Source organism: Rhizobiaceae bacterium, assembly GCA_023953835.1.
Lineage (GTDB): Bacteria > Pseudomonadota > Alphaproteobacteria > Rhizobiales > Rhizobiaceae > Mesorhizobium_G.
This window is the reverse complement of the sequence record JAMLJB010000001.1, coordinates 1,781,753-1,897,095: the sequence shown is the minus strand read 5'-3', so window position 1 is coordinate 1,897,095 and position 115,343 is coordinate 1,781,753. Positions and strand designations below refer to the sequence as shown.

Genomic DNA, 115,343 nt, shown 5'->3' with positions numbered 1-115,343 from the left:
CCTCGACGCGCGCAACGAATGTCTCGACCATCGCCCGCATGAGCGCGGCCTTTGTCGGGAAATGGTAGAGCAGCCCGCCCTTGGACACTCCGGCGCGCGCCGCAACCGCGTCGAGCGAAAGGTTCGCGGCACCGTTTTCGTGCGATATTTCGACCGCAGCGGCGAGAATCTTGTCGCGGGCCGGGATTTTCCGCTGGCAGATCATTGGCAACATGATGCCAATTTACATCATGTCAGCAGTACCGTCCAGACGGTACAGTAATGATTGCCTTTTACAGACTATGGGTTTATATCACCGACCTTTCGGTCCTGCCCAACACCTATCCATAGAATACAAACCTCGGTGAGGTCATCGTGAAGCGTTTCCTTATTGCAGCCCTGCTGCTCCTGCTTGTCGCCGTTATCGTTGTCGGCGTGGTGGGTTTCAATTTCATGCGCGACAAAGGCATCGCGGCCTATTTCGCGAATATGCCGCGCCCTGAAATCACCGTTTCCACCGAGGAGGTGAAGGAAACAAGCTGGACGCCCGAGCTGGAGGCACTCGGAACGGTCGCAGCCAACCAGGGCGTGAACCTGTCGGTCGAAACGATGGGCATCGTCAAGGACATCCTGTTCAAGGCCAACGACAAGGTGGAGGCCGGACAGGTTCTCGTCCAGCTCGATGATGCGGTGGAACGCGCCGATCTCGAAGCCGGCAAAGCGACCGCCGCCAACAACAGGCTGGCTCTGGATCGCGCGCTTGAACTGCAACGCCGGGGCGTAGGTTCGCAATCGACGCTGGACGAAGCCCGCGCCGCATCGGTGAGTTCGGAGGCTCAGGTCAACAGGATGCAGGCCGTGCTCGACCAGAAGCAGCTTCGCGCACCGTTTTCGGGCACAGTCGGCATCCCGCGCATCGATGACGGCCAGTATCTCGAGCCGGGAACGACCGTGGTCACGCTCCAGGACCTCGAAACCATGCGCGTCGATTTCACCCTTCCCGAACAGCACCTGTCCGAACTCAAGATTGGCCAGGCGCTCCGGCTCGGGCCACGCGAAGGCGAATTGTCGTTCACCGGAACGATCACCGGCATCGACCCGCGCGTAGACCCGGCCAACCGGCTCGTTTCCGTGCGGGCACAGGTGTCGAACCCGCAGGGCAGGCTCACCCCCGGCCAGTTCGTGCAGGTGCGCGTGCAACTCGACGAGGTTCCAAACGTGATCGCCGTCGGTCAGACGGTCGTCGTGACCAGTCTCTATGGCGACTATGCCTATGTCGTGCGCCCGGCCGACGCGCAGAAGGAAGACGCACCCGCGCCGGCACAGGGCGCGGCGACCGCGGCCGAAGTCGCCAAGCCGGAAACGCCGCAGTCCGGGGACGCCAAGCCGCAGGAGCCGAAGCTCGTCGCGGCACAGGTATTCGTCAGGACGGGCCGCCGTTCAGAAGGGTCTATCGAGGTCGTGTCCGGCCTTAAAGTCGGAGACATGGTCGTCACGGCAGGCCAGAACCGCCTGTCCAACGGCTCGCCCGTTAAGATCGACAACACAATCACCCTCGGCACCAGGGGCCAGCCGCAATGAACTTTTCAGATTTCTTCATTCGCCGCCCGGTGTTCACCACCGTGCTGGCGCTGATGATCATGCTGCTGGGTTTGCAGGCGATCGTCCAGCTTCCGATCCGCCAGTATCCCAAGGTGGACGAAACGGTGGTGACGATCACAACCAGCTATCCGGGCGCAAGCGCGGATTTGGTGCAGGGTTTCATCACCGCGCCCATCGCGCGCGCCGTGTCGTCCACCGAGAATGTGGACTACGTGACCTCTTCCAGCCGATCCTCGGTGAGCGTCGTGACCGTGCAGATGAAGCTCGGCTCCAACCCGGATGTCGCGGTCACTGAAGTGCTCTCGAAGGTGCAGGGCGTTCGCGGCCAGTTGCCCGAGGATGCGCAGGACCCGGTGATCGTGAAGGGCACGGGCGACCAGTTCGCGCTCATGTACATCACGCTCCAGAACCCCAATATGACGCCGGAGCAGGTAACCGAATATATCGAGCGCGTTATCCGGCCCCGCATGTCCACGGTCGAAGGCGTCGCCGACGCCCAGATACTCGGCGCGGCCGACTATTCGATGCGCGTGCGGGTCAATCCGGTCGCGCTCGCGGCGCGCGGCCTGACCGCGACGGAAGTGCTCGCCGCCATCGCCAATGCCAACTTCCTCTCGGCGCCCGGCAGCACCCAGAACGAATATGTGGTGCACACCATTACGGTGAAATCGACGCTGCAGACGCCGGAAGGCTTTGCCGCGCTGCCCCTGCGCACGACAGACGGCAACGTCGTCAGGCTGGGTGACGTCGCGAAGGTGGAACTGGCAGCCGAGAATACGGACGCGCGCGTCAGTTTCAACGGCAAGCCCGGCATCTTCCTCGGCATCTTCCCGACGCCGGCGGCCAATCCGCTGAGCGTCGCGGAAGAAGTCACGAAGGAAGTCGGGGCCATCCAGCGGACATTGCCGCAGGGCATGTCGATGGAAGTCGTCTACGACTCGACCGAGCAGATCAGCGCCTCCATCGAGGAGGTGTTCAAGACCATCGGCGAGGCCGTCGCCATCGTCGTCGTCGTGATCCTGCTGTTCCTGGGTTCCTTCCGTTCGGTCCTGATGCCGATCATCACCATCCCGCTGTCGCTGGTCGGTGTCTGTTTCGTGCTCTACTTCATGGGCTATTCGATCAACCTGCTGTCGCTTCTGGCAATGGTGCTCGCCATCGGCCTTGTCGTGGACGACGCAATCGTCGTGGTCGAAAACATCCATCGCCATATGGAACAGGACCACATGACGCCGCTGCAGGCGGCGTTCAGCGGCATGCGCGAGATCGCAGCGCCCGTCGTTGCCATGACCATCACCCTTGCCGCCGTTTTCGCGCCGCTCGCCTTCATCGGCGGCCTGACCGGCGCACTGTTCCGCGAGTTCGCGTTCACGCTCGCAGGCGCGGTCGTCCTGTCCGGCATCATCGCGCTGACGGTGACGCCGATGATGGCCGCACGCATCCTGAAGGAGGGCCAGCCGGGACGTTTCCAGCGATTCGTGGACAACAGCTTCGAGCGGGTCGAGCGCGTTTATGAACGCATGGTCACAGGCTCGTTGAACATGCGCCCGGTCATGCTGCTGATGGTTCTGGCGCTGATCGGCGTCACCGGCTTCATGTTCATGAAGACCTCGACCGAACTGGCGCCGGAAGAGGATCAGGGGTTCCTGCTGACGCTGGTGACCGCGCCGAACTACGCGACCTCGGACTATACCGAAACCTATGTGAAGCAGATGACCGAGCTGGTGCAGGACATTCCCGAAACCCGCGCGATCTTCTCCGTCGTAGCGTTCGCCAGCGGCGCGACAAACCAGGCCTTTGTCGGCTTCGCCTTCAAGGACTGGGCCGACCGCGAACGCTCATCGAAGGAGTTGCAGGCCGACATACAGGGCCGTATCTCCAAGGTCGCAGGCGTCGAGGCATTCGTCTTTGCGCCGCCCACCCTGCCCGGCTCCGGCGGCGGCCTGCCGATCACCATGGTGGTGCGCACCACAGGCGATGCCTCGCGCGTTTTCGAGGTCGCCGACGAGATCAAGCAGAAGGCGCAGGCGACCGGACGCTTTATCGTGGTCCAGAACTCGATGTCCTACGACACGCCGCAGGTCACGGTAACGATCGACCGCGATCGCGCGGCGGCGCTGAACATTCCCATTGCGGACATTGGCCGGACGATGAGCCTTCTGGTCGGTGATGGGGAAATCTCGAAGTTCGACCGCGATTCCGACAGCTACGACGTCATCATGCAGATGCCGCAGGAATACCGGAACAATCCGAGCAAGCTTGGCGACCTGTTCGTGCGCAGTGAAACCGGCGAGATGGTGCCGCTGTCCGCTGTCGTCCACATAACGACCAACGCTTCACCTGCCGCCATCGAGCAGTTCAACCAGTTGAACTCGGCCACAATCTCGGCTTTGCCGCTGCCGGGCGTGACGACCGGCGACGGCCTTGCGGAACTGGAACGGATCGCGCAGGAGACGATGCCGGAAGGGTTCTTCATAGACTATTCCGGCCAGTCGCGACTGGAGAAAGAGCAGGGCAACACGATCCTGATCGCCTTCATCATGGCCGTGATCGTGATCTACCTGGTGCTTGCGGCGCAGTTCGAGAGCTTCCGCGATCCGCTCATCATCATGATGGCGGTGCCGCTGTCGATCTTCGGTGCGGTGCTGCCGCTCAACATCGGTCTCGGCACCTTGAACATCTACACACAGGTCGGCCTGATCACGCTGATCGGCCTCATAACGAAACACGGCATTCTTCTGGTGGAGTTTGCCAACCAGCAGCAGGAGGAGCACGGCCTGTCGATCCGCGAAGCGATCATCGCTTCGGGCCGCGTCCGCCTCCGCCCGATCCTGATGACCACAGCCGCCATGGCGCTGGGTGTCGTGCCGCTGATAACGGCGGCAGGCGCGGGCGCGGCTTCGCGCTATTCGATGGGTCTGGTGATTTTCACCGGCATCCTGATCGGCACGATGTTCACGCTGTTCGTGGTGCCGATGTTCTACACCTTCCTCGCGCACAAGCATGAGCACAAGCCGGTGGAAGACGGCCACTCGGCAGTGCCCGCCCACGCCTGAAGGGACGCGCCTGTTGTGATTCGGCAACGGCGCGGACCATTCAATTCGACCGGGATAAAACCTTATTGTCGAAGTCCAGTTTAAGGCGCATAGCTTTGATCACGCTTATGTGAGCTTGAGGTGGGACATGAATATTCGGGCCGTGCTTTTGGGATCTGCCGCAGCCTTTGCAGCCATGCCGGCGGCGTTTGCCGCCGACGCGGTTGAAGTCGTGGCCGAACCTGAACCGATGGAATATGTGCGCGTTTGCGACACATACGGCACCGGCTATTTCTACATTCCCGGAACGGAAACCTGCCTGCGCATCGGCGGCTATGTCCGCTACGATATCGGCGTGGGCGACGGCCCCTATGGAGGCCGTCAGACCATCGATCATACCGACGGCGGCACGAACGACACCTACTACAAGGAAGGCCGGTTTTCCTTCCAGACATGGACCGGAACCGAAACGGAACTCGGCACGCTTTCGACCTATACCGAGACCAAGTTCAACTATGTGAACGGTGAAGGAACGAGCGTCGAGGCCTACTTCATGTGGATCCAGCTCGGCGGCTTCCGGGTCGGCAAGGATGAATCCGCTTTCGGAACCTTCTCCGATTATGCCGGCAGCATAATCGCCGACGACATCATCCCCTATGGGCCGTTCGAAACCAACCTCGTCAGCTACACCTACGATGCGGGGAACGGGTTCAGCGCGATCCTTTCGCTCGAAACCGGCGAGGCCGGCTCCGACTATGAAATCGACAGCTACATGCCGCATGTGGTCGCCGCCGCGAAATATACGGGCGACTGGGGCGGAGTGAGCCTGACCGGCGGCTATGACAGCGTCATCGAAGAAGTCGCCATAAAGGGCCGTCTCGATATCACCATAAACGAGCAGTTCTCGGTCTTTGCCATGGCCGCGTGGGGTTCCACGGACGACAGCCTTGGCGACTATGGCAATTTCAACAACTACAAGACCTGGGCGGGCGACTGGGCAGCCTGGGTCGGCGGCACTTACCAGTTCACCGACAAGGCAAGCTTCAACTTCCAGGGCTCCTATACCGACGGCGGCGACTATATCGGCGACGCACAATGGGCGCTCGTCGCGGATGTCGACTATGAGCTGGTCAAGGACCTGCACATCATTCCTGAAGTCACCTATTCCGATCTCGACCTTGCGGACGGCGCTGGCCACAATGAACCGGGCGGCGACGGCCTTGGCGGAATGCTGCGCATCGAGCGCAGCTTCTAGGACGATCCACGAGTCCGGTATGTCGGCGGAGATGGCGTACGTGCCGCCGACAAATGGCGGGGACGGAGCAACCGTGCATCCTGCCCGAGAAGGGATGCAACGATTTCTTGGCTCGCGAATTACACTCCGATGTCAGAGATCGAGGAGGGCACGCCATGTCCACATCGATAGACCGGGATCAGGTAACGGACCTCGCCGAGAGCACCGGGCTCAGCGAGAAGGAAATACGGGAAATAATAGAACTCGTCGGTCCGAACAGGTCCTCAATTATCCGGGAAGCCACAATTCTGAAACGCAGCCTCGCGGCGTTCGGCAACAGCATGGTTTGGAAGGCGCACTGAATGTAAGGTGCGCTTCACCATGCGCATAATACTGCATATGCGTTTACCGAAACGAAACCGGGGTCGATCACTTTGCACGGTCGTGACGCGGAGTGCAGCCCATTCATGCATGGGCCATTTTTGTTGAGACTGGCAAAAAGCAATGACCCTGCAAGCAGTTATTGGAAGGGCTACGTTCACCCCGGGAGTTGAAGAAGGCTTTGAAAAGCCGTGACCGGGCCGGACAACGGTCCAGCACAGGTTCTGGCAAAAAGCCGTCCCATCTCTCTGGAGAACGCCACGCCCCAGTCGGAAATCCTCGAAACGCAGATCGTCGAGGATCAACTGGCCGAAGCCCGATCCGGGCTTTGGATATCCATGCCGATCAGTGCCGCCCTGTCGCTCCTCATTCTGTCCATGGAGCACAGAACGGGCCACGGCTGGAATTCGCTGCTCTGGTTCACCTGCGTCAATCTCGTGAACGGCGCGCGCCTCGCGCTCGCGTCGGGACCTATCGGAACAAGGCCGCATCGCCAGCTTGACCAACTGAAAGTGCTGGCGCTGATTTCCGGTTTCTGCTGGTCCTATCTCGCCGTGCTCACCAATGGTTTCACGCAGCCCGGCTCAACCTTCCACATCATCATTCTCGCCGGCATCTGTGCGGGCGCGGTGACCTATGGGGGGTCATGCGCCTCCCTGTCGGTCAACTTCATCGCCCCGCCCCTTGTCATTTCCGCGAGTGCGCTCGTCTGGCGCGGAACGTTTGAAAGTTGCGCACTCGCTTTCGCGGTCTGTCTCTTCTTCCTTGGGCTCTTTCGCAGCGCGAACACGACGGAGGAGCGCTTTCTGGAACTGAGTCGCCTGAGGCGAAAAGCGGAGCTTTTCGCGCAGGACATGGAACGAAGCTCCCGCGAGGACCCGCTGACCGGCCTCCTGAACCGACGAGGTTTCGAACACGCACTCACGACTATTCGCAACGATGGAGCAACCGTTGCGGTACTGGCGATCGATCTCGATGGTTTCAAAGCGATCAATGACATCTATGGACATTGGATCGGAGACCAGATTCTGGTCGATGTCGCCCGCAGGATATCGCGCTGGGCGCCGTCCAACGCCATCATCGCACGCGTTGGCGGCGACGAATTTGCAGTGGTTCACAAGATCGGTGAAGGCACAGATATCGGCGATAGCGAGCTTCAGAACCTGATCGGGTCGCTGACGAACCCCTTTCCCCAGGCCCCGGCCTCCCGCATCGGGGCCTGCATCGGTGTTTACAAGACAGGGGACCTCGACCTGAGATCGATGCTGCTGCATGCGGATGTCGCGCTTTATGCTGCAAAGGCGCGCGGCACGAATGCCTTTTACATATTCGACGAGAAGCTGCGTGGCGAGCTTGAGCGCCGCCAGGACATCCAGCGGGAAATCCCGAGCGCAATCGCCTCGAAACATCTCACGGCCTGGTTCCAGCCCGTCGTCAACATGGAGAACAGCACCGTAGCCGGCTTCGAAGCCCTGCTGCGTTGGGTTCATCCGACCCACGGACCCATTCCGCCGCCAGAGATCATCGCCGCCGCGCGCGAGACGGGCTCGCTACCCTCGATCACGGAGATGGTCTTCGCCAATTGTTGCGATCTTCTCGAACGCCTGGACAGAACCGGCTATCCAAAGGTCTGGGTCGCGATGAACCTTTCGCCGCTGGAACTGGAGGCGACGGATACGCAGAAGGCGATATTGGAGGAGTTGCAGCGCCGGGGGCTTTCCGCAAAGCAGTTTGAAATCGAGATCACCGAGGAATCCTCGCTTGACTATGCTCGGGTGAACGACAAGCTGAAAAACCTTGCGGATGCAGGGGTCTCAATCGCGCTCGACGATTTCGGAACAGGCTTCTCGACATTCTCCTCGATCAAGAACGGCTGGATAACGAAGATCAAGATCGACAAGGAGTTCGTTATCGGCTCGCCCACATCGCTGGATGACGCCCAGTTGGTCAAATCCATCATCGACCTTGGCAAGGCGCTTGGCATCAAGGTCTCGGCGGAAGGCGTCGAGACACGGGAAAGTGCGGCGCTCCTCTTGAAGCTCGGCTGCAAGCTTGCGCAAGGATTTCTGTATTCGAAGCCGGTTCCGATTTCGGACGTGCCGGAAACGATGAAAGCGATCGAAGCGAATAAATCCGGTTCGGCATCGTAGGAGAACAATGCACCTTCGCGGTGGATGGATGGGGTGTGCGATGCTACCATCCGGCATGCATGCGAGAGGGAGTCGACCATGCTGAGAATTGGCGGAAAGTACCAGCATCTCGTCCATGGGCTTGGCTGTGCATGCCACAGTCCCGAATTGCAGGCAGCTTCAAGACGCCTCGACGCATTCTCGCGAAGAAGCTTTCTGGCCGGGCTCGCCGCGTCGGCGGCTGTCGGGGCAGGCTCGCGGCGCAGCTACGCGCAGGCGGCGGAACCGCCGTCGAAAATCGCGCTCACCAATGCGCGCATATTCGATGGCCTTTCCAACACGCTGCAAACGGGCGCGCAGGTGCTGATCGAAGGAAGCCGAATCGCCGCGATCGACACGACGAATGCGCAACCGCCCGCCGACGCGCGTGTCATCGATTGCGGCGACCGCGTTCTGATGCCCGGCCTTATCGATGCGCATTGGCATACGCTCTATGCCGCCGTACCGCTGAACATTCTGATGACAGGCGATCTTGGCCTGGTTTTCACGACCTCCACCGCCGAGGCCGAGCGCACGCTGATGCGCGGTTTCACGACCGTACGCGACCTCGGCAGCCCGGTATTCTCCTTCAAGCAGGCAATCGATACCGGCATCATCCCGGGGCCGCGCATCTATCCGTCAGGCGCGATGATCACCACATCCGGCGGGCATGGCGATCTGCGGATGCCATATGACATCCCCCGCGACGCCGGACAGTTGAGCCTGAGCGAAAGGATGGGCAGTTCGGCCATCGCCGACAGCGAAGGCGACCTCAAAATGAGGATTCGCGAGCAATTGCTGCAGGGCGCGTCGCAGGTCAAGCTGGTCGGTGGCGGCGGCGTTTCGTCCCCGCGCAGCCCGCTCGACATTTCCACCTTTAGCGAAGACGAGATCCGCGCAGGCGTCGAGGTGGCGCGCGACTGGAATACCTATGTGACGGTTCATGCCTACGCTCCGAACACCGTGCAGCGCGCATTGAAGGCTGGAGCCACCTGCATCGAACACGCCCATCTGATGGACGAGGAAACCGCGCGCATGATCGCGGAAAAAGACGTCTGGCTGAGCATGCAGCCATTTCTCAGCAACGACGATGTTGCCGCGCAAAGCGGCCCCAGCGCCGAGCGCGCCCGGCAGCTTTTCGCAGCCACGCCGCGCGTTTACGGCTTCGTCAAGAAATACGGCATCAAGACCGCATGGGGGTCGGACGTCCTGTTCTCGCCTGCCCTGACCCCGCGCCAGAACTTCATGCTGACGCATCTGTCCAACTGGTACAGCAATGCAGAGGCCCTTCGCATGGCGACATCGGTCAACGGGGAACTGCTTGCGCTCTCGAACCTGCGCAATCCCTACCCCGGCAAGCTGGGCGTCATCGAGAAGGACGCCTTCGCCGACCTTCTGGTCGTTGACGGCAATCCGCTGGACGACATCCGGCTCATCGAAGACCCCGGAAAGAACTTCGCCGTCATCATGAAGGATGGCGTCGTACACAAGAACACGCTCTGAATGCGGGAAAATCCGGGGCAGATTCAGGCAGCGGGAATGAAATCCGCCCAACTGGCGCTGGTGCTGATCGCGACGATCCTGTTTGTCGCGGTTATGCGCATTGCAGGCTCGGTTTTCGCGCCGCTCGCCTTCGCGCTTTTCATCATCGCACTGGCATGGCCCGTGCAACGCCGCATGCAGGAGGCAATGCCAAGGGCGCTCGCTCTGGCGCTTACCTTTCTTGGCGTCGTTCTTGTCGTTCTCGGCTTTGCCTCGCTCGTCGCCTGGGCGTTCGGACGGGTCGGTCGCTGGCTGATCTCCGACGCGGCGCGCTTCCAGCAGATCTACGACCAGATCCGCCTATGGCTGGAGGCGCACGGCATTGCAGTAGCCGTCCTGTGGTCGGACAATTTCAGCGCGACATGGATGCTGCGCACAGTACAGAGCCTCAGCGGACGCTTGAACACGACCATCACGTTCTGGTTCGTGACGCTGGTCTACGTCCTGCTGGGTCTCATGGAGGTCGAGCCTTTCGCGCGGCGCGCCAAGGGCCTGAAAAACCGGACGGTCGCCGGCGTGCTGCTTGCCGGAAGCCGGCTTACCTCCGAAAAGATCCTTCGTTACATGCTGGTGCGCACCGCCATGAGCCTGCTCACAGGATTGCTCGTCTGGTTGTTCGCCCGTGCGATCGGCCTGTCGCTGGCGGAGGAATGGGGCTTCATCGCATTCGTGCTGAACTATATTCCCTTTCTCGGGCCGCTTATCGCGACGCTTTTACCGACGCTCTTCGCCATGACCCAATTCGACAATTGGGAGTCAGTCGCCGGGGTGTTCATCTGCCTCAACCTCATCCAGTCGGTGATCGGCAGCTATGTCGAACCGCGCGTTTCGGGTTCGGCGCTGTCCATGTCTCCGCTGATCGTGCTGTTTTCGGTATTCTTCTGGGCCTATGTGTGGGGCATATTCGGCGCGTTCATCGGCGTGCCGATCAGCATTGCGATCCTCGCCTTCTGCGCACAGCATCCTTCGAGCGCATGGCTTGCCCAATTGTTCGGCAGCGACAAGGCCGAGGCTCAATAAATGACGTTGACGACGACGATGTCGGTATAGGTCCCGAAGTTCGGCGTGGTCTGCGCGGGCACCTGACCGTAGACCGGAAAGCTCTGATTGAAACCCGTGCCGGTCGCGCTCACGTCCTGGCTGTCATTGTTGCCCCATCGCGATGTGCGTTGGACATCACTGTAAAGCTCGTACTGAACATATTGCGAATTGAGGCGCATTCTCCGCTTGCCGCCCGAGTAGTTCTGCCCGTTCAGAAGCCTTATCCTGTATGTCGTGGTCGGCGTGCATTTGATCGACAGAGAGCCCTGCCCGTTGATTGTGCTGCTGAGGCTGCTCACCGACCCGAAATTGACGTCCGTCGAGGAAACTTCGCAGTATCGGTCACGCTGCGCCTTGATGTTGAATGAATCCGAATCCGTCTTCCATCCCGAAACATCGCTGCAATCGAGCTCATTGTTGTAATATTTGTAGTTGATCCGACCATCGGCCCCCGTGAAATTCGAATTGTATGTTGCAGGAACCACCGTCGCCTGGCCGGCAAAATAGCGTGAAAAGATCGTGCGCGAAATCGATGCATATCCGCCGCCGTTCAAGGTCGCCAATATCATCGGAGGCCGTTGCGGGTTGCCCCAGAGCGCCGACCCCCAGATGATCGACCGGCTCGCATCGGAATAAAGCTGGTAGTCTACCGTATCCGACCCCGAGGTCGACTTGAGCAAGCGGGGATTGCCGGTCGTAACACCTCCTGAACCGCTGCCGATACTCGGGCATATCACGATCGTTCGCCCCGACGTTCCCGTGCAATCTCCCGTGAATGAAGAGGTGATGTCGGTCGCCGCATCCGTCACGTCACCGAAATTCACATCCTGAAAGGTGAAGTTGCAGCTTTGCGCTGATGCGCACGCAGTCGACAGACCGATCGCAAACAGCGCAGCGACCAGCCGCGCGACGAGTGGACAGGTGTTGACGCCGGGGAGTTTCATTTCGCACCTACCTGCAAACGACGTTCTCAATCGCGGATTGTTCGTCTTTCGACGGCGTAAACCCGAACGTCGCGGTGCAGCTCTGCTCATAGCCCGTACGCACCGTGACCCTGTTCGTCTCGTGCAGGCCGGACAGATAGGCCTGCCCGTCATAGCCGATGATGAAGTCGTCGCCGCCCTCAAGCTGGCCACCCAGCCCCACTTCCAAAGGACTGCCCTCTTCGTCCACCAGCGTCACGATGGCCGCGCCGACATTCTCGGCCACACCGAAATCGACATGCACGCCGCTCTTCCAGGCAGGCACGACAATGGTCTTTGTGGCGGAGATTTGGGCATCGATCGGCAGCCCGTCGGGATTGATGGCGATGGTGTTCTTTTCATTCGACACCATGTCCGGGACCAGCATTTTGCCGCGATAGTCGGACTTGCCGACAAGGCGATTCTGATGAAACACTTCGACGCCCGGCGCGCCGACATCGATGGCTGCGAACGCATCGTCTATGCGACCGCTCGCAAAGACGTCCGAACCGACCATGGCGACCGCGCCGTCAAACTCGGCGGTGGCGCGCATCTGGCCATCGCCCTGATCGATACCGGCCTCGGCCCGCCCCCAGCGCGTACGATAGCTTCCCGTCGCTTCGCGCACCTCACTCTCGCCCTGAACTGCCCTGATGCGCCAACCATAGCTGCCGATCTCATTCTTTTCGGACTTCGAAACCTCGGCGCCGACGTCGGTGTTGTCCGAACCGCTTTCCATGTAGAACTCCGAATTCATGTCCTGGCCCAAGGGGAAGGACACACCCGCATAGACGCCAAACTGGTCATCCTGGTCGAGATCGACAAAGGCGGATGCATAGAGCGAATATTTGCCCATCAATTGATGGGTCGACGAGAGGCTGACGATGCGGCTGTCCTCTCCATCGTCCGTCTCGATCTGGGTGTATGCGAGGCTCAGGCTGGAAAAATCGATCGGGCTCGGAATGCCGAGCGCGGCCTGAATCACCGTTCGCGGCGTGTCGGGGCTGTCGAACACCTGCTCGGTGCCATAGGTCTCCGACTGCGAGGTTGCCGTAAGGGAGGCGATGTCCTTGTAGGACCCGAAGGTGCGCTGCACCCTGCCCATCACGTTCCAATCCCTGTAGGCCAGTTCGATGCTTGCGCTCGCCAATGTGCCGACCTCTCCGTCGCTGTAGCTGCCTGCGCCCGCAAGCGACATCGAGCCGAACTGGAACAGCGGAAACGTCGCGCCCAGACCGCCGTTGAGCAGGTTCTGGCCGATTTCCGTGTGGCCTTCCAGAGTGAGGCGGTTCGACAGGCCGTATCGGGCGCTGGCCACGCCGTATATGTCGCCGTCATAGTTGAACGATTCGAGGCCCGTATCGCGCTTGGGAAAGCCGACCTCCGCCGAAAAATCCCACAAACCCTTTGCCAGCATCTCGCTCGAAATGAAAAAGGGAAGGCTCGCTTCGGTCTCGCGGCCAAGGCTGTCCGTCAGGATCACACGCGCTTCGCCAGCCCCCGCATAGACCGGCATGTTGTTGATTTCAAAAGGCCCTTCGTCCAGCGAGCCCGAATAGGTCATCGCGTTCTGCGTAAAAACCTGGATGGTGGATGGAACAGCCGCGCTGCCCTTGAAACTCGGCATCGGCAAGGTGACGAGGTCCGGCCTCAGGCCGAAATTCCTCTCGACCTGCACCCCTCCCAGATAGACCGGACGCGTCCATGACAGGCCGCCAGAGACAATGTCGCCCGCACGGTAGGAAACCGCCCGCTTGGTGTCCGCGTAGCTCCATGTCGTCGCGCCTCGCGTGAGGCCGCGCATCGGGCCATCGGTATAGGAGGCGACAAAGCTGTTCTCGAGCACGCCGTAGGGTGAGAAAACACGCGCATCGAAATTCCCCGACACGCCGGAAAGAATCCCTGTCTCATCCGCCTCCTGCAAATTGTTCGTGGCGGCGAAAAGCGAATAGTTCACGACCGAGCCGAAGCTGGACGCAGCGCCGGGCCTTTTATCTGGCTCGTCATCCTTCAGGTCGAGGACATGCGTGGCCCGCCCATCGGCGCCGGTCTCGAAGTCGAGCCTCTGGCTAGTCTCATCCATGCGGTAAGTCAGCGCGGACAGCCGGCTAAGGACCACGAACCCGTCCTCATTGATCGCCGTGTCCATCGGCTTGATCCCGACCTCCGTCAGTTCGTCCGGCTCCACCACCAGCTCACCGTCTGGCAGCTCGACGAAATGGCCGATCAGGTTCGTGGATTTGCCATTGATGAACACCTCCAGATAAAGGTCGCGCACGCCGGTTTCGTTCACTTCGCCGGTCGATGCTGCAGGCGGCGTGGCCTGCTCGCCGGACGGCTCCTGTCCCGCTGCCGCATGAACATCGGCAAGCAATCCCAGCAAAGCCGTCGCAAGCAGCGCCAGTCCGGCAAACAGCGAATGCAGCACCTGCGGCCACCGCCTTCCCGGTGCGGTTGCACCGGCGGCTGCCAAAGGCCGATTTGATCGCTCCGCATGGAGAATGTCCCCGTCTGGAAGCAGGTTTTCAACTCCGGTCACGCGAACGATTGGAACTGGTGTCATGGCAGGGCCGGTCGGCAGGGCGGCGATGCTGCCGTCACTTGCGAATGCCGGTTGTCCGGCTTCCTACTTCCCCCTCAGCGAAGCCGAGGACTTTATTTTCCCCATATTGCTGTCTGCGCTGAGGTCCAGCGTTCCGGTCGGGACTTTCCCCGGCAGCGGAAACGACATCGCCGAACCCCCGAGCACATAGCCAACCAGTCCATTGGTTTTCAGGATCGGCTTGCCTCCGCTGGACAGCACGAGGTCGGTGATCTTCAGGCGCATCGACCCGGAGTTTCGTCCAGTCAGGACCGTCCGCCCCTCTGCTCTTGACAGGCTCCACGCCACCTTTGGCTCGGCGGCATGGTCTTCGGTGAAGAATATCGGAATCGATTGCCGCACGACGAGATTGATCTTGTTCGGCCTCGTTTCCAGCTTCTGGGGCAGCTCATCGACAAACAATCGATAGCTTTCCTCACCTCGAACGGGAGTCTTGGAGAGCCTCACCACCCGCACGACATATTCGTCGTCCGGAGACAGCTTGACCGTCGGAGGACTGGCGACAACCGCCTTGGTCCGTTCGAGTTTCTCCACGCCGTCGACCTGGGACCATTTGAACACGCGAATCTGCACATAGACCGGCTCCTTGGCACCGTTCCTGAGAACGACCTGGGAAGCGGCGGCCGGTGCAATGAGGCTTATCGTCGTCGGTGAAACGCTGATCGATGCGGCGCAGGCGGATATGATGCCTGCGCCGAGTATCGCCAGCGCGCCGAGCGCCGCCACGATCCGCGACATTGCCATGGCCTAGAACGACACCGTAACCGTGACGGTGTCCGTATAGTCCCGCGCGCTCGGCGTGACCTGCGGCGGCACACGGCCATAGATCGAGAGCGACTGGGCGTCGCCGTTGCCGGTGCCGGAATAGAAATTCGTGCCGGCGATATCGCCCCAGACGAGCGTCCGGGCGGCGTCGCGATAGAGCCCGTAGCTGACCGTTTCCGAACCGCCCGTCATCTTGCGCACGCTTTCGGTCGCGCCCGAACCGGTGCCGGCGCTCAGGCCGACCTTGTACGCCGCCTGGTTCGTGCAGGTCACGCTGAGCGTGGTCTGCTCGTCGATATTTGCGTCCAGAAGGTCTTCACTTCCGAAGTCGAGATCGGACGGCGTTTCGACCGAACAGCCGTTGGTGATCGTTATCTTGACATTCAGGTTGGTGGTCACGGTGGCGGCGCTCGCCTGTGAGACGGGTGTTGCAGCCATCAGCACTGATAGTGCCAAATACTTGATTTTACGCACGAAAAATCTCCAAAATTGCCCCACGACGGGACCTTGTGAGTCCCTTCAACTCATATTAGTACACTATGAAATACTTTCAAAGAAACTAATCAATTAGAACAATGGAATTTTACACGCCATCGTTAACGGCATGTCTCGCAAGGGCGTCTGTTCAGCGGCGCAGGAGGATTTCGCCGAGTCCGAGCACGGCGTTGTCGCCGCCGAAGCGGCGCGGCGCGCGCCGCAGCAGCATCACGCCAATCCCCTCGGCGGCGAGGTGGCGGTCGAGCAGCGCGGTGAAGGCGAGTTCGCCGCCGCCCGTTTCGACGAAGCCCGCGGACATGGCGGCGGGCATCCGGCCAAGCACGATGGTGCCGCGCCGCATGAGATAGCCCGGCATCGCGCCCGCCTTGCCGAGCACCACAAGCGTGCCCGCAATCATCCGCGAGGCGGCGTAGTCGCCGCAATCCTTGCCGATGGCAATCAGGCCGCGCCGCATGCGGTCGCCCGCGCGTTCGCCGGCCCTGCCGCGCACGATCACGACGCCGCCCTTCATGCCGGCCATCTCCCCGGCCAGCGGCGCGCCGAGCCTGTCGCCCGCATCGCCCAGAATTTCCACGCGACCCCCAGCCATGCACGAGGCCGCGAACGGCCCCGCATCGCCCTCGACCAGCAGCGTACCACCCTGCATCAGTCGCCCGGCCTGCGAACCCACCCGCCCGACGACACGGATCGCGCCGTCCGACAAGCCCGACGCCACGCCGTCGAATCGTGCGCTGCCGCCCTCGAAGACGATATTGGCGGCATTTCCCTTGCCGACCCGAAATATGTCGCCGACACGGGAGCCGAACCGCGTCGTGCCGATCCCGATCTTTTCGATTTCGGCCTTACCCATGCCCGCAAGCCCGTGCGGCGTCAGCGGGGAAAGTTCGAGCCGCTCGGGCGGCTCCTGTTTGAGCTTGAAGGTCAGCGCGCTCACGGCAGCAGGTCCTTCAGATGATAGTGGAACTTGCCGAGCTTGCCGCCATAGTTCCCGGCGGTGATGCGCTTTGCGCCCCTTGCCGGCCCGAGCCTCGCGACGGCGGCGACGCCCGCCTTCATCGCGGCGGCAACCGCATCGGACGTCTCGCCGTCGATGACGATTTCCAGAACGGCGTTGATGTCGGGACCAAGCTTCGATTGCGGCAGATGCCGCAGCGTCGGCGCATAGGCGTCGTTGGTCGAGGCCATCATGCCCTTGTACTTGCCGCCGACCTTCGAACCCGACCGCACGATGCCGCCGGGAAACGGCATGATCGCGCCCGGGACCGCTTCGATGGCCGCAACGGCCGCCTCAGCGGCGGCGAGTGCTTTTTCGCCCGTTTCCGCCAGCAGGAGCAGGTTACCGCCGCCGACGGCGGCGCGCGTCATGCGGGTCGTCGCCTCGCACAGGAACTCGCCGTCCATCACCGGCACACGCCAGAAATGACGCCCGCCGAGCCGCTTGGAAATCTGGAATCCGTCGCCGAAATAGCGCAGCGCCGAGCCAAGCTTCAGATCCTCAGTGCCTTCCATCGCAGCGAAGCAGGCACTACCCGGCGAGGTCAGCACGCATTGGCCGACCCGCGTCTGCAACTGCTTCTGCAATTCATCCGTGCTCATCGAAAAGAGCATGACCCGTACGCCGGGACGACCGTCCGGCGTCTGCGCGCCAGCCATTTCGACATCGATGGCCGCCTCACAGCCGCAGGCGATGACCGAGGTCGCAAAGCCGGTCATGGAGATGGCCGCCTGCCGCGCCCATTTCATTGTCGGCGCGGTGATGACGATGGCCGTCGCCTTCATGCCGAATGCCTCGGCAAACGTGTCCTCGATCTCGACGCCCCGCAGGTTCAGCTTCGACATGCGACCTCCGCAAAGGGCGCGGCGCGCGAAATGGCATGGTCGGGAAAGGTGAACCAGTCGAGCGACAGGCCGTAGCGCTCCTGATGAAAGGCTTCCATGCGCCGCCGCATCGCGGCATCTACCGGCGTATCGAGGCGCAGCGCCTTGCCCCGGCGATAATGCGTGACCTCGCCGTCGCGCACGACAAGGTCGCCGTCCTTGAATACATAGGCGGCCGCACCAAGCATCTGCTCGATATCCGGCTGCTTGCGGTAAACGGCGATGTCGGCAATTGCGCCCGGCGCAAGCGTGCCGCGATCCTTGAGGCCGAGCAACTTCGCCGGAGCCGCGCGCGTCATCACCGCGATCTCCTCCCAGCTATATTCCCGCCCGATTGAGGGCAGCGTGGTCATTGCAAGCGCCGCCTTCGGAAGCGCCGCAATCGCCTCCGCTCTCGCCTCCCGGTCCATCAGCAGGCGGAAGATGGCCGGATAGGTCGTGAACGGCGCGCCGTTCGGATGGTCCGTCGTGAAGAACACGCGCCACGGGTCGTCGATCAGCAGGAACAGTTCCAGCCCGACCGCCCATTGCAGCGCGCCATAATAGTCGGGCCTGTATCTGTAGGGCACGATCCCGCCGCCATTGGCGTCACCGTCATGGATAACGCTCTTCTTCGGGCTGGCGGTGCCTCTTGCCGAAAACTGCCGCATCACGTCCGACGACACGGTGACGGTCTGGCCGAACATGACCTGCCCCACATCGACCGTGATTTCCGGCGTCGAGTTGACGATTTCAGCGAGGCGCGCCCCGGCGGAGGAGAACTTGCGTTTTCCTTCCGTGCCGTAGCCGTAGAACTGGAGATGCGCCAGATGCAGCGGCAGGCCCTCCGCCGCCGCCATCGTCACCGCCGCCGTGTCGGCGGCGCCTGCTGCGCCCAGATTGTTGCAGTGGACATGCAGCGGATGCGGAATGCCGAGCGCATTCACGGCCCCTTGCAGGGTCTTGACGATCCGCCGCGAACTCACGCCGTAGGACGGCACGACATCGTCGAAGGAAAATGTGCGGACATTCTCCTTGAACGCCGCAGCCGCTCCCGCATTGATGACCTTCACGCCGAGCGCCCGCGAGGACGCCACGGTCCATGCGACATAATCCTCGATCATCGCGGGCGAGGCCTTGTCGCGGATCATCGACAGGAGGAAATCGTCATTGCCGAGAATGGCGAGCGTTGCCTTGTCGATGATCGGAATGTCGGACAGTTCCAGATGCGTGTGCAGCGCCGCGCCCGGCGACATGGCCGGTTCCACGACGGTAGTGAAGCCCATCTGGGCATAGCGGCAGCCTGTCTCGAAGGTCGACCATCCGGCATTGGAAAGCGGCGTCGCCGCCGGTCGCGGCAGGTGCGCGCGGTGGTGTTCGGGCAGCAGCAGCCGCGCCGTGTTCACATTGCCGCCGCCAATATGCGAATGGATGTCGATGGCGCCCGCCATGACGAGGCAGCCCGCCGCGTCGATCACGCGATCCGGCGCGCGACCTTCGCCGCCCGCCAGGATGCGTCCATCCTCGAACCAGACATCGCCGACGCCCGAGCGATCACTCGCCGGGTCCACGACATGGCCGCCTTCGATCCGCGTCAGCATGGCAGCGCCTCGCTGATCGCGCCGATGATCGCGGCGGCGCTCGCACGCTGCGATGGCTTTTCCGCCGCCTGCGCAACAATGGTGCCCGTCCGGTGCGAATAGCGTACTGCATCATGGTCGCGACCCGGCTCGCCGATGGCGATGGTCACGGCAGCGTTCGCGACAGGCGCATCCGTGCGGGACAGCACAATCGCGGTCGGCCTGCGCGGCAAGCGCGCGATGTCGTTTCGCCGCGACGCCATCACCAGATGCAGGTCGGCCTCGCGGTCCGCGATCATCCGCGCGGCGTCGAAGCGCCACGGATCATATTCCGGCATGCCGCGTCCGAACCCGGTGCGCGGCGCAAAGCCGGTCATCCATGTCGAGGCGAGCGCGCCGCCCCATGCGTCTTCATTGTCAGGAAGCAGCAGCATTGCAGCGCGCTGCGTCCTGTTCAGATCGGCGACAATGCCCTGCAGCATCTCGATGGCCAGTTCGTCCAGCCCCGCGCCCGAATAGAGAAAGGCAGCGTAGCGCGCATTCCCAAGCGCTTTGCGAAGCGCATCGAAATTGCTGACAGTCGCGGAGGAGGACCTGCCCGCCAGTTGCGCGCGCAGCGCGGCGAGCGTCTGCGCGATCCCGCCGCCGGAGGAAACCTGCCTGCCCGCTCCACGGCCCGAATCGACGCGGAACAGGCTTCGCCCGGTTCCGCCCGCAAGGTCCGGTTTCGTGCCCGAAACATCCTTCAGCCAGACGCGACAGGACGCGGGGATCTCCCCGACCAAGACGATGCAATCGGCGCGGCGGCGCACCTCGCCGGGCGCGACCGTGATCGCACCCTTGCCGGTGAACAGCGCCAGTTCGCGCGCAAGTGTGGCGCCCTGCAACTGGTCGTAGGACGCGCCGACGCGTTCGGCCAGCGCAATCGCCGCCCGCCACGCATGCACATCGCCATCGAGACTGAAAACCGGGCACCTGCTTTGCGCCAACAATTCCGCGGCCCTGCGGGCCGCTTCAGTGCCAGTCACCTCCCGGCTGCCGATCCATGCAACCGCCATTCCTCACTGCTTCCTGGTGCCGCCCCGATCTTAGGGTCGCAATGGCGGCCAATGCAATCGCCTAATCATATTTGATATAGGCAAAGCGCTGGTCGGTTTGCGGCGTGCCTTCCAGCGCGCCGCCTTCATTGCCGGGCTGCCACTGGACCACATCCTCGATCTTGCGCGCAAGTTCGAAGTCCTTGTCCGTGATTCCCTTGGCCGCGTGGTTCATCAGGCGTACCTCGACCCAGGCATAGGAAGCCGTGATGTCGGGATGATGCCACGCAGCCTCGGCGAGATGCCCGACCGTGTTGATGACCATCAGCGTCGATTTCCAGCTATGGGTCTTGTATTTGCGCCGGATCCAGCCGTTCTCATACCGCCATTTCGGCAGTTCGGCCGCGAGCCGGGCCGCAATTTCCTCTTCCGAATAGGTGCGTTCGTTCGATCTCTCGCTCATCGCAGACCTCCCTTTGCGTTCGGCGCGCTTGCCCCCGCGAGGAAAGGCGCTATCATGACGCCGGGCACCATAACATCGCTGAACCATTCAGTGCACCCGCAGGGGAGCAGATGACGCGTTCCGTTACCATAAGAGTGCCCTCCCGTCTCCACCTGGGCTTCCTCGATCCGAGCGGAGGAACGGGCCGCCGCTTCGGCAGCCTCGGCCTGCCGCTCTCCGAGCCCGAAACCGTCGTGACCCTTTCGCGCAGCAGCGAGACAAGCGTCGAGGGACCGGAAGCGGACCGCGCGGCGCGGCACCTGGCGCTGATGACGCATCATCTGGGCATTCGCGGCCAGCACCGCCTCGTCATCGAGGATGCGATCCCGAGGCATGCCGGGCTCGGCTCCGGCACCCAGATCGCGCTGGCGGTGGCGGCTTCGCTGCGCACGCTGCACGGGCTTGCGCTCGATACGGACAATGACGCGATGTTGCTGTCGCGCGGCGCGCGTTCGGGCGTGGGCATTGCCAGCTTTGCCGATGGCGGCGTGATCGTAGATGCCGGAAACGACGGCAGCGGCAGGCCGCCTCCGGTCGTCGCCCGGCTGCCCTTTCCCGAGGATTGGCGTGTCCTGCTGATCCTCGACCGGACCAGCGACGGCCTGCACGGCGATGCAGAGCTTGCCGCGTTTCGCGCGTTGCCTGTATTTCCGCAGGCGGGCGTGGACGAGATTGCGCGCCTTGTGCTGCTGGGCGTCTTGCCCGCGCTGGTGAACCATGACTTTTCCGCCTTTGGCGAGGCGGTCGGCGCGATCCAGCAACGCGTCGGCACCCATTTCGCGCCCGCGCAGGGCGGCATCTTCACCTCCTCGCGCGTCGAAGCCATCGCCCACCGGCTCGCATCGCTCGGGGCGTCCGGCATCGGCCAGAGTTCATGGGGACCGACCGGCTTCGCTTTCGCCGCGGACGCCGCCTCCGCCCAATCCATGATCCGCGAGCTTGGGTCCTTGCCGGACGGCGTCGCCGTCCATGGGGTGAGCGGACGCAACAGGGGCGCCGAGATCGCCTCGACGGAACTTGGCCTCGTGGGAAGCTGAACTGCCCTCAATTCAAACTGAGAACATTTTCATGGTGCGCAAACACATCCTTCACATGATAACGCCGCTGAAGCACATGAGCCCCTTCGACGTGAACATGGCGCTCGACGCGGGGTTCGACGCGGTGGTGCCCTATACGGGCGTGAGCCTCGGCGAAGTGACCGGGCTGGTGCAGGACGCGATCTTCTCGCGTCCGCCGGATGCCGGTGCGGATTCCGGCGTGTTCATCGCCGGCAAGGACGTTTCGCTTGCGCTCGACATGTTCAACGCGGCGAAAAAGGCGATGGTGCCGCCCTTCCAGCTTTCCGTGTTCGCCGATCCCGCAGGATCGTTCACCACCGCCGCGGCCATGGTCGCCAAGGTGGAGAAGGCGCTGACGAAAAAGTTCGACCGCAGCTTGAAGGACACGCGTGTCGCCATTTTCGGGGCCACGGGCGTGGTCGGCTTCTGCACCGCCGTTATCGCCGCGAGGCAGGGCGCGCGGGTGACGCTGGTCGGACACGATGGCGCGAGCCGCGTCGAGGCGATCGGCGCGGAGATGAAGCAGCGCTTCGACGTTCAGGTCGCGGCGACCGATGGCTCAACCGAGCGGGGCAAGACATCCATCGCCGCCGAATCGGAGGTCGTCCTGTCCGCGGCAAAGGCAGGCGTGCAGGTTCTGTCGAAGGGCCAGCTTGGCAGCGCCACGCATCTGCTGGTGGCCGCCGACGTCAACGCGGTTCCGCCCGCCGGGATCGAGGGACTGTCGGTTCACGCCGACAGCGAAGCGCTTGATGGCACGAAGGCGGTCGGCATCGGCCCGCTCGCCATCGGAAATGTCAAGTACAAGGTCGAATCCGGGCTTTTCAAGAAGATGATCGAGGCCGATAAGGTGGTCGCTTTCGATTTTCAGGACGCGTTTTCGCTTGCTCGTGAAATTGCCAGGTAAGACGGCCCTCATCGCCGCCGTGTCCGGTCGCGCCCTGGCGCAGGCCGCAATGCGCGCGGGCTATCGTCCGCTGGTCGCCGATTTCTTCTGCGACCTCGACACGCTCGCCGTCAGCATCCGCACGGCGCGCCTGCCCGGCGGCCTGCATACAGGCGTGGATGCCGCCAACGTGCCCGCCGCGTTGCGGCAACTGGCGGATGGCGAAGAAGTGGATTGCCTTGTGCTCGGTTCCGGATTCGAGCGCCTGACATCCCTTGTGGACGAACTTGCGCGCGGCTTTCCGCTGACGGGAAACGTCGGAACCACAATCGCCCGCATCAAGGACCCACAGGCGCTGGCCGCCGATTGCGCCACGCTTGGCATCCCGCATCCCGCCATGCGGCAAGACGCCCCGACAGATCCAGAGAACTGGCTGGCCAAGCGCGCGGGCGGGGCGGGCGGCACACATGTTCGCGATGCGGCGGGCAGCGATCCGCACGACAGCTATTACTACCAGCAACGCCTCAGCGGCACGCCCGTCTCCGCGCTGTTCGTTGCCGACGGTCGCCGCGCGCATGTGGTCGGCTACAGCCGCCAGTGGCAGTCGCCCGCGCCGGGCGCGCCCTATCGCTATGGCGGCGCGGTGCGGCTCGCGCGCTTTCCCCGGCGCGACGCCAAAATGATCGGCGCATGGCTCGACGGGCTTGTGGAGCGTTCGGGCTTGCTCGGCCTTTGCAGCGCCGATTTCCTGCGCGCCAACGGCCGGTACACGCTGCTCGAAATCAATCCGCGACCCGGCGCGACGCTCGACCTTTTCGACAGCGGTGAAGCGCCGCTCTTCGAGGCGCATGTGAATGCGTCACGCGGCGAGCCGTTCAGCCTGCCTCGCGCCGAAGGTTCGGTCGCGTCCATGATCGCCTATGCACCAAGGCCGTTGAGCAGTTTGCCCGTATTTCATTGGCCCGCATGGACTGCCGACTGGCAGCACGCCGGCAGCCGGCTGGAAGCGGGCGATCCGGTCTGCACGGTTTTCGGCGAAGGCCGCACCGCGGCCGACGCGCGCCGCAACCTGAGCAGGAACGCGCGGCTGCTCGAATGCAACTGGGCAGATGACCGGCCATGAGGGAGGGTCCGATGTCTCTGAACGCAAACGCAGGCGCGATTGTCGCTGAGATGCTGCATGACGCCGACAATTTGCGAATCGCTGCAACAACCGGACCGCTCGGTGAAACGCTGGTCGACGCGGGAGCCAGATGCACGGGCAGCATCGAGGCGGGTCTCCAGATGGCACGCGCCGCCATGGGCGGCCTCGGCACGATCACCACCGGCATGGATCGCGCCACGCCGAAATGGCCGCTCATCGTGGAGGTTCGCTCCTCGCAGCCGGTGCTCGCCTGCCTAGCCGCGCAATATGCGGGATGGAGCCTGTCCAACGGCGATTATTTCGCAATGGGCTCGGGACCGGGACGCGCGCTGGCCCGCGTCGAGCCCCTGTTCCAGACACTGGGCTATGAGGAGCAGGCCGAGAACTGCGTGCTGATCCTTGAAACGGCCAAACCGCCGGTCGAGGCAATCGTACGCAAGGTCGCGGACGCGACAGGCCTTGCGCCCGAAAAGCTCACATTCGTCTTCGCGCCTACGCAAAGCCTCGCGGGCACCGCGCAGATCGTCGCCCGCGTGCTGGAAGTCGCGCTGCACAAGGCGAACGACCTCAAATTTCCGCTCGACGATATTCTGGAAGGCGCGGCCTGCGTGCCGCTGCCCGCGCCGCACCCCGATTTCCTCACCGCGATGGGGCGAACCAACGACGCCATCATCTATGGCGGGCTGGTGCAGCTTTTCGTCAGGGGGTCGTCGGAGGCGGCGAGGCGTCTGGCGGAACAGCTCCCCAGCATCACGTCGCGGGACTACGGGCGTCCATTCGCCGAAATCTTCAAGGCGTTCAAAGGCGATTTCTACGCCATCGACCCGCTGCTTTTCAGTCCTGCCGAGGCCATCGTGACCAACGTGGAAACCGGCGAGACTTTCCGGACGGGCGGACGGGACCTGTTGTTGCTGGAACGCAGCCTTGGTTAGCATCACCCATGCTTGACATCCTGCTCTGCAACGACTGCACGGGGCCGCAATCGAAGGCGCTTGCGCGGGCCTTGCGGGCGCATGGCGCGAAGGTCACGGTCGCGCCACTCGCAAGCCTGGTTTTCGATTCCGGCGCGGCGCACGGCCTGACGATTCCCGGCCTCGGCGAGAAACTACCGGACGCCGTACTTGTCCGCTCTATCGCAGCGGGCAGTTTCGAGGCCGTCACCCGCAGGCTGGGCATCCTGCACGCGCTGGAACGGCTGGGCGTGCCGGTGTGGAACTCGGCCAAGGCCATTGAGCGCTGCGTGGACAAGTCGATGACGACGTTCCTGCTTGCCGCGCAGGGCATTCCCACGCCACGCAGCTTCGCGGTCGAGGGGTTGCAAGCCGCAGGCGAGATCGTCGCGCGCGAAGGCGTTCCGCTGGTGCTGAAACCCTTGTTCGGCGCGCAGGGCCGGGGCATTTGCCTTGTCAATTCCGCCGCCGATCTTCCGCCGCCCGAGCAGGTTGCGGACACCTATTATCTCCAGCACTACGTGAACCGCGACGGCCCGCCCTTCCATGACTATCGCGTCTTCGTTTGCGCAGGCCGAGCCGTCGCCCGGATGCGCCGACGCAGTTCGGAATGGATCACCAATGTCAATCGCGGCGGCTCGCCGGAGGCGAGCGAAGCCAACTTGTCCGTCGAACTGGACCGGCTCGCGGTCGCCGCCGCTCAAGCGGTCGAGGCGGATTTCGCGGGCGTGGACATCATCAGGGCGCGAAGCGGGGACCTGTACGTGCTGGAGGTCAACAGCATGCCGGCATGGTCGGGGCTTCAATCGGTGGTCGATGTCGATATTTCCGCCGCCGTCGCGGACGCGCTGATCGCATTGGTCGCGACCCGCCAACCACCACGGCTGGTGTCGTCGGCGATCCCCTGATGGAAGCGCGGCGCAAACTCGTCCGCGACGCCTTCGTCTACGCCTGCGAGCAGGAGATCGACGCGCTGAAGCCGGGCAATGTGCACCGCTTCGCCGGGGGGCACGGCATGTCGGCGCAAGACTTCCTGACCAGCGCACGCGTTTCGGCAGCACCCATGTCCGACCCGGCTCTGCCGGTCGGACGGCGCATACTCGACGCGGTGAGGGCGACACAGACAGCGGTGCACGCCAATACCAATCTCGGCATTCTTCTGCTCTGCGCGCCGGTCGCGGACGCCGCGCTGACGGAGGCCGCCGACCTGCGCGCCGGTATCGCCAACGTTCTCGAACGCATGACCATGCAGGACACAGCCGCAATCTTTGAGGCGATAGCGACGGCGAACCCCGGCGGGCTGGGCGACGGCGGCGCGAACGATGTGCGCGAACCGCCCCGCGCGGGCCTGCTCGACGCGATGCGCGAGGCGGCGAACCGCGACCGCATCGCCTACCAATACGCCAATGATTACAAGGACATATTCGAGACCGGCCTGCCCGCGCTGGCATCGGCGTTGAGGGAAGGAAGGCATGGCATGTGGCCGACGGTTGCTGTCTATATGGCGTTCCTGACCGCTTTTCCCGACAGCCATATCCAGCGCAAATCCGGCGCGAATCGCGCCGAATCCGTAAAGGCCGAAGCGGCACAAATCCGCGACCGGCTGGCGCTCATCACCAACGAAGCGGCGAAGCTGAACCTGTTGCTCGGCTTCGATGAAAGCCTGAAGAAACGCGGCATCAATCCGGGAACTTCGGCGGACCTGACCGTGTGTTGCCTTTTCGTCCATAGCTTGATCGAGCGCTTGCATAATCCCGGTGTTAATGCTTGAATTTTGGGAGCAGGGACAAGTTCCCTGCGGCTATCTAGCCAACCGGTCCGGCATTCTCCGGGCGCTGCCAACAAGGATAGTCGTCCATCGAGCGTCCGCTCGGTCGCGGCGTCTTTGGACTCCTGAAAATTCTGGAGGAGAATTGGCAATGGCGAAAATCAACAAGGTAATGGTTGGTGAATCACTGGTCGGGGACGGCAATGAAGTTGCTCACATCGACCTTCTGATCGGGCCGCGAGGAAGCCCGGTCGAAGCGGCATTCTGCAACGCGCTCACCAACAACAAGGACGGTTTCACAAGCCTGCTGGCGGTGATCGCGCCGAACCTTCCCTGCAAGCCGAACACGGTGATGTTCAACAAGGTCACCATCAAGGGCGCGAAGCAGGCGGTGCAGATGTTCGGCCCGGCGCAGTTCGCCGTGGCCAAGGCCGTGCAGGACAGCGTTGCGGACGGCACGATTCCCGCCGCTGAGGCCGATGATTTGTTCATCTGCGTCGGCGTGTTCATTCACTGGGAAGCCGACGACGACGCGAAGATCCAGGACTACAACTATCGCGCAACCAAGGAAGCGCTTGCCCGCGCCATCGCCGGCACGCCAACGGCTGCCGAAGCCACCAAGCAGCGCGATTCGGTCAAACATCCTTTCGGTGCTTCATAGACAGGAGGCAGCCCCGCACAGGCGAAGCCCACGGCTGAGCCGGAGGGCCTGTTGCAGCGGCTGAAACGGCTACTTGGCCTTTGAAGAACAGGAGGGCGAACGCCCTCCTGTTCGATTCTTCATCGCTGAAGACTATCCAGTTGCGACGAGGTGAACCTGCCGCCATGCAGGGCGGTCGCCATCAGAACCGCATCGATGCCGAGCGCATGCAGCTCTTCGACATCCCGCACGCCACTCACCCCGCCCGCGGCAACCACAGTCCGCCCTTGCGCCCTCTCTTTGATTGTCCCGAGCAGCGCGAAATCTGGTCCGCCGCCCGCACCCACCCGCGCCAGCGTCATGACGATAATGGTTTGCGGCCACAAATCGGCGCGGTCGAGCAGTTCGGGCGGCCCGCGATAGCCATCAGGGAAAAAATCGAGCGACAACACCAGTCGCGGCTCGGCGGTGAAGCTTCGCAGCAGTCGGCCATCGCGCTGCGATTCGGTACCCATCACCGGATGCACCTGCGGATTGGCGAGCGCGCGTTGCAGCGTGTCCGCATCGCCGAACCCGGCATCGAGCCAGATGGCGGGCGGATGATCCATCCCCGACAGGCGCTCGACGGCGACAGCGTTCGGCGCACGGCCCTCGATGGCGTCGAGGTCGGCGCAATAAAAGGTCGCGAACGGATACAGGCCGCGCAGACCTTCGGCCACCGCAACCGGATCGGCGCTGGCGCTGAGCGGCGTTTCGATGGGGCGATATTCGTCGCGGCGGCCCTGATGCGCCCGCACGACGAGACCGCCTTTCAAGTCGAGAACCGGAATGATACGCAAGCTCAGACCCACAAAACGGAACGGCAACAGCGACGAAGAAGCATGACCAAAGCATCAAGATCAATCGCCGGTTTCGATGTCGGTGGCGCGCACCTGAAATTCTCGCGGGTCGACAATGGCCGCGTGAGCCATGCGGAGACGTTCGCGACGCCGCTCTGGCAGGGGCTGGACAGGCTGACTCAGGCGCTCGAACTCGTATCCGGCAAATGCGACGGCTGCACGTCCGCCGCCGTCACGATGACCGGCGAACTGACCGATCTGTTCGCCAACCGAACGGAAGGGGTCAACGCGCTGTTGCGTGTGATCGAGGCGCACATTCCGGTTGCCGACAAGCGCATCTATGCGGGCCGCTCCGGTTTCCTCGGCATCGCAGAGGCGGCGGGCCACACCGCCGACATCGCTTCGGCGAACTGGCACGCCACCGCCTCGCTGGTCGGCAGGCTGGTGGGCCAGGGGCTGTTCGTGGACATGGGTTCGACCACCACCGACATCATCGCCACGCGCGACGGCAGGATCGCGAACCGGGCCTATACCGACGCCGAGCGTCTGTTGACCGGGGAACTGGTCTATACCGGCTTCACGCGCACCTTCCTTTTCGGCGTGTCGGCCACGGCAATCGTGAGAGGCGAGGTCACGCCGCTTATGAACGAATATTTCGCGTCCATCGCCGATGTCCACCGCATCATGGGCGTGCTTGACGAGGCCGACGATTTGCACGCCACGGCGGACGGAATGGAGAAGTCTGTAGCCGCATCCACCGCGCGGCTGGCGCGCATGGTGGGACGCGACGCCGACGAACTCGCGACAGGCGACTGGCGCTCCGTGGCGGAATGGTTTTCCGAGCAGCAGCTTCGCATGGTGCACGACGCGGCATTTCGCGTGTCGTCGCGGCTGGACGACGGCAACGCACCAGTCGTCGGCGCGGGCATCGGTCGCTGGCAGGTGAGACGGCTTGCCGACAGGCTGGGCCGCCCCTTCGTCGATCTCGCGGACCTCATTCCGGCAGCCCGATCCGTGCGCAACGCCGCAAGCAACGGAGCCGCCGCCACCGCCGTCGCGCTGCTGCTGACGTAACACCCCTCGTCCCGCTGCCGTTATTCCTTCGGCAGCACCTCGCCGATCGTCTTGGCCAATGCATAAAGCCGCTGCTCGATGATGGTGGGAACCTCGCAGACATAGGTCAGCGACTGGACGCGTTCCTCGAATATGCGGGTCTCCCAGTTCAGGCGGTCGGTCATTGCGGCAATCTGCTTTGCGTCAGCATCGGGCTTGGCGTGCAGCTCGCCAAGTTGCGATGCCTCCTTGCGCAGTTCTGCGGCGAGGTCACGCTGTTTCTGGGCATAGCGCCCGATGCCCGAAATCACCTGCGAACGCTCGCGGTTCATGTGGTCGAACAGGCCCTGCACCAGCATGCGCAGCCGCTCACCGAGCCGGTCCGGCCCGAGCGTCTGCGGCAGGTTGCGGATTTCGGCCTGCGCATCCGCGACAGGCATGCGCCGCGCCGAAAGCTCGGCCACCAGTTCGGCGACGTCCTTGTCCTCCTCCCAGTTCTGCGCCGCCGGCGTCAGGTCGGGTCCGTTCCATATCTGCCCCATCGAAAGCTCTGGCACCTTGCGCTGGATGCAGGGCCAGCTCGGATCGGTTCCCTGCGCAGCCTGCGCCGGGACGGCGGCAGCCAGCAGGACGGCAATTGCCGGGACAAACTTTCTCATCCGTTTCCTCCCATTTCCTGCTTGCGGACCATGAGCCCGCGCGAGGGGTCATAAGCGATGATCGCCCCGGCGAGGAATATCGCCGTAAAGACCAGCACCACCACGAGCGACGTCCATTCGACCCGGCCATAGAAGGCGAAGCGGATCAGTTCGACGGCATAGGTAAAGGGGTTGGCCTGGCAGATCCTGAACAGCAGCGGGCTGGATTCCTGCACGCGCCACAGCGGATAGAGCGCGGGTGACGCGAAATACATCGGGAAGATCACGAAGTTCATGATCCCCGCGAAGTTCTCCAGCTTCTTGATGAGCGAGGAGAGCAGAAGGCCGAGCGAGCAGAGCATCATGCCGGACAGGAACAGCGCGGGCAGCACCATGAGATAGCCGATGGGCGGCGGCTTCACGCCCCAGAAATAGGCGATGAGCAGGAAGGCGTAGACCTGCGCAATGGAAACCGTAACGCCCGCCAGCAGCTTCGACACCAGCAGGAACCAGCGCGGAAACGGGCTGACGAGCAAGGTGCGCATATTGCCCATCTCGCGGTCGTAGACCATGGACAGCGACGACTGCATGCCGCTGAACAGCAGGATCATGCCGCACAGACCGGGCGTGATATACACCTCGTACAGCACATAGGTCTTGTAGGGCGGAATGATCGAGACCCCTAGCACCTGCCGGAAGCCTGCGGCGAAAATGAACAACCACAGCAGCGGGCGGATCAGCGAGGAGATGAACCGCTCGCGCTGGTTCAGGAAGCGCAGGCCCTCGCGCACCAATATGCCCTTGAGGCAAATGAGATATTGCCCCGCCGTGAAACGCGGCGCGTTGACCGGCATGGCGCCCATGTCCATCGCGCTCATTCCGCACGCTCCCGGCCTGCCGCCGCGCCCGTGCGGCTGAGCTTTGCGAAAGCCTGGCCGATGTCGCTCGATCCGGTCTGCTTCACAACGTCCGAGACACGGCCGCCCGCGACCAGCCTACCCTCCGAGAGGACGACCACATCGTCGCCCGGATCGATTTCGTCGATCAGGTGCGTTGCCCAGAAAACGCTGATGCCGCGCGTCGCGACCAGACGCCTTATATTGGCGAGGATGCCGGCGCGCGACTGCACGTCCAACCCCACCGTCGCCTCGTCCAGCAGCAGAAGCGGCGGCTCGTGCAGCAGCGCGCGCGCGATCTCGACACGCCGCATCTGCCCGCCCGACAGGCTGTGCGCCTTGTCATCCAGCCTGCCGCCCATCTCGACTTCACCCAGCACCGCGGTGATGCGCTGCTGTGCCTCCTTCGGCGCGATGCCGTGCAGGGCGGCATGATAGGAAAGGTTCTGCCGCACGGTCAGGTCGAGGTCGAGCGTGCGCGCCTGAAAGACGATGCCCAGGCGGCGCAGCGCCTCTCCGGGCGACCGCACGATGTCGTGGCCGAAGATTCGGATCGATCCCTGCCGCGTGTCATAAAGGTGGCTGATGAGCGAGAACAGCGTGGTCTTGCCCGCGCCGTTCAGGCCGAGCAGGACCGCGAAGCGCCCCGGCGCGATGGAAAAGCTGATGTCGTTCAGCGCGCGCTTGCGACCATAGAAATGGCTGACCGAAGCGACGTCCAGCGCCGCTGCGGCTTCGGCACTATTGGCGGGCATCATGTGCTGCACACCGTTTTCCTCCGCGCCACTGGGTACTGGAGCATTTCTACTTGATCGTGATCGTACCCTTCATACCCTTGTCGGCGAGGTCAGGCACGGACCATGTATACATGCCGGGCCGAACCGTGGTGAACTGCACCTGAATGGTGCCGTCGGCGTCGAATTCAAGCCAGGCGGGCGCGCCGTTCATATGCACTTCGAGGTCGCTGATGACGATCTGGTTGTTCCAGACATTGCGGAACAGGTCGGTCATGAACTTGTATTCCAACCCGCCCTGAGCGGTGATCTTCCAGCGATAGCCTTGCCCGGAAATCAGCGTGAAATCCTTCTGGTTGACCGCGAACTGATCGTCCTTCGTGCCGAGCACCAGTTCGGGCACATCCTTGCTGGCCCGCGTCGGCTTCTCCGCTTCTGCGGGCGCCGCCGCCTCGGTCTTGGTCGCAGCCGCATCATCGTCGTCATCGTCGTCATCGCCATCCTGCGCAAACGCATGCGACATGGACAGTGCCGACCCGAGCAGAACGGCCAGTGCAATCTTGCGATAATTGTGCATTACGTCTCTCTCCCTGGTTCAATGCTTGTTGTCGGGGCTTCTTATTGCGGCGACACCACCACCCCCCACGGCAATGAGCCGACCGTCACCGACTGCGTCGGTTCGTCGGTCGCCACGTCGATGAAGGTGATGTCGTTGGAAATGCCATTGGTGCTGATGACGGTTTTCTGGTCTGGCGTGAAGGCAAGCTGCCAGACGCGCTGGCCGACCAGCACATATTTCTCCACCTCATAGGTCTCCGCATTGACGACCGCCACGCGATTGGCGGGACCCAGCGCAATATAGGCCTTCTTGCCGTCATCGGTGATGCGCACGCCCACCGGCTGGATCGATTCGGCCCTCAGCCCGGGAATCTCGAAGGTGATCTTGTGCTTCACCTCGCGCGTCGCATTGTCGATCACCGACACCGTGCCGCCGATTTCGGCGCTGACCCAGACCTCCGAATCGTCGGGCTTGAACTCCGCGAAGCGCGGGCGGGAATCCACCAGCACATTGTGGGTGATCTCATTCGTCTCAGTATCGATGAAATGCGCCATGTTCGTCGTCTCGGACGTGTTCACCATCGTCTTGCCGTCATGGCTGATGCCCATGCCCTCGGGCTCGACGCCGACCGGCACCTCGGCCAGCACCTTCTTGCTCTCCACATCGATGACGGTGACGAGATTGTCGTCCTCATTGGCGACATAGAGCGTCTTGCCGTCGGGGGAGAGGACGAACAGTTCCGGGTCCGGGCCGGACGGCAGCGAACCGACGATTTCGGCGGTTGCGGTGTCGATGATCTCGATATTGTCGTCGTCGCTCGCGCAAAGATAGACGAACTTGCCGTCATGCGAGATGGTGATGCCGCGCGGGCGCTGCCCCACCTTGATCGTTTTCACGACCTCCATGGTCTCGGTGTCGACCACCGTGACGGTATTGTCCTTTTCATTCGACACATAGGCCACAAAGGCGGCTGCGGGGCTGGCGGCGAACAGTGCCGCAAGGGACGCCCCCAGAACCAATGGTCCGTTTCGCATGCATTCTCCTCCCGGTATTGTCGTTCATTTCAACACGCATTTCGTCTCCGGCTGATCCACGCCCAGCGTATCGAGTTCCGACACCTGATGCAGGAAGCCTTCCTGCGGAGATGTGGTGATCACCCCGCGCCCGTCGCCAAGAAATATCGGCTGGCGCAGTTGCAGGTTCCATTTGCGGAACGTCACCTTCTGCCCCCGAAATGCGGCGACGGAGAAATTATCCGACCGGATGAACGCTTCCATCTTCGCGGGGTCCGCATCGGGCGTGCGCGTTGCCGCTTCGCCGATGACGCGAACCGCTGTCCACGCCGCCATGTCCTTCGAGAGCATCCTCCTCCCGGACGCCTTCTGGAAGCGGTTCTGGATCTGTGCCCCGCCCCATTGCTCGCTGGCCGGGTGCCAGATCGAAGGAATCATGCCTGCCGTCCCCGCAACCGGCCTCGGTATCCAGGTCCGGAACGGCAGGTAGCTGCCGAACACCTCGCTTTCGTCCGCAACCAGCAGCACATCATGCTCCGGCAGGTCCTGCGTGAAAACCGGCATCTGCTTCTGTATCTGCACGACCCCGGAATCGGTCTGCTTTGACGTGCCGGTGTCCTTGAACTCCTTTTCGGCAACGATCTGCCCGCCGAAACGTTCGGCGGCCCGCCGCAGTGCATCCGCGAACAGTTGGTCGCCCGGATGCGAGCCGTAGATCAGCACCCATTTCGGCCATTGCTTCCACACCAGATATTGCGCCAGCCCGTCCGCCAGCATGGAGCGCGTCGCCGCCGTGTGGAACAGGTTGATGCGGCAGTCCTCCTCGCGCAGCCGGTCGTCCGTATTGCCCACATTGAACAGCAGGACGCCCTTCTCGCGCGCCTTGTCGGCAATGGACAGCACCTGATCCGCCGAAAGGTCGGTCAGCACATAGCGGTCGCTCCGTTCGAGCATGGCGTCAAAGGCCGCGATCACATCCTCGTCCGGCTTCACCTCGACGACTTCAAGGTTGAATTTCTGTCCGGTAAAGGCGCCGGTCGTGTTGTTGTCGGTGATCGCGACATTCGCGCCCGCAACGCCCTCGTCGCGCGGCGGCACGTCGAGCACGGAAAGCGCAAGCTGCGGCGCATAGGCGCGCAGGTAGCCGACATTGATTTCCGTGACCTTCTTTTCCGGCTTCGCGGCCTGGTCCTGGGCAAGAGCAAACTCGGCGTTGACGCACGCCGCAAAAAGACCCATGAAAACAGCAAGAGTGACCGGCACCGTGCTCTTGAACGAACGCATAATCCCAACTCCCTTGCCCCGCGCGGGTCGGGGCCGAGAACATAAGGTTTGGTGCCTGCGATGATCTTACCTCTCCAATCGCTTCGGGCAATCCCGTTAAGTCAACTTTTTGTGACGAGTTTTGCGCCTGCCCGTTCGACACTTCGATTGGAGCACGCTGCGCAATGACAAAAATGCTCGCCAGCGTCACAGGACCGGAAGAAGCCGCGATTGCGCTCGCCGCCGGGGCGGACATCATCGACATGAAGGACCCAACGCGCGGCGCGCTGGGCGCGGTTGCACCGGACACGATCCGAGATACCATCAAGGCGGTTGCGGGGCGCAGGCCGGTCAGCGCCGTGTGCGGCGACCTGCCGATGCAGCCCGAAGCGCTGCGCATCGCCGCCGACGACATTGCCGCGACCGGCGTCAGCTATCTGAAGGTGGGCTTTTTTCCGTCGTCAGAGGCCCGGGCCTGCGCGGCCGCGCTTGCGGCGCTCGCGCAATCGACCAAGATCATCGCCGTCCTGTTCGCGGACCTCGCACCGGATTTTTCGCTGCTCGGCCATTTTGCCGACAGCGGCTTTCACGGCGTCATGGTCGACACGGCGGACAAGGCGAAGGGACGGCTTCTTGACCACCTGCCGCCCGAACAGGTGCCGGGCTTCGTGGGCCGCGCGAAATCGCTAGGGCTGATGTGCGGGCTGGCCGGTTCGCTGGAACCGCCGGACGTCCCGCGCCTGCTGCCCTTCGCACCCGATTTCCTCGGCTTTCGCGGCGCGCTGTGCCGAGCCGCCGCGCGCACCGGCCAGATCGACCTCGAAGCGGCGCGACTGATCCGTTCGCTGATCCCGGAAGAGCAACCGTCGCACCGCAACGGGCAGGTGGACTATCGCCTTCTCGCCGCACGCGGCTACTCGCCTGACAGCGCCGACCAGTCGCTCAAGACCAACCGCATATTCGTGCGCGATTTCGTGCTGCCGGTGCAGATCGGGGCCTACAGTTTCGAGCACGGCCACACGCAGAAGGTCCGTTTCGACGTGACCGCCGACGTGCTGCGCACCGTCAGCAATCCGGAGGACATGCGCCATGTGCTGTCCTACGACATCATCATGGACGCCATCCGCACGATCGTCGCGGCGGGACATGTACAACTCGCCGAGGCGCTCGCCGAACAGGTCGCGCAACACGTCCTTTCCGATCCGCGCGTGGTGAAGGTGTGGGTGCGGGTCGAGAAGCTCGAACTTGGCGCGGGCGGCGTCGGCGTCGAGATCGAACGCGTTCGGAGCAAGGAACACGCGGCCGCCGGATGGCCCGCCATCGCCAACGACGGCAAGAAGGAATCCGGCGCGTGAGCCTCGCCGTGGTCAAGCTCGGCGGCAGCGCGGCGACGTCGCCGTCGCTGGCGGGCTGGCTTGCCGCCGTCGAAGCGTCCACGCGGCCGCTGGTGCTGGTGCCAGGCGGCGGGCCGTTCGCCGATTGCGTGCGTGACAGCCAGAAGGCGCTCGGCTTCTCCGACAAGGCCGCGCATGCCATGGCGCTGCTCGCCATGGAGCAGTTCGGCCATGTGCTGGTCGAGCGAACCGCCCGGTTCCACGCCGCCCGCGACATGGAGGAAATCGCCACCGCGCTCGGCGCGGGCAATATCCCGGTCTGGTTTCCCACGCGCATGGTCCTTGGCGAACCCGCCATTCCCGCGTCATGGGACATCACGTCGGACTCGCTTGCCGCATGGCTGGCCGGTCATCTGGACGCCGCCGCGCTCCTGCTCATCAAGCAGACGGATGATTTCACCAGCGCCGATACGCCCGAAACGCTCGCCGCGCGCGGCGTGGTCGACGCGGCTTTTGCGGGATTTTCCAGGTCCCCGGCGCTCTACATCGCAGGGCACCGACATCTGCCCGAAGCCGCAAATCTGTTCGCAAGCGGACGCGTTCCCGGCGAGCGCATCGCCTTGGCCACCTCCATCCGCAGGGCCAGCTAGCGATGGCGAGGCTGCACACCCCGCGCTGGGCCTGGGCGCTGACCGGATCGGGCCATTTCTTCGTGGAAAGCTTCGCGCTCATTCGCGCGCTGCGCCATTGCGACGTGTTCGTCTCGAAGGCCGCGAACGAGGTGCTGCGCATGTACAAGCTCAAGCTGGACTTTCCCGAAACGACGCGCGTGCTGCACGACAAGACGGCGAGTTCCGTGCCGGTGGGTGGCTTCTACCACGGAGTCTATCATACAGCGGTGGTCGCGCCCGCCTCCTCCAACACGGTCGCGAAATGCGTGTGGGGTATCTCCGATTCGCTGCCCACCAATGTCTACGCGCAGGCCGGGAAATGCCGCGTGCCGTCCATCGTGTTTGCCTGCGACACCGCGCCGGAACTCCTGACCATGGCCCCGCATGGCCCCGTAAAGGTCTATCCGCGCCCGATCGACCTCGAAAACACCGAGCGGCTGAAAGGTTTCGAGCGCACGCGCGTGGTGGAGTCGCTGGCTGACCTCGAAACCGCCATTCGCGAGCGGCAGGCGGAACTGGGCGACGATGGCTGAGCGGCTGGTTTTCGTCACGGGCCATCTGGCGATGGCGCGGCTGGAGCGGCAACTCGCCGCGCTCGGCGAAACCGATTTCATGTGGTCGGTCGTAGACATCGGCGTCAAGGTCGCCGCGCTGATGACCGAACAGATCATCATGCGCCGCCTTGCGCCGGAACCCGGCACGGATCGCATCATCCTGCCGGGTCGCTATCGCGGCGACACCGACCGGCTGGCCGCGCATTTCGGCATACCCTTCCAGCGCGGACCGGACGAGATCGCCGACCTCCCCGCCTTTCTCGGGCGCAAGGGCCAGCCGCCCGACCTGTCGCGGCACGATATGCGCATTTTCGCTGAAATCGTCGAAGCATCGATGATGGACGTGCCGGCGCTTGTCGCCCGCGCGCGCAGTCTGGCGGATGCGGGTGCGGACGTGATCGACCTCGGCTGCCTGCCCGAGACACCGTTCCCGCATCTGGCCGATGCCGTGCGGGCGCTCATCGCCGAAGGCCATGCGGTCAGCGTCGATTCCGCCGACATCAAGGAACTGCGAACCGGCGCGGAAGCGGGCGCGACCTATCTGCTGAGCCTGACCGAACACACGCTGCACCTTGCCGTCGAGACCGGCGCGACGCCGATCCTGATTCCGTCCCAGCCGGGCGATCTCGACTCGCTCGGGCGCGCCATCGATGCGGCCCGGCAGGCAGGCATTGGCGTCATCGCGGACCCGGTGCTGGACCCGATCCATTTCGGCTTCGCGCAATCGCTGGGCCGCTTCCTCGAAGCGCGCAGGCGCTGGCCCGACATCGAACTGCTGATGGGAACGGGCAACCTCACTGAACTGACCGACGCCGACACATCCGGCATCACCGCCGTGCTGGGCGGCATCTGTTCCGAGCTTTCCATCCGCAACGTGCTGGTGGTGAACGTCAGCCCGCATACGCACCGCACGGTGCAGGAGCACGACATCGCCCGGCGGGTGCTGTTCGCGGCGCGGCGCGACGCTGCCCTTCCGCGCGGCTACGGCAACGGCCTGCTGCAGGTGCACGACCGCAAGCCGTTCGCTTCAACCGTCGAGGACATCGCGCGGCTGGCGGCGGAGGTGCGCGACCGCAATTTCCGCATCATGACCGCCGAGGACGGAATCCACATTTTCAACGGCAGCGGCCATCATGTCGCAACGGACGCATTCGAACTGTTTCCGAAGCTCGGTGTCGAAAGCGACGGCGGCCACGCCTTCTATCTCGGCGCGGAGCTGGCCAAGGCCGAAACCGCGTGGCGGCTCGGCAAGCGCTACGCGCAGGACGAACCGCTCGACTGGGGCGTTGCCTGCGACCTGCCCGAGCAGGACAGGCTGCGCCTCAATGAAGCGGGGCACACGCTACGCGCAAGAAAGGGGTCGGATTGATGCCCTATATCCGGGAAACGATCCTGACGACCGTGGACAAACAGGGCGACGTGCACATCGCGCCGCTCGGCATCATCGAAGAAGGCGAGCACTGGATCATCGCGCCCTTTCGTCCCTCGAAGACGCTGGACAATCTCGCGGAGGTTCCTTTTGCCGTCGCCAACTACACCGACGATGTGCGCGTGTTCGCGGGTTGCCTGACGGGGCGGAAGGACTGGCCGCTGCGCGCGCTCGAAAATGTCGCGGTGCCGCGCCTCGAAGCAGCGCTTGCCCATTCGGTGCTGGAAGTCGTGCAGGTGGTGGATGATCCGCTGCGGCCGCGCCATGTCTGCCGCATCACCTCGGAACAGAACCATGCGCCCTTCACCGGCCTCAACCGCGCGAGGGCCGCTGTGCTGGAACTGGCGATACTCGTCAGCCGGCTAAACATGCTGCCGCGTGAAAAGATCGAATCCGAAATTGCCTACCTTGCCATCGCCATCGAGAAAACGGCCGGGCCGCACGAAAGGCTGGCATGGCAATGGCTGATGGAGCGCGTTAACGCGCATCTGGGCAGGGCTTGACCATGCCGGCATCTGGCGTCAAACGGTTGTTCGGAAAGCGGGAAACATCATGACCGGCAAGACCATTATCGCACCATCCATCCTCTCGGCGGATTTCTCCCGGCTGGGCGATGAAGTCGAGGCGGTGGCGCGGGCGGGCGCGGACTGGATTCATCTCGATGTGATGGACGGCCATTTCGTGCCTAACATCACCTTCGGCCCGCCGGTCATCAAGGCGCTGCGCAACCGCACCGACAAGGTGTTCGACTGCCATTTGATGATCGCGCCTGCCGATCCGTTTCTGGAAGCATTCGCCGAAGCGGGCTGCGACTACATCACCGTGCATGCGGAGGCCGGGCCGCATCTCGACCGATCGCTCCAGGCCATCCGGCATCTCGGCAAGAAGGCGGGCGTCTCGCTCAATCCTTCGACACCTGAAAGCGTCATCGAATATGTGCTCGACCGGCTCGACCTCATCCTGCTGATGACGGTCAATCCCGGCTTCGGCGGGCAGGCTTTCATTCCTGCGGTGGTTGAGAAGGTGCGGCGCGTCAAGGCCATGATCGGCGACCGCCCCATCCATATCGAGATCGACGGCGGCGTCTCGCCCGAAACCGCGCCGCTCGTTGCGGCGGCGGGTGCGAACGTTCTCGTCGCCGGGTCGGCGATTTTCAAGGGCGGCAACGAAAACGCCTACCGTGCCAATATGTCCGCCATCCGCGCCGCATCCGACGCCGCAATGAGGGAGGCAAGATAAGAGCATGGCCGGGATACCACCTGTCTGCGATTTCGGCTGGGCAGCGGTCGATGGACGCTTGCCGGCAGTCGATGGACAAACGCTGTCCATATTCGAACAGGCGGGACCGAACGGCCTCGTCGTCGCCTTCATCTGCAATCATTGTCCCTATGTGAAAGCGGTCGTCGACCGCATCGTCCGCGATGCACGCGACCTTGCGAAAGTAGGAATCGGCTTTGTCGCCATCAGTTCCAACGACGCCGTCGCCTATCCGGAGGATTCCTTCGACCGCATGAAGCTCTTCGCGAAGCAGCACGGCTTTGCCTTTCCCTATCTGTATGACGAGGATCAAAGCGTGGCGCGCGCCTACGGGGCTGCCTGCACGCCGGACTTCTTCGGTTTCAACAAGGATCTGAAGCTGCAATATCGTGGCCGTCTCAATGCCTCGCGAGCGCAGACCGGCGACCCCGATTTGCGTCGAGACCTTTACCTTGCAATGCTCGAAGTGGCCGAAACGGGCAATGGTCCTAAGGACCAGATCGCCTCCATCGGATGCTCGATCAAGTGGAAAGACGCCGCATGACCTCTTCGCAGATGCCGCAAGCCGTTTTGTTCGACCTTGACGGGACGCTCATCGATTCGGCGCCCGATATCCACGCAGCAGTCGTGGAACTGCTCGGAACGCGCGGCCTGCCGCCGATCACGCTCGAACAGGCGAAATCCATGATTGGCAACGGCGTCGCCAAGCTGGTCGAACGCGCTTTTACCGCATCAGGCATGCCGCTTGAGGGTACGGCGCTCGGGGACGTCCAGCGCGACATGATCCCGATCTATAACCGGCACCTGACAAACCTGACGCGGCTGATGCCGGGCGCGCTGGCAGCAATCCGGCAGCTTCGCGAAGCGGGCGTCAAGCTCGGGCTGGTCACCAACAAGCCGCAGGCGGCGACCCGAGAGGTGCTTCTGCACTTCCGTCTGGCGGAAGCGTTCGGCGCGGTGATCGGCGGCGATACGATGGCTCAGAAAAAGCCGTCGCCGGAGCCGCTCCTGATGGCGCTCAGCCAGCTGGAAGCCGATCGCGCGCATGCGGTGATGGTGGGCGACAGCACGACGGATGTCGAAGCTGCCCGCAACGCCGCACTGCGTGCAATCGTCGTTCGCGGCGGATACAGCAAGGTGCCGCTGGAAGGGCTCGGAGCCGACATGGTGCTCGACAGCCTTGAGGATTTGCCCGCCGCGCTGCGGTCCAGGCAACCGGCGTAGACGACGCCTTATCCACCTACCGGCACCTTCTCCCCGTAAGGACAGGGAGAAGGAAGTAAATCGTCATGCGCTTATTTGAACTGGTCGATATAGGCGATCACATTGGCGATGTCGGCGTCGTTCTTCAGCCCGACGAAGGCCATTTTCGTACCCTTGACCATGGCCTTCGGGTCCTTGAGATACTGCGCCAGCGTAGCGTCGTCCCAGACCACGCCGGACTTGCCCGCCTCGATCATCGCAGGTGAATATTTGAAATCCGGATGGGTGCCGGCGGTCCGGCCGTTCAGCTTGAACAGCGACGGCCCGATCTTGTTGGTGTCCTTGTCGGCCACATGGCACGCCTTGCATTTGGTAAACACTTTTTCCCCGGCGGCCGCATCCTGTCCCCAGCTTTGGCTTGCCGACACGGCGGTGACCGCGACGGCAGCTACAATCGCAAGAATTCGCATCTGGTTTCCTTTTGTTCGCTCGCGGTGCCCATCCGGAGCGGGCCGAACAACAGCCCGACCCAACGGCTGCAAATTATTGCGGGCGCTGCACAAGTCAATGATACCAAGGTGCACGAGTTGACGCAGGAGGGTGGCAAGGCTTAGATTCGCGGCACGAACTGTCCGATCCGCTTGGCACCGGCGGACGCGATCATGCTGCTCCCGCTGGAGCGGGACGGAGGTGCTTGCAATGACACTGGTTGACCTCATCCTGACCGTCTGCCTTACGGCGAACCCGACCAGTTGCCGGGACGAACACCTGCTTTTCGAAAGCCGCGGTTCCCTGATGCGCTGCATGTGGCAGGCGCCGATCCAGATCGCCCAATGGTCGCAGGAGCATCCCACGGTGAAGGTGGTGCGGTGGAAATGCGCCTTTCCCGACGGGGGACGCGATATATGACATCCGAGCATGCGCTTTCGCGGCGCAGCGTCCTTACGCTTCTGGCGACGGCGTCCGCCCTTGCCGTGCCGCGCGTACATGCAGCGGACCTGCCGAAAGTCAGGGTGGGTGTGCTGAAGTTCGGGACCGTCAACTGGGAGCTGGACAGCCTCAGGCACAATGGTTTCGACAAGGCGCACAATGTCGAGGTGGAAGTGGTCTATTTCGCCGGCGAAGATGCCACCAACGTAGCCCTGCTGGCTGGGGAGATCGACCTGATCGTGTCCGACTGGCTGTGGGTGTCGCGGCTTCGATCCGAAGGCGAAGACCTCGCGCTGATTCCCTATTCCACGGCGGTCGGCGCAATCATGGTCAGGCAGGATTCGCCCATCAATTCGATTGCCGACCTCAGGGGTCGGAAGCTCGGCGTAGCCGGCGGACCGATCGACAAGAGCTGGCTGCTGATTCAGGCGCTCGCCAAGCGCGACCACGGCATCGACCTCGCCTCGGAGGCCGAAATCGCTTATGGCGCGCCGCCGCTGATGTCTGAAAAGGCGATGCAGGGCGAACTCGATGCCGTGCTGAATTTCTGGCACTTCTGCGCGCGCCTCGAAGCCAACGGGTTTCGCAGGCTGGTAAGCGCCAATGAGGCAGCGCTCGCGCTCGGCGCGACAGGTCCCGTCGCTTCGCTCGGCTACATCGTCCACGACAAATGGGCGGCCGATAACGAGGCCGCCTTGCGTGGCTTCATCGCTGCCTCTGGAGACACGAAGAAGCTTCTCGCTCGCTCGGACGAGGAATGGCAAAGGCTGGCGCCGGTCATGCGCGCGGAAGGCAAGGAACTGGAAACGCTGCGCGACCGCTACCGGGAGGGCATCCCGACGCGTCCGGTCGCCGACGACGCCGCCGACGCCGCAAGGGTCTATGAGGTGCTGGCCTCAATCGGCGGCGAAAAGCTTGTCGGCAAGGCCACGAAAATGGCGCCCGGCACCTATTGGTCGGGCCTGTTCGAATGACCGCGCCAGGCATCGGGATCGACAACCGTCCGGCCCCCGCCGCAGAAGAAAAGCCTGTGCGGCGCGGAGCAGCGGTGTCGTTTGTGCCTGCGGTAACCGTGGCCGCCTCATTGCTCGGATTGTTGCTGCTCTGGATGGTTGCGGCATCGCTCTGGCCAAGCCGCGCGTTTCCCTCGCCCGCCGCCGTCGCGGGGGTCCTGCAACGGGAAGCCGCCAGCGGCGATCTCTTCTTTCATCTCGGCATGACGCTGTGGCGCGTCGCGGCCTCCTTTGTGCTGGCCATGCTGATCGGCTCGGCAATCGGCGTGGCCCTTGGCCTCAGGCCGCGCGCGGATCGTTTCTTCGGTCCCTGGGTGGTGCTGTTCCTGAACCTGCCCGCGCTGGTCATCATCGTGCTGGCCTATATCTGGTTCGGCCTCAATGAGGTTGCGGCCATCGGCGCGGTTGCGGTCAACAAGATTCCGAATGTGGTCGTCACCATGCGCGAAGGCGCGCGCGCTCTCGAACCACGCTATGGCGAGCTTGCCAAAGTGTATCGCTTCAGCGCATGGGAGCGGTTGCGGCATGTGCTGCTGCCCCAGTTGCAGCCATATCTGGCCGCCGCCTCACGCACGGGCATCGCGCTGATCTGGAAGATCGTGCTGGTGGTCGAATTGCTGGGGCGCTCGAACGGCGTCGGCTTCCAGATCTATCTCTTTTTCCAGACCTTCGATGTCGCGGCGATCCTTGCCTACACGCTGGCCTTCGTCGCAATCATGCTGCTGATCGAACTCCTGCTGGTGCAACCCTTTGAACGACATGCAACCCGTTGGCGCCCTCGCCCCGCTTAGGGCGGAGATCGCCGACAAGACGTTCCGCTCCGCCGACGGAGCATCGCTGACGGCGATCCGCGATCTTGCCTTCGAGGTGCGGCAGGGCGAGTTCGCGTGCCTGCTCGGTCCCTCCGGCTGCGGCAAGACGACGATCCTGCGCATCCTTCTCGGCCTCGACACGGACTATTCCGGCGCGGTCCGGTTTCCGCTCCCGGAAGGCGCGCGCACAGCCGCCGTTTTCCAGGAGCCGACGCTGCTGCCTTGGCGAACGGTCGAGCAGAATGTGCGCCTCGCCATGCCGCGCGACCTGCACGAAAAGAACCTCGATGCGCTGTTCGAGACGCTCGGGCTTGCCGCCATGCGCAATCTCTACCCCTCCGAACTGTCGCTTGGGCTGGCGCGCCGCGCAGCACTTGCGCGCGCCTTCGCGGTCGAGCCGTCGGTGCTCCTGCTGGACGAGCCCTTCGTCTCGCTCGACGAGCAGACCGCGCAACGGCTGCGCCATCTCCTGCTCACCATCTGGGCCGAACGTCCCACCACGGTGCTGATGGTCACGCACAACCTCAACGAAGCGCTGATGCTGTCCGACCGCATCATCCTGCTCTCGCGCCGTCCGGCCCATGTCGAGGGTGTGTTCGACGTGCGGCTGCCGCGCGAATATCGCAACGCACAGGTGATGAGCGACCTGCTGCGCGCCTTCCATGAAAAATTCCCGGGCGTGGCCTGAACCATGAAACCGACCCGCCGCCATCTGCTGCAACTGGCGACATCCGCCGCAGCATCGGTCTTCGTCCCGGCGCCTGTCCGCGCGCAGGACCTCGCGCTGTCACTGAAGCCTGTCGGGGACGGCATTTTCGCGTTTTCCGGCACGGATGAACTGATGACGCCGGCCAATCACGGAGCAATCTGCAATGTCGGGCTCGTGGTCGGCACGGACGCCGCCGCCGTGATCGACAGCGGCGGCAGCTATGTCGAAGGCGCGGCCCTGCTGGACGCCATCCGCGGCCTGACCGACAGGCCGATCCGCTATCTGATCAATACGCATATGCACCCCGACCACATTTTCGGCAACGCCGCCTTCAAGGGCACGGGCGCAACGATCGTCGGGCACAGGAACCTTCCCGCCGCACTGGAAGCGCGTGGCGAATTCTACCTGCACAGCTTTCGCCGCCAGATCGGCGACGAGCTGATGCGCGGCGTCGAGATCATTCCGCCGACTCTGCTCGTCGACGACCGCATGGACCTCGACCTCGGTGGCCGAACGCTGCATCTGCGTGCGTGGCGGCCCGCCCATACCGACAACGACCTGACCGTGCTGGACAGCGCCACGAACATTTTCTTCGCGGGCGATCTGGTGTTCCTCGGCCATCTGCCGACGCTCGACGGTTCGCTGCTCGGCTGGATGCGGCAATTGGACGAGCTTGCCGCCGTCAGCGCGTCGTCGGTGGTTCCAGGTCACGGACCCTCGCCATCGCCATGGCCGCAATCGCTCGATCCCGAGCGGCGATATTTCGAGGTGCTTGCGACAGACCTGCGGAAGTCCATCAAGGACGGCGTGCCTTTGGCAAAAGCAGTAAAAACAGCCGGACAAAGCGAACGCGCCCGCTGGAAACTTTTCGACGACTATAACGAACGCAACGCAACGACTGCCTATGCCGAACTTGAATGGGAATAGGCCGGAATTGCCAAGCGCCCGCAATCGGACTAAAATCGTGCGCAGCCAAGGGCACCACCTTTTTCGGTGGAGGCTTCAATGCAAGCGAATGTGAAGGCCGAACGGCAAACCGCTTCGCCCTTGTCGTATCTCTTGACCCTTTCGATATGTGCGCTCGGCGTCGTGATCGCTTTGGGTGGTGGCGCGGGCGCGCAGCAGACCACGACTTCGTCGGAGCAGATCTGGCAGGCCCTGAGGGGCGACGTGTTCGGCGACCGCGCGATTGTCAGCGATGACGGCGTGGTGCGTATCGAAGCGCCGAAGCGCGCGCAGGATGCGGCCATCGTGCCGGTGGACATCTATCTCGATGCCGCCAAGGCGCCGGATGGCGTAAAGGCCGTCACAATGGTCATCGATGTGAACCCTGCCCCGGTCGCCGCGAAGTTCGACCTCGGCAAGGATGCGGGCGTGACCCACATATCGACGCGCGTCAGGGTCAACGATTATTCCTTCATCCGCGTCATCGCGGAAACCGGCGACGGCAAGCTGCACATGTCGCAGACCTTCGTGAAAGCGTCGGGCGGCTGCTCCGCCCCCGCCGTCAAGAACTCACAGGAGGCGCTTGCGTCGATGGGCCAGATGAAGATGCGCCAGTTCGACGGTGCGGAGAAGATGAGCAAAGCCGAGGAAATCCAGCTCATGATCCGGCATCCGAACAACTCCGGCCTGCAACGCGATCCGCTGACCCAGTATTTCATTCCCGCCCATTTCGTGGACAAGCTCAGCGTCTCGCAGGGCGACAGGCTGATCCTCGCCATGGAAGGCGGAATCTCGATTTCGGAGGACCCCAATTTCCGCTTCGACTTCAATGCGAGCGGAAAGGAACCGCTCAAGGTCGTCGCCAGCGACACCGAAGGCAAGCAGTTCGAAAGCGAATGGCCGCTCGCAGCGCCGGTCTCGAATTGAAGCCCAGAGTCAGAAGCACCTGATCTCGGCTTCAGCCTGCGCGCGCTTCAGTTCCGCGCCGGCCGCTTTTGCGGGCGGGCTTTCCTTGAACAGGCCCGCCGCCTCGCCGCTCATGAAGGCCATGCGCCGGAAGGTCTCCGCCGCCACATAATGATCGTAGGGGACGATGGAGGCGACGACATCGATGGAGCACGAACAGCGCTCCAGCGCCTCACGCGTTTCACCGTTCGACTTCATGCAGGCATAGACGTAATCCGCCACTGCGGTCGTCGGATAATCTGCGGCCGCATAGGCGCTGACCGCTCCCGAAAGGGTCATTGCAAGCGCTGCAATCGATCTCCAAACCATGAGCCTTCTCCCATAAGTTCGAGCTTGACCATTCAGGCCCCAACACCGACGTAAGGGAATAGGACCAAAGAATGAGAAGGTGCAAAATGGCCGATGCGCATGCCGCAGAGCGGCGGAAAACGCGCCGTCAAGAATTGAACCGAACCGAACCGGCACGCGCTGGCAACCGCCTGTATTCCATTTCGCCGGATTCAAGAACGGTCGTAACTCCAGTAAACATATTGTTATCATAAAGATAATTCGGCGTTTTTTATCGGCGCTCCTGAACGAACATATCAACAAAAGGTCAAATCTAAGTAGAAACCAGATTCTCGATTTCACTAGATAGACTATCTATATTCTTTGTATTGCATCGCAAAATTAGATGTGTGCATTGCAATATGTCCAAGACGTTTTTTGCTTGCGCCTCGCATTTTAATAACATAGCCTTCACCTGTTTCCGGCTTCAAGGGCGTCACCGTCATAGGGAGCGGCGACCGCCTTTCGTAGGCCAAGTGAGGTGGGCAGTAATGGTGCCCTCTGCTCACCTGGCTTAGGTCGTGACACGCTGCCGGAAATACTTCCCACCACATGGATCGCTTGGGCGAGCCCGGAGGGGTTCAACGATCGATTCTTCGTTGTGAATCTCGGGAGGATTTCTAATGCGTGTACTGAAAACGACCACCCATCTCTTATCGGCCACTGCCCTGCTCATATGTGCATCGGCCGTTGGAGCATGGGCAAATGAGGAGCTTGAAAAGCTCAGCGCGGACCCCAAGAACTGGGCGATGCCGACAGGTGACTATGCGAATACCCGTTACTCGAAGCTCGACCAGATCAACAAGGACAATGTCAAGAACCTGCAGGTGAAGTGGACCTTCTCGACCGGCGTGTTGCGCGGTCATGAAGGCGGCCCGCTGGTGATCGGCGACGTGATGTATGTGCACACGCCGTTTCCGAACATCGTCTACGCGCTCGACCTGAATAATGACGGTAAGATCCTCTGGAAATACGAACCCAAGCAGGACCCGAACGTCATTCCGATCATGTGCTGCGACACGGTCAACCGTGGCGTCGCTTATGGTGACGGCAAGATCATCCTGAACCAGGCGGACACGATGCTGACGGCGCTTGACGCCAAGACCGGCAAGGTCGTGTGGTCCGTCAAGAACGGTGACCAGACCGACGGCGGCAAGGGCGAATCCTCGACGCATGCCCCGATCATCGTGAAGGACAAGGTGATCGTCGGCATCTCCGGCGGTGAGTTCGGCGTTCGCGGCTGGGTTGCGGCCTACAATCTTGCCGATGGCAAGCAGGTGTGGCGTGCCTATTCCATGGGTCCCGACGCGGATACGCTGCTCGACCCGGAAAAGACCATGACGCTCGGCAAGCCGGTCGGCAAGGATTCCGGCATCTCGACCTGGGAAGGCGAACAGTGGAAGACCGGCGGCGGCGCAACCTGGGGCTGGTATTCATACGACCCCAAGCTGAACCTCGTCTATTACGGCTCCGGCAATCCGTCCACCTGGAACCCGGTGCAGCGGCCCGGCGACAATCGCTGGTCGATGACCATATTCGCGCGTGACGCCGACACCGGCATGGCGAAATGGGTCTACCAGATGACGCCCCACGACGAATGGGACTATGACGGCGTCAACGAGATGATGCTCGTGGACGGCATGGACATCGGCGGCGCGAAGCACAACGTGCTGGTTCACCCGGACCGGAACGGCTTTGCCTATACGCTCGACCGTGAATCGGGCGAGTTGCTGGTTGCCAAGAAATACGATCCCAAGGTCAACTGGGCGACTGAAGTCGTCATGGACAAGAACAGCGATCAGTATGGACGCCCGCAGGTCGTCGACAAATACTCGACGCAGTTCAACGGCGAAGACGTGAACACGACCGGCGTATGCCCTGCGGCGCTCGGAACGAAGGACCAGCAGCCTTCGGCCTATTCGCCGAAAACCGGCCTGTTCTACATCCCCACCAACCATGTCTGCATGGACTATGAGCCCTATCGGGTCAGCTACACCGCCGGACAGCCTTATGTCGGCGCAACCGTGTCGATGTATCCCGCGCCGGACAGCCATGGCGGCATGGGCAACTTCATCGCATGGGACGCATCGAAAGGTGAGATCGTCTGGTCCATCCCCGAGCAGTTCTCGGTATGGTCAGGCGCGCTGGCGACCGCTGGCGACATCGTCTTCTACGGTACGCTGGAAGGCTACCTGAAGGCGGTCGATAATGACGGCAAGGAACTCTACAAGTTCAAGACGCCTTCCGGCATCATCGGCAACGTCAACACCTACGAGCATGGCGGCAAGCAGTATATCGGCGTGCTGTCAGGCGTGGGCGGCTGGGCCGGAATCGGCCTCGCAGGCGGCCTTCTGGCTCCCGAAAACGCCGCTGCATGGCAGAACGCGGTGGCGGGCGACAAGGCTCCTGACGCCGCAGCGGCAGAGTCGGTCTCGACAGCCGGTCTAGGTGCAGTCGGCGGCTATGCCGGCCTTGCCGAATACACGACGCTTGGCGGACAACTCACAGTCTTCGGCCTCCCGGACTAAGTCCGCACTCCAGGGCCGCTTCCATTCGGAGGCGGCCAGGGAACCGAGAGCCCGGAACTTTTCGCCGGGCTCTCGATTTCGCCACGAAACCCACAACGCACCTGTCACCGCCGCATCAAGACAGACGAGCTTTGTCCGTGGCGATATGTATGAGGCACGTAACGTATGACATTCGGTAAAGCATTCCTGCTGCTCACGCTCTCTGCCGCAGTTCTCGCCCCCGCATATGCCCAGGACAGCGCCGAAAAGGCGAAGGCGGTTTCCGAAGACGGCGGCAAATATTTCGACGCGGACGGGACGCCCACATTCAACATCAAGCCCGACGGAACAGTCGACTGGTATACGTTCAGCGGCTATCGCCGCTACCATTCCGATTGCCACGTCTGCCATGGGCCTGACGGCGTCGGCTCCAGCTACGCGCCCGCATTGATCAATTCTCTCAAGACCATGGACTACGGCACGTTCCTCTCCATCGTCGCCGAGGGCCGCAAGAATGTCGGCGGCGGAAAGGAAAACGTGATGCCGTCCTTCGGCGACAACAAGAACGTCTATTGCTACATGGACGATCTGTACGTCTACCTGCGCGCCCGCGCCGTCGGAAACGCCCCGCGCGGACGCCCGCCGAAGAAGGAAGACAAGTCACAGGCGGCAAAAGAGCAGGAAAAAGCCTGCATGGACGGTTGAATTGCGCACCTCACCCCTCCTGAAGCTGCGGCGCGCCGTCATCGGCGCGCTTTCGCTCACACTGCTGCCCGGCGTCGCGGCAGCACAGACGGCGGGTCTCGGAGCCGCCGGGGAACTTGTCGATCCCGACGTGCTGCGTGTGTGCGCCGACCCGGCCAATCTGCCCTTCACCAATGAAAAGGGCGAAGGCTACGAGAACCGGCTTGCCGAGCTTGTCGCCGAAAAGACCGGGCGCAAGTCGGTCTCCTACACATGGTTTCCGATGGTCATGGGCTTCGTTCGCAACACCCTGCGAGCCAATCGCTGCGACATCATCATGGGCTATGCCCAGGGCGACGAACTGGTGCAGAACACCAACGCCTATCTGCGCTCCACCTATGTGCTGGTGTACAAGAAGGACGGGCCGCTTGCCGGCGTGGAAACCATCGAGGACCCGAAGCTCGCGGGCAAGCGCATAGGCGTCGTTCAGAGCACCCCGCCGGCCTCCAACATGGCGAAGGCGAACCTGATGAAAACCGCCAAGGTCTACGACCTGATGCGCGATACCCGTTTCACGCATTCCCCGGCGGAATTGATGATCAAGGACATCGAATCCGGCGAGATCGACGCGGCGGTGGTGTGGGGACCCATGGGCGGCTATTTCGCCAGGCAGATGAATGCGGATGTGGCGCTGGTGCCGCTCACCAAGGAGCAGACCGGGTCGCGCATGATTTATCGCATCACGATGGGCGTGCGTCCTTCGGATCAGGAATGGAAACGCACCCTCAACACTGTGATCCGCGAAAACCAGGCCGAGATAAACCGGATCATGCTCGACTACGGCGTGCCGATCATCGATGAGCAGAATCGTCCCATCACGGAATAGCGGCGCTGCGCTGCTGTGTTGCGCCGTCGCCGCCCTCGCGTGGCTTTGCAGTCCCGTTCGCGCCGATACGGTGGCGGAGCCGTCCGGCTATCGCATGGACGAATATCGCGCGCCCGTGCCCGCGACGCTGAAAGGCGCACGCGTCGTCGACACCGCCGAGGCGGAGAAGCTCTGGCGCGACAAGAGCGCGGTCTTCTTCGACGTGATGCCGCGTGCGCCGAAGCCGGCTAATCTTCCTGCGGGAACAGTCTGGCGCGACAAGCCGCGCTCCGGCATTCCCGGCAGCATCTGGCTGGTCAATGTCGGTTATGGCGACATCAACGCGGAGACCGAAGCCTATTTCCGCAAGGGCATCGAATCGCAGGTGGGCGACGACAAATCGCGGCCAATCCTCTTCTATTGCATGACCGATTGCTGGATGTCGTGGAATGCCGCGCGCCGCGCCGTCTCATGGGGCTACGCATCCGTGCTCTGGTATCCGCTCGGTTCCGACGGATGGGCAAAGGCTGGTTTGCCGCTGGTGGAAGAAGAGCCCTATCACGCCAGTCCCTGAGCGATGCAAAGCACCCTGCTGCGGTTTACCAGGCGCGAAATATCATCCCCCCACTCCGTCGCGCTGCGCGCGCCACCTCTCCCCCACAAGGTGGGGGTGAGGAAGGGAGCCTGTCATCGCCGCCGCACCCTTCCTCTCCCCTACGAAGTTGGGGGAGAGGTGGCGCGCGCAGCGCGACGGAGTGGGGGAATATTCTCCCGCATGGCAAACTGCGGAACGCAAGAATTGCCCGTCTACAAAACCCCGGCCGTTGCGCACAGCGCCCGCATGCGCGACACGGCCTTGTCGGGATCGGCAAGCAGGCCAGCCTCGTCGGCCAACCGGAATATCTCGGCATAGTGGATAATCGAGCGTGCTGACTGCATGCCGCCGACCATCTGGAAATGGTCCTGATGGCCATTGAGCCAGGCGAGGAAAACCACACCCGCCTTGTAGTACTGCGTGGGCGCTTCGAATATCTTCCGCGAGAGCGGAACGGTCGGCCCGAGCAGCGCGTGAAAGCCCGCCTCATCGCCTGCCGCCAGCTTTGCCAGCGCCGCATTGGCAACCGGCGCAATGGCGTCGAAAATGCCGAGCAGCGCATGGGAATGCCGCCTGCCGTCGCCGGCGATCAGCTCGGCATAGTTGAAATCGTCCCCGGTAAACATCAGCACGCCATCGGGCAGGCGGTTGCGCAATTCCACTTCCTTGGCCGTTTCGAGAAGCGAAATCTTGATGCCCTCGACCTTGTCCCGGTGGCGCTCGATGATCGAGACCACAGTATCCAGCGCAGGCTCGAAATCGTCCGTACCCCAGTACCCCTTGAGCGCCGGATCAAACATATCGCCCAGCCAGTGCAGCACAACCTTGTTGGACGCCTGAGACAGCAGCCGGTCATAAACCCTGGCATAATCTTCCGGCCCGCGCGCGACAGCGGCAAGTGCGCGGCTCGCCATCATGATCGTCCTGCCGCCCAGTCCCTCGATGAAGCCGAACTGCTCTTCATAGGCATTGACGACATCGTCCAGCGACCGCGCCGCTTCCGGCGCAAGCTGGTCGGTGCCCGCGCCCGAGGCGAGGTCTGCTCCCGGCACGGCTCGCGCCTCGGCGATGGAGCGGCGGATCAGTTCCTTTGCATTGCCCCAGTCGAAACCCATGCCGCGCTGCGAGGTGTCCATGGCCTCGGCGATGCGAAAGCCGAGCCGCCACAGATGGTGGCGGAACGCCATCGTGCGCTCCCAATCGACGGCGGCCACCGACCATGGGTCGTTGGTGCCGAACGGATCGGCGACGACATGCGCGGCGGCATAGGCCACCCGGTTGAACCGGGCGCCCGGCGTTCCATGGATCGGCGCGCCGGAAAGCCGGTAGGCTTCCACGCGACCATTGTGCAGCGGCAGGTTGATTTGCATGGCCTTCCTCCAGAGCCTCCGCGTCTATAATAGGAACGTTCCAATATTTCAAGCCGCCTTTGCTGAAGAGGAAACTCCGCCAGTTCGCGCATTTTTTGCGCGAAACATCTGACCCTCTTGACTCGGCGATTGGACGAATTTAGAACGTTCCAATAATTCTGGGAGGAATTGAGGGTCGTGACCATCCGCGACAAGACAACGATTTTGGACATCGCCCGCGAGGCCGGTGTGTCGAAATCCACTGTCTCGCTGGTGCTTCAGGGCAGCGGCCTCATCCGCCCCGACACCGCGGCGAAGGTCCGAAAGGCGATTGCCGACACAGGCTATGTCTACAACCGTGGCGCGGCGAATCTGCGCAAGGCGCAGTCGAACGTCATCGGCATGGTGATCCACGACCTGACCAATCCCTTCTACGCCGAACTCGCCGTCGGCATGGAGCGCGCATTTCAGGCGGCGGGCATCGTTCCGTTCATCGCCAACACCGCCGAAAACCCGGTGCGCCAGGACCAGGTGTTGAAGTCGATGCTCGAACAGGGCGCGGCAGGCCTCATCATCGCGCCGACGCGCAATACTTCGGCGGATTCCCTGCGCCGCATCAGGCAGGCCGGCATCCCGGTCGTGACGATCATGCGGCGCCTGCCCGAAAGCCGCATTCCGGCGGTTGCCCCGGACAATATTCGCGGCGGCGCGCTCGCCGCCGAGCACCTGATCGGCAAGGGGCACCGCCGCCTCGCCTTTCTCGGGGGCCGCGCGGACCTGACCGTCTATCAGGAGCGCCTGCAAGGCTTCCGCGACACCTGCCTGCGTCTCGGGATCGCGGAGGACGACATCATCGTCGTGGAAGGCGAAACCAGCCGCGTCGGCGGCATGGCCTGCCTCGACGCCGCGCTCGACCGGCCCGACCGCCCGACCGCCGCACTGTGCTTCAACGACGCAGTCGCCTTCGGCGTGATGATCGCGCTGCGCAAGCGCGGCCTCGAACCGGCGCGCGACTTCGCCGTGGTCGGCTTCGACGATGTGGTGGAGGCGCAGCACTATGTTCCGGCGCTGACCAGCGTTTCGGTCGACACCGCCAGCCTTGGCGAGCGCGCGGCGCACACCGTTCTGAAGATGATGCAGACACGCACCACCCGCGCGGAGGACCAGATCGGCTCCGTGACGCTGATGGTTCGCGAAAGCTGCGGACCGGATCGCACCACGGGAGGGGTTCAATGACAATCCGCTGGGGCCTCGTCGGAGCGAGCACGATCGCAAGGCAATTCATGATCGACGCGATCCGCAACCAGCCGGAGGGCGCGGTGGCGGCCGTCATGAGTTCGAGCGCCGACCGCGCCGCAACCTATGCGAAGGAAAACGGTATCGCGAAGGGCGTGAACACGCTCGACGCGCTGCTCGATGCCGGGGTCGATGCCGTCTACATCTCCACCACCAACGAACTGCATCTGGAGCAGGCGCTCGCGGCGGCGAAGGCCGGCAAGCATGTGCTGTGCGAAAAGCCGCTGGCGCTCAATTCCGCCGATGCGCGCAAGATCGTCGCGGCCTGCAAGGAAGCGGGCGTCGTGCTCGGCACCAATCATCATCTGCGCAATGCGGGCGCACACCGCGCCATGCGCGAGGCCATCGCCTCGGGGCGCATCGGCAGGCCGGTCGCGGCGCGCGTGTTCCACTCCGTCTACCTGCCCGCCCATCTGCAGGGCTGGCGGATCACCAAACCGGAAGCGGGCGGCGGCGTGGTGCTCGACATCACCGTGCATGACGCGGATACGCTGCGCTTCGTGCTCGGCGACGATCCCGCCGAGATCACCGCCATCACGCAATCGTCGGGCATGGCGTCTGCCGGGCTCGAAGACGGCGTGATGTGTCTGTGGCGGTTCAAATCCGGCGTCATCGCGCAGTCGCATGAGGGCTTCACCACCCGGTTCGCGGGCACCGGCTTCGAAGTGCACGGCACCGAAGGCTCGCTCATCGCGCGTGACGTGATGACGCAAAAGCCCATCGGCACGGTCATGCTGCGCACGGAAAGCGGCGAGGAAGAACTCTCCTTCGACCGCGAGGACCTCTACACGCGCTCGCTGCGTGCTTTCCACGCGGCGATCCGTGGCGAGGGCAGGCCCGCCGCCACCGGAGAGGACGGCGTCTGGTCGCTGGCCTCGGCGGAAGCCGCGCTTCAATCCGCGAAGTCCGGCAGGATCGTCGCCATCGAGCCGGGGCTGTGACCGTGACCAAGCTGACCAGTTTCGAAAAGGCCGCGAAGCTCATCATGGACGGGGCCGTCGTCTCCGTCTCGTCCTCCAGCGGCCTCGGCTGCCCCGACGCGATGCTCGCCGCCATTGGCCGCCGCTTCGAGGCCGAAGGCCACCCGCGCGACCTGACCACGCTGCACCCCATCGCGGCGGGCGACATGTCGGGAATCAAAGGCATCGACCATCTGGCAAAGCCCGGCCTGCTGAAAAAGACGCTCTGCGGCTCCTATCCGTCCGGCCCGTCCTCCGCCGAGCCGCCGCTGATCTGGCAGATGATCGGCAGGAACGAGGTCGCCGCCTACAACATCCCCTCCGGCATCCTGTTCGACATGCACCGCGAGGCCGCCGCGAAGCGACCGGGCGTGCTGACCAAGGTCGGCCTCGACACATTCGCCGACCCCCGGCATCAGGGCTGCGCCATGAACGATGCGGCGAGCGACCCGGTCGTACGCATCGAGCGGTTCGACGGCGAGGAGTGGCTGTATTTCCCGGCAATTGCGCCGCATGTGTCGATCATCCGCGCCACCACGGCGGATGAGCGCGGCAACCTCACCTATGAGCACGAGGGGGCCTATCTCGGCGCGCTCGAACAGGCACTCGCCGCGCGCAACAATGGCGGCATCGTCATCGCGCAGGTCAAGCGCGTCGTCGCCAACGGCACGCTCAAGCCGCATGATGTGCGCGTGCCCGGCGTGCTGGTCGATCACATCGTGGTCGATCCCGACCAGTTGCAGACCACGCAGACGCCTTACGACCCCGCCATTTCGGGCGAAATCTTCCGCCCGCTCTCCACCTTTCGCACGCCGGAAATGAGCATCCAGAAAGTCATCGCGCGCCGCGTCGCCATGGAGCTTCGCGACGGCTGGGCCGTGAACATCGGCTTCGGCATTTCCGCGAACGTGCCGCGCATCCTGCTGGAGGAGGGTCAGCACGGCAAGGTCACATGGGTCATCGAACAGGGCGCGGTGGGCGGCGTCCCGCTGCTCGACTTCAAGTTCGGCTGCGCATCGAATGCCGAAGCAATCATGCCCTCGCCGCACCAGTTCATCTATTTTCAGGCAGGCGGCTTCGACGCCTCGCTGCTCTCCTTCCTCCAGATCGACCGCCACGGCAGCGTCAACGTCTCGCGCCTGTCTGCCCGCCCGCATGTCACGGCTGGTGCGGGCGGCTTCGTGGACATCACCTCGCGCGCGAAAAAGATCGTCTTTTCCGGCTTCTTCAATGCGGGCGCAAAGCTTTCGATTTCCGATGGCGGCCTCAGCATCGACCAGGAAGGCAAGGTGAAGAAGGTCGTCGATGAAGTCGAGCACATCTCCTTTTCCGGCAAGCGCGCCGTCACGCAGGGGCAGGACATCACCTATGTCACCGAGCGCTGCGTGATGCAGCTTACGCCTGACGGTTTGCTGGTCACGGAAATCGCGCCCGGCGTCGACCTTGAGCGCGACGTGCTGGCGCAGTCCGAAACCCCGCTCGGCGTGGCGAAGGACCTGCGCGTCACGCCGCTGGCCCTTTTCGCGGATGCGCCCATCGGCCTCGAACTCAAGGGATGCGGCAATGGCTGAACTCGTCAGCTTCGAGCAGGACGGGCCTGTCGGTACGATCACGCTGAGGCGAGCTGAAAAATTCAACGCGCTCGACATTCCGATGCTCGACGCGCTCGGCACGGCGCTCGATGCGGCGGAGGCTGCTCCGGACGTCCGCGCGGTGCTCCTGTGCGGCGAAGGCAAGGGCTTTTGCGCGGGCGGCGATGTCGAGGCGTGGTCTCAACTTTCCGCCGCCGACTTCCAGGTCAAGTGGGTTCGCCATGGCCACCGCGTGTTCGACCGACTCGCCCGGTTGCGCCAGCCGGTGATTGCCGTGCTAACGGGCCATGCGCTGGGCGGCGGACTGGAACTTGCCGCCTGCGCGGATTTCCGTGTTGCCGAAGCACACGTCAAGATCGGCCTGCCGGAAACCTCCATCGGGGTCGTGCCCGGCTGGTCCGGGACGCAGCGCGCGGTGCGCCGCTTCGGCGCGCAGACCGTGCGGCGCATGGCGCTGGGTGGCGAAATCTTCCTTGCCGACGAGGCATTGAAGCTCGGGCTGGTGGACAAGCTTGTCGCCACGGGCGCCGCACGCGAGGAAGCCACGGCTTGGGCGACACGCATTGCCGCGCGCGGCCCGCTTGCCACCGAGGCCGCCAAGCTGATGATCGGCATTGCCGAAGGCGAGGAAACATCCCACGCCGCAGAAGCGCTGGCCAGCGGGTTCATCGCGCTGACCGGCGACCTCAAGGCCGGCGTTGCCGCCTTCAGGGAAAAACGCGCCGCCCTGTTCGAGCGCGGTTAGGACATTGCCATGAATGCTCCCCTCTCCATTCCACAGCCATCCGAAGCGAAATCCGCCCCGCGTGGCTACAAGCTCCTGATCGACGGCGCGTTCGTCGATGCCGCCGATGGCCGGACTGTCGAGCGCGTTTCGCCGGGCCACGGCTTTGTCGTCTCGCGTTATGCGCTGGCGTCCGGCGCGGATGTCGAGCGCGCTGTCCTTGCTGCCCACAAGGCGTTCGAAAACGGTCCATGGCCACGCATGAAGGCAGGCGAGCGCACCGCGATCCTGCTGCGCGCCGCAGACCTGATCGAAACGCGGCTGGAGGAGATCGCACGGCTCGATGCGCTGGAATCCGGCAAGCCGATTGCGCAGGCGCGCGGCGAGATCGCGGGTGCAGCCGACATCTGGCGCTATGCCGCCGCACTTGCCCGCACGCTGCACGGCGAATCCTACGCCAATCTCGGCGACGCCATGCTGGGCGTGGTGCTGCGGGAGCCGGTTGGCGTCGTCTCGATCATCACGCCGTGGAATTTTCCGTTCCTGATCGTCAGCCAGAAACTGCCCTTCGCGCTGGCCGCAGGCTGCACGGCGGTCGTCAAGCCGAGCGAGATGACCTCGGCCTCCACGCTGGTGCTCGGCGAAATCCTGATGGAAGCCGGATTGCCCGCAGGGGTCGTCAACATCGTGGTCGGCTACGGCAACGAAGTCGGCGCGCCGATGGTCAGCCATCCGCTGGTCGAGATGGTGTCCTTCACCGGATCGACGCGCGTCGGCAAGTTGACGATGGCCACCGCATCACAATCGCTGAAAAAAGTCTCGATGGAGCTTGGCGGCAAGAACGGCCAGATCGTGTTTCCCGACGCCGATCTCGAGGCCGCGGCCGACGCCGCCGTGTTCGGCGGCTTCTTCAACGCAGGCGAGTGCTGCAACGCCGGCAGCCGCCTGATCGTCCATGAGGCGATTGCCCGCGATTTCCTCTCCGCCGTGCGGTCGCTTGCCGCCAAAGTGCCGGTCGGCGATCCGCTGGACGAGCGCACCAAGGTCGGCGCGATCATCTCGCGCGACCATCTGGACAAGGTGCTTGCCTATGTCGAAACCGCCGCCCAGACCGGAGCCGCGCTGGCATTGGGCGGCGGCGCCCTGCCCTCCGAAGCGGGCGACTACCTCGCCCCGACCATCGTTTCGGGCGTGACCCCCGACATGGCGATCGCATCGGAGGAAGTGTTCGGGCCGGTGCTGTCCGTGCTCTCCTTTAAAACGATTGAAGAGGCGTTGCACATCGCCAACAATACGCCCTATGGTCTGTCTGCCGGAGTTTGGAGCGCCAGCATCGACACCTGCATGTCGGTGGCACGTGGGGTCAGGACCGGAACCGTCTGGGTGAACACATTCATGGACGGTTATCCTGAACTGCCGTTCGGTGGCTTCAAGCAATCCGGTATCGGACGCGAGCTCGGCACGCGTGCGGTGGAGGATTACACGGAGGAAAAGACAATCCAGTTTCACAAGGGTCCGCGCACCGGCTGGTGGGTGGACAGTGGAGGGAACCGTCCCGGCTGAGCCGGGCGTCAATCGCAACTCAGGGAGGTACTCATGTTGCGCAAACTGCTGATTGGAACGATGCTTTCGGGCGCACTGACGGCGGGCTATGCCGCGCCGTCATTCGCCGATGAAGTGGAAGTGCTGCATTGGTGGACGTCAGGCGGCGAGGCTGCCGCGCTCGACGTGCTCAAGAAGAAGCTGGAAAGCCAGGGCGTTACCTGGAAGGACATGCCGGTTGCGGGCGGCGGCGGTGAAGCCGCGATGACCGCGCTGCGCGCCCGCGTCACGGCAGGCGACCCGCCGACTGCCGTGCAGGCGCTCGGCTTCGACATCACCGACTGGGCCAAGCAGGGTGTCGTGGGCGACCTGTCGGATATCGCTACACAGGAAGGCTGGGACAGCGTGATCCCGGCAGCGCTCCAGCAATTCTCGAAATATGACGGCAAGTGGATCGCCGCGCCGGTCAATGTCCACTCCACCAACTGGATCTGGATCAACAAGAAGGCGCTCGACGCCGCTGGCGGCAAAGCTCCCGAATCCTGGGATGAGTTGATCGCGGTGCTCGACAAGATGAAGGCCAACGGCATTTCGCCCATCGGCCATGGCGGCCAGGCATGGCAGGACGCCACCATCTTCGACGCGGTGGTGCTCGCGCTCGGCACCGACTTCTACAAGCAGTCGATGATCGACCTCGATCCTGCCGCGCTCAACAGCGACAAGATGGTCGAGGCCTTCGACCACATGGCCAAGCTCAGGGAATATGTCGATGCCGATTTCTCCGGTCGCGACTGGAATCTGGCCTCGGCAATGGTCATCGAAGGCAAGGCCGGCATGCAGTTCATGGGCGACTGGGCCAAGGGTGAATTCCTCAAGGCGGGCCAGAAGCCGGGCGTGGATTTCGTCTGCATCCGCTTTCCCGGAACGCAGGGCGCTGTCACCTTCAACTCCGACCAGTTCATGATGTTCAAGGTCGGCGACGCCGAGAAGAAGGCGCAGGACCTGATGGCATCCGACATTGAGAGCCCGGATTTCCAGTCGGCGTTCAATGTCGTCAAGGGTTCGGCTCCGGCCCGCACCGATGTTCCGAACGACGCCTTCGACGATTGCGGCAAGAAGGCCATGGCCGACCTCGCCGAAGCCGACAAGAACGGCAAGCTGTTCGGCTCGATGGCGCACGGCCATGCCAATCCGGCCGCGGTGAAGAACGCCATGTATGACGTCATCACGCGTCACTTCAACGGCGAGCTGAACTCCAAGGACGCGGCGGCGGCACTTGCCGAGGCCGTAGCGGCCGCGAAGGGGTAACTAACCCGAGCAGCCTGAACCTGGCCAGGGTCGGGTTCGGGCTGCAGGACACCCCTCATCCGCCTGCCGGCACCTTCTCCCACAAGGGGAGAAGGCAAACTTCCGCAATGCCTCGCCGACTGCGCAACGTTGGCGATTGATGCCGGAGCATATCACATCCGCCTTCTCCCCTTGTGGGAGAAGGTGCCGGCAGGCGGATGAGGGGCAGCACTTACGCGGCAAACTCACCGCCGCCGAAACGATTGCTCTCGAAGACTGGGAGGGACACGCATGGCAATGACGACTACCGCGCAGGCGGCGGCAAGCAATCCGCGCGCCACATTGCAGGACTGGCTTCCGAAGCTGGTTCTGGCGCCGAGCTTTGCCCTGATTTTGCTGTTCGTCTACGGCTTCATCCTGTTCACGGCGGTGCTCTCCTTCACCGGATCGAAGCTGCTTCCCGATTTTTCGACCTGGGTCGGCTTCGGCAATTATGTGCGGCTGTTCAACCACCCGAACTGGATCACCGCGCTGAAGAACCTCGCCATCTTCTCGATCCTGTACATCGTCATCTGCAGCGTGCTCGGCCTCGGCCTCGCCATCCTGCTGGACCAGAAGATTCGCGGCGAGGGCGTGCTGCGCCCGATCTACCTCTACCCCATGGCGCTATCGTTCATCGTCACCGGCGTCGCCTGGAAATGGTTTCTCGATCCGGGCATCGGGCTTGAGCACGTTATGCACCAATGGGGGTGGGAGAGCTTTTCCTTCCGCTGGATCAAGGACGGCAAGATGGCGATCTACACCATCGTCATCGCCGCCATCTGGCAATCGTCAGGATTTGTCATGGCGATGTTCCTCGCCGGTTTGCGCGGGGTGGACAATGAAGTGATCAAGGCCGCGCAGATCGACGGCGCATCGACCGTCACTATCTATCGCCGCATCATCATCCCGCTGATGCGCCCGGTTTTCCTGTCGGCCTTCGTGGTGCTGGCCCACCTCGCCATCAAGTCCTACGACCTCGTCGTCGCCATGACCGATGGCGGCCCGGGCACGGCCACATGGACGCCCGCCCTGTTCATGCAGAAATTCACCTTCGGACGCAACGAGATGGGCATGGGCGCGTCGTCCGCCATGATCATGATGATGATGATCTTCGCGATCATCGTCCCCTACCTCTATTCCGAACTCGGCGGAGGGAAGAAGCAATGAGCGTTCCCTCGCAGGACAACGCCACGCGCACCGGCATCTTCGCGCGCGCCATCATCTATTCGGTGCTGATCCTCTTCGCAGTCTACTACCTGCTGCCGCTCTACGTGATGCTGACGAATTCGCTGAAGCCGCTGGATGAAATCAGGCAGGGCAACATGCTCGCGCTGCCGCAGCAGTGGACGCTCGACCCGTGGCGCTCCGCATGGTCGACCGCGCAGATCGGCGTGTCGCCCACCGGCCTGAAACCATTCTTCTTGAATTCGATCCTCATGGTGGTTCCTGCGGTCGCTCTCTCCACCATCCTCGGTGCGTTGAATGGCTACGTCCTTACGAAGTGGCGCTTCAAGGGCGACAATCTCGTTTTCGGTCTGATGCTGCTCGCCTGCTTCATTCCATTCCAGATCGTGCTGATCCCGTCCGCGCGCATCCTCGGCCTGCTTGGGCTCGCGGGCACCATTCCCGGCCTCGTCCTCATTCACATGGTATATGGTCTTGGCTTCACGACACTGTTCTTCCGCAATTACTACGAAGCCTTCCCGACCGAACTCATTCGCGCGGCACAGATCGACGGCGCTTCATTCTTCCAGATATTCCGGCGCATCCTTTTGCCGTCCTCGGGACCGATCATCGTCGTCACGGTCATCTGGCAATTCACCAATATCTGGAACGACTTCCTGTTCGGCTCCTCGTTTTCCGGCTTCAACTCCATTCCCATCACGGTCGCGCTGAACAACCTCGTCAACTCCTCGACGGGCGTGAAGGAATACAACGTCCACTTCGCGGGCGCGATCCTCGCCGCGCTGCCCACCCTCATCGTCTACATCGTCTCCGGACGCTATTTCGTTCGCGGCCTGATGGCCGGCGCTGTCAAGGGATAGAGCCATGTCCTTCCTCGAAATCAACGAACTGCACAAATCCTTCGGCGCGACGCACATATTGAAGGGCATAAACCTCGAAATCGAGAAGGGCGGCTTTCTGGTGCTGGTCGGCCCGTCCGGCTGCGGCAAGTCCACGCTGCTCAACACCATTGCCGGGCTGGAACCGATCTCCAGCGGCGAAATCCGCATCAACGGCAACAAGGTCAACGACCTGCACCCGTCGAAGCGCGACATTGCGATGGTTTTCCAGTCCTATGCGCTCTACCCGAACATGACGGTCGGGGAAAACATCGCCTTCGGCATGGAAATCCGCGGCGTGCCGAAGGCCGAGCGCGACAAGGCTATCGCGGAAGTCGCAAACCTGCTCCAGATCGGACATCTGCTCAACCGCAAGCCGAGCCAGCTTTCGGGCGGCCAGCGCCAACGCGTCGCCATGGGCCGCGCTCTGGTGCGCGACCCGCAGGTGTTCCTGTTCGACGAGCCGTTGTCCAACCTCGACGCCAAGCTGCGCATCGACATGCGCACCGAGATCAAACGCCTGCACCAGCGCATGGGCACCACCATCGTCTATGTCACCCACGACCAGATCGAGGCCATGACGCTGGCGACCAAGATCGCGGTCCTGAAGGACGGCTATCTCCAGCAGTTCGGAACGCCCGCCGAAATCTACAACGACCCGGTCAATGTGTTCGTGGCCGACTTCATGGGTTCGCCCGCCATGAACCTGGTGCCCGCGACCATCGTCACCGAGGGCAACAGGCTTGCCGTCAAGCTCGACCGGGGCGAGCGCCAGCCGATCCTGCTGCCGCTGTCCGCCGCGCCCGAGGGCCTGTCCGGCTATGTCGGCAGGCCGGTGATCTTCGGCGTGCGCCCCGAAGCCCTGACCGACCCCGACGGCGCGGACCGCAATGCCAGCCAACTGGCCATGGCCGACTGCCACATCGAGGTCGTGGAGCCTGCCGGTTCGGACACCTTTGCGGTGACGGCGCTCGGCGGCAAGCATGTGGTGGCGCGCCTTCGCGCCGACGCCAATGTCAGGCCAGGCAGCACGACGCCGCTGGCGTTCAACCTCACCAAGGCCGTCTTCTTCGATCCCGAAACAGAGAATCGCATCAACTGATGAAACCCGACATCGTCATCATCGGCTCCGGCATCGGCGGGGCCACGATCGCCAGCGGCCTTGCGGGAAGCGGCGCGAAAGTGCTGATCCTCGAACGCGGCGAGCATCTGCCCGAAACGCCCGAAACGCGCGATGCACGCGCCATTTTCGTGAACGGCTATTATCGCCCGAAGGAGATGTGGCGCGAGCCGGACGGCTCGGAATTCAACCCCGGCAATTATTACTATGTTGGCGGAAATTCGAAGTTCTACGGTGCCGTGCTGCTGCGCTACCGCAAGCAGGATTTCGAGGCGACGGAGCATTTTGGCGGCCTCTCGCCCGCATGGCCCTTCGCCTATGACGAGCTTGAGCCCTGGTACGGCAAGGCCGAGCAACTGTTTCAGGTGCGCGGCGCGCTCGGCGAGGACCCGACCGAGCCATTCCATTCCACGCCCTATCCGCACGGGCCGGTTCCCGACGAGGCGCCGATTGCGCGTGCCCGCGCCGAACTCAAAGCGCTTGGCCTGCACCCGGCCTCCGTGCCGCTCGGCGTTGATATTGACGAATGGCTGAAGCACGGCAAAACGCCATGGGACGCCTTTCCGAACACCGGCGCAGGCAAGATGGACGCCGAATCCGCACCGCTGAAGCAGGCCCTGCTCGATCCCGACATCGAGCTTCTGACCGGCGCCTATGTGGAGACGCTGCAGGCCGCACCCGACGGCAGGTCGATTGCATCCGTCACCTACACCCACAAGGGCGAGCGCAAGACCGTATCGCCGAAGCTGGTGATCCTTTCGGCGGGCGCGATCAATTCGGCGGCGCTCCTGCTGCGCTCCGGCGACGGCAGGGGACTGGCCAATTCGTCCGACCAGGTGGGCCGCCATTTCATGAACCACAATTCGAGCGCGATGCTGGCGGTGCACCCGTTCCGCCGCAACGACAGCGTCTATCAGAAGACGCTGATGCTGAACGACTACTACCTGTCCGATGGAAAAGGCGGAAAGCCGCTCGGCAATGTGCAACTTCTCGGCAAGATCAACGGCGACATTCTCAACGCCAATGTGAAATCGCTGCCGAAATTCGCGCTCGACTTCATGGCGGGCCACGCCGTGGACTGGTACCTGATGTGCGAGGATTTGCCCAATCCGGAAAGCCGTATTCTCGTCGACGGCAAGGGTATCATCCTGCAATGGCGGCGTTCCAACATGGAATCGCTGGCGGGGCTGACCCGCGTGATGCGCGAGCATTTTCGCGCGGCAGGCTATCCCATCGTGCTCGACCGCCAGTTCGACCGCCGCACGCCCTCGCACCAGTGCGGCACCGTGCGCATGGGCAACGATCCCGCGCATGCGCCGCTCGACACCCATTGCCGGGCCTATGACCACCGCAACCTGTTCGTCGTCGACGGTGGCTTCCTGCCCACTTCGGCAGCCGTCAATCCGGCTTTGACGATTGCGGCGCAGGCGCTGAAGGTGGCCGACCACATCCGCAAGACGGAGCTTGCGGGGTGAGCCGTCCGGTTGCATTCGTGACGGGCGCGTCCCGCGGCATCGGGCTTGCCTGCGCCGAGGCGCTTGCGGGCGAAGGGTTCGACCTGTTCGTCGCCGACCTTGCCCCGCAGCCCTCGTTCGAACTCGCCCAGCGAATGGAATCAGCAGGCGCAGGGCTTCTCTACCGACAAGCCGATATATCCAACCTTGAAGGACATGAGGCGCTTGCGACAAGCTGCTTGGAGCGGCTCGGGCCGATTGCCTGCCTCGTCAACAATGCGGGCATAGGCGCTCCGGTGCGCGGCGACCTGCTCGGCCTGCAACCGGAAAACTTCGACAAGGTCATGGACATCAACCTGCGCGGCACCGTGTTCCTGACGCTCGCGGTGGTCCGGCAGATGCTGGCCCAGCCTTCGGACCATGCGCGCAGCGTCGTCACCATCACCTCGGTCAGCGCGGAGATGGCGTCACCCGAACGCAGCGACTACTGCATGTCGAAGGCCGCCCTTTCCATGTGGGTGAAGAATCTCGCGATCCGCCTCGCCCCCGAGCAGATCGGCGTGTTCGAAGTGCGCCCGGGTATCGTGCGCACCGACATGACGGCGGGCGTGGCGTCCAGATATGACAAGCTCATCGTGGATGGCCTGGTGCCCGCCTGCCGGTGGGGCGAAGCCGCTGACATCGGCGCGGCGGTGGCTGCGCTGGCCACCGGGAAACTCGCCTTCGCGACCGGCTCGGTGCTCAACCTCGACGGCGCGCTTTCCGTGCCGCGTCTTTGAACAATGGTGCAACCATGACGGATTTTATCATCGTCGGCGCCGGGCCTGCCGGGTGCGTGCTGGCCAACCGGCTCTCCGAGGATCCCACCAATTCCGTCCTCCTGCTGGAGGCGGGCGGCAGAGACTGGCATCCGCTGATCCACATGCCGGCGGGCTTCGCAAAGATGACGAAAGGCATCGCTTCATGGGGCTGGTCCACCGTGCCGCAGAAGCACATGAAGGACCGCGTTTTCTGGTACACGCAGGCCAAGGTCATCGGCGGCGGCTCATCCATCAACGCCCAGATCTACACGCGCGGCAACGCGAAGGACTATGACCGCTGGGCCGGGGAAGAAGGTTGCGAAGGCTGGTCCTATCGAGAGGTGCTGCCTTATTTCAAGCGTGCCGAAGACAACCAGCGCTACGCCAACGACTACCATTCCTATGGCGGGCCGCTCGGCGTATCGAACCCGATCTCGCCGCTGCCGATCTGCGAGGCCTATTTCCAGGCCGGGCAGGAAATGGGCATCCCGTTCAATCCGGATTTCAACGGAGAGCGCCAGGAAGGCCTCGGTTACTATCAGCTTACGCAGAAGAACGCGCGCCGCTCATCCGCTGCGGTCGCTTATCTCGATCCGGTCCGCAGCCGCTCCAACCTGACCATCCGCGCTGATGTGCTGGTGACGCGGATCGTGGTCGAGAAGGGCAAGGCCGTCGGCGTCGAGATCGTCGACCGCCCCGGCGGCCAGCCGCAAGTGCTGCGCGCCGACCGCGAGGTGATCGTCTCCTGCGGAGCAATCGGCTCGCCCAAGCTGCTGATGCAATCCGGCATCGGACCCGCCGACCATCTGAAGTCCGTGGGTGTCGAGCCCGTGCACGACCTGCCGGGCGTCGGCTCGAACATGCAGGACCACCTCGACCTTTTCGTCATCGCCGAATGCAATGGCGACCACACCTATGACAGCTATGCGAAGCTGCACCGCACCGTCTGGGCGGGCCTGCAATATATGCTGCTGAAAAAGGGGCCAGCCGCCTCAAGCCTCTTCGAGACCGGCGGCTTCTGGTATGCCGACCCCACCGCCGACCAGCCGGACATCCAGTTTCATCTCGGGCTGGGTTCCGGCATCGAGGCGGGCGTGGAAAAGCTGACCAATCCGGGCGTCACGCTCAATTCCGCCTTCCTGCGCCCGCGCTCGCGCGGCACGGTTCGGCTGCAAAGCGCCGACCCCGCCGCCATGCCGCTGATTGATCCGAACTACTGGGCCGATCCCTATGACCGCGACATGTCGATCAAGGGCCTGCGCATCGCGCGCGAGATCATGCGCCAGCAGTCGCTTCGTCGCTATGTCATGCGCGAGGTGCTGCCGGGGGAGAAGCTTGCGAGCGACGAGGATCTGTTCGACTATGCCTGCCGCTCGGCAAAAACGGATCATCACCCGGTCGGCACCTGCAGGATGGGACATGACGCGATGTCGGTCGTCACGCCCGACCTCAAGCTGCGCGGCATCGCCAATCTTCGCATATGCGACGCTTCCGTCATGCCGCGCGTGCCGTCGAGCAATACCAACGCGCCGACCGTTATGGTGGGGGAGAAGGGCGCGGACCTGATCCTCGATCTCCCGGCCCTGCCGCCTGCCGTGTTCCACGGAAACCGCGCTGAAGCGTTCCAGAGTTAGGCCCTTATCCCCGAACCGAGGTGCAACAGGTCGTCGAGCCGCCTCTGCAGTCTATGCGGTGCTGCGCCGCGATCCCGGCAAAGGAAATGAATCGATCGTGGGCACGAGGTCCATTTCCGAAAAACCCAGTTCCTCCGCCTGCATATGTTCCAGCACAATGGCGGCGATTCGACTCTGATCGGTTTCCAGAAGCCCGGGGAATACGGTCTCGACTTCCATCCGCATAAGGCACGCCAGCGTCTCGGGATCGAATGAACGTCCGAGCAGGTTTCTGAATTGCCCCTCCAGCCACAAAAGACTGGGATGAAGTCGATTTGAGGCATGCATGGATGAACGCATGAACGGCCAGTCCCCAAGTTGAACAACTTGCGCTGTCGCCGCCACGACCTTCACATAAGCAACTCCTAACATTCCCTCTTTACGAAAGGGCTTCGCAATCATGTAAAGTTTTAACGGGGCTGATTAAAGACGCCTACATCATGCGAGCTTCTCGGATTCCGATCCGGAAATCAGTGCCTCCATAGGTACGTTGAGCGCCAGCGAAAGTCGGTAAAGCGTTGCGACGGAGCCACTTCGGCCCGTCGTTTCCATCTGTGAAAGCATGCTTGGGGTAAGGCCGACGAGCCGCGCCAGTTCCGCCGCTTTCAGGCCCCTTGCCTTGCGCAGCGCGCGAACAGGTGATTCGCCCCGGCGAATCGCATCTGCCGCCTGCTCCGGTATCTTGCCCGACACGGTGTCCCGCATCGTGCCTGCCTGTTTGTGCCGCAGCACCGACAGCATCAGTTCATATTCCCGCTCGGGGATAACGGCCAGCCGTTCATGGCGGCCTGGAACCCGCACAAACTGGACATTGACGGCAAACGCCAGATCCTCGACGAAACTGCTTGGCCGCGCCTCGCTGCCCATCGAGATGGAAGTGACGTTGTCGAACTGAGAATCTCTGGCGAGCACGAGCGAAAAACCCTCAATAAATAATATTAGATATTAGTGATTTATAAACATTTGAATGTCAAGCCGTGTTTACGGCCGCGCCGGGGAAGGCCCTCATTCTCCACAACGGACCTGCGCCAGCCATTCCGTGATCGATTTCGGCGGTGCAACGAGCGGCGCATATCCCAGCAGCTTCGCCTCGCGCGCTTCCCTCGGTGAATAGCCGAACTGTGTCTTGAACTGGCGGCTGAACAGCGCTGCGTCATGGAAGCCGAATTCCGCCGCGACCGTATGAATCGGCCGATCCTCGGCGGGCTCGGTAATTGCCTCGTGGAATGCGTTCAGCCGGCAGGAACGGACATAGGCGCTGACGCCGCCCAACTGCTCGAACAGATAATAGAGCTGGCGGCGGGACAATTTCATCGCTGCGCAGATTTCGTCCGGTTCGAGATGGCTGGAGCTGAGATTGTCATGAATGTACCGCTTCACCATTTCGAGACGAATGGACATGATTGGACGGCTTCGATTGAGGTCCGGCGTATCGGCCTGCTCTGCAAAACCCTTGAGGATGATGAGTGCGGTTTCCACGAAGATCGGGATTTCGGATACGGTCATCACGGGAAGCATCGTCAACATCGAGTTCAGGAACTCCGCCGCGATGCGCGCGGTTATGCCCTGCAGGACCGTATGGTTGAGAAGGTCCAGCTTCCCGGCACTGGCCAGCAGATGCTCGCGCTCGATCATGAGCATGATCGAACTGCCCGCACTGGCCTGCCCTTCAAGCGGATAGGCGAGGGAGGCCAGCCAGAGAGACCCTGAATCCGCCTGGACCTTGCCGCGCCCGGACTTGCTGACCATGCTGCCGGTCTTCCGGAACGACAGCAGCCAATGGTCGACGCCGCTGAGCCGGATATGTTCCGGCGTGCGCCGCAGCCTGTATGCGTCGATGCCGACGGTGGCGACCAGGATCTTGCCGAGGTCGTAGCCGCGCGCGTTGATCATGAAACCATTTTCAATCTGGTTCTGGTCGATGACAGATATGTCCGCGAGCGGACCGATGAGGTCACGTGCCACAAGGAACTGGTGATTCGCGGGCAAGCCCCCGGTATTGAACCGATCCTCGCGTATGGTGTCTGATGGGCGGGCTCGCTTTGGCTTCGAACAAGCGTCCGGACCGGTCGTCTCGCCCACCCCGACCTGCATTACGCGACACGCGCCTCAGGCTCCAGGATCGGCACATTCCCCGGGCGGGACTGCCGGACGCGCAGGCGCGCATCATTGGGATCGTATCCGAATTCCTCGCGGAACAGCCGAGCAATGCGTGTCGGGTCCAGCCCGTAAAATTCGGCGATGCGCGCAACCGGACGCGTATCCTGCGGGTCCGCGATCGCCGAATGGCATTTCCTCAATCTCTGGCTCTGGATATAGCGAGCAACGCCGCCATATGGCTCGAACAGCGAATAGAGCTGACGCCGCGAGATACCGAGGCAGCTCTGCACATTTTCGACGGTAAGCGACGGCGAACTGATGCGATCGTCGATATAGCGCCTGGCGGCTTCCAGTTTGGTTCTGTTGGCCGGCCTCGGTTCGCTCCCGTCCAGACCCTTTACCCGGGCGATGCAGGATTTGACGAGTTGGCGGGTCACCGCTTCGACCACCTGCTTTTCGCTCTCCTTGATCAGCGGCAAATTGTGCCAAAGCGATTCGCAATATGCCTGCAGCAGTGGACTTGCAGGGAAAGCCGCCCTCCCCGCGCAGATCGCCTCCATGGGATGCTCAAGACCCTTGAACATTGCGCGAGGGAAAATGACGAGCATCGCCTCGCCCTCGAAGTCCCAGTTGCCGGCATTGCAATTTGCCGGAAGCAGCCGCAGCACCGCCGGATCGTGCCATCCGTCCGCCCGGTCGATCTGCGGGCGATAGACCATCGCCCAATCACTCAACGCGAAGGAGACCCGGCCTGCGCGCCCCCATACGGGCGATTGCGTCAGGTTGTTTCCGATCAGGATCGTGAGCGCGCCGACCTGATAGTTGCGGATATCAGATGCCGGAGGCTCCGAGCGGGTCGGCGCTTCTCCGATCCCGCGCAGCAACTTCTGAAGGCACAAAATATGCTGTCCACCTACCCCGCATTCGCATCTGTCTCCCAAGATGGAAGCTCCAGTGCTGCTTCCTTTCATCTTCAAGCTCCAAGCTAGGCTTTCGCACGCAGCCGCTTCGTGGAAACACAAAGCTGCCTGCGTTGATGAATTGCCTTCAAAGCGAACCCGGCTAAGCGAATTCGCTTCCCCACCCCATTGTAGAAATTGTGATCAACCCCAGATTTCCCGTATCCAAGCTGTCTGTTTGCTCCTCACCATCGGTGAGCAAAGACGCCACTTGCCCTCTGAACTTTCGAGGCACTCAAACGCCGTCTCCGAATTCGAAGCTCTCCCCCAAGCTCATCTGCAGGCGGTCGACGACGGTACAACTTCCGACATCATATATATTAGACAATCATAAAGTGTCAATGAATGAATGGTCATCAAATCCGGAAGAGCATCTTCCGGTCGATCGACATATGTCGCTATGATGTCGAGCGCCCGAGCAGCAGCGCCTCGTGCCAATGCGACGACTGCGTCGCACGGATCGGTCAGGCGCGAATTCTCCGCGCTGCGCGCCCAAAAGAGGTGGAGCCTACAGGTGGCGGCCTGTAGGCTCCTAAACAGCTTGCCGAGACGGTTGTGCGGAGTAAGGCGGCAAGCTGTACAATCATTGTTTCGCAGGCCGCGCGTGCGAAATCCATGTCGCAAAAATACAAAGTGCGGGGCAATTCCGGCAAAATCGAAGATATATTCGATCATATCTCAGAAAATGCGCGCCCGAACCCTCGTCAGACCCTTCCCGCATGTGTAGCCGGCTCGAAAAACGCTCCGGCAGCATAACGATCGGTAACGCTGCGGAGAACCACGTGATTTGCGCGTTTGCGCTTCCAAGTATAAACAGCGCGCCAAAACGCCCACATCTGGAGAATGAATACCCATGCAGTTCATCGACCTGGCCGCGCAGCAGGCGCGCCTTCGCCCGCAACTGGATCGCGCCATTTCGCGCGTGCTGGACGAAGGCCAGTATGTGATGGGTCCGGACGTTGCCCGCTTCGAGAAGCAGCTCGCCGAGTTCTGCGGCGCTAAGCACTGTCTTTCCTGCGCCAACGGCACTGATGCCCTCCAGCTCGCATTGATGGCGCTCGGGATCGGCAATGGCGACGCCGTGTTCGTTCCGTCCTTCACCTTCGCGGCCACCGCCGAGGTCGCCCCGCTTGTCGGCGCAACGCCGGTTTTCGTCGACGTACTGCCCGACACTTTCAACATGGACCCAGCGAGCCTCAAGCGCGCCATCGCCCAGGCGAAGGGTGACGGGCTGCGTCCTGCGGTGGTCATCCCGGTCGATCTGTTCGGCCTTGCCGCCGACTACAACGCCATCGAGGCGATCTGCCGCGAGAACGGCCTCAAGCTCATCAGCGACAGCGCCCAGGGGTTCGGCGCGAGCTATCACGGGCGCATCACCGGTTCCATCGGCGACATCGCCACCACCTCGTTCTTCCCGGCAAAGCCGCTCGGCTGCTATGGCGACGGCGGCGCAACCTTCACCAATGACGACGAACTGGCCACGCTGCTCGACTCGTATCGCGTGCACGGCAAGGGGCACCACAAATATTTCAATGACCGCGTCGGCCTCAACAGCCGTCTCGACACGCTTCAGGCCGCGATCCTGATCGAGAAGCTGGCGGTCTATGCCGACGAACTCGAAGCCCGCCAGAAGGTGGCCGAGCGCTACAATGCGGGCCTGTCGAACCGCTATGAAACGCCGTACATACCGGAGGGCCAGACCAGCGTGTGGGCGCAATATACGCTGAAAACAGCTTCGAAGGTCGAGCGTGACGGGCTGATGGAGAAGGCCAAGGCGGCCGGCATCCCGACCGTCATCTACTACCCCATGCCGCTGCACCAGCAGAAGGCCTATAAGGCGTTCCCTCGCGACCCGAAGGGACTTGGCGTCAGCGAGGACCTTTCGCAGCGTGTCGTGAGCCTGCCGATGCATCCCTATCTGGATCGCGAGACGCAGGACCGCATCATCGACATCGTCGCGGGCTGACGCCGGTCGCATGAAGATCCTGACAGTAATCGGCGCGCGTCCGCAATTCATCAAGGCCATTGCCCTGTCGGTCGCGGCGGCTCAGACGGACGGCGTGGAGGAAGTCCTGCTCCACACCGGCCAGCACTATGACGACAACATGTCCGAGGTCTTCTTTCGCGATCTCGGACTCCCGAAGCCGAAATACCGCTTCAACATCGGCGGCGGTTCGCACGGCGAAATGACGGGCCGACAGCTCATCGCCATCGAGGAAGCGCTCGTGACGGAAAAGCCCGACGTGCTGCTCGTCTACGGTGACACCAACTCGACGCTGGCCGGCGCGCTCGCGGCATCGAAGATGCACATTCCCGTGGCGCATGTGGAAGCCGGACTGCGCTCCTTCAACAAGCGCATGCCGGAGGAGCTGAACCGCATCCTGACGGACCACGTGTCGCGCTGGCTGTTCGCACCCACCCAGACGGCGGTCGACAATCTCGAGCGAGAGAATGTCGGCGGCGCGGAAATCCATCTGGTGGGCGACGTCATGTATGACGTGGCGCGGCTGTTCATCGAGAACCCCCGCCATCGCACCGACATCGGCGACCGCCTCGGGCTCGAGCGTGGCAACTATACGGTGGCCACGATACATCGGCAGGAAAACACCGACGTGCCCGCCCGCCTGCTCGCCATTCTTGGCGGGCTTGCCGAACGGGCGAAATCGCAGCCCGTGGTCCTGCCGATCCATCCGCGCACGGCCAAGATGGTGCGGCAGAACGCCGAAGCCGACGCGCTGCTGTCAAAGATTACCACCATCGAGCCCGTCGGCTTCTTCGACATGGCAACGCTTCTGTCGGGGGCGGCGCTCGCTGTAACCGATTCGGGCGGCCTGCAAAAGGAAGCCTATTTCCACCACGTTCCCTGCGTCACCGTGCGCGATGAAACGGAATGGGTGGAGCTTGTCGAGATGGGCTGGAACCGGCTGCCGGAGGCGCTGGAGAAGGACGCCATCCTCGCCGCGATTTCCCTGGCGCAAGCGCCCGAGGGTCCCGATCCGGCCCCCTACGGCAAGGGCGACGCGGCAGGCAAGATCATCGAGGTTTTACAGGGATAGAACGTTTCACGCGGTTCCTGTTTTCAGCAACAGGCGTCCGCCCACTTCCTCATACTGTTCGCCGGTTCGCGGGCAGACCAGTGTTTCATCGAGGATCTCGCCCGCACGCGACACCCAGCCGATCCGCCGCGCGGGCACGCCAACCATCAGCGCAAATTCCGGCACGTCTTTCGTGACGACGGCGCCAGCGCCGATCGTGCAATAGGTGCCAAGTTCATGGCCGCACACAATCGTCGCATTTGCGCCGATCGTCGCGCCACGCCTGACCTTTGTCAGCCGGTATTCGTTCTTCCGTTCCACCTCCGAGCGCGGGTTCAGCACATTGGTGAAAACACAGGACGGCCCGCAGAAAACGCCGTCCTCCAGCTCGACGCCTTTGTAGAGCGCGACATTGTTCTGGATCTTGCAATTGTTGCCGACCGAAACGTCCGGCCCGATCATCACGTTCTGGCCTATCGAGCAGTTCTGCCCGATTCGCGTGCCGGGCAGCAGGTGAGCGAAATGCCAGACCTTGGTGCCCTCGCCGATTTCAACATTGTCATCCACATAAGCGCTCTCGTGAACAAAGACCTTGGCGTTCATGCTGCGTTTTCCCTGGCTGCCGTCTGCAATGTGAGGTTCTCCGCAAGCGCCTTTTCCGCGCGGTCCAGAACGCGCAGCACGCGGGTGCCTTCCGCGCCGTCCGTGCGCGCTTTTGTCTTTCCGTCGATGCAATCCGCGAAGTGCCGGCATTCCGCCTTCAAAGGCTCGGACCTCTCCACGGCGACCGCTATCGCATCCGCCTTGGTCGAGGTCGGCACCGGCCCGCTCACATCGATGCGATGAGAGTAGAGAAGCAGTTTCTGGTCCCAGTCCGCAAGGCTGTCCTCGAACACCGCCGACGCCTTCTCCCCGATGACCACCAGCTTCTGTTCCTTGAACGGATGCATCCAGCAGGTCTGGACGTGACCGGCGACGCCGCCCGGAAAATGCATCTGCATGGTCACCATGTCGGCGACCCCCGACGTATAGGCGACGCAGCCCTGCGCCGAAACGTGATGCGGCTCTTCACCCACCAGCCCGAGGATCATCGAGATGTCGTGCGGCGCAAAAGACCAGAGCACATTTTCTTCCCGCCTGAACTTTCCGAGCGACTGGCGGTTGGAATATACATAGTGCAGCCTGCCCAGTTCCCCGGCGGCCACCATCTCGCGCAGCTTCACATAGATCGGGTGATACTGGAGGAGGTGGCCCACCATCAGCGTCAGCCGCGCGCTGTCAGCCAACGCACAAAGGGCCTGGGCTTCCGAAACATCGATTGTCAGCGGCTTTTCGACAAAGACATGCTTGCCTGCCTTCAGCGCAGCCGACGCAAGCTTGAAATGCAGTTCGGCGGGTGCCGCAATCGAGACCCCGTCGATGCTCTTGTCCGCGAGCACTTCGTCGAACGATGCGGCGCGCACATTGTGCGCCTTCGCACCGGCTTCCGCCGAGGCCGGGTGCGGATCGACAATGGCCGCGAGCAGGCCGAGTTCGGCGAAATTCCGGGCGATGTTCTTGCCCCAATATCCGTATCCGATATGCGCGATGGACGCCATTTCCGCTCCTTTGTCTCGATGCCCTTCAGGACGGCGGGCCGACAAGCTCTTCATAAAGGGCGAGAAGCCTCTTTTCTTCCATGCCCCAATTGTATTTTTCCCTGACGGCCTTGCTCCCGTTTTCTCCCATGCGGCGCGCCATGCCGGAATCCTCGAAAAGCCTGTCGATTGCATTCGCGATCGCCTGCGGATTTTGCGGTTCAACCAGAAGTCCGCAATTATTGCCAGCGATGATCGTGCGCCAGAGCGGAAAATCCGAGGCGATCACCGGCAATCCGGCAGACATATATTCGAACATCTTGTTCGGCTGCGCGTCGATATGGTTCGGCGCGGGCAGGAAGGTCACCAGTCCGGCGACAGACTCAGCCAGAAGATCGCGCACGCCCTCCCGGTCGACAATGCCCAGTTCATCCACATGGTCCCAACCGGAAAGCCGGGTGACTTCGCTTCGCAACGAGGCAGGCGCGAAACCGCCCGCCAGTTTCAGGCGCGCGCCCGTCCTCGACAGCCCAATCGCGTTCACCACCTCGACGATACCCCGTATGCGCGAGATGCCACCGACATAGCAGACGGCGTTGACTTTGCTCTTGCCCGTTGCCGGACTTTCAAGCTCACCAGGCAGGGGAAAATTGTTGATCTCCACCGCGCGCGCGACGCCCATCTGCTCGAACTTCTGCGTGATGTGCGGCGTGGCGCCGACAACTGCGTCGAGTCGCCGGACGGCGATGCGTTCGCCAGTGCTTACCAATTGCGCGATTGTGCGCCGCAAGGCCGGTTGCAGATATGGCTTGGTCAGCACCTGCGCCGGCAAATCCTCATGCGCGTCGAAGATCACGCGCTTTCCTTTTGCCTTCAGCGCCAGAGCGTAAGGAAGAAGTTCCGGATCGTGCAAATGATACACATCAGCGTCCAGCCGCAGCCCGGCTGCAAAAACCTTGTAGGCGGAACCCGCCATTCTCTGCAAACGGCCCGCCGCCTTGCCGACATCCCTGAACGTCACCCCTGCCTCGGCGGAATCGCCCAGGCCGTCAGCGACCACAAGATGTACCTCATAGCCCGCTGCCGCGAGGCTCCTGCACTGCTTGAGGAAAATGCGCGTATCCCGGCGAGCATGAGCAGAGGTGAGGTGCACAACCTTCACCATGTCGCACAATCTCCTGAGGCGAATTTCTTAGCTTTCGCGTTTATGCCCGCCGGAGCGCCGCCGCAATAGACCGGCGCATGCATTATGGCGTTGTCGCTCTTCTTTCGGGCCGCACGGAGGACAGCAGATACAGCACCGAGATGCTCACGACCGCGCCATAGGTGAGGAAAACCGACGTTGTTGCCGAATTGGCCACTATATATCCGACTGGAAAGAGGATCGGCACGGAAACGCGCAATGGCACATTCCTTGTGACCGAATCGATCAGAACGAGAATGAAAAAATACACGGCCAGCACAAGGGCGATCCCGGGCAGGCCACCACGCGCAATGCCGTTTCCAAACAATCCGGTGTTTGCGGATCCGTCGGCTCCGAACACATACCGGGAAATGATGGCCGGTGCGTCGCGCATGTTACTGGCATTGTCCAGTCCGAACTCTTGCAAATAGTACTGCACATTCATGCCGGGAACGAGGAAAGCGCGCCTGAACCAGTGGATCAGCGCCGTTTCGCTGAGGCCCGTTACGCCCAACAACAGGCAGACAAGCGCTGCGGCTGCAAGGAACAATATAACGCCTCGAACCGTATTCACCTCGCGAATGACAAAATAGATTAGCACGACGAATATGGCTATGAATATCACGCTCTTGTAGGCGGCAATTGAATAGACGAAAATCGAAATAATCGTACCGATTATTATGGAAAATGCGGACAGATATTTTTGCTTGCGAAACATGTGCAAGCCGATGATGATTGAAACAGGCGAAATTGCGTATCCTGATATAAGAAACATATATGTATCTATCTTGCTCGTAGACCTGCCGATCGATTCCACGAACAATTTCCGGACTTCGTAGACATCGTAGATCGACACGAGGTTGAACGAGACCGGAAATCGCACGCTGATATAGAGAAAGAACAGGGTGATAGTCCCAATGTAGACTTTGTTGAACGTCTCCCGCGAGATCGGTAGGATCGGCATGGAAATGTTCGCTCTCGATGCGAGCATCGAGAGCCCCGTGAAGGAAACGGCCACTAGTGCGGCAAAGGAAACATAAGGATAGAGATTGCTCGAAAAATATGGCGCCGAGGCAATCGTTCCGAATACGTGCAGATAATATACGATCCAGATTAGCGCGGTCGACACCTGCTCTCTAAGGGGCAGGAAGAAGGAAGGGAGCACCGCCATGACAAGGAAGAACAGCGATTCGGACTGAGGTGGAATGGTGCATCGGTCGTATCCGGGAACGTTTATAAACGCGTCGCAACTTCGTTCCTGGCCGACCGCGAACGCCAGCGCGAGGCAAAGGGTCGCAAGAATTGAAGTCGCTCGCGCCCCGCTCATTTGCTTCATACCGTTTGTGGCTTCAATGCCCGGTCGAGCAGCAGAAGCATTGTCGCAAACAGGGCGAGGAACATTGCGACGAGCGTCATGACAAACTGCACCTTCGAAACCGAAGGTGGACCAAACATCGTATAGAACAGGACGGGGAACGCCCGCCCGATCTTCCACCGGATCGCCAGTCCGTCGAGCGTTCCATCGTTCAACCGCCTGTCCTCGATCAGCGCGGTCTGAATGGCGTGATACTTGATGTTCGCAATCGAGCCCAGGGCATCGTATCGCGACCAGTATCCCATGTCGTATAATCTGAGATTCATGTAGATCGAGGTGCGCAGCGCCGAGGACATCTTTCCGGTGCCCGCAAAGGCTTCATAGCCTCGTATCGCGTGATATGAGTAGATCATGCCGTTCAGCACTTTGGACAATTCTTCCGGCGGCATTCGAGGGTCCACGTACTCATCGATCCAGGGCGCGCCATTGAGCAACGACAGGCTGCCGCCGGTCGAAATGGGCGCAATCGCACTTTCGTAAAGCCGCTTGGCCGTATCCAGATATTTTCGGTCACCAAAACAGTCCCAGGCGCGCAGCAGGAGCGTTGTAGCGTAGGCATCCGTCAGACCTGACCACCACGGCGCTTTCAGCTTGCCATCCGGATAAAATTGATAGGGCCAATCAAAATTGTAGAATAAATGGGCGAGGCCTCTGTCGCCGACCCGCGCGTTCTCGACCAGCCAGTCCGCGGACGCCTTGAATTTTTCGATCGATATATCGTCGGGAGGAAACGGCCAGTAAGCGAGGCTGGCGTCATGTGACCAATGATAGCTCCCGGCAAATGCGCTCTTGCGGCAGGTCTCGGAATACAGAATCCCGTAGTGGACGACGTAGAATGGCGAGATGATCCCCCCTTCAACGTGGGGCGAATAGGAACGTGGCAGTCCATCGGACGAGAACGACCTGACCGACGAGGGTCCGCCCGTGAGGTAGCTGCGCAGGCCCGCATTGAGGTCGGAAATCTCCTGCGCATAGCTGTTCATGATTGCGAGCGTCACAAGCGCCGCAAGCGCGGCGGACAATATCGCTTTGGATGTGCGGTGCATGTATGACCTGAAGCGTCCCATGGGGAGATGGAAACAGGGTGCCGGATAGAGCCCGGAACGCGGTCCGAAAGCCGCATTACGAGGCGCTGATCCGGTTCTGGAACCATCTCACGTAGTTTACCCAACGCCACACCTGCCATGTGAACGCAGCTTTTCCTGATATGACCCTGTCGAAAGCATCGAGCAGGTCATTTCGGCTCAGAAACGGAATGTCTTCGGCGCCTTCAAGCCATACCCTGGCCATCGGCGCGATCCTGTAGAGCCAGGATCTCTCCGGTGTCGCGAAGCCGATCTTGTCGCGCCGGTTCAGGATCGCTTCCGGGACGATTCCCCGCATCGCGGCCCGGAACACATGCTTTGTCTCCCCGCTGTCCGAGACCAGATATTTCTCGGGCATGGAAAGCAGAAGCTCCGCCATTGGAACGGTCGCGAAGGGAACCCGGCTTTCAATCGAGAACGCCATCGAATTGCGGTCGGCATGGCGCAGGAGATGCGGCAGTCCCCGCGCTTGCAGGCTGCGCGCCAGTTGCTCGACAACCCGACGCCCCCGATTTTCCGGCGCGAGCATCGGCCTGTTTTCCCGCAGGACCACGCCCGCCTCGCGCAGCATCTCGTGTTTCAGCCAGGCCGGCTGCGCGTCGCGGCCCATGAGCTTGCGCGCCCGGGTGTAGAGGTCGTCCGGGAAGCTGGCCTGCCCCAGATACATCCATGCCTGGAGGTATGAGCGCCCTGGCCAGCCTGCCCATTCCCGCGCGAAACGGTGCATCGCGCAATATTCGCCGTGCTCGAACAGGCTCAACATCCTTTGGCCGGGATAGCCGAGATAGCCGGCGAGAATCTCGTCTGCGCCCTGGCCGTCGAGCGTCACGGTGATGCCGTTTTCCTTCGCGAGCTGAAAGACGCGATATTGCGCATAGATGCTCGTGCTGCCGAAGGGCTCGCCCTGCGCGGCGATGACGGCGTCTATGTCGCGCGCAAGGTCCGCCGCACCCGCCCGAACTTTGTGCCCGCTCGCGCCGGTCGCCTCGTTGACCATGTCGACCCACCGCTCCTCGGAGAGGTCATCGCGCTCGGCGATGTAGCTGAAAGTGTGGATCGGAACATCGGGTTCCAGATGACGCATGGCGCAGACCACGGCGGAGGAATCGATCCCGCCCGAAAGAGCCGCCCCCAAAGGAACGTCGCTGCGCAGGTGCAGCCGAACACTGTGCAGGAAACGCTCGCGCACCGCCTCGACCGCTGCGTCGAAGGACAAGTCGAATGATTCGGCTGTCGGCGCGCGCCACCACGTTTCCGGTTCGGCGCGCCGGTTAGCGCGCTGATCTATCACCAGAAGCGTGCCGGGCAGCAGGTGCCGCACGCCGTCGATGAAGGTGCGATCCTGGCTGTCGTAGTCGGCGTTGACCAGATAGTCATAGGCACGCTGGAGATCGGGACGCCGCGGCTCGGCGCGCAGCGCCAGCAAGGCCGTCAGCTCCGAGGCGAATACAAATGCATCGTCGTCCTGCGCGTAGAAGAACGGTTTGATCCCGAACGCATCACGAACGCAGGTCAGGGTATCTTCGCGGCGATCGTGGACGACCAAGGCGAACATGCCGTCGAGCCTCGAAAGGCAATCCTTGCCCCATTGCGCCCAGGCGGCCAGCAGCACCTCCGTGTCCGAATCGGACGCGAACATATGACCAAGGCCGCGCAGTTCCTCGCGCAACTCCCGGTAATTGTAGATCTCGCCGTTGAACACGATGGCAAGACCGGAATCCCGATTCAGCATGGGCTGGTGGCCCCGGCTGCTGAGATCGATGATCGAAAGGCGATTCTGGCCAATAGCGATGGTGCCCGCGCCGGACCGGACGGTCTCAATCCCGCTGTCATCGGGTCCGCGATGGCGCATGAGATCGAGCGCCGCCTGCACGCGCACGCCGCTCGACAGGCTCTCCGCCTTCCACGCGCCCCCGGCGATCCCGCACATGTTAGTCCTCGGCACCCAACAGAAGCTGCGCTGAGGTTCCCGCGTCGTGACCACGGGTATGACGGATGATCACCGCACAGGCGAAGAGGTAGCCGACGAGGTTCACCAGCGAGAGCGCGACGATGGCCGTCAGCGCGCTTCCATACACATAGCCGAGCAGCAAGGCCGCGCCTTTCAGCACCAGCATCACCGCATGAATCATGAAATTGATGTTCTGGGCGCTCGTGGCCATCAGCACCAGCGAGATGGAGGAGAACAGCACCTGTCCGAACAGGCCGACCATGAGCCAGCTCGCGAACATCCCCGCCTCGCGCCACGCATCGCCGAACACGAATTCGAAAATCGGCTCCCCGGCAAGGAACATCAGCAGCGTCGGCAGGGCGAGAAGCGCGGCGAGGAACATCAGCACCCGCGTCGCGAGGACGGAAATCTGTCCGCCTTCCACGGCGTTCCGGCTGTGGGAATAGAGCACCTGCCCGATCGACTGGCTGAGCAATGACAGCGGAACGCCCAGCACGCGCTCGCCCACCATGTAGAATCCGGCGATTGCCGGAGTGAACAGGAGGGCCAGCAGCAGGTTCGGCAGTTGGACGCTCACCGCGTCGAGCGTGGCGGCAGCTACATCGAACTTGGGAAAGCGGCTGTAGCGTCGCGCAAGGCTCAGCATGCGCGCCCGCCGCGTGCGTTTCATCGCGTCGAAATGCTCGCGCGTCCCGGCTGCCAGCCTGTATGCGCCGGAGGTCTGCCCGACCGAATGGCCGATGGCGAGGCCAAGCCCGCCGAGCCCTGCAAATCCGCACATGATCTGCGCCGCCACCATGGCGACCGACTGCGTGACCCGCGTGCGGGCGATGGCGCCGAAATCGCGGCGGCGCACCGACCACATCCTGAAGGCGCGATAGCTGCCCGCCCCAACGATGGAGAGCGGCAATATCCACAATATGTGGGCCAGTTCCGGCACGTTGAAGAACTCGGAAGCCCTCTCCCGCCACAGCGCCACCACCGGCACAAGAGCCAGCGCCACGACGGAATTGATCAGCAAGGCGAGCAACATGACACCAAAGGCATTGCCCTCGCTGCGCGGCAACGGGACAGCCAGTTCGTAGCGCAGGCTGGACACGACAAAGGCAACTGAAAACAGGCCTGTGAAAACAGCGAAGGCGCCAAAGTCAGCCGGCGTATAAAGTCGCGTCGTGAGCGGCGTCGCAGCAAGCATCACGAGCTGTGCCACGATATTCGCTGAGATCAGCGCGCCTACGGATTTGGCGAAACCATTCCACCCGGCCGTTCCCTTCTCAAACTTCAGGAGCACATATCGGCCCCTTGTGTTTTAGACCCGCCGAGCCTCACACGGATTACGCCTTCACAAGCGTATCGAAGGCCTCTCGGAACTTGCCGCGCGTATCGACGACGAGCCGAGCGTTCTTGCGTATCATCTCGTAATCGAACTTCGAGTGATCCGTGAGCAACACGACGCAATCGTAGCTTGCGACAACTTCAGGCGTGAGGTCTACCGACTTCAAGTTGAACTTGTGTTCACGCATGCGTGGAAAAACCGGAACGTTGGGATCGCAATATTCGATGTTTACACCTTTGTCGCGCAAGATCTCCATGACTTCAACCGAGGGTGACTCCCGCATGTCGTCCACGTCGCGCTTGTAGGCAATGCCGAGCGCCAGGATGCGGCTGCCCTTGAGCGCCTTCTGCCGCTCGTTGAGCGCGGTCGCGATCTTTTCGACCACCCATTTGGGCATGTCGCGGTTCACCTCGCCCGCAAGCTCGATGAAATGCGTGTTGAGGCCGTATTCGCGCGCCTTCCAGGTCAGGTAGAACGGGTCGATGGGAATGCAATGGCCGCCAATGCCGGGGCCGGGATAATATGCGGTGAAGCCGAACGGCTTGGTCTTTGCCGCATCGATCACCTCGAAGATGTCGATATCCATCTTGTCGGCGATCATCTTCATCTCGTTGACGAGCCCGATATTGACCGAGCGCTGGATGTTTTCCAGAAGCTTGGTGAGTTCCGCCGCGCGGGTGGAACTGACCGGGACGACCTTGTCGATCACCTGCCCGTAGAGCGCCAGTCCGACTTCGAGGCAGGCGGGGGAAAAGCCGCCACACACCTTGGGGATGGTGCGTGTGGTGAAGTGCTCGTTGCCGGGGTCCTCGCGTTCGGGCGAATAGACGAGGAAATAGTTCTCGCCCACCTTGAAGCCGCGCCGCGTGATGCGCGGCAGAAGTTCCTCATCGGTGGTGCCGGGATAGGTCGTGCTTTCGAGCGACATGACCTGCCCCTCGCGCAGGTGCGGCAGGAGCGAGCCCACAGTGTCGAGCACGAAGCTGAGGTCGGGCTCGCGGTGCCTGCTGAGCGGGGTCGGCACGCACAGGATCAGCGCGTCCGCCTCTCCGGCGCGCGAAAAATCGGCAGTCGCCTCGAAGCCCGCCTTCCGCGCCTCCGCGACGCTTGAACTGCTGATATGGTCGATATAGCTCCTGCCCTGCGAGAGAAGCTCGATCTTGCTGTCGTCGATGTCGAACCCGATCACCTTGTAGCCGACTTCGCAAAACCGCAGGACCAGCGGAAGCCCGACATAGCCCAGGCCGACAATACCGATTGTCGCGCTGCGATCCTGGAAACGCTTTACCAAATCCAGTTTGACTTGATTCATGGCTGACAAGATCTGTGTATCCTTGAAATGATCGCCGATGCGCCTGCCGGGCGCATCGGGCAAGAGTCCGCATTCTCCGTGCCGCGCAGATAGCAGCAAGAGCTTTCCGTTCCAAGCCGAATGTAACGGCGGGGCGGTTTTGCCGTCAGGCCGGCCAACTCGTTGTGGCGGCGATTACCCCGGCATTGCTGTCGACGGACGTTATCCCGCCCATCAGGGCCGGACAGGCCATCTGGTAGCGATGTGTGCTCGCCTTGCAATACAGGCTCAGCACCATCGGCATATAGCCATAGCTGGCACGCACAGAAACGCTGTCCTTGACTGTTACGGAGCGCCATCCGTCACCGGGCTGGAGGATCAGATGCTCCTCGCTTGCGGAACCACCTGATATGATGGTCTGACCGGCATTGCAGCGGATCAGCACCGGCTCGTCCATCGCACGAAAATAGGCATGGAACGTCATGTTCGGTGCGCGCAGCGTCTGGCCGGTCATCAGGCTGAGATACCAGTTTTGGGAACCGTACGGGAGGACGTTGGCCGTTCCGGCGCCATGCGTGAATTCCGCCACCCAGAATTCCACGCCATAGCGCCGATAGTCGACGTCGCGGATCATTTCCACCAGTGCCCGCACCGATGCGTTCAGCGTGCCGGCAGTGCCGCCATGGTCTGTATTGTTGTGCAGGAATTTCGCCAGCCCCGCCACGGTGGTGCTGTTTTGCCTGAAGAGATAGGCGGGTAAAGAGAACGATCCCACGGCAATGGCATTCACGCCCGTTCCGGCAAACCTGCCGCTGTCCGCATAAAGATTGACGCAATAATCCGTCAGAATGTTCGTTTTCGGCATGCTGACCGCACCCGTGGCGCAGTCGACCTCCAGCGCTTCCAGCCAGTTCGCACCGTCGGGGCTGACCTTGACCGACAGATTGTCCGAGCCGATGAGGCCGATTTCCGCACGGCCCGAATAGGCCCGCTGCATGAGCAGGGAGAGGACATTCGCCGCGCCTTCCTTGTTCATCTTGTAGCGCAGGTCGCCTGTGCCGCCATCGGCGACCGGCTTGGCCGTCCACAGCGCATCGTTCAGCTTGGCCGCGAATATGTTCGTCGCATCGGCCTCGGTTCCGACGCCCAGCGACGCGATGTTCTGGAAATCGGTCTCTCCGCCCGAGCCGGTCCCGCCACCAAGCGCTCGCCAGCTTTCCCCGTCCCAGAAACATGCGGCGTCCTCGTCGAGGACGGTCGCGATCCAGCCGGGGCGCGGCAGGTAGAATTCCCATGCGCCATCCTGCCAGGCCGCTATTTCGCCTTCGTGGCCCACCCAGTCTCCGCTCGCCGGAGCGCCCACGATGTAGCGGTCGCCCTCGCCCGGCGCACCGGGCGAGGCCGCAAGCTCCCGCGAGAGCACCGCAAGTTGCACGAGTGCGTCGAGGCGGCGCAGCGCCTCATTGTGCGTCACATGCTTTTGCGCCTGCGAAGGCAGGATATAGGGGAGAGAGAGGTTCGACGTTTCTTCCATGATGCAGCTCCGGCCAGACCAGTGTCGCATCAATTTTAAACCGGCGCCCGCACACGTGGACAAAATGCCGGCGCGGCAACTCAATCTTCGCGGAACGCCCTGTCGATCTGGTCGCGCAACGGTTTCACGATGTAGGAAAGCATGGTCCGGTCGCCGGTTTCGAAAAAGACCTCGGCCGGCATGCCCGCTGTCAGCGTCAGGTGATCGAGCTTTGCCAGCTCGTCCCTCGAAATGGCCACCCGCACCTGATAGAACGCGCTGCCGGTCTGCTTGTCGATGGTGAGGTCCGCCGCAAGCTGGTCGAGATTGCCCTTCAACTGGGGCGTGGTCTGCTGGTTGAATGCCGAAAGCCTGATGATCGCTTCCTGACCCTGATGCACCTGATCGATGTCCTGCGGGAGCACGCGGGCTTCCACGGCGAAATCGTCCTCGGTCGGCACAACCTGCATGATCGTTTCGCCGGGCGCGATCACGCCGCCGATCGTGTGCACGGAAAGCTCGTGGACGATACCCGACTGGGGGCTGCGAATTTCTATGCGGCGCAACTGGTCCTCGGCTGCGGTCTTGCGCTCCGAGGCTTCGCTGATCTTCGCTTGCAGTTCACTGATTTCCTTCGCAACCTCGCTGCGAAGGTCCTCGTCGATCTGGATGATCTGGAGTTCGATCTCCGCCACCTTACCCTTTGCCTGCGCGATGGCCGCGGTGCGTTCGCCATATTCGCCGTCGAGCCGAGCGGCCTCGCGCTGGAGCGACGCAACACGCTGGACCGAAACGAGTTTCTGGTCCCACAATTTCTGGACAGCATCCAGCTCCTTGTTGATGAGCTCCATCTCGCGGCGCTTTGCGACCTGCTGTTCTTCCTGCCCGTTCACTTCCTGGCCAAGCTGGGTGATCCGCTCGCGAAGCTGCGATTTCAGGCCGCTGCGTGCATTGGCCCGAAGATCGAAGACCGTCTCTTCTTCCTTCATCAGGCGCTTCACTTCAGGTTCATTCTCGCGGCCACGAAAAGCAATCGGCGTCCTGATGCTCGCGACCCCGTCGCGTTCCGCTTCCAGCCGCGCAAGGCGCGCCCAATATTCATCGAGGCTGTTCGCGACGATAGCGAGGTTCGCCTTCGTCACCGTAGGGTCCAGTTTCACCAGCATGTCGCCCGCCTGAACCCTGGAGCCTTCCTTGACGGCAATCTCGCTGACCACGCCGCCCGTCGGATGCTGGATCTTCTTCACGTTGGAGCTGACCGCAAGCAGGCCGTGGGCAATCACCGCACCTGAAATATTGATGGTGGCGGCAAGCGCGCCAACCACGCCCACAAGGAACGCGCAGGTTGCCAGCCCTGCGAACAGGTAGCGATTGATGCTGGCGCTGAACGGGGATTTCGTGTCGAGCTTCATTTCGATTCCGGTGCAGCCACCACCTTCAGCGAGCGCTGCGGCAAGGCCGGGCGCGTAAGCTTGGCAAGGATTTCATTCTTGCGTCCGAACGCATGCATCCGCCCGCCATTCATTACCAGCACGAGATCGAGATTGGCGAGCGCGCTCGGCCGGTGTGCCACCACGACGACGATGCCGCCGCGCCTGCGAATCCGCTTCAGCGCTTCGTTGAGCGAGGCTTCGCCTTCCGCGTCCAGATTGGAATTGGGCTCGTCGAGCAGCACCAGGAAAGGATCGCGGTAAAGCGCCCGCGCCAGCGCTATCCTCTGCCGCTGGCCGGCGGAAAGATCGACGCCCTGCTCACCCACCCGCGTGTCGTAGCCATCCTTGAAACGCACGATCAGTTCATGGACACCCGCACTCGACGCAGCCGCGATCACCATCTCGGAGGTCGCCTCGGGGTCGAAACGCGCGATGTTTTCCGCGATCGTCCCCTCGAAGAGCTGCACGTCCTGCGGCAGATAGCCGATATACCGCCCGACCTCGTCCGGGTCCCATTGGTCGAGCGTCGCTCCGTCGAGGCGCACCGATCCCCTCACTGGAGCCCAGACTCCGGCAAGACCCCGCAACAGGGAGGATTTGCCGGACGCGCTCGGGCCGATCACGCCAAGGCCGTCGCCCGCGCGCAGCGTGAAATTCACGTCCTGTACAATGAAGAAACTTCCACCCGGGGCCGCAAGGCCAAGGGATTCCACCGTGAACAGGTTTCTGGGCGGCGGCAATTCCGTGCGCGGACCTTCCGGCGGCAGCAGCGCCACGAGTTTTTCCAGCCGCTGCCAGCTTTGGCGCGCGCCGATAAAGCCGCGCCAATGGCCGATCAACTGATCGATGGGCGCAAGCGCGCGGCTCATCAGGATCGAACCGGCGATCATGATGCCGCCCGTCGCCTCGCCGCGAATGACCAGCAGCGCGCCAACCGCGAGAATCATCGATTGCAGCACGGTGCGCATGACGCGCGCCACCGTGGCGAGTGTTCCCGCCGTGTCGCTGGCAGTCGACATCGCTCTCAGGTGTTGGAGATTGACCTCAGACCAGCGCTCGCGGATGCGCGAGCCGAAGCCCATCGCCTGCAAGACTTCCGCATTGCGCCTGGCCGAATCGGCAAGTGCCGCCCGGTTGGACGCAAGCCCGCTGGCAACGCGCATCGGCTCCTTGGTGCGCTTTTCCGCCAGAAGCGTCAGGCCGAACAGCACCGCAGCGCCGACAAGCGCGGTCGTGCCGATCCAGAAATGGAACAGGAAGCAGATGACGACATAGATCGGCATCCACGGCAGATCGAACAGGGCGGCGGGCCCGGTGCTCGACATGAAGGAGCGCACCTGGTCGAGGTCGCGCATCGGCTGGTTGCCGTCGCCGGGCAGCTTGATGCGCAGCGGCAGTTGCACCATCGCCGTGTAGATCGGCCCGCTGCATGCGTAATCCATCGCCGACGCTATGCGCACCAGCAGGCGCGAGCGGATAAGCTCGAGCACGCCCTGAAAGCTGAACAGCACCAGCGCGATGATCGAGAGGCCGATCAGCGTCGGAATGCTGCGGCCCGGGACAACACGGTCATACACCTGCAACAAATAGAATGACCCGGTCAGGGTCAGGACGTTGATGACGCCGCTGATGACGCCGATGCTGATGAAGGCGCGCCTGAACGCGCCAAGCGCCTCGGACAGCCCGCTGCGTTTACCGAGATTGAAATCCGCGAAACGCATGCGACCCACCAGCCCAGCCAGGAAGGCCCGGGGTCCCTCACTCAGCCGCATGCCATCCCCCGCCGCTCGGAAGCGCTGCCAGAAGGTGGGCTTTCCCGCATAAATATTTATATCTGCCGTAGTAATGGCCAATATCCGTTTTGTTGCTGGAAAAGGAGTGCCGGTTTGCCAAACAAATCATGGCGTAAGAATGGCCATATGCTGAAGTCGTTGAAGTTAAGGCGTAATTTACACGCCATCTTTCATTCAAATTGTGGACAATCAGTTTCATTATCGACGCAGTACCAAAAAAAGCGCGACTCAAGCCCGGCAAGACTTATGGTTAACGGATCGCCAGTGAGCGCCCGGATGGCCTTGGCGTCAATTCATCACTTTGGATGCTTGTGGCTCGCGAGGCGCCCGCGCCGGGCCGGTCAGAGCCCGTCCAGCGCCTGCCTTTGTCGGTGCATTTCCAGATAGATACGGTAATCCCGCTCATATCTTTCGGCCCGCCCGGGCGCAGCGCTTCGCCGCCTCGACGGCCTTGCCATGTTGACCGCGGCGTCGGCGAGACCGGCATGGCAACCGCAGGCCGCAGCGGCGACCATCGCCGTGCCCAACAGCACCGATTCATCCGTTTCCGGCTCGACCACGGCGCAGCCGGTCGCGTCCGCATAAAGCTCCATCAAAAGCGGATTGCGCGTATGCCCGCCGGTCACGTGCAGCGTATCGATGCCCTGTCCGTTGGCGTTCAGCGTATCGAGAATGTGCCGGACGCCGAGCGCGATGGCGACCGCCGTGCGCCAGTAGAGCCTGCACAGCCCGTCGAAGGAGGCATCCAGCGCCAGCCCGCTGATGACTCCCAGCGCATGCGGATCGGCATAGGGCGACCGGTTGCCGTGAAAATCCGGCAGCACGTGGAGGCGCGGCGCGGGCTCGTCCTGCAGGGCGCGCAGTTCGCCGATGCGCTGCGCGATCCGCCCATGCATAACCGCGTTCGGCTCCGCGCCCGAGCCGTGCAGGCGGATGATATGGTCCAGCAGCGCCCCGGTTGCCGATTGGCCGCCCTCGGTGAGCCAGAGTTCGGGCAGCACCGTGCCATAATACGGCCCCCAGAAACCGCGCAGCCGTCGCGGCTCCGCGGCCATGGTCATGACGCAGCTCGACGTGCCGGCAATCAGCGCCATCTGCCGCGCCAGTTCGTCGGGCCTGCGCGCAAATTGGCCGAGCACGCCCAGCGCGCCTGCGAACGCATCGATCAGTCCGGCACCCACCCGGCAACCCGTGGTCAGGCCGAGCGCTGCCGCCGCCTCTGCGGTCAGCGGGCCGAGATCGGTTCCCGGCGGCACCGCCCGCGCCGGAAGGTCGCCGCGTACCGGCATGTCGCCTATGCCGAGCATCTCGAAGAAGTCCTGCCGCCAGGGCTGAGGCTCGTGCGCGAGATAGGTCCATTTCGCAGTCAGCGTGCATTGCGAGCGCGCCGTCGACCCGCTTGCGCGCCATGTCAGGAAATCCGCGAGGTCGAAGAAAAGGCCCGCCCGCGCCCAGCTTCGCGACAGATTGCGCTTCAGCCACATCAGCTTCGGCGTCTGCATTTCGGGAGACATGGTGCTGCCGATGAAATCGAGCGCCTCGTGGCCCGTCGCCGAACATTCGTCGGCTTCGGCCAACGCCCTGTGGTCCAGCCACGCGATGGTGTCCCAGCGGTCCTCGCCGCCGGGCGAAACCGACACCTGCGCGCCGGCGGCATCGCGCACCACCAGCGAGCAGGTCGCGTCGAAGCTCAGCCCGGCGATCGCAGCCGGATCGACTCCCGCCGAAGCCACCGCCGCCCGCACGGCCTTGCACACCGCCTGCCAGATATTTTCCGAATCGTGCTCGGCGAAATCCGCGCTCGGCCGATTGATGAGGATCGGCTCCTCGCCGCGCCCCAGCAGCCTGCCGTCCGCCTGGAACACACCCGCGCGTGCGCTGCCCGTCCCCACATCGACCGCACAGACATGTCGCGGCATCACAGCGCCTTCCTGATCGCCGCTGCGGCGAGACGGTCGGGCAATTCGCTCATGTCGCTGAATATCAGGTCCGGTTCGAGCGCCGCAAGCCCCGCCTCCAGCCCCGCCGGAAGCGCGTGGCCGCCGCCCGTGAACGCAAAGACGCGCATCCCCGCCGCCTGCGCCGCCATCACGCCCGCCGGGCTATCCTCCACGACGATGCATCGCGAAGGTGCTGCACCCATTTCGCGCGCCGCGTGCAGGAAAAGATCGGGCGCGGGCTTCCCGTGCTCCACCATGCTCGCGCTGAAAATATGCGGCTCGAAGAAGTCCAGCAGGCCGGTCACCCCGAGACTCAGCCGGATGCGTTCGGGCGAACTCGACGACGCCACGCATATCGGCAGCGACAGGCTCGCAAGCGCCTGCGCGATACCGGGCACCGGCTTCAGTTCGCGCGCGAAGCGCTCTCTCATATTGCGCCTGACGAACTCCAGATGCTCGTCGGTCATCGCGATCCCGTATTCGTCGAACAGCACGGATCGCATGGCCGCCATGCTGCGCCCGAGAAAGCGCTTGTAGATTGTCGGCTGGTCAATCGGAATGTCGTATTGCACGAACAATTCCGACAGCACGAGGGTCGAGATCGGCTCGCTGTCCACCAGCACGCCGTCGCAATCGAAAACGATCAGATCGGTTTGCGCCGGAGGTCTCACGGCAGCCTGCGCCTCAGCGGGAGTTGCCCAGATAGCGGGTCAGCACCTTTGCCGCGCCGTCTTTCCAGAGCGCCGCCAGCGCTTCGGCGAAGGCGCGCGCAAACACGTCCGAACGCCCCACCGCGCCATAAATGTCTTCCATGCCAAGCCACGCCGCCGGATCGTCCTTTGCTTTGCGTGCGGTCGCCATCATCCGGTCCCAGTTCGGGTCGTTCGGTTCGATCGGCGCGCCGCTGTCTGTCGTGCCGTAGCAATAGCGGCACCACAGCGCCGATTCCAGCGCCAATCCGTCGATGCCCTTTCCCGCCTTCAGCCGGTCGGCAATGGTCGGGATGATGAATTTCGGCTGGCGATTGGAGCCGTCGAGGCAAAGCCGGCGCACCGTGTCGCCTATGGTCGGATTGGAGAAGCGCCGCTCGATCAGCGCGAAATAATCGTCAAGGCTGGTGCCGGGAACCGGCGGCACAGTCGGAATGATTTCCTCATTCTCGATCTTCGACAGGAAGCGCCGCACGAGGTCGTTTTCCATCGCCTCATGGACGAAATGAATGTCCATCAGTCCAGCCGGATAGGCGATCACCGCATGGCCGCCATTGAGAATGCGTATCTTCATGAGTTCGAAGGGCGACACATCGTCTACGAACTGAACGCCGACCTTTTCCAGTGCCGGGCGTCCGGCGGGAAACCTGTCCTCCAGTACCCATTGCCGGAACGGCTCGCAGAACACCGGCCAGTTGTCCTCGACTCCGAAATCCTCCTTCAGCGACTTGCGCTCGCGATCGGTGGTGGCCGGCGTGATGCGGTCCACCATCGCATTCGGAAACGCCACATTGCGCTCCACCCAATCCGCGAATTCGTGGTCCGACAGCCGCGCCAGCCCCACCACCGCGTCCGAAGTGACATGGCCGTTGTGGGGGATGTTGTCGCAGCACATCACCGTGAAAGGCTGGACGCCGTTCGCCCTGCGCCGCTTGAGCCCGGCGAGGATCAGACCGAAAACGGTTTTCGGACGATCGGGATTCTTGCCATCGGCCACGATGTCGGGGTGCTCCGGATTGAATTTCTGGGTCGCCGGATCGATGAAATAGCCGCCCTCGGTGATGGTCGTCGAAACGATGCGGATGGCGGGATCGGCGAGCATCGCAATGAGGGCGTCCGTATCACCCGGCTCGATGAAATCGATCATCGAGCCCGTGACGCGCGCCTGCTTGTGGCCTGCATCCTGCTCGACCACCGTGGTCAGCCAGTCCTGCTGCTTCAGCCGTTCGCGCCCCGGCTTCTCGAAGTCGAAGACCCCTGCGCCAACCAGCGCCCAGTCGTGATCCAGGCCCGCATTGAACAGGTCGTCCAGATAGACCGCCTGATGTGCGCGGTGGAAATTGCCGAGGCCGAAATGCACGATGCCTGCCTTGAGCGTCGCCCGATCATAAGCCGGTCGCGCCACCGCTTCAGGAAGCTCGCCAATATTCGCGGCTGATAGCTTGACGGTCATTGCGCAAAACCTTTCATGCAGGCGAGGCCGGGCGGCATTAGGGGCGGTGCGAACGCATCTGATCTACCGCACCGCCAACCCGTCGCCCCCGAACCGATGCAGCTTGGTCGGCATGGGCGTGAGATAGATCGTGTCGCCATGGTTCACTCCGACCTCGCCGTCCGCCCGGACATTGATGGTTCCGTGGTCGTCGGTGTGCACATGCAGGAAGGTGTCCGATCCGAGATGTTCGGCAACGCCGACCTTGCCGCTCCATGCTCCTTCGGTCGTCGAGATTTTCAGATGCTCCGGGCGGATGCCGATGGTCTTGACGCCCTGCGCGGCAGCGGCCTCGCCCTCAAGGAAATTCATCTTCGGCGAGCCGATGAAGCCAGCGACGAACAGGTTGCGCGGATTGCGGTAAAGCTCCATCGGCGAGCCGACCTGCTCGATATTGCCCGCGTTCAGCACGACGATCTTGTCGGCCATGGTCATGGCTTCGACCTGGTCGTGCGTCACGTAGATCATGGTCGTCTTGAGCTGATGATGCAGTTCGGAAATCTCCAGCCGCATGGTGCCGCGCAAGGCGGCGTCGAGGTTCGACAGCGGCTCGTCGAACAGGAAGGCCGAAGGCTGGCGCACGATGGCGCGCCCGATGGCGACACGCTGGCGCTGGCCGCCGGACAACTGGCCGGGGCGGCGTTCGAGGTAGTTCGTCAGGTTCAGCACGCGCGCCGCATCCTGCACCTTCTTCTCGATCACCTCCGGCTTCTCGCCCGCCATCTTCAACGGAAAGGCGATGTTCTTCGCCACCGTCATGTGCGGGTAAAGCGCGTAGGACTGGAACACCATCGCCAGCTTGCGCTTGGCCGGCGCTTCCTGCGTCACTTCGCGCCCGTCGATGGAAATGGTGCCGGCGGTGACATCCTCGAGCCCGGCGATCAGCCGCAGCAGGGTGGATTTGCCGCAACCGGACGGTCCGACGAAAACGACGAATTCGCCATCCTCGATATCGAGGTCGATGTTCGGAATGATCGTGGTGGAGCCGAACGATTTGTTGACGCCACGCAGATTGATCTTGCCCATGCTTTCCTCCCTACTTCACCGCGCCGAAGGTGAGACCCCGGACAAGTTGCTTCTGGCTGAACCAGCCCATGATGAGGATGGGCGCGATCGCCAATGTGGATGCCGCCGAGAGCTTCGCCCAGAACAGGCCCTGCGGACTGGAGAATGAAGCGATGAACGCCGTCAGCGGCGCGGCTTCCGTGGTGGTGAGCCGGATGGTCCAAAATGCCTCGTTCCACGCGAGAATGATGTTGAGCAGCATGGTGGAGGCGATGCCGGGAACCGCCATCGGCAACAGCACGTGCCAGATTTCGCCCCACAGCGACGCTCCGTCCATGCGGGCTGCCTCGAGGATTTCGCCGGGAATTTCGCGGAAATAGGTGTAGAGCATCCACACCACGATCGGCAGGTTGATCATCATCAGCATGAAGGTAAGGCCGAACCGGCTGTCGAGCAGCCCAAAATCGCGGAACAGCAGGTAAATGGGAACCAGCACGGCCGCCGCAGGCATCATCTTCGTGGAGAGCATCCACATAAGAATGTCCTTGGTCTTTCGGGTCGGCGAAAAGGCCATCGACCATGCGGCGGGCACTGAAATGAGGACGCCGATCAGTGTCGAGCCCACGGCGATAATCACCGAATTCATGAAGAATTTGAAATAGTTCTGCTGGCCCTGCACCTCGCGATAGCTTTCCAGCGTGAAGGAGGGGACCAGATTGAAGCCGGAAATTGCTTCCTGTTCCGATTTCAGCGAGGTGATGACCGTGTAGAGGATCGGAAAGACGATGATGAGCGCCACGACCCAGGCGGCGACCGTCCAGATCAGCTTGGTGCGGGTGGGAACTGCGCGTGCCATGGTGCCCTCACTTGTCCAGGTTCTTGCCAACGGCGCGCATCAGGAAGAAGGCGACGATATTGGCGAGGATGATGGCGATGACGCCGCCTGCCGAAGCTCCACCGACATCGTAGCCGAGCAGCGCGGTGCGGTAGATCAGGAAGGGCAGGTTCGTGGATGCGTAGCCTGGCCCGCCATTGGTGGTGACGAGGATTTCCGCATAGACGCCGAGCAGGAAGATCGTCTGGATCAGGATCACGACGGTGATCGCCCGCGACATATGCGGCAGCGTCAGGTACCAAAAGCGCGACAGCGCGCTCGCCCCGTCCATCTCGGCGGCTTCCTTCTGCTCGCCGTCCAGCGATTGCAGCGACGTGAGCAGGATCAGCGTCGCGAATGGCAGCCACTGCCAGGCCACAATGATGATGATCGACAGCAGCGGAAATTGCGCGAACCAGTCCACCGGCTGGAGCCCGAAAAAGCGGGATATATCAGCGAACACGCCATAGCCCGGATGCATGATCATGTTCTTCCACACCAGCGCCGCGACCGGCGGCATGACGAAGAAGGGCGAGATCACGAGGATGCGGACAATGCCCTGCCCGAAGATCGGCTGGTCGATCAGCATGGCGATCAGGATGCCGCCGATCACCGTGATCAACAGCACGCCGACAACCAGAAGCAGTGTGTTGACGATGGAGGTGACGAAGGCCGGATCGGTCAGGAAGTAGCGATAGTTGAACAGCCCGCCGAAACTGACATTCGTGGGATCGAGCAGATTGTAGTTCTGGAACGAGAACCACAGGGTCATCGCCAGAGGCACGATCATCCAGATCAGCAGGAGAATGACCGAGGGCGCCATCATGAAGCGCGCAAGCGTGCGGATGTTCTGGGTGGCCATGTCCGCTCTACCTCTTGGCTATAGGAGCGAGTGCGAGACCTATCATCCGTCTGCCGGCAGGCGGATGGGTGGATAGGCCCGTCATCGGAAAGGGGCCGACCGGCACTGGGAACCGGACGGCCAAGGCACCGGGAGGAGCCTTATTTGATGTAGCCGGCGCGGGTCATCTCGCGCACCGAGATCTGCTGCGCCGCTGCCAGCGCATCGTCGACGGACTGCTGTCCGGCAAGCGCCGCCGAGAAGAGCTGGCCGACCTGCGTGCCGAGGCTCTGGAACTGCGGAATAGCGACGAACTGCACGCCGACATAGGGCACAGGCTTGACGGTCGGCTTCGTGGGGTCAGCCGAGTTGATCGAATCCAGCGTCATTTTCGCGAAGGGCGCGGCCTTCTGGTATTCGGGATTGTTGTAGAGCGAGGTGCGCGTTCCGGGCGGAACATTGGCCCAGCCCTCCTTGGAAGCGACCAGTTCGAGATAGGCCTTGTCCGTCGCCCAGGACACGAACTTCTCCGCGGCCTCAGCCTTCTGCGTGCCTGCCGGGATGGCCAGCGACCATGCCCAGAGCCAGTTGCCACGCTTGCCGAGACCATTGTCGGGCGCCAGCGCATAGCCAACCTTGTCGGCCACCGTCGAGTTCTTCGGATCGGACACGAAGGACGCCGCGACCGTCGCGTCGATCCACATGCCGCACTTGCCCTGCTGGAACAGCGCAAGGTTCTCGTTGAAGCCGTTCGACGACGCACCGGACGGGCCGGCCTCCTTCATGAGGCTGACATAGGTGTCCATCGTCTTTTTCCATTCGGGCTGGTCGAACTGCGGCTGCCAGTTCTCGTCGAACCACCGCGCGCCAAACGAATTGGACATGGCCGTCAGGAATGCCATGTTCTCGCCCCAGCCGGCCTTGCCGCGCAGGCAGATTCCGTTCACATCGTTGGCGCGGTCGGTCATCTTCTTCGCCGCGTCGATGATGAACTCCCAGGTCGGGGCCTCCGGCATGGTCAGCCCGGCCTTTTCCATCAGGTCCTTGCGATACATGACGAAGGACGACTCGCCGTAGAACGGCGCGGCGTAGAGCTTGCCCTCATAGGACAGGCCGCCCGCGATCGCCGGGATGATGTCGGCCACGTCATAATCGGCCCCGAGATTCTCCAGCGGCAGCAGCCAGCCCTGCTTCGCCCAGATCGGCACCTCGTAGGTACCGATGGTCATCACATCATACTGGCCGCCCTTGGTGGCGATGTCGGTCGTGACGCGTTCGCGCAGGACATTCTCCTCCAGCGTCACCCAGTTCAACTGGATGTCCGGGTTCTTCTGCGCGAAGTCGTCAGTCAGCTTCTGCATGCGCACCATGTCGCCATTGTTGACCGTGGCGATGGTGATCGATTCGGCATGCGCGGCGAAGGCAAGCGCACTCGCTGTGCACATGCCGAGTACGAGCGTGGAAAGTTTCATCAATTTCCTCCCTGAAACCAATGCGAGCATTTGCTATGGCTGTGAGCGATTATTCACTACAGCGCGAAGCTGTCAATCGGGATTCGTTGCTGCGCCGCAGCATGAACCCTTCGCGCAAAAAGCTGCGAGCCGCTCGCAAAGCTGGTCGGTTTGCGCGCAAAAGGCAGGGCTATACCTGTCCAAAAATGGGACTGAGGCCATTTTTGCAGAAATTTCCGGGCAAATTTGGGTGAATGCGGCGCTAAGCGAGCAGTGCGGCAGCGGTTCGCTCGTCGGTAATCAAACCGTTCACGAGGCGCCGCGTGACCGCCGCCAGAATGCCGGGAAGCTTGCGCTCACCCATGGCCAGCGCCACCACGAGCGACTTTTCCCGCGAGGGCAGCGGAGCGCTCGCGACCCGTGCATTGGTCAGACCATCGATGAGATGACCCTGCCGGTCGAACACCCAGCCGACGATTTCCGCAACGCCTCCGGCTTTCTGGAGCGCCTTGAGTTCCTGGTCCGAAATGAACCCGTCCACGAAAAGCGGGGCCTGCGGCCCGAGTTCTCCAATGCCGACAAATGTTACGGAAGCACTTGCCGCGAGCTCGAATGTCTGACGAACCATGGGCTGGGCAAGCAGCATCTCCTTCTCGTCTTCCGACGAGGCGATCACCGGCAGCGGCATAGGAAAACTACGGGCTTTGATGCGGTCGGCCATGTTGAAAATGACGTTGTAGAACGCGGCCGAACCATCCGGCGAAATGTTGCCCGTCAGCGAAACGATCTTGTGCTGCGGGCATTCCATGGCCGGCAATTGCTCCGTCGCCGCCTTCAGCGTGCGGCCCGTCCCGATGCCCATGACGATCGGTTCCGGCGAACGCAGGAAGCGTTCGATCTCCGTGGCCGCCGCCTCCGCAATGCCGATTGTCGTCGAGGTGGAATCGGGATCGCTCGGGACTACCTCCGCGAGGTCGAGCGAAAAACGCTTGCGCAACTCTTCGGCGAGTTCGAGACAGCGCGCGATCGGGTGGTCGAGCCTGACTCGGACCAGCCCTTCGGACATGGCAAGCGACACGAGACGCTGCGCCGTCTGCCGCGAAACGCCGAGTTTCGCTGCAATCTGGTCCTGCGTGTTTCCGGCGACATAATAGAGCCAGCCCGCCCGCGCCGCCTCATCAAGGCGGGATGACCCTGTTTCTGGACGCAATGCCATTGCGATACCTCCGCGCCCACTTTCGCAGGGTTTCACGCGGCACGCAATTGCCCGGTTTCAAGTCATTTGCCCGAACGCATCCGGCACAGCCAATGTAGCACGCCGTCGGGTTGCGTGAACCGAATTCGATACGGAAACTTCGCGCCTCGCTGTCGGCGCGGCGAAATGAGCGGAGCGCCTCAGCGTTCGCGCATCGCTTCGCCGGCTTTTTTCAACGGTTTCAGCAGATAGTTGAGAACGGTGTTGTGCCCCGTCCTGATTTCTGTTGTGGCCACCATGCCGGGAAGGATCGGATGCTGCTTTCCGTCCTTGGTCGTGAGGTAGGACTGGTCGGTCAGGACATAGACGCGATAATATTGAATCCGCTTGTCGGTCTGGTCCTCGATCGTATCGGGCGAAACACGGTCCACCTTGCCGGACAAGGACCCATAGATCGCGGAATCATAGGCCGTGATTTTCACATTGGCTTCCTGCCCCGGATGGATGAACGCGATGTCGCGCGGGCTGAGACGTGCTTCGATCAGCAACTGGTCTCCGAGAGGAACAATCTCCATCAGAATGCCGCCGGAGGGCACTACGCCCCCGATCGTCGTGATTCGAATATCCTTGACGATGCCATGCGTCGGCGCGGTTATCATGGTGCGCCGCAACTGGTCCGCGCGCCCCTCGCTGACTTTCAGCAGCGGACCGAGGTCGCCCATCGTTTCGGCGAAGTCGGCTTTCAGGGCGACATAATATTCGCTCTCGGTCGCGGCCAGCTTGGATGAATATTCCGCGACGCGCTGCTTCAATCGCAGCACCTCGACTTCATTCGTCGCGCCGGATTTCAGCAGTGGAACCGTAATTTCGAGTTCCTCATCAGCAAGTCGCAACTGCTCTTTCAGATTGTCCAGATTTTCCTTGAACGCCTTCCGGTTGGCGATGAACAACTGGCGCTCGCGCTCCACCACGTCGGTATTGACTTCAAGCTCCTTCGGGAAAACCACTTCGGTGGCGTCGGCCATTTCCGCCTTGAGGCGCGCTGCCCGCGCCTGCAACGCCACGATCTTGGCCATCGCCTCTTCCATCGAGGTACGTGCCTGTACCGGATCGAGCGTCGCCAGCTTTTCTCCAGCTTCGACAATATCGCCTTCACGGACGAACAGCTCGGCCAGGATGCCGCCTTCAAAGCTCTGGATCACCTGCCCCTTCGAAGCGGGCGTGACCTTGGCTTCGCCGATCGCCACTTCATCAAGCGGCGCATTGGCAGCCCAGACGACGAAGATCAACAGCGACGCGATGATGAGCCACAGGAGCGCGCGCATCTTTCGCGCTTCACCGCCATGATAGGCGGTTATTCCGAGATCGGTCATCGCGGCCTCACCTCATTGCAGTCGCTGTCTTTGGCCGGGCCGGTGGGGTCGCCCCATTCACGCCGAGCGATTCGAGGACCTTCGCCTTCGGCCCATCCTGGACGATCCGGCCTCCATCCATGACGATGATGCGATCGACAAGGTTCAGAACCTGATAGCGATGCGTCGCAACGATGAGCGTCCGATGGCCGAGCCAGCCCTTGAGGTTTTCGATGATCGTGGCCTCGGTTCCGTCGTCGAGCGAAGCGGTCGGCTCGTCCAGCAACAGAATCTGCGGCGAGCGCAGCAACACGCGGGCCAGCAGCAATGACTGCTTCTGCCCGCCGGACAGCCCGACACCCCCTTCGCGCAACTTCAGGTCAAGGCCGTGGGGCTGGTTGAGCAACAGGCGGTCGGCGCAGGAGAGATGCATCGCCTCCAGAATCTGCTCGTCGGTGGCATGCGGATTGGCAAGGCGGAGATTGTCGCGAATGCTTCCGTAGAAGAGGCTGGATTCCTGCAGCACGAAGCCGATATCGCGCCGGACGTCCGATATATCGACAAGATCCATCGACGTGTCGTTGAACAGGATATGGCCCCTCGACGGCGAGGCAAGGCCGCCCGCCAGTCTCAGCAAAGTCGATTTTCCCGCCCCGACACGTCCGAGAATAGCGATGCGCTCCCCCGGCTCGATCGTCAGGCGAGGGATTGCCAGAGCGGGTTTCGACTCGCTGTCATAGGCATAGACGACATCCTCGAAGCGATAGCTGCCCACCAATACCGGCTTGTGATAGGCGTCCTTGTTCGGGTCGTGGTCGATGGGCAGCTTGAGAAGGGCATCCAATGCCTTCTTGCTTGCCCAAACGCCCTGAATGCGTGCGAGGATGGCTGGTATCTGCCCGAGCGGGGCGATCGTTCGGCTGGTCAGGATCGAGCACGCCATCACGGCGCCGAATGACAGGCTGCCGTCCAGAATTCCATACACTCCGACCGTGATGACGCCCACATAGGCGATCTGCTGCACCTTCTGCGAGAAATTCAGGAGGACCGACGAGACACGGCGCTGCTTGAGGCTGATCTGGCCGCTGACCTGGTTGACCCGGTCCCACAATGCCCGGAACCTGGACTCGGCCTGCAACGACTTGATGTCCTCGGCGCGATAGATTGCCTCCATCAGGATCGCGTTGCGCAACGCGCCTTCGGCAAGCCCTTGCTGAGACAGCTTAGAAAGTGGAATTTGCGCGATGAAGCCGGGGATGACGATAAGAGGAATTGCGGCGAGCGGCACATAGACAAGATAGCCGCCGAGAATCCACATGATGAAAAGAAAGATCACCACAAAGGGCAGGTCGATCAGCACGCCGATTGTGGTGGAGGTCAGGAACTCGCGTAGCTGGTCGAGGTCGCGCAACTGCGAAATAAGCGTGCCGGGCGAGCGCGGGCGCGCATCGTTGCGGATGTCCAGCGTCCTTGCGAAGAACATGGCGGACAATTTGTGGTCCGCGTCCTTTCCGAAATGATCGCTGATGCTGATGCGCGCCATGCTGATGAAAAATTCGAGAACCAGCGCGATGGCGACGCCCGACACCAGCACCCACAACGTGTCCGTCGAGCGCGCCGGCACCACACGGTCCCAGACCTGCATGGCAAACAGCGATGTCGCAATACCGATCAGGTTTGCGAAAAGCGACCCAGCGCCGATTTCGAGAAGGACGGTCCAGTTTTTCAAGAGGACATTGCGTAGCCACGATTTGGAGGTCTGGCGCAGATAGCTGTCCAGCCTGCCGTCATGCGCGACTTCGCGCCCCCGAACCATGAGGATGCGGACCCGCCCCTTGCGGACAACCCGTTCGGAGGGGATGGTGCGCTCGACCAGCGAACCTTCCAGCAGGAACTGAAGCGTAAGCTCATTGTCCGATACGCCCGTGATGACGCCGACATAGGCATCCCCCACGGGGACGAGGACCGGCAGCATTTCCGGCGTTATTTTCCGGGCGGGAAGGTCGATGAACTGCGCGGTGAGGCCTGCCGAATAGGCTACGTCGATGACCGCCTGGTCCTTGTCGACCGACTTCGACCAGGCCGCCGCGTTGCGGATGAGTTCCGGCGATGTGCGGACATCCAGATGGCGGGCAGCCAGCAATATGCCGTCGACCCAGGCCTGAATGTTGGAGGCACCCACAACCTTCGCGGCTGGGGTCTTGTTCCTGCCTTCCAAGCTTCCGTGCATTATTCAGCGCTCTTGTTTTCCTTCAGCGCGGCCACGAAACGGCCAACTGCGGAATTGGCTCTGACGCGCGCCCGGTCTCCGTCGGCAATGGCGGTGATGCGCGCCGCCTCAGACTGATAGATGTCGCGTTCTGCATTGATGACGTCGGTCAGCGGGCGCTTGTTGAGCGTGTATTGCTGCCAGTAGAGGTCGATCAGGTTGCGCGAAAGGCCAATCACCGTGTCATAGCTTTGCAGGCGCGATTCGGCTCCCGCCGCTTCCGTTTCGGCCGAGCCGAGGGCGGTGCGCGTCACAAGTCGCTGGTTTTCCAACGCCTGGCTTTGCGCGCGTTGCTCCGCCTCGGCAGCGCGAATCTTGTTCTTGTTCAACCCGCCCGTCGATATGTCGCCGATGAGTTTCAGGCCGACCCACGAATTCTTGCTGTAGTCGCCATAGATGTCCTTTTCGGTGGACAGGCTCTGCCCCGCATTCACGCCAATGGATGGAAAGCGCTCGGCCTTTGCCAGCTTGACACGGGCCGTCGCGGCGTCGACCGCCGCCTGCGCCGCAAGGACGGAGGGCGTGTTCTCGATCGAATCCTGCATGTCTCCGCCGAGCTTCCGGATATAGGTGCTCGTTTCACCAAGGCCGCGCACCCTTGTCGGACGGACCCCGGCAACCTGCGCGAGCTTGCCCGCAGCGATATCGAACTCCATTCGCGCCGAAAGCACCTCCGCCGCCGCGCGCTGGATCGCGACTTCCGCCTGATTGAGATCGGACGCGTCCGAAAGCCCCGCCTTGACGCGCGTTTCGATCTTCTTGTTGATGTCGCGCAGCGAATCGACCTGCCGCTCGGCGGCGGTGATCATGTCCTGGCTCGCCGCAAGGTCGATGAATGTCGACGCCGTGCTGAATGCGACCGACTCTATCGTGTCAGCAAGCAGATGCCGCTGTTGGCCGAGCGTCGCGTTGGCGGCTGCAATGTTGCTTCTGGAGCGCCCGAAATCGTAGACGAGCTGCGTGACGCCGATCCCTACCGACGCCTGATCGCTTGACGATCCGGTGTATCCCGGGCTCACCTCGTAGTCGAGTGTCGGAAACCAGGCCGACTTGGCGATGGCGACCTCCGATTCGCTCTGAGCCACGATTGCCTCGGACCGGGTGATGTCGGGATGCCGCGCAATCGCCAGACCCACCGCTTCCTGCAGATTGAGTCCATTGAGCGATACCTGCACGGTCTCGACCGGGCTGGCAGTCTCCGGCGCCTTGTTCGTTGCAGGGGCTTCGATCGTCGCGGCGTCCGCCAGAACGGGCTGCGCCTGTCCAGGGGCAACAGGAGGCGGGAGAGGGCCGGAAACGATTGCCTCGTTCGGCTTCGCCTGCTGTCCCTGCAAGGAGCAGGCCGAAAGAGCGCCCGCCACCATGGCCAGCGAGATGGCGTTGCAGACGCCCTTCGTAAGGCCCCGGCGACGAATGGCGGCGGCGGTCGTTATCTTCGCGGTTCGCCTTCCCGCAGAATGGTCAGAAGTTTCCGCGGTTCCCGAAATGCAATTTGACCGCGCGAGTTTCGTCGACAACATTCTGTTCCCACTTCAAAGCCGCTCGGCGGCCAGTAAAATTTCTGCCTTCGCACCGAAGCACGAACATTGAAGAGACTGGGCAGCATCAGAGACAGCCGCCTCAATCATTCAATAAGCATGTCCTTTATTTAATATACCTAATTTAGTAAAGGACATATAAATGGATTTGGACAGCATTCTGGAACCGCGCGGATTCACGCGCGGCATTGTGGTGCGTTTGCACCACGCCCGTTGCGAAAGGATCGCGGAGATTCAGCCGGATTCTATGCGAGCAGAGCTTTCGCCTCTTTCACGCCAAGCGCCGCCGGACGTTCGCAGGTCGTGGCCATTTCGATGAACCTGCCTGCCTCGCCGGAGCGGAGGATGCCCGTCATGACGTCCACCGCGTGAAGCGCAAGCTCCTCGGAGCAGCGATGCGGCCTGCCCTGCATGATGGCGAGCGCCATGTCGGCCAGTCCGACGGTGCGGTAGTTCGCCATCGCGCCGCTGCCGTGCTGCTCATTGGGGACGCCGAACGGATGGCTCCATGCTGGCGCTTTCTTCACCGGCTTGCCGCGACTGGTGTATCGCACCTCCCCGCCGAAGAAATTCGGGTCCGGGACGAAAAGCGATCCCTCCTCCCCGTAGAGTTCGATGGGCGCATGGCCGTGCGCCCACACATCCCAGCTCGCGTTCAGCGTAATCGCCGCGCCATTGGCGAACTCAAGCAGGGCATGAATCGTGGTCGGAGTCTTGACGGCGATCTTCTCGCCCGCGCGTGGCTTCGAGGAAATCGTGCGCTCCGCCGCAGGGATGGTCGTCAGCGCCGCGACCCGGCGCACCGGGCCGATAAGGTTGATCAGATCGGCGATATAGTACGGCCCGAGATCAAGCACCGGGCCGCCGCCAGGCAGGAAGAAGAAATCCGGATTGGGATGCCAGTGCTCCATGCCGTGATTCATCACATGCAATGTGCCGGAGGTAATCGCGCCCAGCTTGCCGGAGTCAATCAGGTGGCGGGCGAGCTGGTGCGATCCACCGAGGAACGTGTCGGGCGCCGAGCCGATGCGCAGCCCCTTGGCGGCGGCGCGCTTTCGCAGGTCCAGCCCCTCCTTCACGGAAAGCACGAAGGGCTTTTCGGAATAGACGTGCTTGCCGGCATCCAGCGCCTTTTTGGATACGCCGTAATGCGCCGCCGGCACGGTCAGGTTGACGACGATGTCGATGTCGTCCGCCTTCAGCAGACCATCCACCGTCTCGGCCCGCACGCCATATTGCCTGGCGCGCGCCCTCGCTGCGTCCATGTCGATGTCCGAGGCTGCGCGTACCTCGATGCCCCTGAACATCGGCGACAGGCCGAAATAGGTTTTCGATATGTTGCCGCAGCCGACAATGCCGACCCCCATGATTTTCTTCATCTCACGGACCCTCAAAACTTCCTGACAGTGGCTATCGACCGCTTTGCGAACCGCGCGGCATCCGGGGGGTTGTCGTGCTCCATGATGTAGTGGCGCGCCTTGGTTTTCGACCTGAGCAATTTGTAGAGCCCTTTCCAGTCGACCTCGCCATGGCCGACATCCGACCAGCCGTCCTGCTCGATATTGGTCCCCGCCGTCGCGATGTCCTTGACATGCACGGCCGCGATGCGCGGGCCGTAGGCGGCGATCCAGGGAGCCGGGTCGATGCCTCCCCGGATGATCCAGGCGACGTCGATTTCCCATCCGATGGTCGGCGATCCGTCCAGAATATGCCGCATGGGCGAGGAGCCGTCCGGCAGCAGGCGGAACTCGAAATCATGGTTGTGCCAAGCGAAGTCGAAACCCGCATTCGCCGACTGCTTGGCGATCTTGCCGAGGCGCGCGACGAACTGCTCCCATCCCTTGCGGGATTTCGGCCTGGCTTCCGGCACGAGATAGGGACAGACGATCAACTTCACGCCCAGAGCCTTCGCGACGGATTCGACCTTTGCGAAATCCTTCTCCAGCAACTCGATGGAGAAATGCGCCGTCGGCATTGTGAGCCCGTTCTTCTTGAGTTCGGCGCGGAACCCCTTGGGATCGTCATAGACCGCGCCAAACCCCTCGACGCGCTTGTAGCCGGCCTTGGCAAGCCCTTTCAGCACATCCGGCCAGGGCGTGTGGTTGCGGGAAGAATAGAGTTGATAGGACCAGTCCATGTGTCGTTTCCCATAGTTGGAAATTCATAGGCGATTGTCGTCGGCGCCGAACATCGAGGCCCGCGCGGGATCGAACGCGATGCGCGTCAGATCGCCCGGCCTGACCTGCTTTTCGGCCTCGACGCGAAAGGCGAAATTGCTGCCTCCGAGCTTGGTCCAGACCAGCGTGTCGGCGCCCATCGGCTCGACGATCTCGACCCTCACTTCCTTGCTAAACGGCTGGCCGACAGCCGCGCCGCTCACCAGAACATGCTCGGGACGGATCCCCAGCACAGCGTCAGAACGCGGCGAGGGCTGCCGTTCGAAGGCATAGCGGCCCAGGGGGATCGAGACATCGCCGACGTGGAAGGCGGCTGCGTCCTCGCCGATCGATCCCGACAGGAAGTTCATTCCGGGTGAGCCGAGGAATCCCGCCACGAAGCGGTTGACCGGTCGGTTGTAGATGCGCTGCGGCTCGTCGAGCTGCTGGATGACGCCGCCGCGCATGACGGCGATCCGGTCGGCAAGAGTCATCGCCTCGACCTGGTCATGCGTGACATAGATCATCGTGTTTTCCAGCCGCTGGTGCAGCCGCTTGATTTCGACGCGCAGTTCCGAACGCAGCTTGGCATCCAGATTGCTCAACGGCTCGTCGAACAGAAAAACCTCGACATCGCGCACCAGCGCCCGGCCGATGGCCACGCGCTGGCGCTGTCCGCCGGAAAGGGCCGCGGGCTTGCGTTGAAGAAGCGGCTCGATCTGCAGCATCTGCGACGCGCGCCTGATGCGCTCCGCGATCTGGTCCTTCGGCATTCCGGCCACGCGCAGGCCGAAGGACAGGTTCTTCTCCACCGTCATCTGCGGATAGAGCGCATAAGACTGGAACACCATGCCGATGTCCCGGTCTTTCGGTTCGAGCCAGGTTACGTTCTTTCCCTTGATGAATATCTGGCCGTCTGTGATGTCGAGCAGGCCGGCAATGCAATTGAGCAGCGTGGACTTGCCGCAGCCGGAGGGACCGAGCAGCACGAGGAATTCCCCATGCGCGACATCGAGATTGAGCGTCTTCAGCACTTCCAGGCTGCCGTAGCTGAGGCGAAGGTCGCGAACCGAAACGCTGGCGCCATTTGACTTCATCGGCGCCCTATCCCTTGACCGCACCAGCGGCAATGCCGCGCACGAACAGCTTGCCGGATGCGAAATAGATCAGGAGCGGGACAAGTCCGGTCAGGATCGTCGCGGCCATGTTGACGTTGTATTCCTTCACGCCCTGCACCGAGTTGACGATGTTGTTGAGCTGCACCGTCATGGGATAGGTGTCGGGCCGAGTGTAGACCACACCGAAAAGGAAATCGTTCCAGATGCCGGTCACCTGCAGGATGATGGCGACGACGAATATCGGCATCGACATCGGCAGCATGATGCGCAGGAAAATCTGCCAGAACCCTGCCCCGTCGACGCGTGCGGCCTTGAACAATTCCTGCGGCAGCGAGGTGAAATAGTTCCTGAACAGCAGCGTCAGGATCGGCATGCCGAAGATCGAATGCACGATAATCAGTCCCCACAGGCTGCCGTAGAGACCCATCTCACGCAGGATGATGACGATGGGATAGATCATCACCTGATAGGGAATGAACGCGCCGACGATCAGTATCGTGAAAAAGATGTCTGCACCTCTGAACCGCCAGTTGGCGAGCGCATAGCCATTGACGGATGCAATCGCAATGGAGGCGACCACCGACGGCACGGTGATGATGACCGAGTTCCAGAAGCCCCGCGAAAGCCCGTCGCAGTTCAGGCCTGTGCACGCCGTGGCCCACGCCTTGACCCACGGTTCGAAGGTTATTTCCATCGGCGGCGAGAAGATGTTGCCGAGCCGGATTTCCGGCATGCCCTTCAGCGAGGTCACGACCATCACATAGAGCGGGACGAGGTAGTAGAACGCGACGACGAACAGCGTTCCGTAGATGACGATGTTGCGCGACGACAGGATGCGCCTCGGACGCGCACCGCGCGGACCGTCCCCGACCATGGAGGTTGCAGGTTCAGCCACGATCCCGCCCTCCGAATTCGAGATAGGCCCAGGGCACGACGATGATGATGACCGACAGCAGCATCATCGAGGAGGCCGCGAAGCCCTGCCCGAGATTCTGCGCATGGAACATGTAGTCGTAGACATATTTGGCGGGCACTTCGGAGGCGATGCCCGGACCGCCGCTGGTCTGCGCGACGACGAGGTCATAGACCTTCACGATGGAGGCCGCGATGATAACCAGTGTGGTGACGAACACGGGCCGCATCATCGGCACGATTATCTGGACGTAGGTTCGCCAGGTTGGAATTCCATCGACGCGCGCGGCCTTCCATATGTCTTCGTCGATGCCGCGCAGGCCCGCCAGCATGAGGCACATCACAAGTCCTGTTCCCTGCCACAGGGCGGCGATGACAATGCCATAGATGACGATACGCTGGTCGTAGAGCGGGTCAAAGGTGAAGCTCGTCCAGCCGAGCGAGCGCACCACCGCCTGCACTCCGAAATCGGGATTGAGCAGCCATTGCCAGACCAGCCCAGTGACAATGAAGGACAGCGCGAAGGGATAGAGGAAGATCGTCCTGAACGTATCCTCAAAGCGGATTTTCTGATCCATGAGCGCGGCCAGGACAAAGCCGATCAGCACCGAGAAAACCAGCATCAGCACGCCGTAGATGGCCAGGTTCTCGACCGCCGTCGTCCAGCGCGGGGCGGCCCACAGCCGCACATATTGATCGAAGCCGACGAAATTGGCGCGCGGCAGCAGGCGCGAATTGGTGAAGGAATAGAGGACGGTCCATGCCGTGCCGCCGGCAAAGACCACCAGCGCGGTAAGGACCATGGGGATCGACGCAATCTTCGCGCTCAGATTGCGCAGCAGCCCTGAAGGCCGGCGTTCACGCCCGATGCCATCGGTCGACATGCCGGCCTTCCCGGGGACAGGACCCACAATCGTCATCGATCAGTCGGCGGAGCCGATGATGTCCGCGAACCGCTTCTGGGCGTCCTCGACCGTGAGGTTCGGATTGGAGAAGAATTCGGCCATCAGGTCCTCCTTCTGCTTTTGCGTGTCCTGCGAAAGCAGCTGGTCGGTCCAGGGAATGACATTGCCCTTGGCGAGAATGTCGAGGCCCTTCTTCATGCAATCGTTTGCCGCATTCAGATCAACGTCGCCGCGCACCGGCAGCGAACCCTTCTTTAGGTTGAATGCGACCTGCGTCTTCGGGTCGAGAAGCGTCGTCGCCAGCACCTCCTGCGCGGCAGCCTTCGCCTCGTCCTTCTGGAGCGGGAAATAGAATGCGTCGCCGCCGGTGGCGATCATCTCTGTCACGCCGAGGCCCGGAAGGCAGGTATAGTCCTTCCCGGCCACCTTGCCCGCGATCTGGAATTCGCCCTGCGCCCAGTCACCCATGATCTGCCCCCCGGCCTTGCCGGTGATGACCATATTGGTGGCCTGGTTCCAGTCCTGCACATTTGTGTTCTTGGCCATTTTGCGCGCATCGTCGGCGGCCTTGAACACCTTGGCCATTTCAGGACCCGCCGCGGCTTCCGCGTCCTTGTCCTGATAGACCTTCAGGAACAGGTCCTTGCCGCCCAGCGCCGACAGCATCACGTCGAACGCGCCGGATGACTGCCACGGCTGCCCGCCGACCGCGAGCGGCACGATGCCTTTTTCCTCAAGCTTGGGCGCGGCAGCGACAAACTCGTCCCAGTTCTTCGGGACGGGCACGCCCGCTGATTCGAATGCGGCATTGGACAGCCACAGCCATTGCCAGGAATGGATATTGACCGGAACGCAATAGATCTTGCCGTCAATGGTGCAACTGTCGAGCAGGCTCTTTGGCCGGATGATCTCCGTCCATTTTTCCTTTGCCGCGAGGTCGGTGAAATCGCGCATCAGCCCGGCTTCGACAAGCTCCTCGGCCTGCCGGCCATGATTGAACTGCGTTGCGCCCATTGGATCGCCGCCCGTAATGCGGCTGATCATGATCGGCCGGGCGGTTCCGCCCGATCCGGCGATTGCGCCGTCAACCCATTTGTTGCCCGTCGCATCGAAGGCTTTCGCCAGTTCCTGAACTGCGGCAGCCTCGCCGCCGGATGTCCACCAGTGCGTCACTTCGAGATCGGTCGCGGATGCAAAGCCTGCATATCCACAGGCGGTGGCTGCCATGCAGGCAGCCGTCAAAAACCTATAACGCATAAGCTCCTCCCAGAAATCTGTAACGTTACAGGTGGTAAGCTAATCTATCTCCGCAATAGGGGCAACCCCACAGTTTCGTTCCACGAATAAACATTCAAATCGCATAATTTGCCACTGGGCGACGGATCTGGTGCCGGCTTAAGCGGTATTTCTGTAACGTTTCAGTATTTATTGAATTGCTTTGCCTTTGGAGCTAATCAGGGCGCATGAGATCGACCGGCTTGGGGGCCGACATGGAATCCTACGACGTCGAAAAAAGAGCACGGGTGCAGGCCGGCGCCCGCCCGACGCTGAAAACCATCGCCTTCATGACGGGATTGGGCGTGACCACCGTTTCGCGAGCACTCAAGAACGCGCCGGAGATCGGGCTGGAGACGCGCAACCGCGTTCAACTGGTGGCGCGCCAGATCGGTTACCGCCCAAACCGTGCGGGGGTTCGCCTGCGGACCGGCAAGACCAATGTGATCAGCCTTATTCTCGACACGCAGGAATCCGTGGGCGGCTTCGTGTCCGACATTGTCTACGGCGTGTCGGAGCAACTCGCGCAGACACCCTATCACCTGATTCTCACGCCCTATTCGCGTGACAATGATCCGATGGAGCCGGTGCGCTATGTCGTCGAGACGGGGTCCGCCGACGGCATCATCATTTCGCGGACCGAACCCAACGATCCGCGCGTCCGCTACATGGCGGAACATCGCTTTCCCTTCGCGACGCACGGACGCACTGCGATCAACCCTTCGCATCCGTTCCACGATTTCGATAACGCGCTTTTCGGCAGGATCGCGGTCGAGCGGCTTGCGGAACTCGGCAAGAAGCGGCTTGCCCTGCTGGGTCCCTGCCCTTCGCTCTCCTATGCGCAGCACACCCGCGACGGCTTTACGCAGGGCCTGTCGGCAGCCGGAATCGCGGAGGCTCCCTTCTTCCAGGTCTCGACGGATTCGACGATGGAAGAAATTCAGGCGGCGGTGACGGACCTCGTCAGCCGCCCGCAGCGCCCCGACGGCTTCGTCTCAAGCGCGGGAGGTGCGGCATTTTCCATCGTCGCGGGCATCGAAGCGGCCGGCCTGCAGCTTGGCCGCGATATCGATATCGTTTCCAAGCAATCGTTCAGGCTGCTGCACGTCTTTCGTCCCCAGATCAACGTCGTCAACGAGGATTTCAGACTTGCCGGACGGAACCTCGCCCGCGCGGTGATGGGCGCGATCGACGGCGCGCCGCTGGACACGCTCCAGACGATGGAACTGCCGGAAGACGTCCAGCAGGCCGCCGGTCCTCTAAACGGGGTTCAGGATTCGGCCTTGTAGCGCTCGACCGCCTCGACGATCATTTTCTTGGCGTAGTCCGCATCGTGCCAGCCGCCGATCTTCACCCATTTGCCGGGCTCCAGATCCTTGTAATGTTCGAAGAAATGCGCGACCTGATCGAGCGTGATCGGGGGGAGATCTGTGTAGTTGCGGACCCGCTCATAGCGCTTGGTGAGGTGCAGCGACGGCACGGCCAGCACTTTCTCGTCCTGTCCCGCATTGTCTTCCATGATGAGAACGCCGATTGGCCGCACATTGATGACGCAGCCCGGCACAAGCTCGCGGGTGTTGCACACCAGAACGTCGATGGGGTCGCCGTCGCCCGACAGCGTGTGCGGTACGAAGCCGTAATTTCCCGGATAGCGCATGGATGTGTAGAGGAAGCGGTCGACGACAAGCGTCCCCGCCGCCTTGTCCATTTCATACTTGATGGGTTCGCCGCCGATCGGAACCTCGATTATAACGTTCACATCTTCCGGCGGGTTGTTTCCGGTGGCTATGGCTTCGATACGCATAAGCTTCTCCAAATGGACGCCTTCCGATAGCGCCAAGGAGCCGGATAAGCAATGTGAACTGAGGTCGTAGATAGGCGGGAAACGGAGGCGGCGTCAGTCCCAGACGAAGCCGACCTTCTTGAGGGCCTTTTGCTCGAACACCTCGACGCCTTCGGCGACATCGCGCCCGCCAGACCCCTCATAGAAGGAAACGGCATTGGCGTTGTCTTCGAGCGCCCACACGACAAGACCCTTGAGCCCGTGCTGGGAAAGACGGCGACGCGCTTCCTTGAAAAGCCGCGATCCAAGGCCCACGCCCTGATATTCCGGCCTCAGGTAAAGCTCATAGATTTCGCCTTCCTGCCGCAATTGCCGGGCGCGGCTGCGCCCCAGCGTTGCATAACCGGCAATTTCACCGCCGACATCGACGACGAGGATGGAGGTCGCATTTCGTATCGCATGCGCCCACCATTGCGGGCCGCGCCGGTTGACCATCGAGATCAACGCCCGGTGCGGGATAATGCCGCTATAGGTTCCAAGCCATGCGGCCTGATGGGCATCCGCAATCGCCTCGGCATCGCGCAGTTCCGCGCGTCTTATGTCTATGGTTAGAGTCTTCATTCTTTCTTAACCATATGCCCCAATCGCATGACCGCACAAGCGCTCCTTGTGGGTAAGTGCGATTCGGCTTTTGGCGATTCTAGAATGCGGATGCGCTAGATCTCTACCAAATGATCATCCAGCTCATTCGGATTCACAGCTTTTGGTGGAAAGTGCCGCGCCAAAAGTGCGCCCACCATTCCGATGGCGGTGACGAAGCCTTCGGCAATCTCATCCTTGCGCGCATGATCGACCAGTTCGCGGATGACATTGTCCCATTCGTCCTGGCTGACCTCGGCGTTGATGCCGCTGTCGGCCACGACTTCCGCATAGCGCTCGGCCAGCGAAACGAAGATGAGCACGCCCGTGCGCTCCGCCGTCATATGCACGTTGCGGGCGAGGAACTGCTTCACGGCGTTTTCGTGCGAGCGCATGAACTGCAGGCGGCGTGGCACCAGCATAAGCCTGAAACGTGGGAAGAAAGCGATCAGCAGGAGGGCGGATGCGGTCGCGAGAATTTGCGCGGCCACGAAAACGGGCAGGCGCAACGTAAACCACCCCATCTCAAGCGCGAGCGCCGCGCCAAGGCTGACGATCAGCAGGGCGATGAACACCATGAAGGAGGCCGCGTAGAAATAGCTGCTCGAACGTCGAGCGACGACGCAGTAGATTTCGCCGCTCGTGCGGTGCTCGGCCTCGGAGATCGCGCGGGCGACCCTGTGATGTTCTTCACTCGTGATAGCCCGCGCCGTCATCGCGTCACCAGCCCCCCGACGCGCCGCCGCCACCGGAGGAGCCGCCACCGCCTGAAAAACCACCGCCACCCGACCAGCCGCCGCCTCCTGACGACCAGCCTCCACCGCCGCCGCTCCAGCCGCCCGTGGTCCAGTCGCGCCCACGGCCGCGCCGCGCATGGCGGGCATAGTTGAACTCCATGCCCAGCCAGCGATAGCGCCCCGGCGCGATCTGCTCGCCGAACATGCGCGGCAGGATCGCCATCAGTATGCTTCCGAAGAACAGGGTCACCCAGAGCAGGATGAAAAGCCCGAACACCACATCCATCGGCTCGGACGCATCGCGTTCGTTGCGCTTGGCGCGCGCCTCCAGTTCCGCACCCTGCCCTTCGAGCACCTTCACGATGCCGTCGACCGCCTGCGAGATTCCGCCGTTGAAATCTCCGTTGCGGAAATAGGGCACCATGTCCTGTATGATGAGGCTGGAATGCAGGTCGGTCAGCGTGCCTTCCAGCCCGTAGCCGACCTCGATGCGCATCTTGCGGTCGTCCTTGGCCACCAGCAGGAGCACGCCGTTGTTCTCGCCCGCCTGGCCGAGTTTCCATGCCCGGAACAGGCGGTTCGCATAGGGTTCGATGGCCTCGCCGTCGAGATTGTCGATGGTCGCGACGACGACCTGATCGCTGGATTTCGCCTCGAACGCCTGCAGCTTCGCCGTCAGCGCCTGCTCCGTGGCGGCGTCGAGCATATGCGCATCGTCCACGACGCGCCCGGTAAGCGGCGGTATCTCCGCCGCAAGCGACCCCGCCGGTGCGCAGGCAAGCATGGCCAGCACAAGCAGCACGGCGCGCAGCAGGTTCCGCACGACCCCTGATGGCATGCTTGTGGTCACTAGACCGGCCATTCCGTGTCTCGGCCGACGCGGGTCAGCCGCCCGAAGGCTGCGCCTGCGGCTGCGTGCCGAAATCGACCTTCGGCACTTCCATCTTGTCCTGTTCGACAGTGAAATTCTGGAACGGCTGCCTGTGGAACCAGAGCTTGTCCCAGATCATCGACGGGAAGGTGGAAAGGGTCAGGTTGAAGGCGCGAACGGCCTGGATATAGTCGCGGCGGGCCACCGCGATGCGGTTTTCGGTTCCTTCAAGCTGGGCCTGAAGCGCGAGGAAGTTCTGATTCGCCTTGAGGTCGGGGTAGTTCTCCGCGACCGCGAGCAGACGACCGAGCGCGCTCGTCAGCCCGGCCTGGTTCTCCTGGAACTGCCGGAAGGCATCGGGATCGGTCAGCTTGTCGGCATTCACCGTCACCTGCGTCGCCTTGGCGCGCGCCTCGACGACGGCCTGCAAGGTGTCCGCCTCGTGGGCGGCGTAGCCTTTGACCGTTTCGACGAGATTGGGAATGAGGTCGGCGCGGCGCTGATACTGGTTGAGGACTTCGCTCCACGCTGCCTTGGCATTCTCCTCCGCCGTCGGGATGGTGTTGTAGCCGCAGGCCGACAGAAGCGGCGCAAGCAACAGGACCAGCAGGATCGACAGGATAGAGCGCGGACGCTGGACGCGGAAATCGGTGATCGACATGATAAACCCCCAAGGATTCGGATCACGCGAAGGCTTAACACGTTTGGCGGACAAGGAAAGCGGTCTGTACCGATCGCCAGCCTTGACATTCCGTCACGGCTGGCGTCCCGATCGGGAAAAGGAGCAGCGTCGGCAAGTACATGGCAAAGCGCAAAGGAAATGACGATCTCGCCGAATCGCGGCGCATCATTGGCCAGATCGAGCAGGAATCGGGCTATGGCCGCGCCGCCGGTCGCCTGCAAGCTCATCTGACCGCCGCGGACGCCGACCAGTCGGACGCAATCGAGACGTGGGGAACGCGCATTGGGCGCGCCATCGGCTTCGTCGTGACAGTCGTCGTCATCATTCTCTTCATTCGATTTCTCCTTTCGGCCTGAGTTCCATGTCCCAACCCGGAAGCGAGCCGACGCAGGCGTCCGCAAAGACGGTGATCGTGATTTCGAGCCATGTCGCTCGCGGATCGGTGGGCAACCGCGCCGCCGTCTTTGCGCTGGAATCGCTGGGATTCCCGGTCTGGGCGATCCCGACCGTCATCCTGCCCTGGCATCCCGGCCACGGGCGCGCCACCCGAATCGTCCCGCCGGACGCGGAATTCGCGGCGATGCTCAAGGACCTCGAATCCTCGCCCTGGCTTGGCGAGGTGGCGGGCGTGCTGTCCGGCTATCTGGGCGACGAGGGACAGGTCGGCGCAGTCGCATCGCTTGTCTCCGCCGTGCGCAAGAAAAACCCGAACGCGCTCTATGTCTGCGACCCGGTGATGGGCGATCTGGGTGGGCTTTATGTCAAGCAGGGCCTCGCAGAACGCATCCGCGACGAACTGCTGCCGCTTGCCGACATCGCGACGCCCAACCGCTACGAGTTGGCATGGATGACGGGGCGCGACCTGTCGGAACTGCGCGCGACCATGGAGGCCGCCACCGAAGCTGGTCCCCAGACGATGCTGGTCACATCCGCGCCCGCGATGATGAAGGGCTTTACCGGTAATCTTCTGCTGTCAGGAACGGAAGCATGGCTTGCGGAGCATCGGATCATCGAGAACCCGCCGAATGGACTCGGCGACCTGACCGGCGCGGTCTTTCTTGCCAGGCTGCTCGGCGGACAGAACCTGCAAAAGGCCCTGCAAACGACGACCGCTTCCGTTTTCGAGATTCTGGCGCGCACCGCACGTCGCGGCGGCGACGAACTGCAACTGGAAACGGATTCGCAAAGCCTGTCGCATCCGATGGCAATGGTGCAGATGCGCCGCCTGTCCCTGCCCGGCAAGGATCGGCGCGCATAGGACTGCAATCGCAGCACCCCGAAATCCCTTTTGCATTCTCCGGCAAATTCTCTAGGAGAAAAAGCATGGCACATCTTCCGGAACACCTGCTCAGCGGCTACCGCACCTTCATGTCCAGCCGGTATCCCGGCGAGCGTGACTCCTATCGCTCGCTGGCGCGCGAGGGGCAGGCGCCTGAAACCATGGTGATCGCGTGCTGCGACTCGCGTTCGGCTCCCGAAGTCATCTTCAATTCCGGACCCGGCGAACTGTTCGTCGTGCGAAACGTCGCAAACCTCGTTCCGCCCTATGCACCGGACGGCGAGTTCCACGCGACGTCCGCGGCACTGGAATTCGCCGTGCAGAGCCTGAAGGTGAAGAACATTGTCGTCATGGGCCACGGTCGTTGCGGCGGCATCAAGGCGGCGCTGTCGCCGGACGCCGAGCCGCTGTCACCCGGCGATTTCATCGGCAAGTGGATGAGCCTCGTCGGCCCGGCGGCGCAAACGGTGGCAGGCAACAAGATGATGACGTCGAGCGAACGCCAGACGGCGCTGGAACGCATATCGATCCGCTATTCGCTGGACAATCTGCGCAGCTTTCCCTGCGTGAAGATATTGGAGCAGAAGGAGCGCTTGTCGCTCTACGGCGCATGGTTCGACATCTCGACCGGCGAGCTGTGGGCGATGAACAGCGAGACCGGCGACTTCGAGCGGCCCGAACTGGATTGACGCCGCGACGGCATCCCTCACGAGGGCATCGGTAGCCGCCGCCAGACGAGCCACGAAACGATTGCGATGAA

The 115,343-nt window shown here is 62.4% G+C and carries 109 protein-coding genes (2 of these 109 running past the window's edge); 51 read left to right on the top strand and 58 right to left on the bottom strand.

From position 1 onward, the window contains the following. Positions 1-205, bottom strand: partial view of a TetR/AcrR family transcriptional regulator gene (locus M9924_08875; GenBank protein ID MCO5064521.1) — the 5' end (the start) only. Its footprint begins 341 nt before the window's first position; only the first 205 of its 546 coding nucleotides appear in the window; its start codon is at positions 203-205; its stop codon lies off the left edge, out of view. Positions 206-351: 146 nt separating this feature from the next. On the opposite strand from M9924_08875, the gene M9924_08870 reads away from it, so the two are divergent. The 7 genes from M9924_08870 (at position 352) to M9924_08840 (ending at position 10,961) form a co-directional block, all read left to right on the top strand. Continuing rightward, a complete protein-coding gene (locus M9924_08870; protein ID MCO5064520.1) occupies positions 352-1,560 on the top strand; it encodes an efflux RND transporter periplasmic adaptor subunit in 1,209 nt (402 codons plus the stop codon). Further along, positions 1,557-4,637: an efflux RND transporter permease subunit gene (locus tag M9924_08865; GenBank protein ID MCO5064519.1), complete on the top strand. Its 3,081-nt coding sequence runs from the start codon at positions 1,557-1,559 to the stop codon at positions 4,635-4,637. Before M9924_08870 ends, M9924_08865 begins: the two co-directional genes overlap by 4 nt. A 127-nt stretch (positions 4,638-4,764) precedes the next feature. Further along, positions 4,765-5,871, top strand: coding sequence for a porin (locus M9924_08860; GenBank protein MCO5064518.1), 1,107 nt, complete (start codon positions 4,765-4,767; stop codon positions 5,869-5,871). A 155-nt stretch (positions 5,872-6,026) separates the two neighbouring features. Continuing rightward, positions 6,027-6,212 (top strand): hypothetical protein, encoded by a 186-nt coding sequence (locus M9924_08855; protein MCO5064517.1) that lies wholly within the window; start codon positions 6,027-6,029, stop codon positions 6,210-6,212. 210 nt (positions 6,213-6,422) lie between these two features. Beyond that, entirely contained in the window at positions 6,423-8,381 is a 1,959-nt protein-coding gene (locus M9924_08850) for an EAL domain-containing protein (GenBank protein MCO5064516.1), read from the top strand. A 78-nt stretch (positions 8,382-8,459) separates the two neighbouring features. Then, the gene (locus M9924_08845; protein ID MCO5064515.1) at positions 8,460-9,902 is read left to right on the top strand and encodes an amidohydrolase family protein; all 1,443 of its coding nucleotides are present in this window, start codon (positions 8,460-8,462) and stop codon (positions 9,900-9,902) included. A 36-nt stretch (positions 9,903-9,938) separates the two neighbouring features. Continuing rightward, positions 9,939-10,961, top strand: a complete 1,023-nt coding sequence (locus M9924_08840) for an AI-2E family transporter (protein MCO5064514.1) — start codon at positions 9,939-9,941, stop codon at positions 10,959-10,961. On the opposite strand, the gene M9924_08835 is transcribed toward M9924_08840, so the two are convergent. The 9 genes from M9924_08835 to M9924_08795 form a co-directional block, all read right to left on the bottom strand. Further along, a complete protein-coding gene (locus M9924_08835) occupies positions 10,955-11,926 on the bottom strand; it encodes a spore coat U domain-containing protein (GenBank protein ID MCO5064513.1) in 972 nt (323 codons plus the stop codon). The genes M9924_08840 and M9924_08835 overlap by 7 nt on opposite strands. 7 nt (positions 11,927-11,933) lie before the next feature. Next, positions 11,934-14,507 (bottom strand): fimbria/pilus outer membrane usher protein, encoded by a 2,574-nt coding sequence (locus M9924_08830; protein MCO5064512.1) that lies wholly within the window; start codon positions 14,505-14,507, stop codon positions 11,934-11,936. A gap of 63 nt (positions 14,508-14,570) precedes the next feature. Then, on the bottom strand, positions 14,571-15,284 hold the full coding sequence (locus M9924_08825; GenBank protein ID MCO5064511.1) for a molecular chaperone: 714 nt from the start codon (positions 15,282-15,284) through the stop codon (positions 14,571-14,573). A 9-nt stretch (positions 15,285-15,293) separates the two neighbouring features. Beyond that, positions 15,294-15,785, bottom strand: a complete 492-nt coding sequence (locus M9924_08820) for a spore coat U domain-containing protein (GenBank protein MCO5064510.1) — start codon at positions 15,783-15,785, stop codon at positions 15,294-15,296. Positions 15,786-15,936: 151 nt separating this feature from the next. Beyond that, a complete protein-coding gene (locus M9924_08815; GenBank protein ID MCO5064509.1) occupies positions 15,937-16,743 on the bottom strand; it encodes a formylmethanofuran dehydrogenase subunit C in 807 nt (268 codons plus the stop codon). Beyond that, on the bottom strand, positions 16,740-17,648 hold the full coding sequence (gene fhcD / locus M9924_08810) for a formylmethanofuran--tetrahydromethanopterin N-formyltransferase (protein ID MCO5064508.1): 909 nt from the start codon (positions 17,646-17,648) through the stop codon (positions 16,740-16,742). The genes M9924_08815 and fhcD overlap by 4 nt, the downstream gene beginning before the upstream one ends. After that, on the bottom strand, positions 17,636-19,267 hold the full coding sequence (locus M9924_08805; GenBank protein ID MCO5064507.1) for a formylmethanofuran dehydrogenase subunit A: 1,632 nt from the start codon (positions 19,265-19,267) through the stop codon (positions 17,636-17,638). The genes fhcD and M9924_08805 overlap by 13 nt, the downstream gene beginning before the upstream one ends. Then, complete coding sequence (locus M9924_08800; GenBank protein ID MCO5064506.1) at positions 19,261-20,304, bottom strand: tungsten formylmethanofuran dehydrogenase; 1,044 nt, start codon at positions 20,302-20,304, stop codon at positions 19,261-19,263. Before M9924_08800 ends, M9924_08805 begins: the two co-directional genes overlap by 7 nt. Positions 20,305-20,365: 61 nt before the next feature. Beyond that, entirely contained in the window at positions 20,366-20,746 is a 381-nt protein-coding gene (locus tag M9924_08795) for a 4a-hydroxytetrahydrobiopterin dehydratase (GenBank protein ID MCO5064505.1), read from the bottom strand. 110 nt (positions 20,747-20,856) lie between these two features. On the opposite strand from M9924_08795, the gene M9924_08790 reads away from it, so the two are divergent. The 7 genes from M9924_08790 (at position 20,857) to fae (ending at position 27,252) form a co-directional block, all read left to right on the top strand. Further along, positions 20,857-21,822, top strand: a complete 966-nt coding sequence (locus tag M9924_08790; GenBank protein MCO5064504.1) for a GHMP kinase — start codon at positions 20,857-20,859, stop codon at positions 21,820-21,822. A gap of 34 nt (positions 21,823-21,856) precedes the next feature. Then, the gene (locus M9924_08785; protein MCO5064503.1) at positions 21,857-22,750 is read left to right on the top strand and encodes a methylenetetrahydromethanopterin dehydrogenase; all 894 of its coding nucleotides are present in this window, start codon (positions 21,857-21,859) and stop codon (positions 22,748-22,750) included. Next, complete coding sequence (locus M9924_08780) at positions 22,740-23,852, top strand: ATP-grasp domain-containing protein (protein ID MCO5064502.1); 1,113 nt, start codon at positions 22,740-22,742, stop codon at positions 23,850-23,852. The genes M9924_08785 and M9924_08780 overlap by 11 nt, the downstream gene beginning before the upstream one ends. An 11-nt stretch (positions 23,853-23,863) precedes the next feature. After that, the gene (mch, locus tag M9924_08775; protein ID MCO5064501.1) at positions 23,864-24,805 is read left to right on the top strand and encodes a methenyltetrahydromethanopterin cyclohydrolase; all 942 of its coding nucleotides are present in this window, start codon (positions 23,864-23,866) and stop codon (positions 24,803-24,805) included. 8 nt (positions 24,806-24,813) lie between these two features. Continuing rightward, the gene (locus tag M9924_08770; protein ID MCO5064500.1) at positions 24,814-25,731 is read left to right on the top strand and encodes a RimK family alpha-L-glutamate ligase; all 918 of its coding nucleotides are present in this window, start codon (positions 24,814-24,816) and stop codon (positions 25,729-25,731) included. After that, complete coding sequence (locus tag M9924_08765; GenBank protein ID MCO5064499.1) at positions 25,731-26,594, top strand: triphosphoribosyl-dephospho-CoA synthase; 864 nt, start codon at positions 25,731-25,733, stop codon at positions 26,592-26,594. The genes M9924_08770 and M9924_08765 overlap by 1 nt, the downstream gene beginning before the upstream one ends. Before the next feature lie 148 nt (positions 26,595-26,742). Continuing rightward, the gene (gene fae / locus M9924_08760) at positions 26,743-27,252 is read left to right on the top strand and encodes a formaldehyde-activating enzyme (GenBank protein MCO5064498.1); all 510 of its coding nucleotides are present in this window, start codon (positions 26,743-26,745) and stop codon (positions 27,250-27,252) included. A 119-nt stretch (positions 27,253-27,371) separates the two neighbouring features. Here fae and M9924_08755 read toward each other — a convergent pair whose 3' ends face one another. Next, positions 27,372-28,070 carry a HisA/HisF-related TIM barrel protein gene (locus tag M9924_08755; GenBank protein ID MCO5064497.1) on the bottom strand — a complete coding sequence of 233 codons (699 nt, stop codon included), beginning with the start codon at positions 28,068-28,070 and terminating at the stop codon, positions 27,372-27,374. Positions 28,071-28,112: 42 nt separating this feature from the next. On the opposite strand from M9924_08755, the gene M9924_08750 reads away from it, so the two are divergent. Continuing rightward, positions 28,113-29,144: a hypothetical protein gene (locus M9924_08750; GenBank protein ID MCO5064496.1), complete on the top strand. Its 1,032-nt coding sequence runs from the start codon at positions 28,113-28,115 to the stop codon at positions 29,142-29,144. Between the two features lie 20 nt (positions 29,145-29,164). Here the strand turns inward: M9924_08750 and M9924_08745 are convergent, their stop codons facing one another. The 6 genes from M9924_08745 to M9924_08720 are packed head-to-tail and all read right to left on the bottom strand — an operon-like array spanning position 29,165 to position 34,247. Beyond that, positions 29,165-29,782: a hypothetical protein gene (locus M9924_08745; protein MCO5064495.1), complete on the bottom strand. Its 618-nt coding sequence runs from the start codon at positions 29,780-29,782 to the stop codon at positions 29,165-29,167. Further along, positions 29,779-30,639: an ABC transporter permease gene (locus tag M9924_08740; GenBank protein ID MCO5064494.1), complete on the bottom strand. Its 861-nt coding sequence runs from the start codon at positions 30,637-30,639 to the stop codon at positions 29,779-29,781. Before M9924_08740 ends, M9924_08745 begins: the two co-directional genes overlap by 4 nt. Next, positions 30,636-31,412, bottom strand: a complete 777-nt coding sequence (locus tag M9924_08735) for an ATP-binding cassette domain-containing protein (protein MCO5064493.1) — start codon at positions 31,410-31,412, stop codon at positions 30,636-30,638. Before M9924_08735 ends, M9924_08740 begins: the two co-directional genes overlap by 4 nt. 49 nt (positions 31,413-31,461) lie before the next feature. Beyond that, a complete protein-coding gene (locus tag M9924_08730; GenBank protein MCO5064492.1) occupies positions 31,462-31,968 on the bottom strand; it encodes a hypothetical protein in 507 nt (168 codons plus the stop codon). A gap of 41 nt (positions 31,969-32,009) precedes the next feature. Next, a complete protein-coding gene (locus tag M9924_08725) occupies positions 32,010-32,984 on the bottom strand; it encodes a YVTN family beta-propeller repeat protein (protein ID MCO5064491.1) in 975 nt (324 codons plus the stop codon). A 24-nt stretch (positions 32,985-33,008) separates the two neighbouring features. Further along, on the bottom strand, positions 33,009-34,247 hold the full coding sequence (locus M9924_08720; GenBank protein MCO5064490.1) for an ABC transporter substrate-binding protein: 1,239 nt from the start codon (positions 34,245-34,247) through the stop codon (positions 33,009-33,011). Between the two features lie 164 nt (positions 34,248-34,411). Between M9924_08720 and M9924_08715 the strand changes: the two genes are divergently transcribed. Genes M9924_08715 through gph form a run of 8 tightly spaced genes read left to right on the top strand, consistent with a single transcriptional unit; the run spans position 34,412 to position 40,695 of the window. Further along, positions 34,412-35,581 carry a dihydroneopterin aldolase gene (locus tag M9924_08715; protein MCO5064489.1) on the top strand — a complete coding sequence of 390 codons (1,170 nt, stop codon included), beginning with the start codon at positions 34,412-34,414 and terminating at the stop codon, positions 35,579-35,581. Continuing rightward, positions 35,578-36,210: a dihydroneopterin aldolase gene (locus M9924_08710; GenBank protein MCO5064488.1), complete on the top strand. Its 633-nt coding sequence runs from the start codon at positions 35,578-35,580 to the stop codon at positions 36,208-36,210. The genes M9924_08715 and M9924_08710 overlap by 4 nt, the downstream gene beginning before the upstream one ends. Positions 36,211-36,212: 2 nt before the next feature. Continuing rightward, the gene (locus M9924_08705) at positions 36,213-36,764 is read left to right on the top strand and encodes a flavoprotein (protein MCO5064487.1); all 552 of its coding nucleotides are present in this window, start codon (positions 36,213-36,215) and stop codon (positions 36,762-36,764) included. Beyond that, entirely contained in the window at positions 36,757-38,154 is a 1,398-nt protein-coding gene (locus M9924_08700; GenBank protein MCO5064486.1) for a DUF6513 domain-containing protein, read from the top strand. Before M9924_08705 ends, M9924_08700 begins: the two co-directional genes overlap by 8 nt. Continuing rightward, positions 38,154-38,717, top strand: a complete 564-nt coding sequence (locus M9924_08695; GenBank protein ID MCO5064485.1) for a DUF447 family protein — start codon at positions 38,154-38,156, stop codon at positions 38,715-38,717. The genes M9924_08700 and M9924_08695 overlap by 1 nt, the downstream gene beginning before the upstream one ends. Before the next feature lie 49 nt (positions 38,718-38,766). Continuing rightward, on the top strand, positions 38,767-39,453 hold the full coding sequence (gene rpe, locus M9924_08690; GenBank protein MCO5064484.1) for a ribulose-phosphate 3-epimerase: 687 nt from the start codon (positions 38,767-38,769) through the stop codon (positions 39,451-39,453). 4 nt (positions 39,454-39,457) lie between these two features. After that, positions 39,458-40,015 (top strand): thioredoxin family protein, encoded by a 558-nt coding sequence (locus M9924_08685; GenBank protein ID MCO5064483.1) that lies wholly within the window; start codon positions 39,458-39,460, stop codon positions 40,013-40,015. After that, a complete protein-coding gene (gph, locus tag M9924_08680; GenBank protein MCO5064482.1) occupies positions 40,012-40,695 on the top strand; it encodes a phosphoglycolate phosphatase in 684 nt (227 codons plus the stop codon). Before M9924_08685 ends, gph begins: the two co-directional genes overlap by 4 nt. A 71-nt stretch (positions 40,696-40,766) precedes the next feature. Here the strand turns inward: gph and M9924_08675 are convergent, their stop codons facing one another. Further along, a complete protein-coding gene (locus M9924_08675; protein ID MCO5064481.1) occupies positions 40,767-41,144 on the bottom strand; it encodes a cytochrome c family protein in 378 nt (125 codons plus the stop codon). Between the two features lie 229 nt (positions 41,145-41,373). Here M9924_08675 and M9924_08670 point away from each other — a divergent pair, with 229 nt between their 5' ends. From M9924_08670 to M9924_08645, 6 genes are all read left to right on the top strand, one after another. Further along, a complete protein-coding gene (locus tag M9924_08670; protein ID MCO5064480.1) occupies positions 41,374-41,583 on the top strand; it encodes a hypothetical protein in 210 nt (69 codons plus the stop codon). Next, the gene (locus tag M9924_08665) at positions 41,580-42,578 is read left to right on the top strand and encodes an ABC transporter substrate-binding protein (GenBank protein ID MCO5064479.1); all 999 of its coding nucleotides are present in this window, start codon (positions 41,580-41,582) and stop codon (positions 42,576-42,578) included. The genes M9924_08670 and M9924_08665 overlap by 4 nt, the downstream gene beginning before the upstream one ends. 134 nt (positions 42,579-42,712) lie before the next feature. Beyond that, the gene (locus M9924_08660) at positions 42,713-43,408 is read left to right on the top strand and encodes an ABC transporter permease (GenBank protein ID MCO5064478.1); all 696 of its coding nucleotides are present in this window, start codon (positions 42,713-42,715) and stop codon (positions 43,406-43,408) included. Further along, a complete protein-coding gene (locus M9924_08655) occupies positions 43,377-44,117 on the top strand; it encodes an ATP-binding cassette domain-containing protein (protein MCO5064477.1) in 741 nt (246 codons plus the stop codon). The genes M9924_08660 and M9924_08655 overlap by 32 nt, the downstream gene beginning before the upstream one ends. A 3-nt stretch (positions 44,118-44,120) precedes the next feature. After that, the gene (locus tag M9924_08650; protein ID MCO5064476.1) at positions 44,121-45,065 is read left to right on the top strand and encodes a quinoprotein relay system zinc metallohydrolase 2; all 945 of its coding nucleotides are present in this window, start codon (positions 44,121-44,123) and stop codon (positions 45,063-45,065) included. A 78-nt stretch (positions 45,066-45,143) separates the two neighbouring features. Beyond that, positions 45,144-46,010 carry a quinoprotein dehydrogenase-associated SoxYZ-like carrier gene (locus M9924_08645; protein MCO5064475.1) on the top strand — a complete coding sequence of 289 codons (867 nt, stop codon included), beginning with the start codon at positions 45,144-45,146 and terminating at the stop codon, positions 46,008-46,010. 9 nt (positions 46,011-46,019) lie between these two features. On the opposite strand, the gene M9924_08640 is transcribed toward M9924_08645, so the two are convergent. Beyond that, entirely contained in the window at positions 46,020-46,328 is a 309-nt protein-coding gene (locus tag M9924_08640; GenBank protein MCO5064474.1) for a hypothetical protein, read from the bottom strand. A 671-nt stretch (positions 46,329-46,999) separates the two neighbouring features. Between M9924_08640 and M9924_08635 the strand changes: the two genes are divergently transcribed. The 4 genes from M9924_08635 to M9924_08620 all read left to right on the top strand — a co-directional run bounded on the left by M9924_08635 (position 47,000) and on the right by M9924_08620 (position 51,006). Beyond that, entirely contained in the window at positions 47,000-48,904 is a 1,905-nt protein-coding gene (locus M9924_08635) for a methanol/ethanol family PQQ-dependent dehydrogenase (GenBank protein ID MCO5064473.1), read from the top strand. Positions 48,905-49,090: 186 nt separating this feature from the next. Further along, a complete protein-coding gene (locus M9924_08630) occupies positions 49,091-49,588 on the top strand; it encodes a c-type cytochrome, methanol metabolism-related (GenBank protein ID MCO5064472.1) in 498 nt (165 codons plus the stop codon). A gap of 1 nt (position 49,589) precedes the next feature. Then, the gene (locus tag M9924_08625; protein ID MCO5064471.1) at positions 49,590-50,453 is read left to right on the top strand and encodes a substrate-binding domain-containing protein; all 864 of its coding nucleotides are present in this window, start codon (positions 49,590-49,592) and stop codon (positions 50,451-50,453) included. Then, positions 50,425-51,006 (top strand): PQQ-dependent catabolism-associated CXXCW motif protein, encoded by a 582-nt coding sequence (locus tag M9924_08620; protein MCO5064470.1) that lies wholly within the window; start codon positions 50,425-50,427, stop codon positions 51,004-51,006. The genes M9924_08625 and M9924_08620 overlap by 29 nt, the downstream gene beginning before the upstream one ends. A gap of 233 nt (positions 51,007-51,239) precedes the next feature. On the opposite strand, the gene M9924_08615 is transcribed toward M9924_08620, so the two are convergent. Beyond that, positions 51,240-52,397, bottom strand: coding sequence for a dihydrodipicolinate synthase family protein (locus M9924_08615; protein ID MCO5064469.1), 1,158 nt, complete (start codon positions 52,395-52,397; stop codon positions 51,240-51,242). A 183-nt stretch (positions 52,398-52,580) separates the two neighbouring features. On the opposite strand from M9924_08615, the gene M9924_08610 reads away from it, so the two are divergent. The 12 genes from M9924_08610 to M9924_08555 all read left to right on the top strand — a co-directional run bounded on the left by M9924_08610 (position 52,581) and on the right by M9924_08555 (position 66,889). Beyond that, on the top strand, positions 52,581-53,612 hold the full coding sequence (locus tag M9924_08610) for a LacI family DNA-binding transcriptional regulator (protein MCO5064468.1): 1,032 nt from the start codon (positions 52,581-52,583) through the stop codon (positions 53,610-53,612). Next, the gene (locus M9924_08605; protein ID MCO5064467.1) at positions 53,609-54,613 is read left to right on the top strand and encodes a Gfo/Idh/MocA family oxidoreductase; all 1,005 of its coding nucleotides are present in this window, start codon (positions 53,609-53,611) and stop codon (positions 54,611-54,613) included. Before M9924_08610 ends, M9924_08605 begins: the two co-directional genes overlap by 4 nt. Before the next feature lie 44 nt (positions 54,614-54,657). Further along, on the top strand, positions 54,658-56,202 hold the full coding sequence (locus M9924_08600; GenBank protein MCO5064466.1) for an acyl CoA:acetate/3-ketoacid CoA transferase: 1,545 nt from the start codon (positions 54,658-54,660) through the stop codon (positions 56,200-56,202). Continuing rightward, positions 56,195-56,968 (top strand): enoyl-CoA hydratase/isomerase family protein, encoded by a 774-nt coding sequence (locus tag M9924_08595; protein ID MCO5064465.1) that lies wholly within the window; start codon positions 56,195-56,197, stop codon positions 56,966-56,968. The genes M9924_08600 and M9924_08595 overlap by 8 nt, the downstream gene beginning before the upstream one ends. 9 nt (positions 56,969-56,977) lie before the next feature. Beyond that, the gene (locus M9924_08590; protein ID MCO5064464.1) at positions 56,978-58,510 is read left to right on the top strand and encodes an aldehyde dehydrogenase family protein; all 1,533 of its coding nucleotides are present in this window, start codon (positions 56,978-56,980) and stop codon (positions 58,508-58,510) included. 36 nt (positions 58,511-58,546) lie between these two features. Then, positions 58,547-59,797 (top strand): ABC transporter substrate-binding protein, encoded by a 1,251-nt coding sequence (locus M9924_08585; GenBank protein MCO5064463.1) that lies wholly within the window; start codon positions 58,547-58,549, stop codon positions 59,795-59,797. 270 nt (positions 59,798-60,067) lie between these two features. Next, entirely contained in the window at positions 60,068-60,985 is a 918-nt protein-coding gene (locus M9924_08580; GenBank protein ID MCO5064462.1) for a sugar ABC transporter permease, read from the top strand. Further along, on the top strand, positions 60,982-61,863 hold the full coding sequence (locus M9924_08575; GenBank protein MCO5064461.1) for a carbohydrate ABC transporter permease: 882 nt from the start codon (positions 60,982-60,984) through the stop codon (positions 61,861-61,863). The genes M9924_08580 and M9924_08575 overlap by 4 nt, the downstream gene beginning before the upstream one ends. A gap of 4 nt (positions 61,864-61,867) precedes the next feature. Then, entirely contained in the window at positions 61,868-62,983 is a 1,116-nt protein-coding gene (locus tag M9924_08570) for an ABC transporter ATP-binding protein (GenBank protein MCO5064460.1), read from the top strand. Continuing rightward, positions 62,980-64,476 carry a GMC family oxidoreductase gene (locus tag M9924_08565; GenBank protein ID MCO5064459.1) on the top strand — a complete coding sequence of 499 codons (1,497 nt, stop codon included), beginning with the start codon at positions 62,980-62,982 and terminating at the stop codon, positions 64,474-64,476. The genes M9924_08570 and M9924_08565 overlap by 4 nt, the downstream gene beginning before the upstream one ends. Beyond that, complete coding sequence (locus tag M9924_08560) at positions 64,473-65,234, top strand: 3-ketoacyl-ACP reductase (protein MCO5064458.1); 762 nt, start codon at positions 64,473-64,475, stop codon at positions 65,232-65,234. The genes M9924_08565 and M9924_08560 overlap by 4 nt, the downstream gene beginning before the upstream one ends. A gap of 14 nt (positions 65,235-65,248) precedes the next feature. Continuing rightward, the gene (locus M9924_08555; protein MCO5064457.1) at positions 65,249-66,889 is read left to right on the top strand and encodes a GMC family oxidoreductase N-terminal domain-containing protein; all 1,641 of its coding nucleotides are present in this window, start codon (positions 65,249-65,251) and stop codon (positions 66,887-66,889) included. Between the two features lie 51 nt (positions 66,890-66,940). Here M9924_08555 and M9924_08550 read toward each other — a convergent pair whose 3' ends face one another. The 4 genes from M9924_08550 to M9924_08535 form a co-directional block, all read right to left on the bottom strand. After that, a complete protein-coding gene (locus tag M9924_08550) occupies positions 66,941-67,330 on the bottom strand; it encodes a hypothetical protein (GenBank protein MCO5064456.1) in 390 nt (129 codons plus the stop codon). Positions 67,331-67,366: 36 nt separating this feature from the next. Continuing rightward, positions 67,367-67,840 carry a helix-turn-helix domain-containing protein gene (locus tag M9924_08545; protein MCO5064455.1) on the bottom strand — a complete coding sequence of 158 codons (474 nt, stop codon included), beginning with the start codon at positions 67,838-67,840 and terminating at the stop codon, positions 67,367-67,369. 93 nt (positions 67,841-67,933) lie between these two features. Continuing rightward, positions 67,934-68,893, bottom strand: coding sequence for a helix-turn-helix domain-containing protein (locus tag M9924_08540; GenBank protein ID MCO5064454.1), 960 nt, complete (start codon positions 68,891-68,893; stop codon positions 67,934-67,936). 128 nt (positions 68,894-69,021) lie between these two features. Next, positions 69,022-69,927: a hypothetical protein gene (locus M9924_08535; protein MCO5064453.1), complete on the bottom strand. Its 906-nt coding sequence runs from the start codon at positions 69,925-69,927 to the stop codon at positions 69,022-69,024. Positions 69,928-70,840: 913 nt separating this feature from the next. Between M9924_08535 and M9924_08530 the strand changes: the two genes are divergently transcribed. Then, entirely contained in the window at positions 70,841-71,953 is a 1,113-nt protein-coding gene (locus tag M9924_08530) for a DegT/DnrJ/EryC1/StrS aminotransferase family protein (protein MCO5064452.1), read from the top strand. A gap of 10 nt (positions 71,954-71,963) precedes the next feature. Further along, positions 71,964-73,043 (top strand): UDP-N-acetylglucosamine 2-epimerase (non-hydrolyzing), encoded by a 1,080-nt coding sequence (gene wecB / locus M9924_08525; protein ID MCO5064451.1) that lies wholly within the window; start codon positions 71,964-71,966, stop codon positions 73,041-73,043. Positions 73,044-73,049: 6 nt separating this feature from the next. On the opposite strand, the gene M9924_08520 is transcribed toward wecB, so the two are convergent. From M9924_08520 to M9924_08385, 28 genes are all read right to left on the bottom strand, one after another. After that, the gene (locus tag M9924_08520) at positions 73,050-73,625 is read right to left on the bottom strand and encodes an acetyltransferase (protein MCO5064450.1); all 576 of its coding nucleotides are present in this window, start codon (positions 73,623-73,625) and stop codon (positions 73,050-73,052) included. Next, complete coding sequence (locus M9924_08515) at positions 73,622-74,620, bottom strand: Gfo/Idh/MocA family oxidoreductase (GenBank protein MCO5064449.1); 999 nt, start codon at positions 74,618-74,620, stop codon at positions 73,622-73,624. The genes M9924_08520 and M9924_08515 overlap by 4 nt, the downstream gene beginning before the upstream one ends. 25 nt (positions 74,621-74,645) lie before the next feature. Next, positions 74,646-75,764, bottom strand: a complete 1,119-nt coding sequence (locus M9924_08510; protein MCO5064448.1) for a glycosyltransferase family 4 protein — start codon at positions 75,762-75,764, stop codon at positions 74,646-74,648. A gap of 82 nt (positions 75,765-75,846) precedes the next feature. After that, positions 75,847-77,109, bottom strand: coding sequence for a hypothetical protein (locus M9924_08505; GenBank protein MCO5064447.1), 1,263 nt, complete (start codon positions 77,107-77,109; stop codon positions 75,847-75,849). Positions 77,110-77,114: 5 nt separating this feature from the next. Next, positions 77,115-78,203 carry a D-glucuronyl C5-epimerase family protein gene (locus M9924_08500; GenBank protein ID MCO5064446.1) on the bottom strand — a complete coding sequence of 363 codons (1,089 nt, stop codon included), beginning with the start codon at positions 78,201-78,203 and terminating at the stop codon, positions 77,115-77,117. A 76-nt stretch (positions 78,204-78,279) separates the two neighbouring features. After that, positions 78,280-80,172 (bottom strand): asparagine synthase (glutamine-hydrolyzing), encoded by a 1,893-nt coding sequence (asnB, locus tag M9924_08495; GenBank protein ID MCO5064445.1) that lies wholly within the window; start codon positions 80,170-80,172, stop codon positions 78,280-78,282. Between the two features lies 1 nt (position 80,173). Next, on the bottom strand, positions 80,174-81,484 hold the full coding sequence (locus tag M9924_08490) for an oligosaccharide flippase family protein (protein ID MCO5064444.1): 1,311 nt from the start codon (positions 81,482-81,484) through the stop codon (positions 80,174-80,176). A 43-nt stretch (positions 81,485-81,527) separates the two neighbouring features. Beyond that, the gene (locus M9924_08485; GenBank protein ID MCO5064443.1) at positions 81,528-82,841 is read right to left on the bottom strand and encodes a nucleotide sugar dehydrogenase; all 1,314 of its coding nucleotides are present in this window, start codon (positions 82,839-82,841) and stop codon (positions 81,528-81,530) included. Positions 82,842-82,986: 145 nt separating this feature from the next. Then, a complete protein-coding gene (locus M9924_08480; GenBank protein MCO5064442.1) occupies positions 82,987-84,354 on the bottom strand; it encodes a DUF2793 domain-containing protein in 1,368 nt (455 codons plus the stop codon). Positions 84,355-84,434: 80 nt separating this feature from the next. Then, on the bottom strand, positions 84,435-85,745 hold the full coding sequence (locus tag M9924_08475; protein ID MCO5064441.1) for an HlyD family type I secretion periplasmic adaptor subunit: 1,311 nt from the start codon (positions 85,743-85,745) through the stop codon (positions 84,435-84,437). Beyond that, entirely contained in the window at positions 85,742-87,487 is a 1,746-nt protein-coding gene (locus M9924_08470) for a type I secretion system permease/ATPase (GenBank protein ID MCO5064440.1), read from the bottom strand. Before M9924_08470 ends, M9924_08475 begins: the two co-directional genes overlap by 4 nt. Positions 87,488-87,900: 413 nt before the next feature. Beyond that, the gene (locus M9924_08465; GenBank protein MCO5064439.1) at positions 87,901-89,478 is read right to left on the bottom strand and encodes an FGGY-family carbohydrate kinase; all 1,578 of its coding nucleotides are present in this window, start codon (positions 89,476-89,478) and stop codon (positions 87,901-87,903) included. Further along, positions 89,478-90,170 carry an HAD family hydrolase gene (locus tag M9924_08460; GenBank protein MCO5064438.1) on the bottom strand — a complete coding sequence of 231 codons (693 nt, stop codon included), beginning with the start codon at positions 90,168-90,170 and terminating at the stop codon, positions 89,478-89,480. Before M9924_08460 ends, M9924_08465 begins: the two co-directional genes overlap by 1 nt. Positions 90,171-90,183: 13 nt before the next feature. Then, positions 90,184-91,662 (bottom strand): mannitol dehydrogenase family protein, encoded by a 1,479-nt coding sequence (locus tag M9924_08455; protein MCO5064437.1) that lies wholly within the window; start codon positions 91,660-91,662, stop codon positions 90,184-90,186. A gap of 63 nt (positions 91,663-91,725) precedes the next feature. Next, positions 91,726-92,727, bottom strand: coding sequence for an ABC transporter ATP-binding protein (locus tag M9924_08450; GenBank protein ID MCO5064436.1), 1,002 nt, complete (start codon positions 92,725-92,727; stop codon positions 91,726-91,728). A 10-nt stretch (positions 92,728-92,737) separates the two neighbouring features. Then, positions 92,738-93,562, bottom strand: a complete 825-nt coding sequence (locus tag M9924_08445; GenBank protein MCO5064435.1) for a carbohydrate ABC transporter permease — start codon at positions 93,560-93,562, stop codon at positions 92,738-92,740. 7 nt (positions 93,563-93,569) lie between these two features. Next, positions 93,570-94,442: a sugar ABC transporter permease gene (locus M9924_08440; GenBank protein MCO5064434.1), complete on the bottom strand. Its 873-nt coding sequence runs from the start codon at positions 94,440-94,442 to the stop codon at positions 93,570-93,572. Between the two features lie 140 nt (positions 94,443-94,582). Next, complete coding sequence (locus tag M9924_08435) at positions 94,583-95,893, bottom strand: sugar ABC transporter substrate-binding protein (GenBank protein MCO5064433.1); 1,311 nt, start codon at positions 95,891-95,893, stop codon at positions 94,583-94,585. Between the two features lie 241 nt (positions 95,894-96,134). Next, positions 96,135-97,088 carry a sugar-binding transcriptional regulator gene (locus M9924_08430; protein MCO5064432.1) on the bottom strand — a complete coding sequence of 318 codons (954 nt, stop codon included), beginning with the start codon at positions 97,086-97,088 and terminating at the stop codon, positions 96,135-96,137. 179 nt (positions 97,089-97,267) lie between these two features. Beyond that, complete coding sequence (locus M9924_08425; protein ID MCO5064431.1) at positions 97,268-98,440, bottom strand: HlyD family efflux transporter periplasmic adaptor subunit; 1,173 nt, start codon at positions 98,438-98,440, stop codon at positions 97,268-97,270. Positions 98,441-98,447: 7 nt separating this feature from the next. Further along, positions 98,448-100,649 (bottom strand): type I secretion system permease/ATPase, encoded by a 2,202-nt coding sequence (locus M9924_08420; GenBank protein ID MCO5064430.1) that lies wholly within the window; start codon positions 100,647-100,649, stop codon positions 98,448-98,450. After that, complete coding sequence (locus M9924_08415) at positions 100,649-102,205, bottom strand: TolC family protein (protein MCO5064429.1); 1,557 nt, start codon at positions 102,203-102,205, stop codon at positions 100,649-100,651. Before M9924_08415 ends, M9924_08420 begins: the two co-directional genes overlap by 1 nt. 266 nt (positions 102,206-102,471) lie before the next feature. Further along, complete coding sequence (locus M9924_08410; protein MCO5064428.1) at positions 102,472-103,605, bottom strand: Gfo/Idh/MocA family oxidoreductase; 1,134 nt, start codon at positions 103,603-103,605, stop codon at positions 102,472-102,474. A gap of 11 nt (positions 103,606-103,616) precedes the next feature. Beyond that, positions 103,617-104,363 (bottom strand): sugar phosphate isomerase/epimerase, encoded by a 747-nt coding sequence (locus tag M9924_08405; GenBank protein MCO5064427.1) that lies wholly within the window; start codon positions 104,361-104,363, stop codon positions 103,617-103,619. 24 nt (positions 104,364-104,387) lie between these two features. After that, entirely contained in the window at positions 104,388-105,479 is a 1,092-nt protein-coding gene (gene ugpC, locus M9924_08400; protein ID MCO5064426.1) for a sn-glycerol-3-phosphate ABC transporter ATP-binding protein UgpC, read from the bottom strand. Positions 105,480-105,486: 7 nt separating this feature from the next. Continuing rightward, positions 105,487-106,374, bottom strand: a complete 888-nt coding sequence (locus M9924_08395) for a carbohydrate ABC transporter permease (protein MCO5064425.1) — start codon at positions 106,372-106,374, stop codon at positions 105,487-105,489. Between the two features lie 13 nt (positions 106,375-106,387). Beyond that, a complete protein-coding gene (locus M9924_08390) occupies positions 106,388-107,296 on the bottom strand; it encodes a sugar ABC transporter permease (protein MCO5064424.1) in 909 nt (302 codons plus the stop codon). A gap of 39 nt (positions 107,297-107,335) precedes the next feature. After that, positions 107,336-108,574: an ABC transporter substrate-binding protein gene (locus M9924_08385; GenBank protein ID MCO5064423.1), complete on the bottom strand. Its 1,239-nt coding sequence runs from the start codon at positions 108,572-108,574 to the stop codon at positions 107,336-107,338. A gap of 233 nt (positions 108,575-108,807) precedes the next feature. Here M9924_08385 and M9924_08380 point away from each other — a divergent pair, with 233 nt between their 5' ends. Continuing rightward, positions 108,808-109,881, top strand: coding sequence for a LacI family transcriptional regulator (locus tag M9924_08380; GenBank protein ID MCO5064422.1), 1,074 nt, complete (start codon positions 108,808-108,810; stop codon positions 109,879-109,881). On the opposite strand, the gene ppa is transcribed toward M9924_08380, so the two are convergent. The 5 genes from ppa to M9924_08355 form a co-directional block, all read right to left on the bottom strand. Continuing rightward, positions 109,863-110,396, bottom strand: coding sequence for an inorganic diphosphatase (gene ppa / locus M9924_08375; protein ID MCO5064421.1), 534 nt, complete (start codon positions 110,394-110,396; stop codon positions 109,863-109,865). The genes M9924_08380 and ppa overlap by 19 nt on opposite strands. A gap of 93 nt (positions 110,397-110,489) precedes the next feature. Continuing rightward, positions 110,490-110,996, bottom strand: a complete 507-nt coding sequence (locus M9924_08370) for a GNAT family N-acetyltransferase (protein MCO5064420.1) — start codon at positions 110,994-110,996, stop codon at positions 110,490-110,492. A gap of 95 nt (positions 110,997-111,091) precedes the next feature. Beyond that, positions 111,092-111,730 carry a TPM domain-containing protein gene (locus M9924_08365; GenBank protein MCO5064419.1) on the bottom strand — a complete coding sequence of 213 codons (639 nt, stop codon included), beginning with the start codon at positions 111,728-111,730 and terminating at the stop codon, positions 111,092-111,094. 4 nt (positions 111,731-111,734) lie between these two features. Then, positions 111,735-112,535, bottom strand: a complete 801-nt coding sequence (locus M9924_08360) for a YgcG family protein (protein MCO5064418.1) — start codon at positions 112,533-112,535, stop codon at positions 111,735-111,737. A gap of 100 nt (positions 112,536-112,635) precedes the next feature. Beyond that, entirely contained in the window at positions 112,636-113,283 is a 648-nt protein-coding gene (locus M9924_08355) for a LemA family protein (protein ID MCO5064417.1), read from the bottom strand. Between the two features lie 140 nt (positions 113,284-113,423). Between M9924_08355 and M9924_08350 the strand changes: the two genes are divergently transcribed. From M9924_08350 to M9924_08340, 3 genes are all read left to right on the top strand, one after another. Continuing rightward, on the top strand, positions 113,424-113,660 hold the full coding sequence (locus M9924_08350) for a hypothetical protein (protein MCO5064416.1): 237 nt from the start codon (positions 113,424-113,426) through the stop codon (positions 113,658-113,660). A gap of 5 nt (positions 113,661-113,665) precedes the next feature. Then, a complete protein-coding gene (pdxY, locus tag M9924_08345) occupies positions 113,666-114,562 on the top strand; it encodes a pyridoxal kinase PdxY (protein ID MCO5064415.1) in 897 nt (298 codons plus the stop codon). Between the two features lie 65 nt (positions 114,563-114,627). Beyond that, the gene (locus M9924_08340; protein ID MCO5064414.1) at positions 114,628-115,272 is read left to right on the top strand and encodes a carbonic anhydrase; all 645 of its coding nucleotides are present in this window, start codon (positions 114,628-114,630) and stop codon (positions 115,270-115,272) included. Between the two features lie 17 nt (positions 115,273-115,289). Here the strand turns inward: M9924_08340 and M9924_08335 are convergent, their stop codons facing one another. After that, positions 115,290-115,343 carry the 3' end of a multidrug effflux MFS transporter gene (locus tag M9924_08335; GenBank protein MCO5064413.1) on the bottom strand. The gene runs 1,152 nt beyond the window's last position, so 54 of the gene's 1,206 nt are visible here — the last part of the coding sequence; its start codon lies beyond the right edge, outside the window; the stop codon is at positions 115,290-115,292.

Excerpts from the sequence above, each read along its gene's own strand:
- M9924_08500 (MCO5064446.1), bottom strand. The coding sequence starts at position 78,203 with ATGCACCGCACATCCAAAGCGATATTGTCCGCCGCGCTTGCGGCGCTT.
- M9924_08350 (MCO5064416.1), top strand. The coding sequence starts at position 113,424 with ATGGCAAAGCGCAAAGGAAATGACGATCTCGCCGAATCGCGGCGCATC.
- M9924_08515 (MCO5064449.1), bottom strand. The coding sequence starts at position 74,620 with ATGGCGTCCATCGCGCATATCGGATACGGATATTGGGGCAAGAACATC.
- M9924_08840 (MCO5064514.1), top strand. The coding sequence starts at position 9,939 with ATGAAATCCGCCCAACTGGCGCTGGTGCTGATCGCGACGATCCTGTTT.
- M9924_08845 (MCO5064515.1), top strand. The coding sequence starts at position 8,460 with ATGCTGAGAATTGGCGGAAAGTACCAGCATCTCGTCCATGGGCTTGGC.
- fae (MCO5064498.1), top strand. The coding sequence starts at position 26,743 with ATGGCGAAAATCAACAAGGTAATGGTTGGTGAATCACTGGTCGGGGAC.
- M9924_08530 (MCO5064452.1), top strand. The coding sequence starts at position 70,841 with ATGCAGTTCATCGACCTGGCCGCGCAGCAGGCGCGCCTTCGCCCGCAA.
- M9924_08665 (MCO5064479.1), top strand. The coding sequence starts at position 41,580 with ATGACATCCGAGCATGCGCTTTCGCGGCGCAGCGTCCTTACGCTTCTG.
- M9924_08695 (MCO5064485.1), top strand. The coding sequence starts at position 38,154 with ATGCCCTATATCCGGGAAACGATCCTGACGACCGTGGACAAACAGGGC.
- M9924_08825 (MCO5064511.1), bottom strand. The coding sequence starts at position 15,284 with ATGTCGCGGATCGTGGCGGCGCTCGGCGCGCTGGCGATACTCGGCGCA.
- M9924_08790 (MCO5064504.1), top strand. The coding sequence starts at position 20,857 with ATGACGCGTTCCGTTACCATAAGAGTGCCCTCCCGTCTCCACCTGGGC.
- M9924_08550 (MCO5064456.1), bottom strand. The coding sequence starts at position 67,330 with ATGATTGCGAAGCCCTTTCGTAAAGAGGGAATGTTAGGAGTTGCTTAT.
- M9924_08835 (MCO5064513.1), bottom strand. The coding sequence starts at position 11,926 with ATGAAACTCCCCGGCGTCAACACCTGTCCACTCGTCGCGCGGCTGGTC.
- M9924_08655 (MCO5064477.1), top strand. The coding sequence starts at position 43,377 with ATGCAACCCGTTGGCGCCCTCGCCCCGCTTAGGGCGGAGATCGCCGAC.
- M9924_08355 (MCO5064417.1), bottom strand. The coding sequence starts at position 113,283 with ATGTCGATCACCGATTTCCGCGTCCAGCGTCCGCGCTCTATCCTGTCG.
- M9924_08405 (MCO5064427.1), bottom strand. The coding sequence starts at position 104,363 with ATGGACTGGTCCTATCAACTCTATTCTTCCCGCAACCACACGCCCTGG.
- mch (MCO5064501.1), top strand. The coding sequence starts at position 23,864 with ATGTCTCTGAACGCAAACGCAGGCGCGATTGTCGCTGAGATGCTGCAT.
- M9924_08555 (MCO5064457.1), top strand. The coding sequence starts at position 65,249 with ATGACGGATTTTATCATCGTCGGCGCCGGGCCTGCCGGGTGCGTGCTG.
- M9924_08575 (MCO5064461.1), top strand. The coding sequence starts at position 60,982 with ATGAGCGTTCCCTCGCAGGACAACGCCACGCGCACCGGCATCTTCGCG.
- M9924_08750 (MCO5064496.1), top strand. The coding sequence starts at position 28,113 with ATGACCAAAGCATCAAGATCAATCGCCGGTTTCGATGTCGGTGGCGCG.
- M9924_08700 (MCO5064486.1), top strand. The coding sequence starts at position 36,757 with ATGGCTGAGCGGCTGGTTTTCGTCACGGGCCATCTGGCGATGGCGCGG.
- M9924_08800 (MCO5064506.1), bottom strand. The coding sequence starts at position 20,304 with ATGGCGGTTGCATGGATCGGCAGCCGGGAGGTGACTGGCACTGAAGCG.
- M9924_08465 (MCO5064439.1), bottom strand. The coding sequence starts at position 89,478 with ATGCCGCGACATGTCTGTGCGGTCGATGTGGGGACGGGCAGCGCACGC.
- M9924_08475 (MCO5064441.1), bottom strand. The coding sequence starts at position 85,745 with ATGAAGCTCGACACGAAATCCCCGTTCAGCGCCAGCATCAATCGCTAC.
- M9924_08765 (MCO5064499.1), top strand. The coding sequence starts at position 25,731 with ATGGAAGCGCGGCGCAAACTCGTCCGCGACGCCTTCGTCTACGCCTGC.
- M9924_08410 (MCO5064428.1), bottom strand. The coding sequence starts at position 103,605 with ATGAAGAAAATCATGGGGGTCGGCATTGTCGGCTGCGGCAACATATCG.
- M9924_08395 (MCO5064425.1), bottom strand. The coding sequence starts at position 106,374 with ATGGTCGGGGACGGTCCGCGCGGTGCGCGTCCGAGGCGCATCCTGTCG.
- M9924_08805 (MCO5064507.1), bottom strand. The coding sequence starts at position 19,267 with ATGCTGACGCGGATCGAAGGCGGCCATGTCGTGGACCCGGCGAGTGAT.
- gph (MCO5064482.1), top strand. The coding sequence starts at position 40,012 with ATGACCTCTTCGCAGATGCCGCAAGCCGTTTTGTTCGACCTTGACGGG.
- M9924_08705 (MCO5064487.1), top strand. The coding sequence starts at position 36,213 with ATGGCGAGGCTGCACACCCCGCGCTGGGCCTGGGCGCTGACCGGATCG.
- M9924_08595 (MCO5064465.1), top strand. The coding sequence starts at position 56,195 with ATGGCTGAACTCGTCAGCTTCGAGCAGGACGGGCCTGTCGGTACGATC.
- fhcD (MCO5064508.1), bottom strand. The coding sequence starts at position 17,648 with ATGTCGAAGCTGAACCTGCGGGGCGTCGAGATCGAGGACACGTTTGCC.
- M9924_08480 (MCO5064442.1), bottom strand. The coding sequence starts at position 84,354 with ATGGAAGAAACGTCGAACCTCTCTCTCCCCTATATCCTGCCTTCGCAG.
- M9924_08770 (MCO5064500.1), top strand. The coding sequence starts at position 24,814 with ATGCTTGACATCCTGCTCTGCAACGACTGCACGGGGCCGCAATCGAAG.
- M9924_08570 (MCO5064460.1), top strand. The coding sequence starts at position 61,868 with ATGTCCTTCCTCGAAATCAACGAACTGCACAAATCCTTCGGCGCGACG.
- M9924_08590 (MCO5064464.1), top strand. The coding sequence starts at position 56,978 with ATGAATGCTCCCCTCTCCATTCCACAGCCATCCGAAGCGAAATCCGCC.
- M9924_08435 (MCO5064433.1), bottom strand. The coding sequence starts at position 95,893 with ATGAAACTTTCCACGCTCGTACTCGGCATGTGCACAGCGAGTGCGCTT.
- M9924_08390 (MCO5064424.1), bottom strand. The coding sequence starts at position 107,296 with ATGTCGACCGATGGCATCGGGCGTGAACGCCGGCCTTCAGGGCTGCTG.
- M9924_08580 (MCO5064462.1), top strand. The coding sequence starts at position 60,068 with ATGGCAATGACGACTACCGCGCAGGCGGCGGCAAGCAATCCGCGCGCC.
- M9924_08420 (MCO5064430.1), bottom strand. The coding sequence starts at position 100,649 with ATGCACGGAAGCTTGGAAGGCAGGAACAAGACCCCAGCCGCGAAGGTT.
- M9924_08505 (MCO5064447.1), bottom strand. The coding sequence starts at position 77,109 with ATGAGCGGGGCGCGAGCGACTTCAATTCTTGCGACCCTTTGCCTCGCG.
- M9924_08720 (MCO5064490.1), bottom strand. The coding sequence starts at position 34,247 with ATGCGTTCGTTCAAGAGCACGGTGCCGGTCACTCTTGCTGTTTTCATG.
- M9924_08725 (MCO5064491.1), bottom strand. The coding sequence starts at position 32,984 with ATGCGAAACGGACCATTGGTTCTGGGGGCGTCCCTTGCGGCACTGTTC.
- M9924_08685 (MCO5064483.1), top strand. The coding sequence starts at position 39,458 with ATGGCCGGGATACCACCTGTCTGCGATTTCGGCTGGGCAGCGGTCGAT.
- M9924_08450 (MCO5064436.1), bottom strand. The coding sequence starts at position 92,727 with ATGGGCAAGATCAATCTGCGTGGCGTCAACAAATCGTTCGGCTCCACC.
- M9924_08510 (MCO5064448.1), bottom strand. The coding sequence starts at position 75,764 with ATGGTGAAGGTTGTGCACCTCACCTCTGCTCATGCTCGCCGGGATACG.
- M9924_08675 (MCO5064481.1), bottom strand. The coding sequence starts at position 41,144 with ATGCGAATTCTTGCGATTGTAGCTGCCGTCGCGGTCACCGCCGTGTCG.
- ppa (MCO5064421.1), bottom strand. The coding sequence starts at position 110,396 with ATGCGTATCGAAGCCATAGCCACCGGAAACAACCCGCCGGAAGATGTG.
- M9924_08445 (MCO5064435.1), bottom strand. The coding sequence starts at position 93,562 with ATGGCACGCGCAGTTCCCACCCGCACCAAGCTGATCTGGACGGTCGCC.
- M9924_08735 (MCO5064493.1), bottom strand. The coding sequence starts at position 31,412 with ATGCCCGCCAATAGTGCCGAAGCCGCAGCGGCGCTGGACGTCGCTTCG.
- M9924_08600 (MCO5064466.1), top strand. The coding sequence starts at position 54,658 with ATGGACGGGGCCGTCGTCTCCGTCTCGTCCTCCAGCGGCCTCGGCTGC.
- M9924_08650 (MCO5064476.1), top strand. The coding sequence starts at position 44,121 with ATGAAACCGACCCGCCGCCATCTGCTGCAACTGGCGACATCCGCCGCA.
- M9924_08635 (MCO5064473.1), top strand. The coding sequence starts at position 47,000 with ATGCGTGTACTGAAAACGACCACCCATCTCTTATCGGCCACTGCCCTG.
- M9924_08860 (MCO5064518.1), top strand. The coding sequence starts at position 4,765 with ATGAATATTCGGGCCGTGCTTTTGGGATCTGCCGCAGCCTTTGCAGCC.
- rpe (MCO5064484.1), top strand. The coding sequence starts at position 38,767 with ATGACCGGCAAGACCATTATCGCACCATCCATCCTCTCGGCGGATTTC.
- M9924_08370 (MCO5064420.1), bottom strand. The coding sequence starts at position 110,996 with ATGAAGACTCTAACCATAGACATAAGACGCGCGGAACTGCGCGATGCC.
- M9924_08745 (MCO5064495.1), bottom strand. The coding sequence starts at position 29,782 with ATGAGAAAGTTTGTCCCGGCAATTGCCGTCCTGCTGGCTGCCGCCGTC.
- asnB (MCO5064445.1), bottom strand. The coding sequence starts at position 80,172 with ATGTGCGGGATCGCCGGGGGCGCGTGGAAGGCGGAGAGCCTGTCGAGC.
- M9924_08385 (MCO5064423.1), bottom strand. The coding sequence starts at position 108,574 with ATGCGTTATAGGTTTTTGACGGCTGCCTGCATGGCAGCCACCGCCTGT.
- M9924_08340 (MCO5064414.1), top strand. The coding sequence starts at position 114,628 with ATGGCACATCTTCCGGAACACCTGCTCAGCGGCTACCGCACCTTCATG.
- ugpC (MCO5064426.1), bottom strand. The coding sequence starts at position 105,479 with ATGAAGTCAAATGGCGCCAGCGTTTCGGTTCGCGACCTTCGCCTCAGC.
- M9924_08520 (MCO5064450.1), bottom strand. The coding sequence starts at position 73,625 with ATGAACGCCAAGGTCTTTGTTCACGAGAGCGCTTATGTGGATGACAAT.
- M9924_08830 (MCO5064512.1), bottom strand. The coding sequence starts at position 14,507 with ATGACACCAGTTCCAATCGTTCGCGTGACCGGAGTTGAAAACCTGCTT.
- M9924_08670 (MCO5064480.1), top strand. The coding sequence starts at position 41,374 with ATGACACTGGTTGACCTCATCCTGACCGTCTGCCTTACGGCGAACCCG.
- pdxY (MCO5064415.1), top strand. The coding sequence starts at position 113,666 with ATGTCCCAACCCGGAAGCGAGCCGACGCAGGCGTCCGCAAAGACGGTG.
- M9924_08865 (MCO5064519.1), top strand. The coding sequence starts at position 1,557 with ATGAACTTTTCAGATTTCTTCATTCGCCGCCCGGTGTTCACCACCGTG.
- M9924_08660 (MCO5064478.1), top strand. The coding sequence starts at position 42,713 with ATGGTTGCGGCATCGCTCTGGCCAAGCCGCGCGTTTCCCTCGCCCGCC.
- M9924_08365 (MCO5064419.1), bottom strand. The coding sequence starts at position 111,730 with ATGACGGCGCGGGCTATCACGAGTGAAGAACATCACAGGGTCGCCCGC.
- M9924_08380 (MCO5064422.1), top strand. The coding sequence starts at position 108,808 with ATGGAATCCTACGACGTCGAAAAAAGAGCACGGGTGCAGGCCGGCGCC.
- M9924_08795 (MCO5064505.1), bottom strand. The coding sequence starts at position 20,746 with ATGAGCGAGAGATCGAACGAACGCACCTATTCGGAAGAGGAAATTGCG.
- M9924_08430 (MCO5064432.1), bottom strand. The coding sequence starts at position 97,088 with ATGGCATTGCGTCCAGAAACAGGGTCATCCCGCCTTGATGAGGCGGCG.
- M9924_08605 (MCO5064467.1), top strand. The coding sequence starts at position 53,609 with ATGACAATCCGCTGGGGCCTCGTCGGAGCGAGCACGATCGCAAGGCAA.
- M9924_08470 (MCO5064440.1), bottom strand. The coding sequence starts at position 87,487 with ATGCGTTTCGCGGATTTCAATCTCGGTAAACGCAGCGGGCTGTCCGAG.
- M9924_08455 (MCO5064437.1), bottom strand. The coding sequence starts at position 91,662 with ATGACCGTCAAGCTATCAGCCGCGAATATTGGCGAGCTTCCTGAAGCG.
- wecB (MCO5064451.1), top strand. The coding sequence starts at position 71,964 with ATGAAGATCCTGACAGTAATCGGCGCGCGTCCGCAATTCATCAAGGCC.
- M9924_08440 (MCO5064434.1), bottom strand. The coding sequence starts at position 94,442 with ATGGCCACCCAGAACATCCGCACGCTTGCGCGCTTCATGATGGCGCCC.
- M9924_08615 (MCO5064469.1), bottom strand. The coding sequence starts at position 52,397 with ATGCAAATCAACCTGCCGCTGCACAATGGTCGCGTGGAAGCCTACCGG.
- M9924_08360 (MCO5064418.1), bottom strand. The coding sequence starts at position 112,535 with ATGCTTGCCTGCGCACCGGCGGGGTCGCTTGCGGCGGAGATACCGCCG.
- M9924_08855 (MCO5064517.1), top strand. The coding sequence starts at position 6,027 with ATGTCCACATCGATAGACCGGGATCAGGTAACGGACCTCGCCGAGAGC.
- M9924_08640 (MCO5064474.1), bottom strand. The coding sequence starts at position 46,328 with ATGACCCTTTCGGGAGCGGTCAGCGCCTATGCGGCCGCAGATTATCCG.
- M9924_08730 (MCO5064492.1), bottom strand. The coding sequence starts at position 31,968 with ATGCACAATTATCGCAAGATTGCACTGGCCGTTCTGCTCGGGTCGGCA.
- M9924_08620 (MCO5064470.1), top strand. The coding sequence starts at position 50,425 with ATGAGCAGAATCGTCCCATCACGGAATAGCGGCGCTGCGCTGCTGTGT.
- M9924_08715 (MCO5064489.1), top strand. The coding sequence starts at position 34,412 with ATGACAAAAATGCTCGCCAGCGTCACAGGACCGGAAGAAGCCGCGATT.
- M9924_08645 (MCO5064475.1), top strand. The coding sequence starts at position 45,144 with ATGCAAGCGAATGTGAAGGCCGAACGGCAAACCGCTTCGCCCTTGTCG.
- M9924_08740 (MCO5064494.1), bottom strand. The coding sequence starts at position 30,639 with ATGAGCGCGATGGACATGGGCGCCATGCCGGTCAACGCGCCGCGTTTC.
- M9924_08425 (MCO5064431.1), bottom strand. The coding sequence starts at position 98,440 with ATGACCGATCTCGGAATAACCGCCTATCATGGCGGTGAAGCGCGAAAG.
- M9924_08485 (MCO5064443.1), bottom strand. The coding sequence starts at position 82,841 with ATGAATCAAGTCAAACTGGATTTGGTAAAGCGTTTCCAGGATCGCAGC.